This window comes from Aeromicrobium endophyticum (assembly GCF_003586285.1).
Classification (GTDB): Bacteria; Actinomycetota; Actinomycetes; order Propionibacteriales; family Nocardioidaceae; genus Aeromicrobium; species Aeromicrobium endophyticum.
The window spans coordinates 1,018,584-1,133,926 of sequence record NZ_QUBR01000001.1 but is presented as its reverse complement, the minus strand read 5'-3'; the positions used below and the strand labels follow the sequence as shown (position 1 = coordinate 1,133,926).

87 protein-coding genes, 3 tRNA genes and 2 riboswitches (2 of these 92 cut by a window edge) are annotated in these 115,343 nt (G+C 69.8%); of the genes, 51 read left to right on the top strand and 39 right to left on the bottom strand.

What is annotated here, in order from left to right:
- The 5 genes from DX116_RS05490 to DX116_RS05470 form a co-directional block, all read right to left on the bottom strand.
- Nucleotides 1–844 carry the 5' portion of a hypothetical protein gene (locus DX116_RS05490; RefSeq protein ID WP_119703154.1) on the bottom strand. 11 nt of this gene lie to the left of the window's left edge, so the window shows 844 of its 855 coding nt (coding positions 1–844); it begins with the start codon at nt 842–844; the stop codon falls past the left edge of the window.
- A gap of 39 nt (nt 845–883) precedes the next feature.
- Complete coding sequence (locus tag DX116_RS05485; protein WP_119703153.1) at nt 884–1,714, bottom strand: hypothetical protein; 831 nt, start codon at nt 1,712–1,714, stop codon at nt 884–886.
- A 180-nt stretch (nt 1,715–1,894) separates the two neighbouring features.
- Nucleotides 1,895–2,845 carry a hypothetical protein gene (locus DX116_RS05480; RefSeq protein ID WP_119703152.1) on the bottom strand — a complete coding sequence of 317 codons (951 nt, stop codon included), beginning with the start codon at nt 2,843–2,845 and terminating at the stop codon, nt 1,895–1,897.
- A gap of 228 nt (nt 2,846–3,073) precedes the next feature.
- Entirely contained in the window at nt 3,074–3,979 is a 906-nt protein-coding gene (locus DX116_RS05475; RefSeq protein WP_119703151.1) for a hypothetical protein, read from the bottom strand.
- A 228-nt stretch (nt 3,980–4,207) separates the two neighbouring features.
- Nucleotides 4,208–4,810, bottom strand: a complete 603-nt coding sequence (locus tag DX116_RS05470; RefSeq protein ID WP_119703150.1) for a hypothetical protein — start codon at nt 4,808–4,810, stop codon at nt 4,208–4,210.
- Between the two features lie 342 nt (nt 4,811–5,152).
- Here DX116_RS05470 and DX116_RS05465 point away from each other — a divergent pair, with 342 nt between their 5' ends.
- The 4 genes from DX116_RS05465 to DX116_RS05450 all read left to right on the top strand — a co-directional run bounded on the left by DX116_RS05465 (nt 5,153) and on the right by DX116_RS05450 (nt 9,895).
- The gene (locus DX116_RS05465; RefSeq protein ID WP_119703149.1) at nt 5,153–5,887 is read left to right on the top strand and encodes an HAD family hydrolase; all 735 of its coding nucleotides are present in this window, start codon (nt 5,153–5,155) and stop codon (nt 5,885–5,887) included.
- Nucleotides 5,884–8,367 carry a glycoside hydrolase family 65 protein gene (locus tag DX116_RS05460; protein WP_119703148.1) on the top strand — a complete coding sequence of 828 codons (2,484 nt, stop codon included), beginning with the start codon at nt 5,884–5,886 and terminating at the stop codon, nt 8,365–8,367. The genes DX116_RS05465 and DX116_RS05460 overlap by 4 nt, the downstream gene beginning before the upstream one ends.
- 74 nt (nt 8,368–8,441) lie before the next feature.
- Nucleotides 8,442–8,825, top strand: coding sequence for a hypothetical protein (locus tag DX116_RS05455; protein ID WP_119703147.1), 384 nt, complete (start codon nt 8,442–8,444; stop codon nt 8,823–8,825).
- Nucleotides 8,826–8,860: 35 nt separating this feature from the next.
- Nucleotides 8,861–9,895: an adenosine deaminase gene (locus tag DX116_RS05450; RefSeq protein ID WP_119703146.1), complete on the top strand. Its 1,035-nt coding sequence runs from the start codon at nt 8,861–8,863 to the stop codon at nt 9,893–9,895.
- Between the two features lie 63 nt (nt 9,896–9,958).
- Here the strand turns inward: DX116_RS05450 and DX116_RS05445 are convergent, their stop codons facing one another.
- Together DX116_RS05445 and DX116_RS05440 are read right to left on the bottom strand one after the other, a co-directional pair.
- Nucleotides 9,959–11,986, bottom strand: coding sequence for a leucine-rich repeat domain-containing protein (locus DX116_RS05445; protein ID WP_158591909.1), 2,028 nt, complete (start codon nt 11,984–11,986; stop codon nt 9,959–9,961).
- Between the two features lie 113 nt (nt 11,987–12,099).
- Nucleotides 12,100–13,707, bottom strand: a complete 1,608-nt coding sequence (locus tag DX116_RS05440) for a YegS/Rv2252/BmrU family lipid kinase (protein WP_119703144.1) — start codon at nt 13,705–13,707, stop codon at nt 12,100–12,102.
- Between the two features lie 72 nt (nt 13,708–13,779).
- Between DX116_RS05440 and serS the strand changes: the two genes are divergently transcribed.
- Together serS and DX116_RS05430 are read left to right on the top strand one after the other, a co-directional pair.
- On the top strand, nt 13,780–15,054 hold the full coding sequence (serS, locus tag DX116_RS05435; protein ID WP_119703143.1) for a serine--tRNA ligase: 1,275 nt from the start codon (nt 13,780–13,782) through the stop codon (nt 15,052–15,054).
- 7 nt (nt 15,055–15,061) lie between these two features.
- Nucleotides 15,062–15,844, top strand: a complete 783-nt coding sequence (locus tag DX116_RS05430; RefSeq protein ID WP_119703142.1) for an HAD family hydrolase — start codon at nt 15,062–15,064, stop codon at nt 15,842–15,844.
- Between the two features lie 26 nt (nt 15,845–15,870).
- Here the strand turns inward: DX116_RS05430 and DX116_RS05425 are convergent, their stop codons facing one another.
- Both DX116_RS05425 and DX116_RS05420 read right to left on the bottom strand, forming a co-directional pair.
- Nucleotides 15,871–16,824 (bottom strand): DUF559 domain-containing protein, encoded by a 954-nt coding sequence (locus DX116_RS05425; protein ID WP_119703141.1) that lies wholly within the window; start codon nt 16,822–16,824, stop codon nt 15,871–15,873.
- Between the two features lie 170 nt (nt 16,825–16,994).
- Nucleotides 16,995–17,399: a YjbQ family protein gene (locus DX116_RS05420; RefSeq protein WP_119703140.1), complete on the bottom strand. Its 405-nt coding sequence runs from the start codon at nt 17,397–17,399 to the stop codon at nt 16,995–16,997.
- Nucleotides 17,400–17,537: 138 nt separating this feature from the next.
- Between DX116_RS05420 and DX116_RS05415 the strand changes: the two genes are divergently transcribed.
- Nucleotides 17,538–19,376 carry a purple acid phosphatase family protein gene (locus DX116_RS05415; protein ID WP_199715934.1) on the top strand — a complete coding sequence of 613 codons (1,839 nt, stop codon included), beginning with the start codon at nt 17,538–17,540 and terminating at the stop codon, nt 19,374–19,376.
- Nucleotides 19,377–19,434: 58 nt separating this feature from the next.
- Here the strand turns inward: DX116_RS05415 and DX116_RS05410 are convergent, their stop codons facing one another.
- From DX116_RS05410 to DX116_RS05400, 3 genes are all read right to left on the bottom strand, one after another.
- A complete protein-coding gene (locus DX116_RS05410) occupies nt 19,435–19,995 on the bottom strand; it encodes a helix-turn-helix domain-containing protein (RefSeq protein WP_119703138.1) in 561 nt (186 codons plus the stop codon).
- 91 nt (nt 19,996–20,086) lie between these two features.
- Nucleotides 20,087–20,590, bottom strand: a complete 504-nt coding sequence (locus DX116_RS05405; protein WP_119704139.1) for a bacterial proteasome activator family protein — start codon at nt 20,588–20,590, stop codon at nt 20,087–20,089.
- Between the two features lie 14 nt (nt 20,591–20,604).
- Entirely contained in the window at nt 20,605–21,579 is a 975-nt protein-coding gene (locus DX116_RS05400) for an NAD(P)H-quinone oxidoreductase (protein WP_119703137.1), read from the bottom strand.
- A gap of 168 nt (nt 21,580–21,747) precedes the next feature.
- Here DX116_RS05400 and DX116_RS05395 point away from each other — a divergent pair, with 168 nt between their 5' ends.
- The 5 genes from DX116_RS05395 to DX116_RS05375 all read left to right on the top strand — a co-directional run bounded on the left by DX116_RS05395 (nt 21,748) and on the right by DX116_RS05375 (nt 32,944).
- Entirely contained in the window at nt 21,748–30,336 is an 8,589-nt protein-coding gene (locus tag DX116_RS05395; protein ID WP_147393592.1) for an isopeptide-forming domain-containing fimbrial protein, read from the top strand.
- A 50-nt stretch (nt 30,337–30,386) separates the two neighbouring features.
- Entirely contained in the window at nt 30,387–31,208 is an 822-nt protein-coding gene (locus DX116_RS05390) for a carbon-nitrogen hydrolase family protein (RefSeq protein WP_119703135.1), read from the top strand.
- Nucleotides 31,205–32,260, top strand: a complete 1,056-nt coding sequence (locus DX116_RS05385; protein ID WP_119703134.1) for a hypothetical protein — start codon at nt 31,205–31,207, stop codon at nt 32,258–32,260. The genes DX116_RS05390 and DX116_RS05385 overlap by 4 nt, the downstream gene beginning before the upstream one ends.
- Before the next feature lie 70 nt (nt 32,261–32,330).
- A tRNA-Ser gene (locus DX116_RS05380) sits at nt 32,331–32,419 on the top strand.
- 69 nt (nt 32,420–32,488) lie between these two features.
- Complete coding sequence (locus DX116_RS05375) at nt 32,489–32,944, top strand: hypothetical protein (RefSeq protein ID WP_119703133.1); 456 nt, start codon at nt 32,489–32,491, stop codon at nt 32,942–32,944.
- A gap of 80 nt (nt 32,945–33,024) precedes the next feature.
- Here the strand turns inward: DX116_RS05375 and DX116_RS05370 are convergent, their stop codons facing one another.
- Nucleotides 33,025–34,311, bottom strand: a complete 1,287-nt coding sequence (locus DX116_RS05370; RefSeq protein ID WP_119703132.1) for an HNH endonuclease signature motif containing protein — start codon at nt 34,309–34,311, stop codon at nt 33,025–33,027.
- Between the two features lie 248 nt (nt 34,312–34,559).
- On the opposite strand from DX116_RS05370, the gene DX116_RS05365 reads away from it, so the two are divergent.
- Nucleotides 34,560–34,649, top strand: a tRNA-Ser gene (locus tag DX116_RS05365).
- Between the two features lie 328 nt (nt 34,650–34,977).
- On the top strand, nt 34,978–35,988 hold the full coding sequence (locus DX116_RS05360; RefSeq protein ID WP_158591908.1) for a GGDEF domain-containing protein: 1,011 nt from the start codon (nt 34,978–34,980) through the stop codon (nt 35,986–35,988).
- On the opposite strand, the gene DX116_RS05355 is transcribed toward DX116_RS05360, so the two are convergent.
- Nucleotides 35,960–36,388, bottom strand: coding sequence for a VanZ family protein (locus DX116_RS05355; protein WP_119703130.1), 429 nt, complete (start codon nt 36,386–36,388; stop codon nt 35,960–35,962). The genes DX116_RS05360 and DX116_RS05355 overlap by 29 nt on opposite strands.
- Nucleotides 36,389–36,489: 101 nt before the next feature.
- Here DX116_RS05355 and DX116_RS05350 point away from each other — a divergent pair, with 101 nt between their 5' ends.
- Nucleotides 36,490–37,392, top strand: a complete 903-nt coding sequence (locus DX116_RS05350) for a WD40/YVTN/BNR-like repeat-containing protein (RefSeq protein WP_147393591.1) — start codon at nt 36,490–36,492, stop codon at nt 37,390–37,392.
- A 4-nt stretch (nt 37,393–37,396) separates the two neighbouring features.
- On the opposite strand, the gene DX116_RS19735 is transcribed toward DX116_RS05350, so the two are convergent.
- The 4 genes from DX116_RS19735 to DX116_RS05335 all read right to left on the bottom strand — a co-directional run bounded on the left by DX116_RS19735 (nt 37,397) and on the right by DX116_RS05335 (nt 41,553).
- Nucleotides 37,397–37,633: a hypothetical protein gene (locus DX116_RS19735; protein ID WP_147393590.1), complete on the bottom strand. Its 237-nt coding sequence runs from the start codon at nt 37,631–37,633 to the stop codon at nt 37,397–37,399.
- A gap of 60 nt (nt 37,634–37,693) precedes the next feature.
- Nucleotides 37,694–39,475, bottom strand: a complete 1,782-nt coding sequence (locus tag DX116_RS05345) for a DUF4012 domain-containing protein (RefSeq protein ID WP_119703128.1) — start codon at nt 39,473–39,475, stop codon at nt 37,694–37,696.
- Nucleotides 39,476–39,569: 94 nt separating this feature from the next.
- Complete coding sequence (locus tag DX116_RS05340; RefSeq protein ID WP_119703127.1) at nt 39,570–39,953, bottom strand: hypothetical protein; 384 nt, start codon at nt 39,951–39,953, stop codon at nt 39,570–39,572.
- Between the two features lie 217 nt (nt 39,954–40,170).
- The gene (locus tag DX116_RS05335) at nt 40,171–41,553 is read right to left on the bottom strand and encodes a polysaccharide biosynthesis tyrosine autokinase (RefSeq protein WP_119703126.1); all 1,383 of its coding nucleotides are present in this window, start codon (nt 41,551–41,553) and stop codon (nt 40,171–40,173) included.
- A 257-nt stretch (nt 41,554–41,810) separates the two neighbouring features.
- Here DX116_RS05335 and DX116_RS05330 point away from each other — a divergent pair, with 257 nt between their 5' ends.
- Both DX116_RS05330 and DX116_RS05325 read left to right on the top strand, forming a co-directional pair.
- Complete coding sequence (locus DX116_RS05330) at nt 41,811–43,682, top strand: glycosyltransferase (RefSeq protein ID WP_119703125.1); 1,872 nt, start codon at nt 41,811–41,813, stop codon at nt 43,680–43,682.
- On the top strand, nt 43,675–44,709 hold the full coding sequence (locus DX116_RS05325; protein WP_119703124.1) for a glycosyltransferase: 1,035 nt from the start codon (nt 43,675–43,677) through the stop codon (nt 44,707–44,709). The genes DX116_RS05330 and DX116_RS05325 overlap by 8 nt, the downstream gene beginning before the upstream one ends.
- On the opposite strand, the gene DX116_RS05320 is transcribed toward DX116_RS05325, so the two are convergent.
- Both DX116_RS05320 and DX116_RS05315 read right to left on the bottom strand, forming a co-directional pair.
- Nucleotides 44,603–45,778: a glycosyltransferase gene (locus DX116_RS05320; protein ID WP_199715933.1), complete on the bottom strand. Its 1,176-nt coding sequence runs from the start codon at nt 45,776–45,778 to the stop codon at nt 44,603–44,605. The two genes, DX116_RS05325 and DX116_RS05320, sit on opposite strands and share 107 nt — an antisense overlap.
- Entirely contained in the window at nt 45,778–47,292 is a 1,515-nt protein-coding gene (locus tag DX116_RS05315) for a sugar transferase (protein WP_199715932.1), read from the bottom strand. The genes DX116_RS05320 and DX116_RS05315 overlap by 1 nt, the downstream gene beginning before the upstream one ends.
- Before the next feature lie 258 nt (nt 47,293–47,550).
- On the opposite strand from DX116_RS05315, the gene DX116_RS05310 reads away from it, so the two are divergent.
- The 3 genes from DX116_RS05310 (at nt 47,551) to DX116_RS05300 (ending at nt 51,085) form a co-directional block, all read left to right on the top strand.
- Nucleotides 47,551–48,636: a glycosyltransferase family 4 protein gene (locus DX116_RS05310; protein WP_119703123.1), complete on the top strand. Its 1,086-nt coding sequence runs from the start codon at nt 47,551–47,553 to the stop codon at nt 48,634–48,636.
- Nucleotides 48,637–48,671: 35 nt separating this feature from the next.
- The gene (locus DX116_RS05305) at nt 48,672–49,829 is read left to right on the top strand and encodes a glycosyltransferase (protein ID WP_119703122.1); all 1,158 of its coding nucleotides are present in this window, start codon (nt 48,672–48,674) and stop codon (nt 49,827–49,829) included.
- Nucleotides 49,830–49,912: 83 nt separating this feature from the next.
- On the top strand, nt 49,913–51,085 hold the full coding sequence (locus tag DX116_RS05300) for a nucleotide sugar dehydrogenase (protein WP_119703121.1): 1,173 nt from the start codon (nt 49,913–49,915) through the stop codon (nt 51,083–51,085).
- A gap of 87 nt (nt 51,086–51,172) precedes the next feature.
- Here the strand turns inward: DX116_RS05300 and DX116_RS05295 are convergent, their stop codons facing one another.
- Nucleotides 51,173–52,390, bottom strand: coding sequence for a lipopolysaccharide biosynthesis protein (locus DX116_RS05295; RefSeq protein WP_147393589.1), 1,218 nt, complete (start codon nt 52,388–52,390; stop codon nt 51,173–51,175).
- Entirely contained in the window at nt 52,387–53,271 is an 885-nt protein-coding gene (locus DX116_RS05290) for a glycosyltransferase (protein WP_158591907.1), read from the bottom strand. Before DX116_RS05290 ends, DX116_RS05295 begins: the two co-directional genes overlap by 4 nt.
- 280 nt (nt 53,272–53,551) lie before the next feature.
- Between DX116_RS05290 and DX116_RS05285 the strand changes: the two genes are divergently transcribed.
- Nucleotides 53,552–54,871: an O-antigen ligase family protein gene (locus DX116_RS05285; RefSeq protein WP_119703118.1), complete on the top strand. Its 1,320-nt coding sequence runs from the start codon at nt 53,552–53,554 to the stop codon at nt 54,869–54,871.
- Nucleotides 54,872–54,944: 73 nt separating this feature from the next.
- Here DX116_RS05285 and DX116_RS05280 read toward each other — a convergent pair whose 3' ends face one another.
- Nucleotides 54,945–55,637: a class I SAM-dependent methyltransferase gene (locus DX116_RS05280; protein WP_147393588.1), complete on the bottom strand. Its 693-nt coding sequence runs from the start codon at nt 55,635–55,637 to the stop codon at nt 54,945–54,947.
- A gap of 291 nt (nt 55,638–55,928) precedes the next feature.
- On the opposite strand from DX116_RS05280, the gene DX116_RS05275 reads away from it, so the two are divergent.
- From DX116_RS05275 to DX116_RS05250, 6 genes are read left to right on the top strand one after another with little or no spacing between them, the layout of a single operon-like run.
- Complete coding sequence (locus tag DX116_RS05275) at nt 55,929–56,315, top strand: DUF6916 family protein (RefSeq protein WP_147393587.1); 387 nt, start codon at nt 55,929–55,931, stop codon at nt 56,313–56,315.
- Nucleotides 56,302–56,841, top strand: coding sequence for a GNAT family N-acetyltransferase (locus DX116_RS05270; protein ID WP_119703115.1), 540 nt, complete (start codon nt 56,302–56,304; stop codon nt 56,839–56,841). Before DX116_RS05275 ends, DX116_RS05270 begins: the two co-directional genes overlap by 14 nt.
- The gene (locus DX116_RS05265) at nt 56,819–57,319 is read left to right on the top strand and encodes a phage tail protein (protein ID WP_119703114.1); all 501 of its coding nucleotides are present in this window, start codon (nt 56,819–56,821) and stop codon (nt 57,317–57,319) included. The genes DX116_RS05270 and DX116_RS05265 overlap by 23 nt, the downstream gene beginning before the upstream one ends.
- A gap of 25 nt (nt 57,320–57,344) precedes the next feature.
- Nucleotides 57,345–57,833 (top strand): phage tail protein, encoded by a 489-nt coding sequence (locus DX116_RS05260; RefSeq protein WP_119703113.1) that lies wholly within the window; start codon nt 57,345–57,347, stop codon nt 57,831–57,833.
- A gap of 10 nt (nt 57,834–57,843) precedes the next feature.
- Complete coding sequence (locus tag DX116_RS05255) at nt 57,844–58,371, top strand: phage tail protein (RefSeq protein WP_119703112.1); 528 nt, start codon at nt 57,844–57,846, stop codon at nt 58,369–58,371.
- A gap of 28 nt (nt 58,372–58,399) precedes the next feature.
- The gene (locus tag DX116_RS05250) at nt 58,400–63,358 is read left to right on the top strand and encodes a beta strand repeat-containing protein (protein ID WP_158591906.1); all 4,959 of its coding nucleotides are present in this window, start codon (nt 58,400–58,402) and stop codon (nt 63,356–63,358) included.
- A gap of 269 nt (nt 63,359–63,627) precedes the next feature.
- Here DX116_RS05250 and DX116_RS19855 read toward each other — a convergent pair whose 3' ends face one another.
- Entirely contained in the window at nt 63,628–63,777 is a 150-nt protein-coding gene (locus DX116_RS19855) for a hypothetical protein (protein ID WP_158591905.1), read from the bottom strand.
- A 221-nt stretch (nt 63,778–63,998) separates the two neighbouring features.
- Between DX116_RS19855 and DX116_RS05240 the strand changes: the two genes are divergently transcribed.
- Together DX116_RS05240 and DX116_RS05235 are read left to right on the top strand one after the other, a co-directional pair.
- Nucleotides 63,999–64,514 carry a hypothetical protein gene (locus DX116_RS05240; protein ID WP_119703109.1) on the top strand — a complete coding sequence of 172 codons (516 nt, stop codon included), beginning with the start codon at nt 63,999–64,001 and terminating at the stop codon, nt 64,512–64,514.
- Complete coding sequence (locus tag DX116_RS05235; protein WP_119703108.1) at nt 64,511–66,934, top strand: LuxR C-terminal-related transcriptional regulator; 2,424 nt, start codon at nt 64,511–64,513, stop codon at nt 66,932–66,934. The genes DX116_RS05240 and DX116_RS05235 overlap by 4 nt, the downstream gene beginning before the upstream one ends.
- A 13-nt stretch (nt 66,935–66,947) precedes the next feature.
- Here DX116_RS05235 and DX116_RS05230 read toward each other — a convergent pair whose 3' ends face one another.
- Entirely contained in the window at nt 66,948–67,397 is a 450-nt protein-coding gene (locus DX116_RS05230; protein WP_147393586.1) for a hypothetical protein, read from the bottom strand.
- A 288-nt stretch (nt 67,398–67,685) separates the two neighbouring features.
- On the opposite strand from DX116_RS05230, the gene DX116_RS05225 reads away from it, so the two are divergent.
- From DX116_RS05225 to DX116_RS05215, 3 genes are all read left to right on the top strand, one after another.
- Nucleotides 67,686–72,095: an SdrD B-like domain-containing protein gene (locus tag DX116_RS05225; protein WP_119703106.1), complete on the top strand. Its 4,410-nt coding sequence runs from the start codon at nt 67,686–67,688 to the stop codon at nt 72,093–72,095.
- 67 nt (nt 72,096–72,162) lie between these two features.
- Nucleotides 72,163–73,686: a sigma-70 family RNA polymerase sigma factor gene (locus tag DX116_RS05220; protein WP_119703105.1), complete on the top strand. Its 1,524-nt coding sequence runs from the start codon at nt 72,163–72,165 to the stop codon at nt 73,684–73,686.
- Between the two features lie 61 nt (nt 73,687–73,747).
- Nucleotides 73,748–74,536, top strand: a complete 789-nt coding sequence (locus tag DX116_RS05215; protein ID WP_119703104.1) for an MBL fold metallo-hydrolase — start codon at nt 73,748–73,750, stop codon at nt 74,534–74,536.
- A gap of 15 nt (nt 74,537–74,551) precedes the next feature.
- On the opposite strand, the gene DX116_RS20395 is transcribed toward DX116_RS05215, so the two are convergent.
- Both DX116_RS20395 and DX116_RS19850 read right to left on the bottom strand, forming a co-directional pair.
- On the bottom strand, nt 74,552–74,683 hold the full coding sequence (locus tag DX116_RS20395) for a hypothetical protein (protein WP_267897679.1): 132 nt from the start codon (nt 74,681–74,683) through the stop codon (nt 74,552–74,554).
- Between the two features lie 60 nt (nt 74,684–74,743).
- A complete protein-coding gene (locus DX116_RS19850) occupies nt 74,744–74,899 on the bottom strand; it encodes a hypothetical protein (RefSeq protein ID WP_158591904.1) in 156 nt (51 codons plus the stop codon).
- A gap of 208 nt (nt 74,900–75,107) precedes the next feature.
- Here DX116_RS19850 and DX116_RS05210 point away from each other — a divergent pair, with 208 nt between their 5' ends.
- Nucleotides 75,108–77,063 carry a CASTOR/POLLUX-related putative ion channel gene (locus DX116_RS05210; RefSeq protein WP_147393585.1) on the top strand — a complete coding sequence of 652 codons (1,956 nt, stop codon included), beginning with the start codon at nt 75,108–75,110 and terminating at the stop codon, nt 77,061–77,063.
- 89 nt (nt 77,064–77,152) lie between these two features.
- On the opposite strand, the gene DX116_RS05205 is transcribed toward DX116_RS05210, so the two are convergent.
- Complete coding sequence (locus DX116_RS05205; protein ID WP_119703102.1) at nt 77,153–78,052, bottom strand: SDR family oxidoreductase; 900 nt, start codon at nt 78,050–78,052, stop codon at nt 77,153–77,155.
- A gap of 104 nt (nt 78,053–78,156) precedes the next feature.
- Here DX116_RS05205 and DX116_RS05200 point away from each other — a divergent pair, with 104 nt between their 5' ends.
- From DX116_RS05200 to DX116_RS05190, 3 genes are all read left to right on the top strand, one after another.
- The gene (locus DX116_RS05200; protein WP_147393584.1) at nt 78,157–78,720 is read left to right on the top strand and encodes a TetR/AcrR family transcriptional regulator; all 564 of its coding nucleotides are present in this window, start codon (nt 78,157–78,159) and stop codon (nt 78,718–78,720) included.
- Between the two features lie 97 nt (nt 78,721–78,817).
- Nucleotides 78,818–80,263, top strand: a complete 1,446-nt coding sequence (locus DX116_RS05195; RefSeq protein ID WP_119703100.1) for an MFS transporter — start codon at nt 78,818–78,820, stop codon at nt 80,261–80,263.
- Between the two features lie 4 nt (nt 80,264–80,267).
- Nucleotides 80,268–81,701, top strand: a complete 1,434-nt coding sequence (locus DX116_RS05190; protein ID WP_119703099.1) for an MFS transporter — start codon at nt 80,268–80,270, stop codon at nt 81,699–81,701.
- Between the two features lie 15 nt (nt 81,702–81,716).
- On the opposite strand, the gene DX116_RS05185 is transcribed toward DX116_RS05190, so the two are convergent.
- Nucleotides 81,717–83,072, bottom strand: a complete 1,356-nt coding sequence (locus tag DX116_RS05185) for a CDP-glycerol glycerophosphotransferase family protein (RefSeq protein WP_119703098.1) — start codon at nt 83,070–83,072, stop codon at nt 81,717–81,719.
- Between the two features lie 94 nt (nt 83,073–83,166).
- Here DX116_RS05185 and DX116_RS05180 point away from each other — a divergent pair, with 94 nt between their 5' ends.
- From DX116_RS05180 to DX116_RS05145, 8 genes are all read left to right on the top strand, one after another.
- Nucleotides 83,167–84,132: an SDR family oxidoreductase gene (locus DX116_RS05180; RefSeq protein ID WP_119704136.1), complete on the top strand. Its 966-nt coding sequence runs from the start codon at nt 83,167–83,169 to the stop codon at nt 84,130–84,132.
- 64 nt (nt 84,133–84,196) lie between these two features.
- The gene (locus DX116_RS05175; protein ID WP_119703097.1) at nt 84,197–85,216 is read left to right on the top strand and encodes an LLM class flavin-dependent oxidoreductase; all 1,020 of its coding nucleotides are present in this window, start codon (nt 84,197–84,199) and stop codon (nt 85,214–85,216) included.
- 188 nt (nt 85,217–85,404) lie between these two features.
- Nucleotides 85,405–88,218: a phosphoenolpyruvate carboxylase gene (gene ppc, locus DX116_RS05170; RefSeq protein WP_119703096.1), complete on the top strand. Its 2,814-nt coding sequence runs from the start codon at nt 85,405–85,407 to the stop codon at nt 88,216–88,218.
- A gap of 87 nt (nt 88,219–88,305) precedes the next feature.
- Nucleotides 88,306–88,782 carry a hypothetical protein gene (locus DX116_RS05165; RefSeq protein ID WP_119703095.1) on the top strand — a complete coding sequence of 159 codons (477 nt, stop codon included), beginning with the start codon at nt 88,306–88,308 and terminating at the stop codon, nt 88,780–88,782.
- Complete coding sequence (locus DX116_RS05160) at nt 88,779–89,180, top strand: hypothetical protein (RefSeq protein ID WP_119703094.1); 402 nt, start codon at nt 88,779–88,781, stop codon at nt 89,178–89,180. The genes DX116_RS05165 and DX116_RS05160 overlap by 4 nt, the downstream gene beginning before the upstream one ends.
- On the top strand, nt 89,177–90,937 hold the full coding sequence (locus DX116_RS05155) for an alpha/beta hydrolase (protein WP_119703093.1): 1,761 nt from the start codon (nt 89,177–89,179) through the stop codon (nt 90,935–90,937). Before DX116_RS05160 ends, DX116_RS05155 begins: the two co-directional genes overlap by 4 nt.
- Before the next feature lie 5 nt (nt 90,938–90,942).
- Nucleotides 90,943–91,473 carry a hypothetical protein gene (locus tag DX116_RS05150; RefSeq protein WP_147393583.1) on the top strand — a complete coding sequence of 177 codons (531 nt, stop codon included), beginning with the start codon at nt 90,943–90,945 and terminating at the stop codon, nt 91,471–91,473.
- A 59-nt stretch (nt 91,474–91,532) separates the two neighbouring features.
- Complete coding sequence (locus DX116_RS05145; RefSeq protein ID WP_199715931.1) at nt 91,533–92,450, top strand: NADP-dependent oxidoreductase; 918 nt, start codon at nt 91,533–91,535, stop codon at nt 92,448–92,450.
- A gap of 87 nt (nt 92,451–92,537) precedes the next feature.
- On the opposite strand, the gene DX116_RS05140 is transcribed toward DX116_RS05145, so the two are convergent.
- The gene (locus DX116_RS05140) at nt 92,538–94,361 is read right to left on the bottom strand and encodes a phosphoenolpyruvate carboxykinase (GTP) (protein ID WP_119703090.1); all 1,824 of its coding nucleotides are present in this window, start codon (nt 94,359–94,361) and stop codon (nt 92,538–92,540) included.
- Nucleotides 94,362–94,629: 268 nt separating this feature from the next.
- Here DX116_RS05140 and DX116_RS05135 point away from each other — a divergent pair.
- Nucleotides 94,630–94,702 (top strand) — tRNA-Arg (locus DX116_RS05135).
- Nucleotides 94,703–94,757: 55 nt separating this feature from the next.
- Here the strand turns inward: DX116_RS05135 and DX116_RS05130 are convergent.
- The gene (locus DX116_RS05130) at nt 94,758–95,264 is read right to left on the bottom strand and encodes an Lrp/AsnC family transcriptional regulator (protein ID WP_119704135.1); all 507 of its coding nucleotides are present in this window, start codon (nt 95,262–95,264) and stop codon (nt 94,758–94,760) included.
- A 126-nt stretch (nt 95,265–95,390) separates the two neighbouring features.
- On the opposite strand from DX116_RS05130, the gene DX116_RS05125 reads away from it, so the two are divergent.
- On the top strand, nt 95,391–96,503 hold the full coding sequence (locus tag DX116_RS05125; RefSeq protein ID WP_119703089.1) for a Glu/Leu/Phe/Val family dehydrogenase: 1,113 nt from the start codon (nt 95,391–95,393) through the stop codon (nt 96,501–96,503).
- Complete coding sequence (locus DX116_RS05120; protein ID WP_119703088.1) at nt 96,500–99,985, top strand: indolepyruvate ferredoxin oxidoreductase family protein; 3,486 nt, start codon at nt 96,500–96,502, stop codon at nt 99,983–99,985. Before DX116_RS05125 ends, DX116_RS05120 begins: the two co-directional genes overlap by 4 nt.
- Nucleotides 99,986–100,139: 154 nt before the next feature.
- Here DX116_RS05120 and DX116_RS05115 read toward each other — a convergent pair whose 3' ends face one another.
- The 4 genes from DX116_RS05115 to DX116_RS05100 all read right to left on the bottom strand — a co-directional run bounded on the left by DX116_RS05115 (nt 100,140) and on the right by DX116_RS05100 (nt 104,631).
- Nucleotides 100,140–100,910: an ABC transporter ATP-binding protein gene (locus DX116_RS05115; RefSeq protein WP_119703087.1), complete on the bottom strand. Its 771-nt coding sequence runs from the start codon at nt 100,908–100,910 to the stop codon at nt 100,140–100,142.
- Nucleotides 100,907–101,947, bottom strand: coding sequence for a FecCD family ABC transporter permease (locus tag DX116_RS05110; RefSeq protein ID WP_233556570.1), 1,041 nt, complete (start codon nt 101,945–101,947; stop codon nt 100,907–100,909). Before DX116_RS05110 ends, DX116_RS05115 begins: the two co-directional genes overlap by 4 nt.
- Complete coding sequence (locus tag DX116_RS05105) at nt 101,944–103,005, bottom strand: ABC transporter substrate-binding protein (RefSeq protein ID WP_119703086.1); 1,062 nt, start codon at nt 103,003–103,005, stop codon at nt 101,944–101,946. The genes DX116_RS05110 and DX116_RS05105 overlap by 4 nt, the downstream gene beginning before the upstream one ends.
- 60 nt (nt 103,006–103,065) lie before the next feature.
- A riboswitch (cobalamin riboswitch) is annotated at nt 103,066–103,248 on the bottom strand.
- Between the two features lie 33 nt (nt 103,249–103,281).
- On the bottom strand, nt 103,282–104,631 hold the full coding sequence (locus DX116_RS05100; RefSeq protein WP_119703085.1) for an aminotransferase class V-fold PLP-dependent enzyme: 1,350 nt from the start codon (nt 104,629–104,631) through the stop codon (nt 103,282–103,284).
- A gap of 13 nt (nt 104,632–104,644) precedes the next feature.
- Nucleotides 104,645–104,758, bottom strand: a riboswitch (SAM riboswitch).
- Nucleotides 104,759–104,923: 165 nt separating this feature from the next.
- Between DX116_RS05100 and DX116_RS05095 the strand changes: the two genes are divergently transcribed.
- From DX116_RS05095 to DX116_RS05085, 3 genes are all read left to right on the top strand, one after another.
- On the top strand, nt 104,924–106,288 hold the full coding sequence (locus DX116_RS05095; RefSeq protein ID WP_158591903.1) for a dicarboxylate/amino acid:cation symporter: 1,365 nt from the start codon (nt 104,924–104,926) through the stop codon (nt 106,286–106,288).
- Between the two features lie 61 nt (nt 106,289–106,349).
- Nucleotides 106,350–107,114, top strand: a complete 765-nt coding sequence (locus DX116_RS05090) for a hypothetical protein (RefSeq protein ID WP_119703084.1) — start codon at nt 106,350–106,352, stop codon at nt 107,112–107,114.
- A gap of 162 nt (nt 107,115–107,276) precedes the next feature.
- A complete protein-coding gene (locus DX116_RS05085) occupies nt 107,277–109,454 on the top strand; it encodes an Ig-like domain-containing protein (RefSeq protein ID WP_119703083.1) in 2,178 nt (725 codons plus the stop codon).
- A 70-nt stretch (nt 109,455–109,524) separates the two neighbouring features.
- On the opposite strand, the gene DX116_RS05080 is transcribed toward DX116_RS05085, so the two are convergent.
- The 4 genes from DX116_RS05080 to DX116_RS05065 form a co-directional block, all read right to left on the bottom strand.
- Complete coding sequence (locus DX116_RS05080) at nt 109,525–110,349, bottom strand: ABC-2 transporter permease (protein WP_119703082.1); 825 nt, start codon at nt 110,347–110,349, stop codon at nt 109,525–109,527.
- Nucleotides 110,346–111,269 carry an ABC transporter ATP-binding protein gene (locus tag DX116_RS05075; protein WP_119703081.1) on the bottom strand — a complete coding sequence of 308 codons (924 nt, stop codon included), beginning with the start codon at nt 111,267–111,269 and terminating at the stop codon, nt 110,346–110,348. The genes DX116_RS05080 and DX116_RS05075 overlap by 4 nt, the downstream gene beginning before the upstream one ends.
- A 201-nt stretch (nt 111,270–111,470) precedes the next feature.
- Nucleotides 111,471–113,306 carry a phosphoenolpyruvate carboxykinase (GTP) gene (locus DX116_RS05070; protein WP_119703080.1) on the bottom strand — a complete coding sequence of 612 codons (1,836 nt, stop codon included), beginning with the start codon at nt 113,304–113,306 and terminating at the stop codon, nt 111,471–111,473.
- 140 nt (nt 113,307–113,446) lie between these two features.
- Nucleotides 113,447–113,857: a cyclic nucleotide-binding domain-containing protein gene (locus DX116_RS05065; protein WP_119703079.1), complete on the bottom strand. Its 411-nt coding sequence runs from the start codon at nt 113,855–113,857 to the stop codon at nt 113,447–113,449.
- Between the two features lie 172 nt (nt 113,858–114,029).
- Here DX116_RS05065 and DX116_RS05060 point away from each other — a divergent pair, with 172 nt between their 5' ends.
- Nucleotides 114,030–115,343 carry the 5' portion of an adenylate/guanylate cyclase domain-containing protein gene (locus DX116_RS05060; RefSeq protein WP_233556569.1) on the top strand. 219 nt of this gene lie beyond the right edge of the window, so the window shows 1,314 of its 1,533 coding nt (coding positions 1–1,314); it begins with the start codon at nt 114,030–114,032; the stop codon falls past the right edge of the window.

The window sequence follows — 115,343 nt, the reverse complement described above, 5'->3', positions numbered from 1 at the left end:
CCAGGCGCATGCAGCCCCCGTAGATCGAGAACTCGAACGGCGATGCCGCCAGGATGGGGCTCGTCGTGGTCTTGATCGTCAAGGTGCCCTCGAGCGCCGTCCGGTACGTGGCGTTGGCGGCCTTCTTCTTCGCGAGGTAGGTCCGCTTGGCGGCAGCCTCCTTGCTCTTGCTCGAGCCGGCCTTCTCACTGGCCTTGACGTATGCCTTGCGGGCCGAGGAGACCGCCTTGTTGCGAGCAGTCTTGGCGGCGTAGCGCTGCTGCGTCGTCTTGGGGGTGATCGTCCGGCTGGTGTCGGTCGCCGTGCCCGCCGGCGCGATCACGTCACCCTTGGCATCGGCCGTCATGTCATAGAACTGCGAGCCGTCGACCGGCCCCAGGGTCGTGACGTCGCCCGACAAGGGGGCCGTCGCGAGCACCTCCGGGTCGTAGGGCCGCTGCAGCTGGTCGACCGGCAAGCCGGTGAGGGTGGCCGTGCCGGACAGCGTGGCCTTCGGCGCAACCGGCACGAACGCGGCGAAGCTGCACGTGCGACCACCGCGGGCAACCTGGTCGAGGTACTCGGCGCGGATGAAGACACCGTCCACGTCGTCGGGGGTGTAGTCGACCCTGACCGCGACATAGTCGAGCTTCTCGCCGCTCTGCGGGGCGCAGACGGCGTCGGCGAGGGTCTTGGCGGCGACGTTCACGTCGCCGTCGCGCTCGGCGTTGGCTGCTGCCAGCACCAGGTCGCGGGTCACGCCGGACGGAGCGGCTGCCGAGGCCGGGGCTGCGGCGAGGGCGACCGAGCCGATCGCCAGGGAGGCGATCGAGATGACCGAGCGGGTCAGGATGGATGTACGCATGTGTGGTTCCTTCGAGAGATGTGGCCGCGGGGCGGGATGTCAGCCGAGCTGGGTGTCGAACGAGAACGAGAACGGTCGATCGACGTTCACGGTGCTGCGCTCGGTCGCGATCTTGTAGCCGGCGACGGCCTCCTGGTACTTCGACTTCGCGTGGGCCTTGCGGGCGACGTACTTGCTCTTGGCTGCCTTCTTCTCGACCGTGCGGTCGGCCTTCTTCAGTGCCTTCGTGTAGGCCCGCTTGGCATTGGTGAGCCGCTTGCCGTACATCGTGCGAGCGGTCTTGCGGTCGGCCGAGGTCTTGGCGTTCGGGACCCGGTGGGTGGTGACGACCTTGGTCGATCCCACAGCCGACCCCTCCGCGGCGAGCCTGATGATTCGAGAGTTGCCCGTGACGGCCGGGCTGGCGAAGACGTCACCCGACAGGGCGTAGTCGACGTCGCCGGTTGTGTACTCACCGCCGACGTACGCGGAGGTGGTGACGGTCCCGCGCCCGGTGAGGTTCAGCGACGGGTCGGTGGGTGCGATGGCCGCGAACTGGCACTCGTCCCAGCCGTTGCCGATGGGGGTCCTGGCGCCGACGAACAGTCCGTCGACGTTGCCCGGCTTCTGGAGGGGAACTCCGTACACGTCCTCGGCGCCCTTCAGGTCGCAGGCGCGGGACGCGAGTGCCAGCAGGGATGCCTTGGTGGCCTCGGACTGGGGCTCATTCTTGGCCCAGTCCGCGCGGATGCTGCTGGTCGCGGTCAACACCATGTCACGGGTGATCCCGTTCGACGTGGCTGCGGTGGCGGGTGCGGCCGCCAGGGCGACTGAGCCGATGGCCAGTGTCGCTGCGGCGATCACCGCGCGGGACAGGATGGACGTGCGCATGGGACTCCTCGATGTTCTGGTGCGGACCGCTTGGTCCGCCCTCGATCATGGAGCAACCGACCAGGGTTCGTGACAGGACTGCGCGAATACCACCCGACATGACTAGGACTTATGGCCCGGACCGCACTGATCCCGCCCGGAGCAGGTGCTCCGGGCGGGATCGGTGGTGATGCGGCTGTGTCAGGAGAGGGGGAAGTTCGGCAGGTTCGACGAGTTGCTGAACACCGGGGCCGTCGTGACGGAGAACGGCTGGACGTCGCTGACGTTGCTGCTCTTCTTCACGATCTTGTAGCCGGCGATGCCGTACTTGAACTTGGCCTTGGCTGAGGCGCGCTTGGCCTTGTACGCCTTCTTGGCGGCAGCCTTCTTGCTCTTGCTGCTGCCGGCCTTGTCGAGCGCCTTGGCGTACGACTTCTTGGCGGCCTTGATGCGCTTGTCGTACTTGGTCTTGGCAGCCTTCTTCTCGGACGTGGTCTTCTTGTCCTTGACCTTGCGCGACGTCGTCACCTTCGTCGTCTTGGTCGCGTTACCGGCGGCCGACGCGCGGACCGAGTCCTCGTCGACGGTGTCGAGGACCGGGTTGTCGTAGTTGAAAGGGGCGCTGACGAACACGTCACCCGAGAGCGGTGCACTCTGCAGTGTGATCTTCGTGCCGTCTTCAGGTCCGCCCTCGGTGAACGACTGACCGGTGAACGTTGCCGTGCCACTCAGCTTGTACGAGGCGTTCGTCGACGCGAAGGCGGCAATGGTGCAGTACTGGCTGTTGCCGAACGGACCGCCGTTGGTGAACGGACGCTGAATCTGGGCAGTGACCACGAGGCCCTGGGCGTCGTCGCCCGCAGGGGTCACCTGGATGCCGATGTCGTTGTAGCTGATGTAGGCGTACTCGTCGTCGTCGGAGCTGACGTCGCAGCCTGCGATGACGATGGCGCGCAGTGCACGGGCGGTGGCAGGCGAGAATGAAGTGGTCTCGTTGGCCTGGGCGGTACGGACGCCGTTGGCGGCAGTCAGGACCTGGTCGCGGGTGACGCCCGCGGAGGCTGCGTTGGCGGGAGTGGCGGCCAGAGCGGCCGAGCTGATGGCCACGGTCGCGAGAGCGACGACTGACCGGGACAAGATGGACGAGCGCATGGATCTCCTAGAATGTAAACCGGCGTTGTAGCCGGCCGTGCCATCCTCGCTCCCACACGACGGGGTCGCCAGCAAAGAGATGAGTTCGTACGAGATTCGCCTGAAAGTCATCCTCTTGGACCAGACAGACTGGTCACGACTGGCTACGACTACGCCTTGGATGACAACGATCCCGCCCCGGAGCAGGCGCTCGGGACGGGATCGCTGGTGATGCGGTCGGGCCTGACCTCAGTTGTTCACGATCGCTGGCGTGGTGATGGAGAAGGCCTTGACGTCGGTGACGGTGGTCTTCTTCTTCACGATCTTGTAGCCGGCGATGCCGTACTTGAACTTGGCCTTGGCCGAGGCGCGCTTGGCCTTGTACGCCTTCTTGGCGGCAGCCTTCTTGCTCTTGCTGCTGCCGGCCTTGTCGAGGGCCTTGGCGAACGACTTCTTGGCGGACTTGACGCGCTGGTCGTACTTGTTTTTGGCGGCCTTCTTCTCGGAGGTCGTCTTCTTGTCCTTGACCTTGCGCGACGTCGTCACCTTCGTCGTCTTGGTGGCGTTGCCGCTCGCAGACGCGACGATGTCGTACGGCTGGCCGTTGTTGGTGTTCAGGTCGGTGATGATCGCCGGAGTCGTGAAGGCGTCTCCCGACAGACCCGTGACCTGCTTCAACGGTGTGTAGACGTACGCCTCCTCGACGGGGTTCGGCTTCCGCGTCTCCGCGGTGATCGTCGCCGAGCCGCTCAGCTGGTAGCCCGCGGAGGTCGAGGCGAACGCAGCGAACGTGCACGCCTGGTGCTCGCTGAAGGTCGAGTCGTACAGGTCTGCGGTGATCTGCACGCCCTCGGCGTCGTCGCCAGCGTTGGTAGTGACGGCCTCCAGCACGTTGGCGTACTCGCCGACCGAACCGTCGACGTCGCAGACCTTGCTCACGATCGCGAACAGTGCCCGCTTGGCGGGCTTCGACATCTCCGACGGGTCCCCATCGGCAAGACGCGCACCGTTGACGGCGGTCAGCACCTGGTCCTGGGTGATGCCGAGGCTCGAGGCGGCGGGGGCGGCCGAGGCGGGCACGGCGGCGAGGGCGGCCGAACCGATGGCTAGGGAGGCGACGGCGATGGCCGAGCGCGAGAGCAGCGAGTGACGCATGGATCTCCTTGGATAGAACCGGCGTGGTAGCCGGCCGATCCATCCTCATGTGTATCTAGCGCAGTGACCCGCGAATCGGGAGGTTCGTACCAGTCCTGGCGCAAAGGTCATCCTGACGAGCCAGGTTGTCTGGTCAGAACGGGTGGTGTAGACCGGTTCTGGACGCAGCGATCCCGCCCGGAGCGCGTGCTCCGGGCGGGATCGAGGGCCTGTGTCAGCGAGCGAGGCTCACGTCGCGGGCAGCTCGGTCTTGATCGAGAAGGGTCGGTTCTCGGTGGTGCTGGTCTTGGTCTTGACGTGCTCGTGGCCGGCGATGGCGTGCTTGAAGCTGGCCTTGGCGGTGGCGCGCTTGGCCTTGTAGGTCTTCTTGGCGGCGGCCTGCTTGGTCTTGCTGATGCCGGCCTCGTCGAGGGCCGTGGCGTACTTCTTCTTGGCGGCCTTGATGCGCTTGACGTAGGTGGCCTTGGCCTTGGTCTTCTGAGCCTTGGTCTTCTTGTCGGTGACCCGGGTGTCCTTGACGGTCGTGGTGGTCTTCGTTGCGTCGCCACTGGCAGACACCGAGAGCTCGTCGACGCCGAGGGCGTCCAGACCGGACACGACGGTCACGGCACCTGACAGCGACTGGGTCCGCAGCGGTGCGACGGGGTTGTACTGCTGCGTCACCCTGTCGTACGCAGCACCGGAGACGACGGCCGATCCGGTCAGGTCGAAGGATGCGTCGGTTGCGACGAAGGCAGCCGTCGCGCAGGTGCGGGTGTTGGTGTCGAAGTCGTTGCGGATCGAGACGACGACCAGCAGTCCGTCGGCGTCATCCCCCGCGCCGGTGGGCACAGCCTCGACGAGACGGGCTCGGTCGCCTCGACGGCACTCCTGACCTGGTCGCGTGTGACGGTGTCCGACGTCAGGGCCGTGGCGGGCGCGGCTCCCAGTGCGAGCGAGCCCACGGCCAGCGTCGCAACGGCGACGACTGACCGGGTCAGGATGGATGGCGCATGCGCCTCTCCTCGTGGTGAATGACTCAGGCCGTAGGCCGAGCTCGGACTATTCACGAGCAACCCGTCCCGCGCCGGTGATTCGCAACATCTCGTCTCCTCGGTCGACGGTTCTCCGGATGTGTCGAGCCCCGCACCCACGCGTTACCTGCCGGACACCCGACCTGCGTACGCTCTGGGGGTGGACTGGAACGACTACGACGCTGCCCTGTTCGACCTCGACGGCGTCATCACGCCGACGGCCGAGGTGCACATGCGCGCCTGGGCCCAGATGTTCAACGACTTCCTGCGTGAGCGGGGTGTCAGCGAGCCCTACACCGATGCCGACTACTTCACGTACGTCGACGGAAAGCCCCGCTACGACGGGGTGCGGTCGTTCCTCGCGTCGCGCGACATCGAGCTGCCCGAGGGCGATGCGTCCGACCCCGCCACGGCCGAGACGATCGCCGGTCTGGGCAACCGCAAGAACGACGACTTCGAGCAGATCCTCAAGACCGAGGGCGTCGAGCCCTACCCCGGCTCGGTGGCGCTCGTCCAGGCCCTGGAGGCCCGCGGCACCGCGATGGCGATCGTGTCGAGCTCGCGCAACGCCGCGGCGGTCCTGACCGCCGCCGGCATGATCCAGCACTTCCCGGTCATCGTCAGCGGCAAGGAGGCCGGCGAGCGCGGCCTGCCCGGCAAGCCGGCACCCGACACCTTCCTGGCTGCGGCCGACGACCTCGGCGTGCCGAAGGAGAGGGCCGTCGTGTTCGAGGACGCGCTGTCGGGCGTCCAGGCCGGACGCGCCGGCGACTTCGGCCTGGTCATCGGCGTCGACCGCGGCGTGGGCGCCGACCAGCTCACCGAGCACGGCGCCGACGTCGTCGTGGCCGACCTCGACGAGCTGGTGGCCGACGCGAAGGAGGCCGGCGCATGAGCCCCAGCCACATCGCACCGCAGGTCCACGACTTCCTCGACCGGTCGCGCTACCCCGTCGACGAGTGGGCCCTGGTCGAGAAGCACATCGACAACGACGACCTCGGCACCACCGAGACGCTGTTCAGCGTCGGCAACGGCTACCTCGGCCTGCGCGGCAACGTCGACGAGGGCCGCGACTCGTTCTCGCACGGCACCTTCGTCAACGGCTTCCACGAGACGTGGCCGATCCAGCACGCCGAAGAGGCGTTCGGCTTCGCGCGCGTCGGCCAGACGATCGTCAACGCACCCGACGCCAAGGTCATCCGCCTGTACGTCGACGACGAGCCGCTGCTGCTGCCGATCGCCGACCTGATCGAGTACGAGCGCCGCCTCGACTTCCGCTCGGGTGTCATGTCGCGCGACATCCTGTGGCGGACGCCCGGCGGCAAGCGGGTGCGCGTCCGCTCGCGCCGCATGGTCTCGTTCACGCAGCGCCACCTGGCCGTGCTGACCTTCGAGGTCACGATGCTCGACGACTACGCGCCGATCGCGATCTCGTCGCAGATCCTCAACCGCCAGGACGGCGAGGACGAGTACCACGTCCGGTCGAAGGCGATGGGCGAGGGCGTCGACCCGCGCAAGGCCGGCCAGATGAACCACCGCGTGCTCAAGCCGCAGAACAACTGGGGCAACGTTGCCGACGGCCGCGTCGCCCTGGGGTACCAGTGCACCGAGAGCGGCATGACGATCGCGGTCGCCGCCGACCACCGCCTCGAGACGGCGAACAACTACACCAAGCGCATCCAGACCGACGACGACCTGGCCAAGATGACGTACCGCATCGACGCCGAGCCGGGTCAGCCGATCGTCCTGACCAAGCTCGTCAGCTATCACACGTCGCGGGGCGTGCCGTCGCGCGAGCTGCTCGACCGCTGCCGCCGCACCCTCGACCGGGCGCACGACGAGGGCATCGACCAGCAGTTCGACGACCAGCGCGCCTGGCTCGACGGCTTCTGGGAGCGCTCGGACGTCGAGATCCCCGGACAGCCCGAGGTGCAGCAGGCCACGCGCTGGAACCTCTTCCAGATCGCGCAGGCCTCGGCCCGGGCCGAGGGCACCGGCATCCCGGCCAAGGGGGTCACGGGCTCGGGCTACGGCGGGCACTACTTCTGGGACACCGAGATCTACGTCCTGCCGTTCCTGACCTACACGACGCCCCGCGCGGCCCGCAACGCCCTGCGCTTCCGGTACACGCTGCTCGACGCGGCCCGCTCGCGCGCCAAGCAGCTCGCCCAGCACGGGGCCCTGTTCCCGTGGCGGACGATCAACGGCGAGGAGGCCTCGGCCTACTACGCCGCCGGCACAGCGCAGTACCACATCGACGCCGACATCTCGTACGCGTTGAGCCAGTACCTCGCCGCCACTGGCGACATCGACTTCCTCACCCGCGAGGCCATCGACATCCTGGTCGAGACCGCACGCATGTGGGTCGACCTCGGCTTCTGGCGCAACGAGGACGACGGCACGTTCCACATCCACGGCGTGACCGGGCCCGACGAGTACACGACCGTCGTCAACGACAACCTGTTCACCAACGTGATGGCGCGCTTCAACCTGAGCCGTGCCGCGGCGGCCGTCCGCGAGCTCGCCGAGCGCGACGGCATCGAGTACCAGCAGGTCGTCGGACGCCTCGGGCTCGACCTGTCCGAGGTCGACGACTGGGAGCGGGCCGCGCGCGACATGGCCATCCCGTACGACGAGCACCTGGGCGTCCACCCGCAGGACCAGCACTTCCTCGAGCGTGAGGTCTGGGACCTCGAGCACACGCCGCTCGACAAGCGTCCGCTGCTGCTCAACTACCACCCGCTGGTGATCTACCGGTTCCAGGTGCTCAAGCAGGCCGACGTGGTGCTGGCGCTGTTCCTGCAGGGCGAGCACTTCACGCCGGAGGAGAAGCGCGCCGACTTCGAGTACTACGACCCGATCACGACCGGCGACTCGACGCTGTCGGCGGTCGTGCAGTCGATCATCGCCGCCGAGGTCGGCTACCACGACCTCGCGCTGCGCTACTTCCTGTCGGCGCTGTTCGTCGACCTGGCCGACCGCCACAAGAACACGTCCGACGGCGTGCACGTGGCGTCGACGGGTGGTGTGTGGAGTGCGCTGGTCAGCGGCTTCGGCGGGTTCCGCGACCACGGCGGCGTGTTCACGATCGACCCGCGCCTACCCGAGTCCTGGGAGTCGTTGACGTACCGGCTCACGTTGCTCGGCACGCGGGTGCGCGTCACGGTGCTGCCCGACCGGGTCGACCTCACGGTCGAGGAGGGCGAGCGGGCGTCGTTGGTCGTGCGTGGCCAGAAGGTCACGGTGGTGCCCGGCGAGCCGGTCTCGGTGGCGCTCGACGGCCAGGGCCCGCGCATCGAGGGCGAGCCCGCGCCGGTGCCCGGACGCCGTCGCGCCGACGGCACGATCATCGCCGCGATCGTCCCAGGCACCTGAGCCCCCGCGCCCCTCATGGCCGTCGAAAGGGACGTTCCTGTGACCTTTCGTGACAGGCATGGAACGATCTAGGGGTGATCACCGTGATGTGGAAGACGGCCTCCGGCGAGTCGGGCGAGACCCGGCTGTCCGGCGACGACAAGTGGACGTTCGGGCGCACGGGCGGGGCCGAGGCTCCGACGGTGGGCGTCGACAACCCGCTGGTCAGCCGCACGGCCCTGGTCATCCGCGATTCCGGGCCCGGGCCCGTCGTGTTCCGCGGGCAGCGCGACAACGGTGCGAAGGTCGCACTGGTCAGCGTCATCGGCTCGGTCACGTGGCTGGGCGAGGGCACGGCCGGCAACCTCACGGCCGAGGAGAACCGGGTCGAACTGAGCCTCGACGACGAGGTGCTCATCACGATCGACGTCGATTTCGACCATCGCGGCACGGTCGTGGAGCGCCAGCAGGCCGAGTAGCCTGCACCAACCCCGGCCGCCGCTATCGTCGGGGCATGGTTCTCCAGCGCACTGCATTCTCCCTGGGCCTGCCGAAGGCCGAGCTGCACGTCCACCACGTCGGGTCCGCCTCGATGGGCACCGTCGCCGAGCTCGCCCAGCGGCATGCGGGCTCGACCTCGGTGCCGACCGATCCGGACGCCTTGGCCGACTTCTTCACCTTCACCGACTTCGCCCACTTCATCGAGGTCTACCTGTCGGTCGTCGACCTGTTGCGCACCCCTGACGACCTCTGGACGCTGACGCACGACGTCGCCCGCGACCTGGCCGCGCAGAACGTCCGCTACGTCGAGCTGACGTGCACGCCGTACACCTCTATCGCGGTCGGCATCAGCGCCGAGGCGTACTGCGAGGCGCTTGAGGATGCCCGGCGTCGCGCCGAGGCCGACTTCGGCATCACGATGCGCTGGATCTTCGACATCCCCGGCGAGTCGGGCGTCCCCGCCGCCGACGTCACCCTCGACACCGCCCTGCGCCTGCAGCCCGACGGGCTGATCGGGTTCGGCCTCGGCGGCCCCGAGATCGGCGTCCCGCGTCCGCAGTTCAAGCCGCACTTCGACCAGGCGCGCGCCGCGGGCCTGCACTCCCTGCCGCACGCGGGGGAGTCGACCGGTCCGCAGACCATCTGGGACGCGATCGAGTCACTGGGGGCCGAGCGCATCGGTCACGGCATCGCGGCGGCGCAGGACCCGGCGCTCATGGCGTACCTCGCCGAGCACCGCATCCCGCTCGAGATCAGCCCGACGTCCAACGTCCGCACGCGGTCGGTGGCGTCGATGGACGTCCACCCGCTGCCGACGCTCGTCGCGGCCGGGGTGCCCGTGTCGATCAACTCCGACGACCCGCCGATGTTCGGCACGACCCTGGTCGACGAGTACGAGGTGGCCCGCAACCTGCTCGGGCTCAGCGACGCGGGTGTCGGCGAGCTCGCCCGTGCCGGCGTGCGTCAGTCGTTCGCCCCGGACGACGTCAAGAACGCGATCCTCGGCGAGATCGACGCCTACCTCGCCCCAGCCCCCCGCGACGTGTGACGTCCTGCCCCGGTCCGTCGGTCCGACCGGGGCACGACGTCACACATCGCGGGGTGGTCGGGTTCAGCGCGACAGGTAGCGGACGGTCCTGGTGACGGTGTAGGTCCGCTTGTCCTTGGCGGAGTAGCCCGAGACGCGGACGCGGCGCTTGCCGGCGTCGGTCGCCTTGGTGAAGCGGACGGTGCGGTCGACGACGCCGCGGCGGTCGGCCTTGCCGATGACGACGCGGCGCCCGCCGAGCCAGACACGGATCTTCTGGTCCTTGCGCAGGCCGACGGCGGTGACGCGGAAGGCGTCGCGCCGGCCGATGCGCGTGGGGCTGACGACCAGGCGAGCGCGCTTCGACGTGACGACGGCGGTGGCCCCCGAGGCGGAGACCTTGCCGGCGGCGGTGACGGTCACCGTGACGCGACGAGCCGCTTGCTTCTTGCCCAGCTTCAGCGCCGGGCCGGTCGCACCCTTGATCGTCCGGCCGTCGGCCTTCCAGCGGAACGTCGCGGCGGTGCCGGCGGGCAGACCGGTGCCGGCCGTCAGGGTGCGTCCCTCACGGGCGGTGCCCGTGATCGACGCGGTGGGAGTCGCGGTCGGTGCCGGCGCCGGAGCGGCGGCCGACGGGCCGAAGAAGACGGTCGAGTACCCCTGCCAGACGGGGACGGTGTAGCCGTCGGGCCGGGTCGTGGACGCGGCGAAGGCGGCCGGCACGGACAGGACGACGGGGCCGCTGCCGGGTCCGAAGGAGAAGTCGTACGACGGGCTGTCGCCAGCCTCGACCTGCGGCGGCGGACCGAGCAGGGTCGCTGATCGGAGGGCCTCCGAGAACGCCCCACCACCGATCTCCCGTACCGATGCCGGGATGGTCACGTCGGTGATCTGGTTCTCGCCGAATGCCCCGGAGCCGATGATGACGAGGCCCTCGCCCAGGACGAGGCTTCGGCTGAAGTTCTGGTTGAACGCGTTGGCACCGATGGAGGTGACGCCTGCCGGGACGACGATGTCCGGGACGTAGTTGTTGTAGAAGGCGTAGTCACCGATGCTCGTGATGCCTCGCCCGAGGGTGAGCTGACTGATCCTGGACTCCTGGAAGGCGCTGTCGCCGACGGTCGTGCCGGCGGCGCTGCCGCGCAGGGACAGCGAGGGGAAGTCGTTGGTCGAGAAGGCGATGCGCCCGATCGTGGAGATCCGGCCACCGAGTGTCAAGGCGGTGATCCTGGAGGCGAAGAAGGCTCCTTCGCCAATGGTCTCGACGCTTTCCGGCAGGACCACGGGTCCCAGGTCGTTCTCGCTGAACGCGTAGGCGCCGACAGACTCGATGTGATCACCGAGGGAGAGGCCCGTCAGCTTCTGCTGCTCGAACACCCCGTCGGCGATCGTCGTGACGTCGCGAGCGGCGTCGTCGATCGTCACCGTGGACGGGATGGCGATCGTGCCTCCGGCTCCGGTGTAGCTGACAGCGGTTGCGTCGCCGGCAGCGTTCTCGGCATAGGTGATGCCATCGGCAGTCGTGACGGACGCGGGGCTGTGGGCCGATCGATAGCCCTTCCACGTCGGCTTCGTGTATCCGGGCGTGGCGACGTCCTCGTCGAGTCCGGCCGGGAACCGGAGGGTCAGGTCGTCGCGCCCGGGGCCGAACGAGCCATCGTCGCCGGCCGGCACGATGGCAGGCGGAGCGCCGAGGAAGGTGGCGGTCGTCAGGCCGGGGTTGCCGTCGAAGGCGTCCGCGCCGATCGTCGTCACGCTCGCCGGGAGGATGACGTCGCCGAGCTGGGCGTCGGCGAAGGCCTCGTCACCGATCGTCGTCACCTTCTGCCCCAGGTGCAGCCGAGGGACGTACCTCCCCTTGAAGCCACCGTCGGCGATCGTCGTCACATCGCGCTCCGCCCCGTCGATCGACACGGTCGGCGGGATGAGCACGGCTCCGCCGACGAAGCGTTCTTGCGCGACGGACGCGGTGCCGTCCGGCTGCAGCGTGTAGACGAGACCGTCCTTGGACACCGTGCCGGGGTCCGCCGCCTGAGCGGGGGCGGCGACGGCGAGGGTGCCGGCGATCAGGGCGGCGACGGGCAGGCCAAGCAGGCGGGAGTGGGTCTTCACAGTGGTCCTCCGAGTAGGCACGGCAGGCTCACCGCTCGGAGGATCGTTTCACGGATGTGGCCGGGACGGGCTGCTTCGACGGAGAACGGCTGTCCGCGCCGAGGACGTCCTGCTCAGGCGGGCTTGGGGGCGACGGGCACCCGGACGAGCAGCACGCCGGGCTGCACCGTCGCACGGATCTCCTGGCCCTCGCCGACGGGGTCGCCGTCCAGCTGCATCGGCATCGGCTTCTCGGCCTTGATGACGACGGTGCTGCCGGTCAGGCGGTCGAGGCGCTCGTTGGTGCGCTTCTGGCGCCCGACGACGCGGACGATGATCGCGAGCCAGCCGATGAAGCGCTTGGGCGCGATGACCACGACGTCGAGCTTGCCGTCGTCGATCTGCGCGTCGGGCAGCAGCGGGATGCCGCCCTGCAGGAAGCCGACGTTGCCGACCACGACGGTGCGGGCGCGGAACTTGCGGTACTCGCCGTCGTCGACCTTGATCTTGACCTTCATCGCCGGGAACCGGGCCGCCTTGACGCCGCTGACGAAGTAGGCCAGCCAGCCGACCTTGCTCTTGAGCTGGTCGTTGACGCCGGTCATGATGGCCGCGTCCATGCCGAGCCCGGCCATCACCAGGAACGTCGTGTTGGCGCCCGAGTCGGTCTCGAGCGTCGAGAGGTCGATCGCGCGGTCCTGGCCACCGAAGGCGACGTCGAGGGCGTCGCGGGTGTTGAGCGGGATGCCGAGGTTGCGGGCCAGCAGGTTGCCGGTGCCGTGGGGCAGGATGCCGACGGCCGTGCCGGTGCGGGCGACCTCTTCGCACACGGCGCGCACCGTGCCGTCGCCGCCGGCGGCCACGATGAGGTCGACCTCCTCGTGCAGCGCGGCATTGGCCTGGCCGTGGCCCGGGTCCTCGATCGTCGTCTCGAACCAGATCGGCTCGGTCCAGCCCGAGATCTCGGCGACGGCCCGCACGCGGGCCTTGAACTCCTCGACGTCGCCCACCTTGGACGGGTTGATGACGACCGCGGCCCGCTTGCGTCCGGAGCCGGTGATGACGGCCAGGTCGTGCGGCAGGCGGGTGCGGCTGCTGACCACCAGCACCCACAGCCCCATCGTGACGGCCATGCCGAAGGCGAGGCCGCCCACGACGTCGCTCAGGTAGTGCACGCCGAGGAACACCCGGCTGGCCCCGACGCCGACGGCCAGCAGCACGAAGACGGTGATGAGGATGCGCCGGCGCCAGCCGCGTCCGGTGAGCACGATCGTCACCAGGATGGCGACGGTGAAGAACATCGCCGCGCCGGCGGAGTGCCCGCTCGGGAACGAGTAGCCGCCGATCTCGTAGAGCGGCTCGTCGAAGGACGGGCGCGTGCGCGTGAACGCCAGCTTGAGCAGGGCGTTGCCGCCGATCGCCGCGACGCCGCTGAGCACGATCCAGACCGCGACGGCCCGCTCGCGCTGCAGCAACGCGTACAGCGCGACCAGCGCCAGGGCGATCGCGGCCGACAGGTTGCTGAAGACGATCGCGACCGCGTCGAGGAACGAGACGAGGCCCGGGTGGCCGGCGGTGACGTCGTAGGCGCGGTCGGCGACGCGGGCGTCGAGGCGCAGGACGGCGCTGGTGTCGGTGGCCACCGCGACGGTGACGAAGGCGAACACGACGGCGGGGACGGCGACGAGCCAGGTGATGACGGACGGTCGACCGGGCTCGGCGCGACGCAGGTCGAACGACATGGCTCCTCCTCAGGGGTCGACCAACTCTAATGGACCGCAGGAGGCCGTCGTGCCGGACGATAGGCTGACGGCGTGATCGACCCCCGAATCGTGAGAGACGACCCCGATGTCGTGCGGGCCGCCCAGCGGCGCCGCCAGCTGTCCACCGACGTGGTCGACGAGCTCGTCGCCGCCGACGAGCAGCGACGATCGTCCATCGCGGCCTTCGAGGCCCTGCGCGGTGAGCAGAAGAACCTCGGCAAGCTCATCCCGAAGGCCCAGGGCGACGAGAAGCAGCAGCTGCTCGCGCGCACCAAGGAGCTCAGCCAGCAGGTCAAGGACGCCGAGGCCACGCAGGGCGAGGCGTCCGCGACCTTCGACCGCCTGCTCAGGTCGTTGCCCAACCTGGCCTCCGAGGACGCCCCGCAGGGCGGCGAGGACGACTTCGTCGTGCTCGAGACCATCGGCACGCCGCGTGACTTCGCCGCCGAGGGCTTCGAGCCCCGCGACCACCTCGAGCTGGGCCAGATGCTCGGCGCGATCGACGTCGAGCGTGGCGTCAAGGTCAGCGGCTCGCGCTTCTACTTCCTCACCGGTGTCGGCGCGCAGCTCGAGCTGGCGCTCACGCAGCTGGCCATGAGCAAGGCCGCCGAGTGGGGCTTCACGCCCATGATCCCGCCGGCGCTGGTCAAGCCCAGCGCCATGGAGGGCACGGGCTACCTGGGCCAGGGCGGCGCCGAGGACGTCTACTACCTCGAGAAGGACGACCTCTACCTCGTCGGCACGTCCGAGGTGGCGCTGGCGGCCTACCACTCCGACGAGATCCTCGACGCGGGGTCGCTGCCGCGTCGCTACGCGGCGTTCAGCCCCTGCTACCGCCGCGAGGCCGGCTCGTACGGCAAGGACACCAAGGGCATCTTCCGCGTCCACTGGTTCGACAAGGTCGAGATGTTCGTCTACACGACGCTCGAGGAGTCGTACGCCGAGCACCAGCGCATCCTGGGCTGGGAGAAGGCGTGGCTCGACGCGCTCGAGCTGCCGTACCGCGTCATCGACGTCGCCTCGGGCGACCTCGGGCTGTCGGCCATCCGCAAGTTCGACTGCGAGGCGTGGATCCCCACGCAGGGCAAGTACCGCGAGGTCTCGTCGGCGTCCAACACCACCGAGTTCCAGGCGCGGCGGCTCGACATCCGCGTGCGGGCCGAGGAGGGCGCGACCACCCCGGCGGCGACGCTCAACGGCACGCTGTGCGCCATGACCCGCACCATCATCGCGATCCTCGAGAACGGTCAGCAGGAGGACGGGTCGGTGCGCCTCCCGGCGGCGCTGCACCCCCTGCTCGGCGAGGTCCTCAGGCCGCTGGCATGAGGCGCCCGTGACCTGGACGCCCAAGCTCGTCGCGCTCGACGTCGACGGGACGATCGTCAACGGCGACAACGAGCTCAGCGATGCCGTCCGCGAGGCCGTGGTCGCGATCCGCGACTCCGGGATCGAGACGGTCATCTCCACGGGCCGCGCGATCTCGGGCGTCATGGACACCGCCGGCAAGCTCGGCTTCACCGAGGGCATCGCAGTGGCGAGCAACGGTGCGGTGGTGTTCACCTACGACCCCGTCGACGTCATCCACTCGGTGACCTTCGACGCCAGCGCCGCGGTGCGCCGCGTGCTCGAGCAGGTGCCCGACGCGATCGTCGCGGTCGAGCAGGTCGGCACGGGGTTCCGGGTCAACCGGCCGTTCCCCGAGACCGAGTTCGCCGGCCAGTTCGTCATCGACGACGTCGAGCGCCTGATCGCCGACCCGGTCACGCGTGTCGTGATCCGCTCGACCGATCACACGCCGGCCGAGTTCACCGCGATCGTCCACGACCTGGGTCTCGAGGGCACCAACTACTTCATCGGCTACTCGGCCTGGCTCGACCTGGCGCCCGAGGGCGTCAGCAAGGCGTCCGGGCTCGACGTCGTGTGCGAGCGTCTCGGCATCGAGCCGGCGGACGTCCTGGCGGTCGGTGACGGCAACAACGACCTCGAGATGCTGCAGTGGGCCGGCCGCGGCGTCGCGATGGGCCAGAGCCCCGACGCCCTGAAGGACGTCGCCGACGCCGTCACGGGCACGGTCGAGGACGACGGCCTGGCCGCCGAGCTGGCCACGTACCTCTGAACCGAGATGTCGGCACTTTCATCGGTCTACGCCGCTGATTCAGGTATGTAAGTGCCGACATCTCGGACGTGGGCACCGGGAAACCAGCGTGACCACATGACGGAGAACACCGGGCGTGGGCCGAGGTATCCGCGTGACACCAACGCCTGGTGGACGCGGCCGACCAGCAGCTCGGGAGACCTCATGTCGTCCGACGTGACGACGATGACACGCCACCCGGCGGCCTCCAGGCGCTCGCGTCGGCCCAGATCGCGTTGGCGCTGGGCCGCGCTGCGCTCGTGGTACCAGCCGTCGTACTCGACGACGAGCCGGAACCGGTCGTAGACGAGGTCGCCCCGGGCGATGAATGAGCCTCCAGCTTCGCGGATGTCGACGTTGCAGCGTGGCTCCGGCAGGTGGGCGAAGACGATCATGAGCCGCAACATCGTCTCGCGCGGTGACTCGACGCCTTCGCGGATGCGCCCGAGCACTCGCCGGAGCCGCTGCACCCCGTCGAGGTGCCGGGCCGTCGCGTACTCGCCGATCTGCGCGGTCGTGACGAGTCCTTGGTGGACGAGGTGCTCCGCCGCTGTGATGAGCTCGATCGTCGTCACCTTGGTGGCGATGTCGACGAGGGTCCGCAGCGGGGACGTGACCGGCAGTCCCCGCACGGACCTCGTCGCGATGGGAGCGGCACGCTGGTGAGGGCGGATGCCCTTCTGGCGGGTGTGCGTGCGGGTGCGGGTCGAGACGTGGAGCGGGAACAGCGCTCGAAGCTCCAGGCCGTAGAGCCTGAGGGCGGTGAGGTGGCTCAGGACGGCATCGCGCGGCGAGGCGACCACTGCGGCGCGCATCCACAGCTCGGGCGTCACCTCGACGTCGGCTGCGACGTGGACCCCGCGAAAGAGCCGCCTGAACCTGACGCCCCGCAGCTGCGCATCGGTGATGCCGGCGGCACGGGCCTGGCGGCGGGTGAATGGTTGTCGGAGAAGAAGGAGCATCCGTCCACGACACCTGCGGGGAGGGCTGCACGCCACGCCGTCCCTGCGTGCTGTGGATGGTCGTGAAGGGCCGCAGGCCCTGGGGACACCCGAGATGTCGGCACTTGTGTACGGGATCGACCCGGAATCAGGCACATAAGTGCCGACATCTCGGACGTGTGGGGCCTAGGTTAGCCCGCCAGGAAGCTGAGGCGCACCTGGCGGTCGGGGTTGTCGACGTTGGTGTCGACGAGGCACACCGACTGCCACGTGCCGAGCGTCATGCGTCCGCCCAGCACGGGCACCGTCATCGACGGGGCGAGGAAGGCCGGCACCACGTGGTCGCGGCCGTGCCCGGGCGTGCCGTGCTGGTGCACCCAGCGGTCGTCACGCGGCAGCAGGTCGTCGAGGGCCGTGAGCAGGTCGTCGTCGCTGCCCGCGCCGGTCTCGATGATCGCGACGCCGGCGGTGGCGTGCGGCACGAACACGTGCAGCAGGCCGTCGCCGCGGTCGCGGCAGAACGCGGCGCAGTCGCGGGTGAGGTCGTGCACGACGGACGAGCCACCGGTGCGGACGTCGATCGTGATGCTGTCCATGGATCGATCCTGCCCGGTGGCTGCAAGCGTTCTCGCAACGGTCACCAGGCAACCACCCCCCACGTCGTCGTCGTTCACCTCGTGTTGCGGCGGTTCTGACTGACTGGAGGCCTTGCCGTTCCGACTCGAAGGATTCCCGTGCCCCTGAATCAGCCCCTCGCGATCGGCCGCCGCCGACTGCGCACCGCCTCGCTGCTCGTCGCCCCCGCGCTGGCGTGCGGCGTGCTGGCAGCACCGACCATCGCCCAGGCCGCCGACGAGGCGCCGAAGCCGACCCGGGTCATCCTGACCCCGACCGAGACGCCCGAGACCTCGCAGAACATCACGTGGCAGGGCGCCACCGAGACCGCCAGCACGGCCAAGGTCCAGATCCGCCCCAGTGCGGGCGGCTCCGCACGCGTGGTCAAGGGCTACGAGCAGCAGAAGGCGGTCAACAACGCGTTCCCGCACTTCTCGGCGACCGTCACGGGCCTGAAGCCGGCGACCGACTACAGCTACCGCGTCGCATCAGGCTCGGACTGGAGCGACTGGCACGACTTCGAGACGGCCGACCCGGACGAGAAGGAGTTCGACTACATCTACTACGGCGATGCCCAGATCGGCCTCGACACCACGTGGCCGAGCGTCGTCAAGCAGGCGCAGAAGACCGCGCCCGACGCGATCGGCTCGGTGCACGCGGGCGACCTGATCGACAAGGCCGACAACAACACGCAGTGGCAGAACTGGTTCAAGGGCATGGAGACCGCCGGCGCGACGACCAACGTCATGGCCGCTCCGGGCAACCACGAGTACTCCGGCGACAACAAGCTGCTCTCCTGGAAGGCGCACTTCGAGTACCCGCTGAACCAGCCGGCCGACGACACGATCGGCGACCTGGCGGAGCTGGCGGTCGGTGACACCCCGGTCGCCAAGCAGTACCGTGCGCTGTTCGACCACTGGTCGGAGTTCGCCGCCGAGACGGTGTACTTCACCGACTACCAGGGCGTCCGGTTCATCACGATCAACGCGACGGCCAATGCCGGCTTCCTGGTGCCCGACGACCTGCCGGCCTGCGCGGGCGCCGACTGCCCGATGGCGTCGGAGGAGAAGGGCGAGGCGCTGTGGCTGGACTACCAGGCCCGGTGGCTCGACCACATCCTGTCGGAGACGCCCTCGAAGTGGAATGTCGTCACCTTCCACCAGCCCGTCTACAGCGCCGCGGAGGGTCGCGACGAGGAGGCGATCCGCAAGGCCTGGGTGCCGGTCTTCCAGAAGCACGACATCGACCTGGTGCAGATGGGGCACGACCACGTGTACTCGCGCGGCTTCAACAACGCGAACAAGACCTCGACCCCCGGCATCACCGACGGCCCGGTCTACGTCGTGTCGAACTCCGGCGCCAAGCACTACGACCTCGAGACCGACGAGAAGAACGTCTGGACCCACAACGGCGCGACGCAGGTCAAGAAGGGCGAGGACTTCTCGACGTACCAGGTCGTCTCGGTGTCGAAGAACGCCCTGCACTACAAGTCCTACATCGCCGAGAAGACGCCGTCGGCGACCACCGACCTGGCCGTCGGTGACGTGTACGACGAGTTCACGGTCAACAAGTCCGACGCGGGACGCAAGTTCGTCACCGAGGCCGGCATGACCGTGCCGCCCTTGGAGGATCCCGCCCCCGTCGTCTCGAGCCCGCCGTCGGCGGGCAAGCACAGCACGTCGGTCTCGGTGGGCGCCACGTCGTTCCGCAAGGGCCGGGCCGGCACCGTGCGCGTCACGGCATCGCAGGACGGCGTCGTCGGACTGGTCGTGAGGCAGGGAGACGTCGTGCGCACGCGGTACGTGACGGTGCGGGCCGGCGTCGCGAAGACGGTCCGGACCGGCACGATCTCGAAGCGACAGACCCGCAAGGTCGTCGTGAACGCCACGTTCACGCCGTCCGACGGTCAGACCCATGCGGGTGCGACGGCGACCAGGAAGGTGACCGCTCGCCGGTAGCCGCAGCCAGCAGCAGGGCCGGCCCAGCGAGTGCTGGGCCGGCCCTGCGCGTGGTGCCTCAGGCCACGCGGCTCGACTCGAGCTGGTCGAAGCAGTCGAGGACCGCGTCGACGGACGGCGCCCGGACCGCGGCCGTGACGGCCGCACCCTGCACGAGCTTCTGCTCGCGGGCGCGGCGCAGGTGGCGCTTGACCGTGGACGTCGAGCAGTCGAGCCGCTCGGCCAGCTGGTGGCACGTGTCCTTGGGGTAGGCCTGGCGGGCGGCCATGACGGCGTCGTGGCTGACGGGACCGCTGCCGACGCGCGCGGTGCCGTACGGCGTGGTGGACGACTGCTGGATCTCGATGCCGAGCTGGCGACGGATCTCGGCGCGGTCGTCCTCGGTGGTGCAGGCGACGAATCCGGAGACGTCGACCTCGACCACGGCGCGGTACAGGCAGTCGACCATCATCGGGCAGCCGGCGCACTGACGGTGGGCAGCGGCACGCTTCACGTTGAGCCGCTCCCAGTCGGCGGAGCTGAGATCAGCGCGCGAGGGCGGGGCATGCAGCTGCTCGTCGTGGTACACCTCCGGCTCGGTGGCACACGGCGGGCTGACGACGTCGACCGTCACGGTCATGGGGCTCCCTCTTCGCACTCGGTCCTGCGATGCGACGCTCCTCGGCCGGCGACACTCCTGCGCATGCGTCGTAGGTCACATCACGGCCATGCTAGAGGTACATGCCCCCTGAGGAACCGTTTTCGCCTGAAGAGTCTGAATCGTTACCTTTGGTGTCGTTTGGACCCGGCAGCGCCAACCTCATGGTCTGCAGCTGCGACTGGGCCTGCACCTGCTGCGCGTAGAGCGCCGCTTGGATGCCGTGGAAGAGCCCTTCGAGCCATCCGACCAGCTGCGCCTGGGCGATGCGCAGCTCGCCCTCGCTCGGAGTCTCGCTCTCGAACGGCAGGCTGAGCCGCTCGAGCTCGTCGACCAGCTCGGGCGCCAGACCGTCCTTGAGCTCCTCGACCGACTGCAGGTGGATCGTGCGCAGGCGGCCGCGGCTGGCCTCGTCGAGCGGCGCGGCCTTGACCTCGTCGAGGAGCTGGCGGATCATCGCGCCGATGCGCATGACCTTGGCCGGCTGCTCGACCAGGTCGCCCAGCGGGGTGCCCGACGGGGGCAGGGCGACGGCCTGCCCGTCGGAGCCGATGACGTCTGGCTGCTGCTCGCTCATGTCGTCCACCCTAGTCATGCCAGCGTGAGCAGCACCTTGCCGACGTGGGAGGAGTCCTCGAGCTCTTGGTGCGCCTTCTGGACGTCCTCGAGCGGGTAGGTCGCGTGGATGATCGGCCGGACGGTGCCGTCGGTGACGAGCGGCCACACCTGGGCCACCATCGCCGACACGATCGCCGACTTCTCCGAGACCGGACGCGCGCGCAGCGACGTCGCCATCACCGCGGCGCGCTTGGCGAGCAGGGCACCGAGGTTGAGCTCGGCCTTGACGCCGCCCTGCATGCCGATGACGACCAGGCGACCGGCGGTCGCGAGGGCGGCGACGTTGGACGCGAGGTACTTGCCGCCGATGATGTCGAGGATGACGTCGGCGCGCAGATCGGCCTTCGCCATCTCCTCGACGAAGTCCTGCTCGCGGTAGTTGATCGTCAGGTCGGCGCCCAGCTCGCGGCAGAACGCCGCTTTCTCCTCCGAGCCGACCGTGACGACGACCGTGGCGCCGAACGCCTTGCCCAGCTGGATCGCCATGGTGCCGATGCCGCTGCCGCCGCCGTGGACGAGCAGCGTCTCGCCGTGCTGCAGCCTGCCGATCATGAAGACGTTCGACCAGACGGTCGCGGCGACCTCCATGAGGCCGGCCGACTCGGTCAGCGTCACGCCACCCGGGGCGATCGCGACCTGTCCGGCCGGGACGGCGACGTACTCGGCGTAGCCGCCGCCGCTGAGCAGGGCGCACACGTGCTCGCCGGGCTGCAGGTCGGTGACGCCGTCGCCGACGGCCACGATGTCGCCCGCGCACTCGAGCCCCAGGACGTCCGTCGCGCCGGGCGGCGGATCGTAGTGGCCCTGCCGCTGGAGCAGGTCGGCCCGGTTGACGCCGGCCGCGGTGACGCGGATCAGCACCTCACCGGGCGCGGGCTCGGGGATGGGACGGTCGACGACCCGGAGGGCATCGACGCCGCCCGGGGTGGGAGCAGTGACAGCGCGCATCTGATGACGGTAGCGGTCGTTGGGGCACGTTCGCCACGCGGGCGGAGCCGATACGTAGTTCTTTGGGACTAGACGGCATAGTTCGTCCCGACCAAATTCGGGACAAGGTGTCCGATTATTTTTCAACCGGGACTTTGGTCTGGTTTCATCTACTCCGGGAGAGTGAAGATGACTGTGCAGTTCGTTGGTTTCTCGCGCCGCTCGCGGCGCTTCTTTTTTGCCCGCCGCCAGGTCGTGGTGGCGATGGCGGCGCTGCTGTCGGTGTCGGGGGTGTCGGTCGTGGCGACCGCGCAGCCCGCCGCTGCGGCACCGGTGAGCATCCGGCTCGACAAGTCGGCACCGGCGAGCGTGCTGGTCGGTGCGCCGATCACGTACTCGGTCACGGCGACGAACCCGAAGGACGACGACGCCGACGTCCAGTACAACCTCTCCTTCCGCGACGTCCTGCCCAAGGGCGTCGCGTACGTGTCGACGTCCGCGCCGAAGGGCCTGGGCGATCCCCAGCAGATCGCCGAGCTGGGCAGCGACAACCTCCCGACCGGGCGCACGATCCTCATCTGGAGCAACGTCGCCGACCTGCCGGACGGCTCGGACGTCACGCTGACCTACCAGGTGCAGCCCGACGCCGATGCGTACCGCGTCGGCGAGCAGGTCACCAACGAGGCCACCGGCTACGTCAGCAAGAACGAGCGCTACCTCGCCAAGTTCAGTGCCCGGGGCGACCTGGTCGCCAACGCCGCGATCAGCTCGGCGGCCGGCACGGCCACCACCACCGTCACGGCGCTGCAGCTGCAGAAGTCCGAGCCGAGCTCGGAGCACGAGCTCGTGCGCGGCGTGCACGACCGTCCGACGAGGTACTCGCTCAAGGTCACCAACAACGCCAGGATGGCGACCAACGACGTCACGGTCGTCGACTACCTCCCGGCAGGGCTGGAGTTCCTCGGCTGCGGCGGCGTCGACAACAGCTCGGGTCGCGAGTACCCCGGGGCTGCGAGCCTGACGCAGACCCCGGTGATCACGACCGGCGACGGCTGCCTGCCTCCGCGCTCGGTCACGACCGTCAACAACCCCACCGGCTACCCGGCCGGCGTCTACACGCGCGTCGAGTGGAAGCTGCCCACCGACCTGGCGCCGAGCGCCACCACGACCATCACGTACGCGGCCGGCATCCCGCTGCGCAGCAACGTCATGCCGGCCGCGGGATTCACCGCCACGGCCAACCTCGACAACAACACCGGCGCGCTGACGCGCGAGACCGGCTCCGAGATCGGGCTGACCAACCGGGCGATGGCCTCCGGCGCCTACCAGGGCCTGAACCGCGCCGGCCAGACCAACATCCCGGTCAGCGCGACCGACTCCGTCACCGTGACGTCCGAGGACATCGCCGTCGCGAAGAAGATCCGCGACGCGGACGCCTTCGCTCAGGGCGGCCAGGTGCAGTACGACCTGACGGTGCGCACCAGCGAGTACACCGACGGCTCCGACATCACGCTGGTCGACACCCTGCCCGACGGCCTGTGCCCGTCGGACGCGCCGGCGAGCACCTACACGCAGACCGCCCGTGACCAGGCCGGCTCGGGGCAGTGCGCCCCGGCCGGCAGCAACGACGCGATCAAGACCGTCGACTTCGTCGACGGCATGTTCGTCGTGACGTTCAAGGCCTTCGACCTCACGGCCGCCGATCGCCAGCGCGTGATCAGCTACAAGGCGCGCATGCGCACGACGTACAACACCGGCGACGAGCAGACGTCCGCCGGCGACTCCTACACCAACAAGGTCGCCCTGACCGGCACGACGACCCCCGTGGCCGCCACCGGCGCGACCGGCACGCAGTCGGTCAAGGACGTCTCGGAGGCCACCCTCGACTCGGGCTCGCCGACGCTCGACAAGCGCATCCTGCGCAACACGGCCGCCCCCCACAGCTGTGACGACTCCACGTGGACGAGCAGCTCGACCGGCAACTGGTTCGACACGCAGGCTGCCGCGGGCGACGCGCCGTTCACGGTCGGTTCCCGCGTGTGCTTCCAGGTGCGGGTGACCTTCCCGAGCAACACCTCGACGCGCGTCCCCGTCGTCACCGACTACCTGCCCGACAACCTGAAGTACGAGGCCGACTCGTTCAAGCTCGTCCAGGGCGTCAACACGGTCGAGCTCAACGACAAGGTCGCCGACATCGAGACGGCCCTGACGGCGGGCACCGCATCGCTGCACCCCGGCACGGACGTCGGCGCCCAGCGGTACGTCGCCAAGGGCCAGGTGTTCGCCTTCCGGCTGAGCGCCATCGTGCAGCCCAACACCAAGAGCACCGTCGACGTGCAGGGCAACCTGGCCAAGCTGCGCTGGACGGACCGCGCCGGACGCGTGTCGTCGCTGCGCGACCTCGCCGACTTCCAGGTGCCGCCCGTCCCCCCGGTGACGATCGACAAGCAGGTCGCCAAGAGCCCGTACACGGCCTACGCCAACAGCCAGGTCACCAAGCACGGCGACGTGCTGCGCTTCAAGGTCGACACCGTCAACGGCGGCACCACGCCGATCGGCGACGTCGAGGTCTGGGACGTCTTGCCCGCGCCCTTCACGTGTGCGACGGTCTCCGCCGTCACCGACGGCGGCACCTGCACCGACCCGGGCGCCACGGGGCACCCCATGTTCTCGGCCCGGGCGACCCTGAGCGCGATCCGCTGGGTGCTCCCGGCGACCGTCGCGGCGTCGGGCAGGACGAGCGTCACCTACGACGTCACGGTGCCCACCGCCACGAGCGTCGGCACGAGCTACACCAACACCGCGTACGTCCGTTCGTTCACGACCCCGACCAACCTCGGCACCGCCGGCATCACGCACTACCCGGCCAGCAACGTCGACACCCTGGTGCTGCCCACGGTCTACGACGCCGCCGCCGCGAGCGACCCGGCCGCGGTCTCCCTGCCGGCCGTCGGCCTGACCAAGAGCAGCACCTCCGTCACCGACACGAACAACGCTGCCAACCAGGCGGTGCCCGGCGAGACGGTCGACTACACCATCCGGGCCAGCGTCCCGGCCAGGACGACGGTCTACAACGGCGTCCTCACCGACCCGCTGCCGACGGGTCTGACCTTCGTCAGCGCCGCCGCGAAGTACTCCGCCGACGGCACGCTGCCGGCATCGGGTGATCTGCCCACCGGCAGCGACTTCACCGCCAGCTCCGGCCGCCTGGCCTTGCCGGCGACCTTCACGAACTCGACGAACGCTGCGCAGGTCTTCGAGGTCACGATCAAGGCCAAGATCACGCCGAGCCACACCGGGACGACCGCTCTCGGCAACACCGCGACCTTCGGCAGCACCACGACCGTCAGCACCACGAGCCCCAAGGTCGCCAACGTCACCGCGACGTCGTCCGTCACGCCGATCCACCCGTCGCCGGCGATCACCAAGGCGCTGACCACGACGCCGGCGCAGGACAGCGCTCCCGGCGCGGGCCAGAGCCGCGAGTACGTGCTCAAGGCGTCCAACGCCGCCGGGCGTCCGACCTTGTACGACTCGCAGGTCGTCGACTGCGTGCCCGCCGGACTGACGGTGACGGTGCTGCCGGCCGAGGCCTCCCAGGCCGCGACCGTGGCCAACGACGCCTGTCAGGGCGTGCCCGGGACGGGCACGACCATCACGTGGCAGACCGACACGATCAAGGCGGGCGAGACCAAGTCGCTGACCTACACGGTCAGGGTCAACCTCGACGCAGCCGGCGGCCAGACGTACAAGAACGTCGCCACCGTGACGGGCAGCTCGCTGTCGAACTCGCTCAACGACAAGACCGTCGAGGAGGTCCTGACCCGCAGTGCCAACGCCACGCTGACCGTGCCGGCGGCGTCGATCACCAAGAAGGTCGCCCAGTCGCAGCGCACGATCGGTGATCGCGCGACCTACACCGTCGAGGCCACGCTGCCCGCCAACGCCAAGTTCTACAACGCGCTGATCTCCGACCTGCTGCCGCTCGGCATCGACGCCTCGAGCGTCCAGACCACGAGCGTGACCTGCAGCGACTCCGACGGCGACTGCACCCTGCCCTCGTCGGGCGCCCCGATGACGGCGAGCGCGCAGACGGTCGGCTGGCTGCTCGGCGACCTCGACTCGTCCACGAAGGAGCGCACGGTCAAGGTCACGTTCACCGCACTGGTGAACGGCGACAACTGCGCCTCGACCTCCGACCCGAAGTGCAACAAGGCCGGCAAGCCCATGGCGAACACCGCGACGGTGAGCTGGGACCTCACCGACCTGGCCGATCCGGTGCTGGGCGGCCGCGTGCAGGACAAGTCCGTCACCTCCGGTGCGGCGACCTTCACCGTGCAGGAGCCCAAGACCGCGGTCTCCAAGGCTGTCAGCAACGCCGCACCTGCCCCCGGCGAGACCTTCACCTACACCGTCAAGGCGTGGAACCCTGCCGGCACGAACGTCAGCGACGCGTACAACGCGATCGTGACCGACGTCGTGCCGGATGGGGTGATCGTCGACCTGGACTCCCTCGAGGCCAGTGGCGGCGTCTACGTCGCCGGCACCCGCACGATCGTGTGGCCGGCCACGGTCCTCACGATCGGGAGCGGTGCTGCTCGCCCCAGGACCTTCACCTACCAGGCGACGCTCGCGCCCAGCGCCCAGCTCACCGGCGGTGTGCTGGTGAACACGGCGAAGGTCGCGTCGTTCGCCAGCCTTCCGTCCGACGGTCGCACCTACGAGGGGCCGAGCGCGACGGCCTCGGTGACGCCGCAGCTGCCGCACACGTCGGTCACCAAGCGGGTCGTCGGGAGCGACGTCTCGTACGTCGGCTCGCCCCAGAACTTCGAGATCGTCGTCACGAGCGACGGTCAGTCGCCGGCCTACAAGGTCGACGTCACCGACGTGCTGCCCAAGAGCTGGTCGCTCGACGCCGACTCCGCGCAGGTCAAGGTCGGATCGGCGCCCGCGCAGCCCCTGCCGCCGAGCACCGACGACGCGGGCGACCCGCAGACGGTCTCGTGGAACGACCTGGCCTCGAAGGGCCTGGCCGCCGGCGAGAAGATCGTCATCACCTACACGGCCACGCCGCAGACCGGAGCCCTCACCGATGCAGGCGCCGGCTCGTCGAAGGCGCACACCAACACGGTGACGATCAATGCCGAGGACCAGACGGGCGCCACCGCGAGCGGCAAGGGCTCGTACGTCGCCGGCCCCGCCACGGCCAAGGCGAGGATCCACTCCGCCGACCTGGCCGTCACGAAGACCGCGGTCGGCACCCCTGTCGCGGGTGAGGCGTTCAGCTGGAAGATCGCCGTCAAGAACAACGGCGGCGACCCCGCGGTCGGTGCCGTCGTGAAGGACACCGTGCCCGACGGCGTCACCGACTTCTCGCTGAGCGGCACCGGCTGGAGCTGCTCGTCGTCCGCCACGGTGTGGACGTGCACGGCCACGGCGTCGATCGCGTCCGGCGCATCGGCCGCGGACCTCACGGCCACGGGCACGATCGACTCCGACATCGCGCCTGGCACCGACCTGGTCAACACCGCGAAGGTCTCCGGCCGCACCTACGACCCGCAGCCCGACAACGACTCCGACACCGAGACGGTCGGCGTCACGGCCAGGGCCGACCTGAAGATCGTCAAGAACCTGACCGGCATCATCACCGCCGGCCAGGACGCGACGTGGACGCTCGACGTCTCGAACGCCGGCCCGTCGACCTCGCGCGGTCCGATCACGGTCAAGGACACGCTGCCGACCGGGACGACGTACGTGTCGGCCAAGGGCGACGGCTGGGACTGCTCGCACGCCGCCGGCGTCGTGACCTGCACCCGCTCGGCCGACCTGCCGGCCGTCGGCCAGACGGCCGCAGGCCAGATCACGGTCGTCGCCGCGGTGGCGGCGTCGCGGACGGACAAGGTCGTCAACACGGCCACCGTCTCGGGCAAGACGCCCCAGCCCAGCACGCCCCAGGCCGAGAACAACGACACCGACGACGCGACCGGCACGCCGACGCGCACCGCCGACCTGTCGCTGCAGAAGTCGCTGAAGGGCACAGGCAAGGCCGTCGCCGGTTCGCCGGCCACGTACGTCCTGGGCGTCACCAACGCTGGGCCGTCGACCGCCACCGGCGTCACGGTCACCGACGAGCTGCCCGACTACCTGACCTTCGTCAGCGGCGGGGGCGACGGCTGGACGTGCGCCGCGGTCGGGCAGGTCGTCACGTGCGATCTCGACGGCTCGGTCGACGTCGGCGACGGCAAGACCAAGAGCGTCGAGATCACGGTAGACGTCGCCTCCGGGCACACCGGCGAGATCGTCAACGCGGCCAAGGCCGTCGCGACGGAGGACCCGACCGGCTCGACCGACACCGACCTCAACACGCCCGACCTCGTCTCCGACCTCGCGGTCGTCAAGACCCACACGGGCGACGCCACGGCCGGCGAGTCGATCACGTACGGCGTGAAGGTCACGAACGAGGGTCCGTCCGACACGGCAGGCCCCATCGTCGTCAAGGACACCGTGCCCACCGGCATGACCTACAAGAGCACATCCGGCGCGGGCTGGTCGTGCGAGGAGAAGGCCGGCACCGTCACGTGCACCCACGAGGACGGCCTCGTCGACGGCGCCTCGCGCTCGCTCCAGCTGACGTTCGACGTGAAGGCCGACGCCGGACCCGCGACCGTCGTCAACAACGTCGCGGTCAGCGGCCCCAACGCCGACCCCGAGCCCGACAACGACACCGACGCCGACGACACCACGATCGTCGACCGGGCCAACGTGAAGGTCGCCAAGTCCGCGGCCGTCTCGACGGTCCACGCCGGCGACAAGGTGACGTGGACGATCGACGTCTCCAACGAGGGCCCGTCGGATGCCGACAGCATCGCGGTCTCCGACCTGCTGCCCTCCGGCGTCACGGTCGAGTCGATCTCGGGCGACGGCTGGGACTGCAAGATTGAGCCCCTGACGTGCACGCGTGGCGTGCTGGCCCCAGGTGACGCACCGTCGATCACCGTGGTCACGACGGTCGGCAGCGGTGTCGCGGCTGACACGAAGCTGACGAACACCGCGTCGGTCGTCACGTCGACCCCGGGCGACGACGAGGACGACAACGAGGACGACGCCGCCGTCACCACGACGACGAGCGCCGACCTCGAGCTGGTCAAGTCGCACACGGGCACCCCCGTCGCGGGCACCAGTGCGACCTTCGACCTGGCGGTGCGCAACCTCGGCCCGTCCGACGCGAAGGGCCCCGTCACCATCGCCGACCACCTGCCGGCGGGCATGACGTACCTGTCGTCCAACGACGCGTGGGTGTGCCTGGCCGGCCCTGTCTCCCCCGGCGGACAGGACGTCGTCTGCACGCTCGAGCCCAGCGGCTCGCTCGTCGCGGGTGAGAAGGCGCCCACGCTCTCGATGCTCGTCGACGTCGCCGCCGACCAGTCGGGTCGGACGCTCGTCAACTCGGCCGAGGTCGAGTCGGGCACGACCGACCCGGTGCCCGGCAACGACAGCGACGACGACACCGTGACGCCCGCCGACAAGGTCGACCTGTCGATCACCAAGACCCACGCGGGTCCGGTCGAGGTCGGCAAGGACCTGTCGTTCGAGGTCGAGGTCACCAACGACGGCCCGTCGGAGGCCCGCGACGTCGAGGTCACCGACGCCCTGCCCAAGGGGCTGACGTTCGTCAGCGCCGAGGGCACCGACTGGACGTGCGCCGCGGGTGCCTGCACCCTCGACGCGCCGCTCGCCCCGGGTGCGACGGCTCCGCCGCTGACGATCGTCGCCACGGTGACGCCCAGCGCGTACCCGGGCGTCACCAACGTCGCGAGCGTCACCACGTCGTCCGACGACGTCGACCCGAAGAACGACAGCGCGTCCGACGAGGTCGTCGTCCCGGCCAAGGTCGACCTGGCCGTCACCAAGAAGCTCGAGGGCTCGCTGCGCGTGGGCGAGCGCGGCTCGTACTCCCTGACGGTGCGCAACGACGGCCCGACCGCCGATCCCGGCGTCGTCACCGTCACCGATCGGCTCCCCGCCGGCCTGACCTACGTCTCGGCCACGGCGGCCGGCTGGGCGTGCGGTGTCGCGGATCAGGTCGTGACCTGCACCCGCGACGGCAGCTTCGCGGTCGACGCCACCGAGACCATCGCGCTCACGGTCGACGTCGGTGCGGCGGCCTACCCGACCGTCGCCAACACCGCTTCCGTCGCCTCGACCTCGGTCGACACCGACCCGGACGACAACACGTCGTCGGTCTCGGCTCCGGTCGCGGGCAGCGCCGTGCTGACGATCAAGAAGTCGCTGAAGAGCGATCGCGACGGCCGCGCGCTGTGGTCGATCGTCGTGACCAACACGGGACCGACCGAGACGGTGGCCCCGGTCGTGGTCACCGACGCCCTGCCGAAGGGGCTGGCGTTCAAGGGCGCGACGGGCGAGGGCTGGACGTGCGCGCTGTCGGGCCGCACGGTCACCTGCGACCACGCTGGTGCGATGGCGGTGGGACAGCGGGCCGAGCTCGTCGTCGACACCCAGATCACGGCGTCCGACGGCTCCGAGATCGTCAACGTGGCGTCGGTGGTCGGTGGCGACGAGTCCCGCGGCGGCAAGGTCATGAGCAACGGAGCCACCGTGACCGCCCCCGACGTCAAGGACGATGACGACGGCATCGGCCCGGACGGGCTGCTGCCCGACACGGGTGGACCGGCGTTCTGGGTGCTGCTCGTGGGGCTGGTGCTCGTGCTGGCCGGTGCCACCATGGTCCGGCGGCCGAGCGGAAGCCACCGCGGCTGAGCCTCGTGTGCCGGCCGTCCTCTCAGGTCCGACCTGACAGGATGGCCGGTATGCGTGTCGCCCTGGTCCAGCTCGCAGCGGACATCGACTCGGCTGCCAACCGTGAACACATCTCGACTCAGCTGGCCGGTCTGACCGCCGACGACGCGCTCGACCTGGTCGTGCTGCCGGAGGCGTCGATGCACGACTTCGGCGCGGCCGACCACGACCTGGCCGCCGCGGCTGAGCCCCTCGACGGGCCGTTCGTCCAGCTGATCGCCGCCGAGGCGAGGCGCCTGGGCACGACGATCGTGGCGGGGATGTTCGAGCGCACCGGCGACGACCTGCCGTTCAACACCCTCGTCGCCGTCGGCCCGGACGGGTCGCTGCGCACGACGTACCGCAAGATCCACCTCTACGACTCCTTCGGCTACAAGGAGTCCGACCGACTCCTGCCCGGCGAGATCGAGCCGGTCGTCATCGACGTCGCCGGCCGTCCGGTGGGCCTGATGACCTGCTACGACCTGCGGTTCCCCGAGCTGGCGCGCGAGCTGGTCGACGCGGGCGCCGAGACGTTGGTCGTCCCGGCGGCCTGGGTCGCCGGCGACCACAAGCTCGACCACTGGCGCACCTTGCTGCAGGCCCGGGCCATCGAGAACACCGTGCACGTCGTGGCCGCGGCCCAGGGTGGCGATCGATACACCGGCCATTCCTTGGTCGCCGATCCGTGGGGCTCTATCGTGGTCGAGGCCGACTCAGGCTCCGAGATCCTCCGCGCAGACCTGGCCGCCGACGACGTGGCGCGCACGAGGGATGTCAACCCGTCACTCGCCAACCGGCGACTCGCACCACCACGACCTGCCGCCTCCCGAAAGAGCTCCCTCCCGTCATGAGCCCCGCCGCACAGGGTGGACGCCGCCGCCTCGATGCCTCGGTGCTCCCCGAGTACGACCTCCCCACGCGTGAGCCGCGCATCGAGTCGGCGCGCACGGTCCGCCTGATCATGGGCGGGGTCCTCGGCCTGTGGGTGCTGGGGTTCGCCGGCACGCTGACCGCGGTCGTCGCGGTCGGTGCTCCGGGCTGGGTCCAGCGGCCGTCGGCCGCCCTGCTGATGGTGGTCTACGCGATCGGCCTGACGCACCGCGGCGGTGGTCACATGCGCCTGTGGGTGCCCATCACGGCGCTGCTCGGGGCACTCGCGGTGTTCGTCGAGACCAATCTGCTGCTGGCCTCGGCGGCTGCGGTGACGGCGGTGCTGTCGGCGGTGTGGGCCGTGCTGGTGACCCGGCCTGCCGACTCGGTCGTGGCGGTGCTGCGTGAGTTCGTCCTGACGATCCTGGTGGCGTTGAGCGGCACCACGGCGGTCGCCGCGTGGAACGCGCCGGTCAACTACCAGCGCTTCAACCTGCTCGTGATCGCGATCGCGCTGGGGCTGGCCATCACGCTGGTCTGGAACCTGGGCGCCGGCCTGCACGGCCTGGGCCGGCAGAATCTTGTCATCTTGGCCGGTGCGGCCATCCTGCTGATGCTGGTGCTGGCCTACAGCAGCTTCGTGCGCAGCCACGGCTCGGACATCCTGGTCAACGCCTTCAGCGACATCGTCACGTGGTCGCGGCGGACCTTCGAGGGTGTCCCGCGCCCTGTGGAGGTGTTCATCGGCTTCCCGGCGCTCGTCGTCGGCGTCTCCCTGCGCTCCAAGCGGCGTGAGGGCTGGTGGGTGCTGGTGTTCGCGGTCATCGGCACGGCGGTGCTGTCGACGTCGCTGGTGACGCCGGGGGCGTTCCCGAGCTACATCGCCCTCTCGACGCTCTACTCAGCGGTGCTCGGACTCGGCGTGGGCCTGCTCGCGCGGCGCTACGTCATGCGCCAGCGGTCGGCGCGCGCGGCGCGCGCCATCGAGGAGATCGTCCGCGTCGAGCCTCCGCGGTTTGCGCCCCTGAAGTAGAACCGGTGGCGCCGATCGGCCCTCGCGGTGTGATAATCGTTCACGGCGCGGCGCTTCGGGGCTGCGTCGAGGAGGGGTGCCGGAGCGGCCGATCGGAAGCGCCTTGAAAGCGCTCGCTGGCAGCGATGTCAGCCGCGGGTTCGAATCCCGCCCCCTCTGCCGCAAGGTCTGGTGCCACCCGTCGTGCCCCGTGGGGTGACGCGGCGGGTGGCGCGAGACAATGGAGCGATGTCCGAGACCACGCCTCCCTCTGCCGCCACGACGTACCGTCTCGACCGACGCTTCGTGCTGGGGTCGGTCGGGGTGCAGGTCGTCGGTGCCGGTCTCGCGGCGATGCTGGCCTTCGTCGTGTGGGAGTGGATCGGGGTGCTGGCGGTGGCGCTGCTGCTCAACGCGGTGCGCCTGGCCCTGCTGCCCCCGGCCGTGGTGCGTGCTGACGCCCAGGGCGTGCGGTTGGGCGGCCCGCTGACGGGCAAGCCGGTGCGGCTGGCGTGGTCGGAGGTCGACGACGTCAGCATCGGTGGCGGTCAGCTCGTGTTCACCCGCACCGACGAGGGGTCGGTGGTCTTCTCGCTGGCGCACCTCGGCGCGCGCGGCACCGACTTCGTGCGTGACGTGTACGACCGCCTCAACGCGGCCAACGGCTACCGCCGCTTCGATCCAGACGCCGACCCCGACGCCTGAGCGCACCGAAGCGCCGCGGACACGCCACCGTCCCTGCTGGGATCGGTGGTGTGGCCGGCGGTGCCGGGTGTGGGTGAGCGCTACGCCGCTTGGTCGGCGCGGAACCGGTGGTTGCGTACCGGCCGTCGCCGCGGGTCGATGCTCGCCGGTGGGATGTACTCGGGATGCCCGTCGTCGGCGAAGACGATGTCCCAGTCCTGGGCGTGGACGATGCGGTGGTGGTGCGGGCAGATCAGCACCATGTCGCGCAGGTCGGTGGTGCCGCCAGCGGCCCAGGTCTTGCGGGCGTGGTGGCCGACGCACCAGGAGGGCGGACGACTGCAGCCCGGGAAGGTGCATCCGCCGTCGCGGGCCTCGGCCGCTCGGCGCTGGGCACGGTTGAACAGGCGCTTCTCGCGTCCGCAGTCGAGCGGAAGCGGCTCTCCGCCGAACACCATGGGCAGGATGGCCTGCTCGCACGCCATGCGGCGTACCTCGGAGGCGCTGACGCGGCACCCGGTGGTGAGGGTGCCGGCCTTGAGCCCGTCGATGAGGGACTTGAGCTCGATCGTCACGCTCACGGTGACGCCGACGCCCGCGGTCTGGGGGAGGCCGCCGCCAGGGATGTGCTCGATGAAGGTGCAGAAGGCCTCGGCCAGCTGCTGGCCGTAGGTTGGGGGCGCGTCGTAGACGGCCGCTGCAGGGTCGTCGTGCTTGACCTGGGGTGCGTTGAGCGCCTCGAGGGCGTTCTTGAGCATCTCGGCCTGGGCCTCGGGGATGACGAACTCACCCTTGTAGGTGCCGTCCTTGCGGTCGGCCATCCAGAAGTACGACTTCTTGCGCGCCTCCGCCTCGCGGTTGCGCACGATCTCGTCCTCGGCGGCGTCGACGTCGTCTGCGTCGGCGAAGGTGTCGCTGATGCGGTCGGCCCGGCGGCCGAGATCTTTGAGCGAGAGCTTCGTGGCGTCGTCGAGCAGCTGGGTCTCGCAGCCCTCGCGCTGGGCCTCGGTAGCACCGTCCGGAAGAGCCTCGAGCTTGTCGGCGATCAGCTCGGCCTGCCCCAGCGACACCTCACCCTGGGCCAGCGCTTCTTCGGTGGCCGAGCCGGGCTTGACCTTCTTGGCCTGGTTGAGCAGCCGTGCTGCCGCGGAGGGGTCGCCGCCGAACGAGTTCGCGAGCGCGGCGCCCGTGGAGGTCGCGCCGACGCTCTTGGCGGCCTTCGACGCATCGGCTGCACGCGCTGCCGCCAGCTGGTGCGCCTTGACGCGAGCCTCCAACCGGGCGAGCTGCTCGCAGGCCGCCAGCTGCTGCGCGGGATCGAGCGAGCCATAGGCGTCCAGCCGGACGACAGCGAGTGCCTTCGCGACGGGAATGAGCGGCTCGAACATGTGTTCGACTATACCGACGGGAGAGAGCTGAACGCAAGAGACGCGCGAAACTGTTTTGCTGCAATAGCAGTATGAATCGGGGCTCAGTAGCGTCCCGCTTCGACGCTACAGCAGCCTGCGGACATCTCGATCTCGATGACTCTCGGCTCTCCACAGGCCACCCGTCCCGCTGGAAACGATGGCCGATTCGCGGCGGAGCCCTGGCGGTCGCTATCCTGTTCCGGTTGCACGTTTCGGCGTGCGGCGGGGGAGGTGTCGCATAGTGGCCTAGTGCGCCCGCCTGCTAAGCGGGTTGAGGTTTAAACCTCTCGCGAGTTCAAATCTCGCCACCTCCGCCACGTTGAAGCCCTCGACAGGTTCATGCCGGTCGGGGGCTTTCTCGCGTCCCCCTGCCGGGCGGTGCGTACGCCACCGTTTCGGGCGAGTTTCGGGCTCGTACGGTGGCGGGTGCACCGCCCGCGGGGGTTGGGCGTGGCCGCCGAGCGGCGGCATGCCTCGAACACGACGTCGTCGACCCACCCGCAGGCCAACCTAGGGCGATCGTCCGACTTCGGCCCCGATGTTCAGTATTCACAGGTAGTCTTGCGGATCGGGACAGGTACGGCCGAGCAAGACTGACGGAGACCCATGGGCAAGGCGACGAGTGGTCTGCAGAGTCTTGCGACGATGGCTCACCTGCTCGCGAGCCGGCAGGAGCTCGACGACGTCCTCGAGACGGCTGCCGAGCAGGCGTGCGTCGCGATTGGCGCCGCGACGGTATCGATCAGCGCGATCGTGCCCGAGGGCCACGCGATCCGCACGATCATCAACGTGGGCGATCTAGCACCGGGCGAGCAGCGCTGGCCCGACGACGAGACGTACGCCATCGCCGGTGACGACCGCCTGACGTCCACGATGCTCAAGCGCATGAGCTCGGTCGTCAGCATCGAGGACCCGGACCTGCCCGATCGCGAGCGCGCCCACCTCGCCCGAGTCGGCAAGGGTTCATCCCTGACCACGGCGATCGTCGTGGACGGTCAGGCGTGGGGCGAGCTGCACGCGACACGGCACGTCGGCCACTCGGCGTTCGACCAGGACGCCGTCGCGTACGCCGAGGTGCTGGCGGCGATCCTGGCGGCCGCCGTCTCGAGCTCGATCCGTGAAGCGAACCTGCAACAGCTGGCGTTCCACGACCCCCTCACGGGCCTGCTCAACCGCCGCGCGCTCGACGAGCACGCGGCGGGCCTGTTCGACCTCGGTGACGAGGCGGCTCGCGACATCGCCATCGTCGCGATCGACATCAACGAGCTCAAGCTGGTCAACGACACTCTGGGCCACGCGGCGGGCGACCGGGTCATCCGAGCCGCAGCGGCAGCTCTCGCGGGGGCGTTCGAGCCGCTGAAGTCCAGCGTCGTGGCCCGCGCCGGGGGCGACGAGTTCACCGTCCTGGTCTCCGGGCGCGACGTCGGCATGGTCGAACAGGTCGTCAACGTGCTGTGCCGCGACGTCTCCACGATCGCGTCGCTCACGGGTCTGTCGGCCGGCATCGCCGCCATCGTGCTGACGAAGACGTCGACGGTGTCGATGTCCGAGGTGTTCGGTGCCGCCGACCGCGCGCTCTACACGGCGAAGCGGACGGGCTCGCGCACCGCGGTGATCGCGGACGACCTCATGACGCGACGGGCTGACGCCGGCTGAGTCGCCGGCCCGCCACGACCAGCAGGCCGCCGACGGCGCCACCGAGGGTGTTGGCGACGACGTCGCTGGCGCTCGCGTACCGCTCCGGCCGCAGCAGCTGCTGCAGCACCTCGATCATCAGGCTCGTCGCGAAGGCCACCGCCGTGGCGTGCAGCCACCCGCCGCGACGCCACCACATCAGCAGCAGCACGCCCAGCGGGACGAACAGGGCGATGTTGGCGGTGAACTCGATCAGGTCGTATCCCTCCCACGGCGTGAGGCCGAGGCGAGCGATCGTCCACGAGACGGGCGCCAGGTCGACGACCGCGATGTTGCGGTCGACCGGGGTCTTCCACAACCCGATGAGTGCGAGGGCGGACACGTAGGCTCCGGCGGCGAGCAGGAGCAGGCGTGAACGCATCTCCCAAGCGTAGTGAGCAGGTGGTGGGCGGCCACGGATGCCATGTGTCTGCTGCGACACGTGGGACTGCCGGGGTGGGCGCAACGACTAGGCTCGGACGCGTGAGTCCCCTCGTGCAGCGCCTGCTCCTGGCCGTCTTCGTGGTGGTGGACGTCATCCTGGTCGTGGGTGCCGTGAGGCATGTCAACGGGACGCCGTCCGCATCCGAGGCCCCCCGCGCCACGGCCTCGGCGTCACCCACTCCGTCGCCGTCGGCCGCGTCGAGCGCCGGCGCGTCGCAGCAGCTGCCGTACGAGTTCTCGGCCGCCGAGGCCGTCGCGATGTCGGCTGCCAACGACGGCACGATCGTCTACGGCACCCGCGGGCGATGCACCGATCCGGCTGCCACCGTGCAGGTCTCGACCGACGGCGGCGCAGACTTCGCCACGGCGCAGACCGGGCTCACCACGATCCTCGCCGTGCGCGCCAAGGACGCGTCCTCGATCTCGGTCGTCGGTACGACGCCCGACTGCGACGTGCGGCAGGTCGTCAGCTCCGACGGCGGCAAGAGCTGGACGCCGGCCGACGACGTCGACCTCTGGTACCCGCGTCCCGACGACCCGGCGACGGTCGTCACCCCCGATCGCAGCTCGAAGCCCGCCGACGGCTGCGTCGTCACCTCGATCAGCCAGGTGACCGACCGGTCGGGGCGCGTCTCGTGCGCGGACGGATCGATCGTCGGCTCGGGCGACGACGGCAAGACCTGGGTCCCGCTGGGCCGTCTCGACAACGTCCGCGTCAGCACCTTCCTGACACCGAGCGCCGGCTTCGCGCTGGCCCGCTTCAATGGTTGCGCCGCCAACGCGTTCAGCACGACCGACGGGGGCGTCACGTGGACCCCGGGCGGCTGCATCTCGGGCGAGCCAGCCCGGGCCATCGCCGCCACCTCGAGCTCGCTGTTCGCGGTGGTCGACCAAGACGTCTACAGCAGCGCCAACAACGGCCTGGAGTGGATGCAGCCCTGACGGGCTACCTCTTCTGCCCGCTCACGATGGACTCGACGACCGCTTGGTGCATCGGGTGCACGTAGAACACGATGCGCCCGTCCTCGATGGCTCGGGAGTACGAGTCGGGGGTCACGGCGGTGGTGTAGACGATCTGCACCGTCGGGTCGTCCACGATCGCGGCGACGAGCAGCTGGTCGATTCTGGCGGGAATGGTGCGGGTGCCCTTCTCTCCTAGGTCCGCGCAAGGTGCTGAACGCACCGTCCATCGTAGTCGTCGCAGGCCGACGAGTCACGGAGTTCGCTGCGGCAGAGCTCTGGGTCAGCAGGCGCTGCGGACGACCGTGCTCTTCGAGCCGGGCTTGATCGAGGGGGTCGCCAGCAGCTTCGCCGGCCCCCGTTGGCCTGTGCCCGAGACGATCGTGGCCTTGACGGTCACGGTCTGGCCCGGGTCGACCTGCACCGTCACCAGGTCGACGCCGCGGCCGTCCTGGCTGAGCGGGTACGAGACGTCGTCGCCGTCGATCGTCGCCGAGGTGACCGTGCCGCCGGTGGGTGCGTAGATGTAGTAGTTCATCAGCATCGACCCGGGCTCGGCGCCGAAGCCGGGTCCCTTGATGGAGTCGGGCAGCTGTGCGGAGTCGGCGGGCGCGGACGACGTGAACGACGTTGACGTGGTGTAGGTCTGCACGCCGGACGCCGAGCACTTCGTCGCCGTGGCGTCGATGTCGTAGTCGAGGTAGTACTGCATCTTCGCGCCGGTGGCGTCGTTCAGGTAGAAGCCGAGGGCGGGGGCAGCGTCCTTGCCGGTGGGCAACCGGCCGGCGACGGCGGAGCTGCCGAGCCGGTCGGCGATCGCCGCGTCCTTCGTCCACACCTGTACACGTCGCTCGTTCGCAGCGCGGGTCAGGGCCTTCAGCAGGGCGGTGGGGTCACCCTGCCCCGCCAGCACCTTGTCGAAGATCTTCTCGGTGGCGGAGGCGAAGAACGCGTCCTGGGCGTCTGCCTCCGGCAGGTTGACGTAGACCCCGTTGAGCAGCACGTCGACGGCATTGGCCGCGGTGAGGGTCGAGCCGTCGTCGAGGGTGATGGGGCCGATGCCCTCGAGCACGTAGGAGAGCGTCACGGGGTCGATCGACAGCACGCCGTCGACATCGACGCCCTTCTCGCGGGCCAGGATGGTGGTGTCGATCTCGGCCGCCCGTGGGAAGTCGGGCGTGAAGTTGGCGTCGCGGAAGTCGCTGACCAGCTTGGTGTCGAAGAGGTCGGTCTCCTCCTGCGAGATCGGCGTGGCCTTGTACGGGAGGTCGCCCATGGAGGCGCCCGAGCCCTGCGGGCCGAGCGAGATCTTGCCGTTGTCGACGTCGAGCACGGCATAGGCGCCGGGCAGGCCGCCGGTCGCGCGGATCTCGGCGTTGTTCTGGAACAGCAGCAGGTACGAGTGCTTGCCGGTCAGCATCTGCGGGACGACGGACGAGGCGGTGGTCGCCCGTTGGGCCACCGTGGCTGCGTGGGAGAGCTTGTCCTGCACGTCCTCGACGGGTCCCTGCAGCGAACCGGTCAGCTGCGAGGCGTCGATCGCGCCGACCTCGGCCGATGCCGCGTCGATCACCCGTGCGGACGTCGTGACGTTGGGCCCGATGGCGGCGATGGCGCCCACGTCGATCGTGCCGCCGGCAGGGTTGAAGGTCTTGCCGTTGAACTGGTCGGCGATGTCGACCAGAGGCGGCAGTCCGTCGTCGGCGACCGTGCGGAGCGACGAGGTGACGGTGCGGGCGGCCTTGACGTTCTTGCCGGCGACCGGCAGCTTCGCGGCTACGGAGAAGATGGCACCCGAGAGGGTGGAGTCGGCGTCGCCGATGCTGCCCTGCAGCTGTTCGAGCGACCTCCGTGCAGCGGGCTGGTCACCCGACTCGAGCGCCGACTGCAGCTCGGAGGCGCTGGTGGTGGCGACGTCGATGTCGTCGCGCGCGGACGACAGCTGGGTGTAGCCGTAGACGGCGAGGCCGAGGCCGACGACCACCAGCACGCCGACCGCGACGAGCGCGACCTGCAGCCCGCGGCGTCTGGTCGCGGCTGTCGGTGTGCTGCGGGGCTTGCTCACGGTCTTGACTCCCTGGTTGATGCCTCAGACACGAAGGAGTGGGGCTGCCGAACGGCAGCCCCACTCCTGTGATGAACGCCCGAGCGTTCGATGACTACTTGCGGACCCGGAGCTTGCTCTTGCCGGTGCTCTTCTTGTAGACCGAGCCCTTCGACGGCTTGAACGTGTACTTGATCGTCTTGTTGCCGACCTTCTTGGGCGCCTTGCCCTTGAACTTGGCGACGCCCTTGCGGACCTTGACCTTGTAGGTCTTGCCGTTGTATTTGACGGTCAGGGTGCCGTTGACCTTGGCGTTGCCGGCCTTGATCTTGATGGTGACCTTGAAGGTCTCGCCCGGCTCGACCGTCTTGGTCTTGGGCACCGACGGCTTGGTGGGGACGGTGCTGGGGTAGTCAGCGGCCGAGGCGCTGCCCACGAAGGCTCCCGTGCCGAGAACCAGAGCGATCGATGCGATGAACGCAATCAGAATCTTCTTCATGGTTGTCCTTGTCTTTGGCATGAGTGCCAGGTGGGGGTGAAGCGAGGGGTGAAATTCTGTGCCAAGCCTAGGGGACGAAAGTCCATACGCGCACCAGAGAAGACAGATTTCACGGCCGCGAAACACGGCGTATCCTCGTTGCCCGACAGATCAGTCGTAACTTGAGCGTGGTTCGCTCGTTAGAGCCCGATCTCATGTGACCTAAGTCACATGAGATCTACGTGGTCGACGTCCGGGACGAGGGTCCCTCCGGCGCGTATCCGTACCCGTACCCGTAGCCGCCGCCACCCTTGGCCGGCGTCATGTTGAAGATGATCCCGACCGGCGATGCGCCCACGGCTTCGAGCCGCTCGACGGCGAGCGTCACCTGGTCGGTCGTCGTCTTGCCGTGGCGGACGACGAGCAGTGCGCCGTCGGCCTGGGCCGCGAGCAGTGCGCCGTCGGTCACGGGCAGCAGTGGCGGGGCGTCGATCAGCACGATGTCGTAGGTCTCGCGCAGCGAGGCGATGAGGCTCGCCATGGCGCCCGACTTGAGCAGCTCGGCGGGGTTGGGCGGCGTCGAGCCGCTCGTGAGGACGGCCAGGTCTTCATTGGCCGTCGACTGGATCGCGTCCTCGAGCGACAGCTTGCCGATCAGGACGGTCGTGAGGCCCACCGCCGACTCCAGGCGCAGGTACTCGGCGACCTTCGGCCGACGGAGGTCTCCTTCGACGAGCACGACCTTCTCACCGCCCTCGGCGAGCGCGAGCGCGAGATTCGCGGCAGTGGTCGTCTTGCCCTCGCCGGGCAAGGAGCTGGTGACCACGAAGACCTTGTGGTGGGCATCGGGGTCGATGAACTGCAGGTTGGTGCGAAGCACCCGGAATGCTTCGGCGCGAGGAGCGTAGGTGTCGAGCTCCGTGATGAGAGGAGTGTCGACCGCTGCTGTGTCGTAGCTGATCGCGCCGAGGATGGGAGCCGGCACGAGAGCCTCGAGCTGCTTCGTCGACTTGATCGTGGTGTCGAGCGTCTCGCGCAGGACGGCCATGCCGGCGCCGAGCATCAGACCGAGGATGAGGCCCAGCCCGATGTTGCGGACCGGACGCGGCGAGATGGGGGTGGACGGTTCCGACGCGGGATCGACGACAGTGGCCTTGATGGTGGCCTCGTCCTTGCCGGGCGGCGTCTCGAGCTCGGCGACGTAGGTGACGAAGACCTTGGCGACGCCGTTGGCCAGCATCTTCGCGCGCGCCGGGTCGGGATCGGTGACGGTCACGGTGAGGATGACTGTGTCGAGCTTCGTGCTTGCCGAGATCTGGCCGGCCAGTGCGGCCGGCGTCTCGTCGAGGTCGAGGTCTTCGACGACCCGCCGCGCGATCTCCTGACCGGTCAGGAGATCTGCGTACGACTTCACCCGCTGCACCGAGAACTGACCGCCCTGGTTGGCCTGGCCGGCATCCTCGGTGGAGCCCTGCGTGGAGACGAACATCCGCGCGGACGACGAGTACTGCGGCGTGGCCTGCCACGTCAGGACGGCCGCGATCGCGACGGTCACGAGCGCGGTGGCCGCAATCAACACCCACCGAGCGCGGATGACCCTCAGATAGTCGCGCAGGTCCACAAGTACTCCATCCGGGAGGTGAGCCGGTACGGGTCACGGCCACCGAGTCTATCCCGAGCGCGGTCGACGCAGGATGACTCGGACGACCGTGCGCACACGAGACTCACGTCACGGCGCTCGTGGCCCCGTGTGTGTCCACGAGCGCCCGATGGTCAGTAGCCTGGCCGACAAGTCGTATCCAACTGGCCGGAATCGAGACACAGGTTGCTCGTCATGACGCTTCGCGTGGTCGTGTGGTTGCGGCGAGGTACGGCGTCATGAAGGGCGTCGTCCCACCCGACCTGGGTCTCGTGTGCGCGGTGGTCATCCACCACAACAGCCTGGCGACCGTGGCCGGGACCGTCGCAGCCCTCGTCGGCGAAGGGGTGCTGACCAGCAACCTGCTGGTGGTGGACAACAGCGAGCGACCGGGCGACCGGCCAGCGCTGGAGGCGGGTCTTCCCGACGGCGTCGAGGTCGTCTACGAGACGAACCGCGGGTACGCAGCGGCGATCAACGTGGCGATCGATCATTTCCGCGCCCAGCACGACCGGTGGGAGTTCTTCCTCGTCGCCACGCATGAGGTGAGGACGCGAGCGGGGGCAGTGCCCGAGCTCGTGCGCGCCTTGAAGGACACGGACGACGCCGCTGTGGCCGGCCCGACGCTGGTGACGACCGACGAGGCGTCGGGAGAGACGGTCGTCTGGTCTGCCGGCGGGTACCTGTCCCGGTGGCTGCAGCTGCCCGCACACCACAGCCACCGGGGTCGTCCGGAGGATCTCCGCGCGACCGGGCCGCAGGCGCGTGACTGGGTGGACGGCGCCTTCGTCGTCTACCGGTGGCCCGACATCAGGGACAACCGGCCGGACGAGGCCTTCTTCCTGTACATGGAGGAGACCGAGCTGCACCTTCGACTGCGTTCGCGCGGGCGCGGGACCATCTGGGTCCCGTCCGCCGTGGTCTGGCAGAGCTCGGGTGGGGTGCCTCCGTTCTACTTCGCCCGCAACCTCCGGCTCCTCTACAAGAGGCGGGCGGCCACGGCGCGCTCGGCGGCCATCCCCCTGGTGCTCGCCCGACGCGCAGCGGCCGACATCATCAAGCGCCGTGACCTGACCAGCGTCGGGCCACTGCTGCGCGGCTACGTCGATCGACCCCTTCCCGGCCGACAGGTCTCGCACGAGGTGCCGTACGTGGCGGTGGTCAACCCGCTCGGAGGAGCGCTCGCGCACTACGCGGCCGAGCTGAGCGACACCCTCGGCGCCGGGGGGGTGAGGTCGGAGATCTTCTCGACGGACGAACCCTCCGCGTCGTCGAAGTCTCGGCTCCGCTGGGTCCGCGACTACCTGTCGTTGCTGCTGAGCGCGAGGTCGAGCGTGCGGGCACAACGGTCGTCGGCTCGCGTCATCGTCACGTGGCCGGTGCTCGGCTACCTGGACCTGCTCGTGCTCCGAGTCGTCACGGGCCGCGCGAGCATCGTGATCCACGATCCCGATCCGTTGGTCGGTGCCGTCGGCTACGGACGGACGAGCAGGCGGCTGGCCACCGCCTTCGCCCGGCGAGTCGGCGTGATCGCTCACAGCTCTCAGGCGCAGGACGTGCTCGCCGACCACCTGCCGAGGTTCCGCAGCGAGCTGCTCCCGCACCCGATGCTCGAGCGGGTCCGTGCCGACAGGGCCGACCACGTCCGACCGGCCATCCGCGTGCTCGGCCAGTACAAGCGCGATCGCGACGTCGAGGCGCTCGAGCGGATCGCGCAGCAGATCGGAGCGGACGCACGACTCGAGATCGTCGGCCGCGGGTGGCCCGACGTGCAGGGGTGGACGGTCGACGCCCGCTTCGTCCCGGAGGCCGAGCTGGACCATCTCATCGCCGACGCCCAGGTGGTCGTCATCCCGTATCGCCGGTTCTTCCAGAGCGGCATCGCCCTTCGTTGCCTCGAGCAGTCCACGCTGGTCGTGGGGCCCAGCGGCACCAGCCTCGACGATCTCCTCGGCACGGGCTCTCCGCTGCTGGTGGATACCGACGAGCCCGACGGCTGGACCAGGGCGATACGCAGGGGGCTCGACATGGACGACTCGTACGCAGAAGGTCTGGCGGCGAGGTGGCGTTCGCGAGCTGTCGCGGACTGGTCCCGGTGGGCCGATGGGTAGCGCTAGGGGTCGCAGCGAGCGGGAGCTCACGCTGGTCGCCTTGGGAGCCGCCGATCCTGAGCGAGACGGCGTCTGGTTGCGCTCGGGTTTCGTCAAGGCGGTCGTGCGTGGCGGGTGGGCGACGCCTTCGGGCTACCGGTTCGGGTCTCGAGCGCTCGGGCTCGGGCTGGACTCGCTGGTCATCGCGGTCAAGGCCCGGCTGCTCGGCCGCGGAGGGCCGTACCTGGCCGCGAACCCGTGGATCGCCGTCGCCCTCGTCGCGACCGGCGCGAGACGCGTCGCCGTGACGGGGGTCTACGCAGAGGTCGGATCCAGGAGCCACCGCCTGCTGCGGGCGATCATCCGGGATCGGCCGGTGGTGACCCTCGCCGTCCTCGAAGCCGCGGAGTGGTCCGAGGCTGGCGGGCAGGCCATCGCGGTGCGGTACGGCAACACCCTCGGCTACCCGAAGCACGCCGGTCAGCCCTCGGACGCGGTTCGCGTGTTCGTCGGCGGCTCGTCGGACCGCGACCCTGCCGCGATGCACGCGCTGGAGGAAGAGGTCCGCCGTGAAGAGACGCCCGTCCACCTCGTCATCGCTGATGGCGGTGAGCCCGCCCAGTGGGCAGGGACCATCTCGTCCGTGACGAGGACGGGCTGGCTCTCGGCCGATGACTTCGGCCGCCAGGTCGCCGCGGCGGACGTCGTGTTCCTTCCTCTGAAGGCCGGCCACCGGGCCGCAGGCCACATGGTGATGGTCGGTGCGCTGGAGGCCGGAGTCGCTGTCGTCGCGACCGATTCACGCGGCATGGACGGCTACGTGGACGGAGAGTTCGTCTCGACGATCGACGCCGATCGCGCTCTGCTGCCGCAGATCGTCGATCGAGCGGTGACGGACCCCGCTCGGGCGGAGCGCATCCGCGACTACTGGCGCAGGACGTTCAGCCTCGAGGCCTACGTCGAACGCGTCGGGACGGCGCTGTCGGAGATGACTGGCCAGCGGTTGCGTCGAGCTGGTCGAGCAGGACTGCTTCGTAGGCGTCGTTGACGCCACTCCACGTGTACGCGTCGGCGGCACGCTCGGCAGCCTTGTGACGGTACTCCGACGAGTTCTCGATCATGTGCCGGACGACATCGGCGATCGCGGCGGGCTCCGGCGAGCAGTAGAGCCCCGCGTCGGCCAGCACCTCGCGGTTGTACACGGTGTCGCGGGCGACGACGGGCGCGCCCAGCGTCATTGCCTGCACGAGGGCGGGATTGGTCCCGCCGACACTGTGACCGTGGAAGTAGGCGCCCGAGTGCTGCCACAACGAGTAGAGCCGGCGGTCGTCGTTGACGTGGCCCAACCAGTGCACGCGGGGATTGCTTCCGTCGAGCTCTGAGACCTCTGCGTGCAGTCGGCTGCCTTCGGGGGCCGAGCCGACGAGCACGACGTCGTAGTCGCGCGAGATGTCGCTCGCGGCCTCGACGAACTCGCTGATGGTGTTCTCCGGGACGAAGCGGGCCACCATCAAGGCGTAGCGCCGAGACGTGAGGCCGTCCTCGACGGGGAGAGGTTCTGATGTCTCTCCGCCGTACGGGATGAAGGTGCCGGTGCGCCCGAACTCCCGCAGCCAGAAGTCGGCGATCGCCTCGGCGTCGAACACCAGCTCATCGGCGAACTTGGCCGTGAACGTGGCGCCCCAGCGGAACATGGCCTTGGCCAGGCGTCCCCACTTGGCGCGGTGCCACTCGATCCCGTCCACGTTGACCACGGTGGGTATCCCGCGAAGCCTGAGGAGCGGAAGCCAGAAGCCGTTGGCCACGTTCATGACCAGGGCGACGTCCGGCTTGCGGAAGAACGCGTGCACGCACGCCGTCAGGCCATAGCTGAGCGTGCTGAGCGAGGTGGAGTCGAGGCCCCGGGTGATCACCGATCTCACGCGAGGGTCGAACCCCGCGTCGTCGGGTCGGGTCTGCCCCGGGCGTCCGTACACGGACACGTCCCACCCGCGCGAGGCGAGGTGTGGGGAGATGTGTCGCACGGCCGTCTCGAAACCGCCGTAGTAGCTGGGATAGCCGCGGGTGCCGATGATGGCCACGCTCTTGGTCGACGACCGGCGTCGCGTGAGCCGCACTAGTACGCACCCTTCGTCTGCATGACTGCTCGAACCGTCCGCCAGATGATCTGCAGGTCGCGGGCCATGGACCAGTTCTCGACGTAGTCGAGGTCGAGACGAACCGACTCCTCCCACGTGAGATCGGATCGCCCGCTGACCTGCCAGAGCCCGGTGATCCCCTGGCGGACGAGCAGGCGCTTTCCGATGTTGCCCTCGTAGGCCTCGACCTCTGACGGAAGGGGAGGTCGCGGGCCGACCATGCTCATCTCGCCCTTGAGGACGTTGATCAGCTGGGGCAGCTCGTCGATCGAGTAGCGCCGCAGCAGGCGACCGACACTGGTGACCCGAGGATCGTCCTTCATCTTGAACAGCGGGCCTGCGCCGTCGTTGCTCGACAACAGCTCGGACGTCCGCTGGTCGGCTCCCACGTCCATCGTGCGGAACTTCAGCATGTCGAACGTCTCGCCGCGGACACCGACGCGAGTGGACCGGTAGAACACGGGGCCGCGGCTCGTCAGCTTGATGCCGATCATGACGGCGACAGCCAAGGGCGAGAACACCAGCAGCACCAGAGTGGCCAACGACCGGTCGAAGACCACCTTGCCCCACCTCGAGGCCGCCGCGTAGCGAGGCTCCTCGAGATGCAGGAGCGGCATGTTGGCCACGGCACGCAGATGGATGCGCGGGCCGGCGACGTCGATCACGTTGGGCGACACCATCAGGTCGATGTCGGCCCCCTCGAGCTCCCAGGCCAGCGACTTCAGACCGTCGTGGCCGAGGTGCTCGGTGTCGGAGACGATGACCGTGTCGGCGTCCGAGATGACCAGGGCGTCCGCCAGGGTGCGCGATGTCCCGAGCACGGGGACGAAGCGGCCCGGTAGGTCGAGCCACTCGTTCAGGCTCTCGAGCCGGTCGGGTACCCACACGCCGGTCACGCGGTATCCGCTGGTGCCTGACCTGTCGATGGTCGCGGTGATGTGCTTGGCCGTCCGAGTTCCGCCGATCACGAGGACGTTGGAGGTGCGCCGGCCCGACTGGCGCTCCTTGGCCAGCCACTTGCGCCGCAGCTTGCGTCCGAGAAGGAGCCCGACGAGCCCGAGCGGGAATGCGACGGCGAGATAGGCGCGGGAGAGATCGGACTTGATGAGCAACGAGACGATGGCGACGCACCCGAAGGTCACGAAGGTGGCCCGGATGATCCTGCGGTACTCGTCCACGCCCTCGCCCACGATCTTGGGCTCACGGGTCCCGTAGAGCGTCAGGGCCAGCCACCAGCTGACGGCGATGATCGCGCTGATGAGCAGGTACGTGGACGAGTAGTGGCCTGCGGACCTGATTGGCTCGAAGCCGAAGCGGCACACCGTGGCGACGGCGGTGGCCAGGACCAGCACGATGGCATCGGTGACCGCTGCCCGGGTCGCGTACGTGTTGCGCCACTCGGGGCCGCGGTGACGGATAGGGGGCTTGGCGGGATCGAGGGCAGGGACGGCGTCGTCGGGTTCCGGGCGCGACGACGCGATGTCCCCTCGCACCGCATGCGCATGCGCGGTCGATTGGCTCAAAGCTCTCTCCCTAGCTTTTTAAAGAGGCACTGCTCCCACTCGTGACTCTCAGCGTCAGCAACTCTAGGGGCTGGAACAGGCGAGAATCGCCGAACCGCACAATCCCTCCGCGTCAGTTAGGGATCCCCGCGGCAGGGGAGACAGAGGTCACAGGGTTTGCTCCTCGCGATGCTCGCCGGTGGATCGATTCGAGGCATGCGAGGCCCCGGGGTGCCCTAGCCTTCACCGATGAGGCCCGTCGAGCGGATTCGTGTGCTCCCCGAGCTGCGGGCCGTCCAGGTGGAGCGTGAGACGCAGATGGCGCCGGCCGAGACGTGGTACTTCGGCACCAACTACGACCTCGAGGGAACGGCGATCCCTGACCGCTTCGTCCACGTCAACGCGGCGACCGCGGCCTGGCGCCTGCTGCGAACCCGTGCCGCCGTCCTGGAGGTTCCCGAGCCGCTCTGGGTGCGGTTCCTTCCGATCAACTCGCTGCTCGTGATGACGTGGAGGATCTCTGGATTTTGTCGCCTCAAGAACCGTCGCGCTCGCACCTTCGCGATCGAGAACAACGACGCGATCGCGGTGGTCTGCGGAGCTCGACGACCACCGGTCCTCGTGCGCTGGCTGGTCGTCCTGCTGATGGGTGTCTTCGTCCGGCTGTTCTACGAGCGAGTGGTCTTCGGCACGCCGGCCGCCGAGGCGATCTATCGCCGGCTGCCGTTCTTCGCGGGGGTGGAGTCGACGACTGTCCTGGCGCTGCCCACGGCCTCGGTCTCGCCGCTTGCCGACACGGGTCGAAGCAGCATGGCCGCCGTGTTCGTGGGGCAGCTGAGTGGACGGAAGGGCGTCGACCAGCTGATGCGCGCCTGGAGCCGGGTCGAGGACGAATGCCCTGAGGCTTCCGTGACCATCGTCGGGAGCGGGCCGCTGCACGAGCGCGTGACGAGCTGGGTTCGCGAGAAGCCTCGGTCACGGCGCTACGTCGGGCAGCTCCCTCACGAGCAGGTCAGCGACATCCTTCGGTCCTCCTCGGTCGTCGTCGCTCCGTCGCGTCGCGATGGACGCTGGCGCGAGCAGATCGGCCTGCCGATCGAGGAGGGGTTGGCCGTCGGGCTGACGATCGTGACGACGACGGAGACGGGGCTCGCGGACTGGCTCGCCGAGCACCGCCATCTCGTCATCCCGGCAGGGTCGGGGGACGCCGAGCTGGCCGACGCCGTCGTCGCGGCGCTGGTTCATCCGCTTGCTCGCGACGAGGTGCTGCAGTCGCTGCCGGCGGAGGATGCCAGGATCACTGCCGACCGTTGGCTGCATCGCGAAGAAGGCTAGTCTCGTGAAGAGACACGCTCTCGCATAGATCGGCCATGGGGCTTGGCGCGGGTAGGGTCTCGCAAGCGGTCGCTACACACTCCCACTCCCATCGCCGTATTGGTTTCACGATGCCCTCGCCTCACAGGATCCGGGTACTTCCGGAGCTGCGCGCTGTCCAGGTCGCGCAGGATCAAGCGTTCGTCCCGGCCGAGACCTGGTACTTCGGCACCAACTACGACCTGAACGGAACGACGATCCCGGACAGCTTCATCCGGGTGAGCCGGGCCCAGGCGGTGTGGAGGACCTTGCGAACGCCTGCGTCGGTGCTGGAGGTGCCAGAGCCACTCTGGATCCGATTCCTTCCCACGAATCTGATGATCTTGGCGGCATGGCGCCTGTCCGGGTGGATGCGGCTCACGAACCGGCGAGCGCGCACCTACGCCATCGAGAACAACGACCTCGTGTCGGTGGTGTTCGGGGCGTCCCACCCCGTCGCCCCCGTGCGATGGATGATCAGCCTGCTGATGGGTCTGTGCGTCCGCGTGTTCTACGAACGCGTGGTCTTCGGCACGCCAGGTGCAGCCGAGGTGTATCGCAAGCTGCCCTTCTTCACCGGGGTGGAGTCGTCGGTCGTCCTCGGTCTTCCGGCCGCCGCGAGGGCCGGGTCATCGGTGAGCGAGGTGCGACCTCTCTCGGCAGCCTTCGTAGGTCACCTGGACGCCCGGAAGGGCATCGAGCACCTGATCGAAGCGTGGAGCCTGGTCGAGCAGGCTGAGCCTGAGGCGACGCTGGTCATTGCCGGAGCGGGGCCTCTCGAGCACAAGGTCGCAGCATGGTCGAGCGATGCCGGCACGACCTCGCGCACCTTCGTGGGGCAGGTGCCGTACGGCGACGTTCCCGAACTGCTCTCGGCGGTGTCGGTGGTCGTCGTGCCGTCGCAGCGCTCGGGGCGGTGGCGCGAACAGATCGGCCTGCCGATCGAGGAGGGGCTGGCGCTGGGGCGGACCGTGGTGACGACCTCCGAGACGGGGCTCGCGCCATGGCTTGCCGAGCACGGGCACCACGTCGTCGACGCCCGCTCGGGCCCGCCGGAGCTGGCCGCGGCGATCATCAGTGCGTTGCGGGCGCCGCTCGACCCGTCGGGCGTGATCGCCTCGCTCCCGAAGGAGCACGCGCGGGTCGCCGCGGACCGGTGGCTCCACGAGGGTTGACGGCTGACAGACCGGCTGAGTGGTGCAGACGTCGTCACGCGACTGTTTCCTTGACCTTGCAGGCAACGCAATAGGCTGACCGGGTGACCACCAAGATCGCAGTTGTCGGGCTCGGCTACGTCGGGCTGTCCATCGCCGTGCTGCTGTCGCAGCACCACGACGTCGTCGGCCTCGAGATCGACGAGCGCAAGCTGCGACTGCTCGAGCAGCGTAAGAGTCCCATCCACGACGCCGAGATCGAGCAGTTCCTCGGGCGCGACGACCTGCGGCTGACGTTCACCAACGATCCGGCCATCGCCTACGCCGACGCCGAGTTCGTCGTCATCGCCACCCCGACCGACTACGACGAGCAGACCAACTACTTCAACACCCGCACGGTCGAGAGCGTCATCGCCGACGTCACGAAGCGGGCGCCGGACGCCACGATGGTCATCAAGTCGACGATCCCCGTCGGGTTCGTGCTCGATGCCCGTGCTCGTCTGGGCACCGAGAACATCGTGTTCTCGCCGGAGTTCCTGCGCGAGGGCAAGGCGCTGTACGACAACCTGCACCCGTCGCGCATCGTCGTGGGCGAGCAGAGCGACCGCGCCCAACGCTTCGCCGACCTGCTGATGGAGGGTGCCGCCGAGAAGGGCTGCCCGGTGCTGCTGACCGAGCCGACCGAGGCCGAGGCGATCAAGCTGTTCGCCAACACGTACCTCGCCATGCGCGTCGCCTACTTCAACGAGCTCGACTCGTTCGCCATCAGCCACGGCCTCTCGTCGCGGCAGATCATCGATGGCGTCGGCCTCGACCCGCGCATCGGCACGCACTACAACAACCCGTCGTTCGGCTACGGCGGCTACTGCCTGCCCAAGGACACCAAGCAGCTGCTGGCCAACTACCAGGACGTGCCGCAGACCCTGATCAGCGCGATCGTCGACGCCAACAGCACCCGCAAGGACTTCATCGCGACCGACATCTTGAGCCGCAACCCCCGCGTGGTCGGCATCCACCGCCTCATTATGAAGTCGGGCTCCGACAACTTCCGCGCCAGCAGCGTGCAAGGCATCATGAAGCGGCTGAAGGCCAAGGGCATCGAGGTCGTCCTGTACGAGCCCGAGCTCGCAGAAGACGAGTTCTTCCACTCGCAGGTCATCCGCGACCTCGACGAGTTCAAGCAGCTGTCCGACGTGATCGTGGCCAACCGCCGTGTGGACGAGCTCGAGGATGTCCGCGATCGCGTCTACACGCGGGACCTCTTCGGGTCGGACTGACCCGGCGTCACCCTTCACCATGGCCTAGCCTTCACGGAGGCTCAGGGAGGCCCTTGACCTCGCTAGCGTTTCAGAAGCGCCGGTGGATCAGGCGAGTTCTCGCATTCGCAGGATCAGGGCAGACGTCTGGTAGGCGCACACGCAAACTTCGATGGCAAGGATCGTCCACGCAACAGCTACGGCACCGGTGTGAAGAGCCGCGAACGTTACCGCCGGCACTCCGAAGAAGAAGCCGATGCCCGTGCTATGCAGCAGCGCCGACCGAGCGCCCAGCGCCATCAGGCATGCCAGTCCGACGCAGTGCGACATGGTCACGACGGCCAAGATCATCGCGATGGGTACGACAAGGTCTGTGGGAACAGCGATCTTCCCTCCGCTCAGGAAGTCGGCAAGCGGGCGTGCAAGCAATGCGAAGCCGATGCCGCAGAAGATCGCCAGTACGAATGACGTCTGCAGAGCTACACGAATTCGCCTGCGCAGGTCGTCCCTCCCTCCCCTTGGAACCCAACCCTGAAGTATCTGGTCGACGGGAGTCAGGGCGATGATCGCGTAACCGCGAAGACGGTCTGCCATGCCGTAGGCAACCAGGCCGGCGGGGTCGAATTTCGCAACGAGAATCATCGGCATGCCACTGTAAATTGCCGCCATTCCGGCAGTGCCTACCAACGGAGACTGAGACCGCAGCCTGTCACGGGTAGTTCTTGCGCTGGGCCTTTCAGGCGACGATTCAAGGTGCTGATGACGAACAAACCTGAAGACGAGGTAGACGGCTCCGAGTGCCGAGACGACTTGCGTCAGAGGCATGAGGATGATCGTCCCGGTCGTGTAGACCAGCGATACGCCTATCACCGTGCCGCTCAGCCTGGGCAGGCTCTCCAGGAAGAACAACCGCTTCGGGTCGCCGAGGCCGACGAAGTACCAGCTCGAGCTGAGGCCTGTCGTCGCAGCGTAGACGGCGCTGGCCATGGCAGCGTAGACGTGCGGAGGTGAGGCGAAGCCGACAACGCCGCAACTCAGCACGGAGGCAGTGAGAAACAGCGGTGTCCGGGCTACGACAGAGTCAACCCAGATCTGCCCTTTGGTGTGGTCTGACGGAGTCTGCGCGATCTCAGCAGGACCGGATATGGGCCATCCCCACGAGACCAGCACCGAGGCTGCGCTTCCAACGGCAATACCTGTCGCCACTCCCGACCATGCTGCTGCCCCGGCCGTACTGATCACGACCGGGATGGAGACCACCCCGACCAGGACAGTTGCGAAGACGGACGCGCCGTACCAGCCCAGCTTGCCGATTCTGCGGATCATCCCTGTCGCCCGGCAGGCCTCCGAAGCTTGGGTGGTTGCCTCATCACCTGGGCCATGACGTCGAAGAGCTGCTTCAAGAACTGCGCCTTCGAAGGCGCCCTGACGGCGCTTGACAGGATCGGCCGCACCACCCCGCGAAGCCGGCCGCGACGCACGTACGCCGAGGCGAGTCGTCGGTCACGAACGATCCAGAGGGAGTTCCTGACTCCCATCCACCAGCGCGGGTTGTAGCGAGTCAAGAGCTTCTTGTCAGGATGCATGATTCTGCTATCGGGAACGAGCCATCCCGGCGCAAGAGTTCCCAGTCTCGACGTGTACTCCAGATCGTCCAGGATGAGAAAGAACTCAGCGACCGGTAGGAAGGTTCTCCTCGCGTACGACAGGTTGATCAAGACCCCTACGAAGGAGGCGTGCTGCACAGGTACGCAAGCGAACCTGGCGGCACGTGACGCCTCAATCGTGTCGTCAGTGGACGGTGGGATGTGTGATGCCAAGTCGCGACCGTCGGGCTGTATGACGTGGGAGGCCAGAAAAGAAGGCTGGGGGTCGATCGACGGATCGTCGATGAGTCTGCGGAGGGGCCCGTAGGAGCTCGGCGTGGGAATCGCATCGTCATCCATGAGCCATGCGTGAGAGTGACCTCGGTCCATCGCCAGCTGGAGCGCGACGGAGAAACCGCCGGCACCTCCGATGTTTCGAGGCTCGGAGTGGACCGAGATATGGGGAAACTCAGAGGCAAGGACCTCAGCGGTGTCGTCGGTCGAGGCGTTGTCAATCACGATCACCTCGTCAACAGGCGGATCGAGTCGACTGATCGCTGTCAGGCAGACCCTGAGGTCACCGGACCGGTTGTACGTGACGATCGTTGCCGCTGTTGTCACATGTTCCCCCTCAGCTGGAATGTGTCCTGGGCCCGCGCGATGTGGGACCGGTACTACGGTCCCACTCATTCGTTGCGATGGGGACACCAATCGGAGTGACGCTTCCCTCGACCGAACGATGGTGGACGGATCGTCGCGGGATTGATCCTGGGCAACTGACGAGTCCGCCGGCGAGGTCGAGGCCAGAGCATCTGGCAACCGGTCGGGAGCTACAAGAGGTGGGCAGGATGAGAGGCGGCAGACGCGAATTGGGTCGGTAACCGACGGGTAGGCTGGTTCGATGGAGCTCGCAGTGGCAGCGGCCGCACTCTTCGCGGTTGTTGTCTTCGCGTTGACTTCAAGCCGCAAAGAGCATGTGCTGCCCTTCCTGATCGGGGTGACCGCGGGGTTGGTCGACGCACGGCTAGGACGCCTGCACGTCTTCTCGGCCCTGGTCGGCGTGTGGGCCTTGGTGCACTTCTTGCAGGGCAGGCGTTACAGCCTCAACCCGTTTCTTCTGCTGATCAGTGTTTCGGGTCTTGCAGCATCCAGCGTTCTCTATGGTGAACTCGTCAACAGCAACACCTTGGCGATCCAACTCGTCATACTCGCCGCCTCTGGCGGCATCATCGCCGGGTTTGCCACCGAGTCCCACGCCAGGTCGATGCTGGCCGGGCTCCTGTGTGTCTGCACTGCGGCCTCTGCCGTGGGTGTCTTGCAGATCGCGGGTGTCATTCAGATGACTCTCTGGCACACGGACGTGTCGGGACTCGGCCGACCTATGGCGTTCTACCCCGAGCCCGACTGGCTCGGGCTGTTTGCGGCCATCGGGTTGATCCTGGCATGGCGTGTTCTCGATGAGAGCTGGCGACGGAATGTCCTTGTCACGCTCAACGGTGCGGTCTTCGTCTTCTCTTTTGCCCGCGCGGCGTGGGTAGCTTTGGTAGTCAGCGTCGCACTCATGTTCGTGATCAGCATCGTCCGTCGAAGGTCGGATAGCGTGCCGCCGCGGCGTGCCGTCGCAGGCCTTCTCGCGTTGCTGCTCGTCGCAGGTACTGCCGGACTGGCGGCGAGTCCGCAGCTTCGGAGCGACCTGGGCAGGCGGTTGGCGCAGACAGTCCAAGCTCAAGATGGTGATGTATCCGGCCAGGCTCGGATAGCTCAGACGCAAGGGCTTCTCTACTTGGCGGAGACGGCGCCCTGGTACGGCCAAGGCGTGAGTGCCAGTGGACGGGTCGGTGTATCAGGTCGGCTGACCTTGGGCGGCGTAGCTGACAACAATGTCGGCAGTAATTGGATTCTTGCCATGTGGGTCGACAGCAAATTCTTGGCGCTACCGTTGATTGCTCTTCTTGGTATTGCAGCGTTGGTCGGCGCACGGAGCGTTCCCGGGCAGCTGCTCGTCGTAGCGCTCGTGAATAGTCTGTTTTCCAACGCAACGTACACGCCGATCGTGTGGCTGTTGCTCGGGCTTGTTCTGGCTACGGCGCTCAAGACCATGTCTCTCCGGCGTGTGGCCAACACTGGTTTAGGCAGCCGCCGCGCGGTGATTTATCGGTTGAAGGAATCTGACTCAGATTCCCCTGCACCCTGCAGGCCGCACGTTGTGCCAGCTGGATGATGTTGCTGACTGCGTGGCAGTGGCAGTCCTGGGGTTGCGTCGCGAGGCTCATCTACAAGCGCTAACCCGTCGATCACATCAGTCGCACAGTGACTTGTTCGTGTAGGGCGTTATATCCGATGTACTCGGCTTCCCCGTCGTACCGAGCAAGAAACTCCCTGAAGGCTTTGTGCTCGTGTTGCTGCCAGCCGGGGTAGTTGAAGTATTCGTCGAAATGAATGATCGTTCCCGGGACGAATCGATCAAAGGCGGCATCGAAGATGGTCTTCGTGGACGAGTAGAGGTCGGCGTCCATGTGTACGAAGGAGATCGATCCGGGATGGGATTGAAGAAATTCAGGCAATGAATCTTCGAACCAGCCCCTGTGCAGCTCCGCTCCGCCTACTTCCGGAAGATCCTGTGCGAATGCGCCTTCGGCGAAGCCTCCGCGCCACGCCTCCGGGAGTCCCTCAAACGAGTCGAACCCGTGGGCCGGGAGTTTCTTGGCAGATATCGCTCGTAACGTCGCTCCGGTGGCCACGCCGAACTCGAGGACGAGGCCGTCCTGAGGTGACTGGTCGAGCGCCCAGTCGAGTAGTGCGAGCTTGGCGGCCTCGGGGCTTGACCCGCGAGTGCCAGTCACCAGGGGCATGTATTCATCGACGAAGTGAGCGGAGGACTCGACGGCCTGGCGGTATCTCTCGAGGTCGATGTCTCGTGCAGTTTCGTGAAGGGCATAGGTCAGGAAGCGTCTAGCGCGGCGGCGAACCGAGCGATCTGAACTCACGGATTCTCCGATGTGTAGTGATGGACGCGACGCTACCGGACCTCGAGCAGTGTGTGTCGGGCGTTCGATGGCAGTACTTGGCGAGTAAAGATGTCAACACTGCCTGTTGCTCCAGTTGGACCCTCCTCGTCAGCGCGCCGATGGTCCTCCGCCATCGGGTCCACATAGCTCGTTCGAGCCATTTTCGGCCGATCGGACTGCTGCGTGGGGGCAGCCTTGCCAAAGCGCGTCCGCGGCCCATTCCTGCGTGTTAGTTTCGCAGCGATTCATCCAGGAGAGCGGTTCGGGGACATGACAGAAGCGACACGCCGAGGTGTGATCCGAGGCGGCGTCGTCGTCCTCGGAGCAGCGGCACTCGGGTTCGACACGGTGCTGGGCGGCGCGGCGACTGCAGCGCCGTCACGTTCCGACTACGCGTCGTCGATCGGCGAGATCTTCGAGGCGAGCGACCGCCGCGGCACGGTCCGACTGCGACTGACCCACGCCGACGACATGACCGCGCCGGGGGCGTCCAAGCGGTCCCAGACGTACGCGCTGATCTTCGAACCGGTGGAGGGCGACCGTCCGGACGACGGCATCTACGCGCTTCGCCGGCGGGGCGTCCCGACCCACGACCTGTTCGTCTCTGCAGTCGGTCCCGACAAGACGCTGCAGGCGATCGTCAATGGAACGGTCTGACGTGGTCGTCACCGCCTCGCCCCTGACCGGCGGCATCGTCCGCCGTCCCGCCACCACCGCCGACGACGCGCTCGTCGCCAGGCTTTTCGCCGAGTCGCGCCCCGACCTCGACGCGCTGCCCGCCGACGTCCGCGGCCCCCTGCTCGCCCTGCAGGTGAACGCCCAGCTGGCCGACTACGCCGCCACGTACCCGGCGGCGAGCCACGAGGTCGTCGTCGCAGACGGCACCGACGTCGGCCGGGTCGTCGTCGCGACGGGCGACTCCGAGACCCGCGTCGTCGACATCGTGATCGGCCGCGAGCACCGGCGTCGCGGCATCGCCTCGGCCGTGCTGAGCGACGTCATCGCGACCGCCGACGAGCACGGTCACCCGGTGGTGCTCAGTGTCTGGGCCACGAACCACGGCGCCCGAGCGCTCTACACGGCACTCGGCTTCGACGTCGTCGACTCCGACGGCACCCACCTGCACCTGCGCCGAGGCGCGTCCGATCGAAGGAGCGACCGTGTCTCAGCCCTACATCGGTGAGATCAGGATCTTCGCCGGCAACTTCGCCCCCAACGGCTGGGCCTTCTGCGACGGCTCGCTCCTGCCGATCAGCGACAACGACGTGCTGTTCAACCTGATCGGGACGACTTACGGCGGAGACGGGCAGGAGACGTTCGCCCTGCCCAACCTGAGCAGTCGCATCCCCGTCGGAGTAGGACCCGGCCGGGCGCTGGGCCAGCCCGGCGGCCAGGAGACCGTGACGCTGAACTCCCTGCAGCTGCCGGTCCACTCGCACCGGCCGCAAGCCAGCACGAGGGAGGGCGCCGCCCAAGCGCCCGGCAACCGCGTGTGGGCCGCGTCGGGGGCGAAGCCGTACACGTCGCAGGGGCCTGACGTGCCCATGTCGACCTCGGCGCTGTCGTCCGTTGGCGGCAACGAGCCCCACGAGAACATGCCGCCGTACCTGGCCGTGAACTACATCATCTCGCTCTTCGGCATCTACCCGAGCGCGACATGACACCACCGACGACAGGGGGAACCCGATGAGCGAACCGTTCATGGGCGAGATCAGGGCCTTCACCTTCAACTTCGTGCCGAAGGGCTGGGCCGCGTGCAACGGCCAGCTGCTGCCGATCAACCAGAACCAGGCGTTGTTCTCGCTGCTCGGCGTCCAGTACGGCGGCAACGGCGTCACGAACTTCGCCCTGCCCAACCTGCAGGGCCGAGGATCGGTGCACGCCGGCGGCGACTACGTCATCGGCCAGGCCGGCGGCTCCGATACGCACACCTTGAGCGTCGACGAGATGCCCCAGCACGTCCACGCCGTGTCCGCGGGCGGCAGTGCCACGACAGCCGATCCGCGCCGCGGCCTGTGGGCGGACGGCGGGTCGTACGGCGACGGTGCCGACACGGCCATGGCGGCGGGGACGATCGGCAACAGCGGTGGCAGCCAGCCCCACGAGAACATGCCGCCGCACCTGCCCGTCACGTACGCGATCGCCCTGACCGGCATCTTCCCGAGCAGGAACTGAAGGAGCTGTCATGAGCGATCCGTTCGTCGGCGAGATCCGGCAGGTGGGTTTCAACTTCGCCCCGAAGGGGTGGGCGCAGTGCAACGGAGACCTGATGCCCATCTTCCAGAACACCGCGCTGTTCTCGCTCCTCGGCACGACCTACGGGGGTGACGGCAAGAGCACCTTCGCGCTGCCCGACCTCAGAGGACGATTCACCCTCGCCAGGGGCCAGGGTCAGGGACTGAGCTTGTACGACCTGGGCCAGACCGGTGGCGAGGAGCGGGTCACCCTGCTGACGTCCGAGATGCCCGCGCACAGCCACGGTGTCCAGGCGTCGTCGGCCTCGGGCGATCGTGAGTCGCCGGCCGACGCCACGTGGGCGCAGCCGCGCTTCGGACGCGTCGCGCGACAGGTCTACGCGGCCGATGCCACGACCCCGATGTCGCCCGTGGCATCGGGTGCGGCCGGCGGCGGCCGCCCCCACAACAACATGCCGCCCTACGTGGCCGTGAACTTCATCATCGCCCTGCAGGGCGTCTTCCCGCCGCGCTCCTGAACACTCCACTCCCATGCAAGGACGACCGATGAGCGCACAGCGCACGCCTACCACGAAGCTCCTGACCACCACGCTGGTCACGTGCCTGCTGGCGGGAACGCTCGCACTCGTCGGGGCGGCGCCTGCCAGTGCTGCGACCAGCCTGACGGTGACCACCACCGCGGACGTCGCCGCCAACGCGGGCGCCTGCGGCAGCACGTCGGTGACGGCACCCTCAGGCCCGTTGAGCCTGCGGGAGGCGACCTGCCTGGCCAACAACATCGGCGGCACCGCCACCATCACGGTCCCGGCCGGTCGGTACGTGCTGGCCAGCGGTGAGCTTCAGATCGGCAAGGCAGTGGGTCAGGACGTCAGGCTGGCCGGAGCCGGTGCCGGGTCGACGATCATCGACGGCGACGGCAAGAGCCGCGTGCTCGACCTCGACCCGAACATCGTCGGAGGCGTCGCGGTCAGCATCAGCGGCGTGACCGTCACGGGCGGAGCCGACAGCACCTTCGGCGGCGCCGGCATCATCGGCGGCTCGGGCAACTCGACCGCTGCCGACACCCTCAGCATCACCAACAGCGTCATCACGGGCAACGTCGCGAACGCCGCCAACCAGAGCAGCTCGAACAAGCCCGGCGGTGGCGTCCAGTTCATCGGCGGGTCGCTGACGATCACGAGCTCGACGATCTCGGGCAACTCCTCCTACAGCTCCCCGGGCGCCGGTGTCGCGTACTACGCGCAGGGGCAGGGCAGTGGCGAGTCGCTCACCATCACGGGCACGACCTTCTCGTCCAACCAGGCGACCAGCTCGAACGAGTCGGTCTCCAACGGTGGCGGTGGCCTCGCCGTCGGGAGCCCGGCGTCCACGCCACTCTCCGTCACCGCATCGCGCTTCGTCGGCAACAGCGTGACGGGCACCACCGCGCGGGCGGACGGCGGCGCGATCCGTCAGGACGGTGGCGTGCTGACGGTCTCTCGCTCGACCTTCACAGGCAACGAGGTCAAGGGAGGCGCTGGCGCCCGAGGCGGCGCGGTCGAGGTGCTCAGAGGTCGGGCGACGCTGCGGCACAACCGACTGACCGGCAACGTCGCTGCCACCGGGACGGCCGTCCACGCCGCCTCCGGAGCTGGCTCGGTCGACGCCGAGCTCAACTGGTTCGGCTGCAACGACGGGCCCGGCTCGGCCGGCTGCGACACCGTCGCCTCCGACGGCACTGCTGTGGACGTGACCCCTCGCCTGGTGGTCAAGGCGTCTGCGTCGCCGTCCACGGTCACCGGCCCGAACGGCACGTCGACGATCAAGGCCTCGCTGCTGGCCGACTCCGCCGGTGGTGCCGTCTCGCCGAGCGACCTGACCGCGTTCGACGGCCTCCCCGTGGCGTGGAGCAGCCCCAAGCCCACCCCCGCGACCGTCGGTGCGTCCTCGTCGAACCTCTCCGGAGGGGTGGCGAGCGTGTCGTACGGCTCCGCGACGTCCAGCGGTGCCGGATCGGTCTCCGCCTCGCTCGACAACGCCACGACGACGGCCGACGTCGTCGTGCAGCGGCCGGCCACCATCACCACGAACCCCTCGGACGCCTCGGTCTCCGTGGGGGAGCAGGCGACGTTCACCGTCGCCGCCGCCGGCTACCCGGCGCCCACCGTGCAGTGGCAGCGCTCGACCGACGGCGGCTCGGGCTACGCCGACATCGACGGGGCCACCTCTACGACGTACTCGCTCACGACGACGGCCACCGACAACGGCAACCGCTACCGCGCCGTCGCGACCAACGGGGTCGGCCAGCCGGCCACCTCGACGGCCGCGACCCTGACCGTGGGTGGACCCGCGTCCTTCACCAGCAGCGACACGAAGGCCTTCGTCGTGGGCAGCGCCGACTCGTTCACCGTCACGACATCGGGCTTCCCGGCCGTCACGGCGATCACCCGCTCAGGTGCCCTGCCCGCCGGCCTGACCTTCACCGACAACGGCGACGGCACCGCGACGATCGCCGGCACGCCCGACGCGGGCACCGCCGGCAGCTACCCGATCACGCTGACCGCCGTGAACGGCCGCACGCCGGCCGGCACGCAGACGCTGACGATCCGGGTCGACCAGAAGCCCTCCGTGACCACCGACCCGGCCGACAAGACGGTCACCCCCGGCACGAGCGTGTCGTTCACGGCCGCTGCGTCCGGTGCGCCGGCGCCCACGGTGCAGTGGCAGCGCTCAACCAACGGGGGAGCGTCCTTCACCAACGTTGCTGGAGCAACGAGCCCCACGTACACCTTCACCGCGGTGCGCGGCGACGACGGCAACCAGTACCGCGCGGTCTTCACCAACACCCGTGACTCCGCGACCTCGACCGCCGCGACCCTGTACGTCGGCACGGCCCCCTCGTTCACGTCCACCGACCACGCGAGCTTCGCCGTCGGCACGGCCGGCACCTTCACCGTCGCGACGGAAGGGACGCCCGACGCGACGGTCTCTGCCACGAGCACCCTCCCGTCCTGGCTGACGGTGACCGACAACGGCGACGGCACGGCGACACTGGCCGGCACCGCTCCGAAGGGCAGCGGTGGGACGCTCACGGTCGATCTGAGGGCCGCCAACGGCTTCAGCCCGGCGGCGACGCAGACCTTCACACTCACGGTCAACGAGCTTCCGTCGATCACCAGCGCCGACGGCGCCACCTTCGCCGCGGGCAAGGCCGACAGCTTCACCGTCACCACGTCCGCCGGCTACCCGACCGCGAGGACGCTGGCCAAGACCGGCTCCCTGCCGAAGGGCGTCACCTTCACCGACAACGGCGACGGCACCGCGACGCTGGCCGGCACGCCTGACGCGGGCACCGGCGGCAGCTACCCGCTGACGCTGACGGCCACCAGCGCGGCGGGCTCGCGACAGCAGAGCTTCACGCTGTCCGTGACGGAGTCGCCGACGATCACCAGCGACGACCAGGCCACCTTCGCCGCCGGCGAGTCCGGCAGCTTCGACGTGACGACCGCGGGCGGGTACCCGACGTCCGTGGCTCTGACCGCCAGCGGCGTGCCCTCGTGGGCGACCTTCACCGACAACGGTGACGGCACCGCCTCCCTGACCGGCAAGCCGGCAGCGAGCGACAGCGGCGCTGCCTCGGTCGTCGTCACGGCCGACAACGGCAGTGCTCCGCCGACCAAGCAGACCCTCACCGTGAGCGTGACGACCGTCCCGACCTTCACCAGCGAAGACAGCGCCAAGCTCACCGTCGGCACGGAGGGATCGTTCACGATCACCGCCACCGGGTACCCGGCGCCGAAGCTCACCATCGACGGCGACCTGCCCTCCGGCGTGACCGCGACCGAGAACAGCAACGGCTCGGTGACCCTGTCGGGCACGCCCGCCGCCGGCTCGGCGGATCGCTACAGCGTCAAGGTGACGGCGAAGAGCTCGTCCGGCACGACGGAGCAGACCCTGGTCATCGACGTCGTCAAGGCGGCGCAGGCGATCACCGTCACGTCCATCGCCCCGGACGCGCCCGTCGTCGGTCAGTCGTACACCCCGGCGGCCACCGCCCCCGGCGGCACCGTCGCGGTGTCGATCGGCTCGGGCACGACCGACGGCGCCTGCTCGCTGGCCGGCGGTGTGGTGTCGTTCGATCACGCCGGTACCTGTGTCATCGCCTTCGACCAGGCGGGCGACGGCACGTACAGCGCGGCCCCGCAGCTGACGCAGACGATCGTGGTCAGCACCATCGCCACGACCGTGGGCGTCACGACATCGGAGTCGCCGACCGTCTACGGCCAGCCGGCGACCGCCACCGCGACGGTCTCGCACGTGGGCGGCGACGCCGTGGTCGGCTCGGTGCAGTTCTCGGTCGACGGCGACGCTCTCGGCTCACCGGTCGCCGTCTCGTCCGGCACGGCGAAGAGCCCCGAGCTGCGGGACGCCGACGGACGTCCCCTCGCGCCCGGGTCCCACCAGGTGAAGGCGACGTTCGTGCCGACCGACGCGGTCCGCTACGCGGGAGGCGAGAACGTCGTCACCCAGGTCGTCGGCAAGGCCGCGACCACCACGTCGGTCACGGTCGACCCCGCCTCGGTGTCGGCGAAGGTCGTGGCGACCTCGCCGGGCCAGGGCACGCCGACCGGCACCGTCACGTTCAGCGTCGGGGGTGACGAGATCGGCACGGCACCGCTCGTCGACGGCGTCGCACGCCTGAAGCAGGCGGTGCCCACCGGCCTGGCCCGCCAGGTCGCCGCGGTCTACGACGGAGACACGATGTTCACCGGCTCGTCGACGTCGGTGACCCGCAGCGACCCGACGATCACGGCGACGGTCGCGAGCGCGCGGGCCAAGACCGGCTACGGCTGGTACGGCGCACCCGTCACGGTCTCGTTCACCTGCACCACGAACGGCGCCGAGCTCACCGAGCCCTGCCCCTCGCCGGTGCGGATCGGACGGGGCGCCGGGCAGTCGGTGACCCGCACCATCGCGTCCACCGACGGCGGCGTCGCCACGGTCGTGGTCGGCGGCATCAACGTCGACGACCAGCGACCGACGCTGAAGATCAGGGGTGTCAAGAGCGGCCGCGTGTACGGCGGCAAGGCTCCGCGCGCCACGTGTGCCGCCAAGGACGCGCTGTCGGGGGTCGCCTCGTGCAAGGTCACCCAGCGCAAGCGCGGCACCGTCACGACCGTGACCGCCACGGCCACCGACAAGGCCGGCAACCAGCGCTCGCGCAGCGTCCGCTACCGCACCAGCATCGTCACGCTGGACGGTGCGACCTTCCGCAACGGCGCGTACGACGTCAAGCGAGGCCGCACCTACACGCTGGTCGTGATGGCGGGCAGCAGGCCGACGTACTACGAGGCGGAGGTCGCACCGAGGACGCCGCGCAAGCCTGGCGGCCTGATGCGTCCCGCAGGCCACGACCGCTACGCCCTGGGCGTGACGATGAAGGACCTGCGCGGCCGCACGTACTGGAACCTCGGCGTCAAGGTCGGCAAGAAGATGCACGTCGTCCGCGTGCGGGCGAGGGGCTGACGGCGTCGCGGGCTCGGGTCCGACGGACAGCACGTCACCTTCGACCCGAGCCGTCGTTGCTTCGGACATGAGTGTCGTACTTTGGCTGTTCGCGGCTGTTGTCGCCGCGAACGCTGTTCTGCTGCTGGCCCTCGTGCTCCGCTTCCGCAGCGAGGTGCGGGCGACGCGGGATGATCAGCTGCACCACATCGTCGAGCTGTGGCACGCACATGTCAGCCGGGAGTCTCTCGAGAGCACGACGTCCGCTGGCTAGGACGCTGGGCAGATGCTCAGGCGGCGCGGTTCTCGTCGTCGTCGGGACGCGACTGGGTGGACTCGATCGTGAAGCCGGGGTCGGACGCCCCCGAGCGCAGCGCCGCCACCAGGACGACGAAGGCGATCAGCGCCACGGCGCATCCGCACACGATCAGGACAGTCACGGTGCAACCCTAGCCGCGTCGAGGTCAGGTCCTGGACGCGACGACCACGCGATGCGGACCGTCCGACCGAATCGTCCGAGAAAGTCTGACCGAGTGCGTCATGCACGGAGCGCTCGCACGTCCAGCCGATGTGCCGATCTGGATCTTGGTTGTCTCCGCCGTCGTGGCGGCGAACGTCGTCGTCGCTGGCGCCCTGCTGGCCCACTACCTGAGGGAGCGGAATGAGCGCCGGTGACCTGAGGCGCCACGTCGCCCAGCTGGACGACCTGGCGCGTGACCTGTCGGCGCTCGGGCTGCACGCCGAGGTCGAGATCCAGTCCGGGCGCCGCGGACGATGGCTGGTCACTCCGGGAGTGGGCGTGCGCACGATCTCGTCGGTGCGCCGCTGGCGGCACCACGGCCTGCACGTGGTGCGGCTGGGTGCCGAGGTGCTGCACCTGACGACCGACGACCTCGAGCTCGTCGTGCTGGCCGCGGCCGACCTCGCGGTGCACGGCAGGCCGACACTGGGCCTCGGCTCGGCCGGTGAGTACTGCCTGACGTCCGCGCGTCCGATCCTGGTGCGACACCCGTCCCGGCCGGAGCTGTGGTGGTTCACCACGGCCGGCGAGCTCGCCCCTCTGGGCGGATTGGAGACAGGGCTGAGTCAAATAGGTAGGGTCAGTGCAAGGCTGTCACGTGCTGTCCGTCATGATCATGTCGGCGCAACCGCCGTGAGCGTGAGGGAGCAACCGTGAGCGAGTCGGCACTGGCTCGGATGGGCGACTTCGTCGTGCGGCAGCGCATCGTCGACCTGCTCCGGCTCTACCGTCCGCTCACCGTGGTGCGGTCGCCGAGCGGGTCGGGCAAGACGGTCGCCGTCCTGCAGTGGGCCCACCAGATCGCGGACTCCGGCATCCCTGTGCAGTGGTTCGACGGCCAGCGCAGCACGGTCGACGACCTGATGACGGTGCTCGAGGAGCTCGACCGCGCACCTGCCGGTCGCACCGTCATCGTGCTCGACCACATCGAGGGCTGGACCGACTGGCCAGGCCCCGAGATCGTCAGGGCCCTGCGCTACCACCCCGAGCTGACCATGGTCGTCTGCTCGCGCACGCACCTGCCGTGGTTCACAGCCGCCGAGCTCGAGCTCGATGTCGGCCGCATCAGCATGTCCGACCTGCGACTCACCGTCGACGACGTCACGGCCATCGCGGCTCGAGCCGGCCTGGAGCTGACGCACGGAGCCGCTGCCGCGATCCACACGTCCATCGGCGGCATGCCGGCGCTGGCCCGCATCGGGCTCGTCACCAGCAACGCCGGGGGCACGCCGACGTGGTGGTCGGAGGGCCGGGTGCGGCGCTTCCTCGCGGGGCACCTGATGTCGGAGATCGTCGACCCCAGGGCGCGCATCGACCTGCGACGCGCGGCCTTCATCGAGCACCTGAGCGCCGACTCCCTCGGTGCCGCCGACCCGGACGGCTCGCCGCGTCGGATGCTCGAGAGCCTCGAGAGCATCGGCGTCGTCGACCAGTGGGTCGACGGCCACGAGCCGATCTACTGGATGCCGGCGCTGGCCCGCGAGACCCTCAAGCACGATCTCGACCACATCGACATCGGCGACGTCGACGAGCTGCACGACGCCGTCGTCGCGGCCTTCCGCACCCTGGGCCTGCCGCACCTCGCCCTCGCGCAGGCCGTGGCCGGCGAGCGCTGGCGGACGGTGGAGGCCATCCTCGACGAGAGCGGGTGGATGTTGCTCAAGGCCCACGAGTCGTCGCTGCGGGTCGCCCTACGAGAGCTGCCCGACCACATGCGCTCGGGCTCGGCCATCGCGCGCGTGCTCGACGACACGATCGCCCTGCGACCGCCGCGCGACCGCGACGAGCGCAGCGGCGGCTGGCGCAACCCTCCGTCCGACACCCAGGCGCGGCTGCACCTCGAGACGATCGGCGTCATCGGCGGACGCCGAGCCGGTCTGGCAGCCCAGACCCTGGCGTCCAGCGCGGCTGCCGTCGAGCTGGCCGAGCAGGCCCTCGACGCGTCGGGCCCCGAGCACATCGCGGCCGCCCAGCTCATCCTCGAGCTGGGCATCACGGCCTTCGCCGCCGGTGACATCGTGGCGGCGGAGGCGCGGCTGCGGCACGTGGTGCGGTCGTCCGACGGTGCGCGCGCCGTGGTCGTCCGTCACGAGGCGGCCAGCTTCCAGGCCCTCATCAGCACGGTGCTCGGCGACATCCAGGCCGCCCGGCGGTCGCGGGATGACTCCCACGAGCTGCGGACCAGCGTGGCCCGCTTCAACTTCCCGACCACCACGATGGACCTCGCCGACACCCTCATGTCGTTCGAGACCCGCGCGCAGCCCGTGCGCCAGACCGCGGCGAGCGACTTCGCGGACGTGCCCGAGGTCGTCCGCGTCTGGGCGACCTACGCCGAGAGCCGAAGCGCCCTCGGCTGGGGCGGGCGGCTGCAAGCACTGCACCGCTTGCGCGCGTCCCGCCTGGTCGACTCGGCCCGCCTGCCCGACACGGCCGGCCTGCTCAACGTGTTCGAGGCCGACCTGCTGCTGTCGCTCGGTCGCGGGACGGAGGCCAACCGGCTGCTCGAGGACGTGCCGCAGCGCAACCTGTTCGGTGCCGTCACCCGCGCCCGGCTGGCCTACCTGACCGGGCAGCACGACCGGACGATCGACATCCTGGCGTCCTTGACCGGCGGATCGCACCCGTTCCACCGCCTGCGCGTCGAGGCCCAGCTGCTGGCCGCGGTGTCGTACGACCGCATCGGCGAGACGGACGTCAGCCGCGGGCTGCTGAGGCGTGCGGTGGACGCCGCCGTGCCCCTCGGCATGCTGTCGCCGTTCGCGACGGTGCCGGTGGAGCTCCTCCGCACGTACGAGCACTCGGTGCCGACGCTCGCGGACGTGCTGAGCGACCTGCGCGCGATCGAGATCCGCCATCCGTACCCCGAGTCGATCGGGCTCGTGCGGCTCACTCCTCGCGAGCGCGAGGTGCTGGTCGCGCTGGCGCTGGGAAGCTCCGTCGACGAGATCGCGGCGCGCCTGTTCGTCTCGCGCAACACGGTGAAGACGCAGACACGTGGCCTGTACCGCAAGCTCGGCGCCTCCAACCGCTCCGAAGCGGTCGCCGCCGGCCACCTGCTGGGCCTGCTGCACGACTGACTTGTGGCGGCGGCTAGGACGTCTCGCTCGTGGTGACGCCGCAGACCTTCTCGCCGTGCTCCTGAACGGCCGTGGCCGCCTTCGTGAAGGCGGGGCTGCGCAGCTTCGATGCCGCCGCGGTGACGTCTCGCACCTTCGCGGGGTCGACGCCCGCCGGCATCGTCTGTGTGGGCGTGCCGGGCAGCTCGCCGAGGGTGATGTCGGCCGCGCGGAGCGCCTTGTCGAGGGCCGTCATGGTGGTGTCGAGCGTCTGCCAGTCGGCCTTGACCTCGTCCGGGGCCGCCTCGGCGAGCCGGTGGTACGCCCTGACGACGTCCGGGAAGTTGCCGGAGTCGAGGTTCGCGAACGCCGACACCGACGTCTTGAGCTGTCGGCAGTAGTCGTCGCCGTCCGAGCTGCTGCCGCACGCCGCGAGCGTCCCGGCCAGCGCGACGACGCCGGCCATCGCGATGCGCATCCTCATGCTGTCCCCGTCCCGAGCTCACAGTGATCGCCTGCCAGGGTACGTCGCCTCGATGACGCGCCACGTCGGCCCGGTGGACGGATGTCGACTCACCCCGGTTCTCACCCCCGAAGCCATCCCTGTTTCACCCGTTTGTCCGGTCATGGATGCCTGTACTGCCCGTCTCATAGGAGTCAACAACTCCCTTCGTCGCGGCTGCTGAGGTCGCGCGCTCAGATTCGAGGACGAATCGTGGCACCTGGACTCCGCAAGCACCCGCGCAATCATCGCCCAGCCGTACGTCTAGGGGTGTCGACGCTGCTCGCGTTGATGCTCGCGTCGTCGGGTCTGGTGGCCTCGTCGTCGGTGGCGGCTGACGAGACCCCTGACCCGTCGACCACGTCGACGCCGGCCCCAACAGAGACTCCGTCGACCGACACACCGGAGCTGGACGTCAAGAGCACGCCCGAGGCCCCTGCAGCCCACGAGCCCGCCGACACGTCAGAGTCCGGCGCCAAGGATGCGCCCAAGGCCGACGTCAAGACCAAGGACGCTCCCAAGGCCGACGTGCCGACCGAGCCCACGCCGCAGGGCGAGCCGGGTGCCGTCGAGCGCGCCAGGTCGATCGTCGCGAAGGCCATCGGCGACGGCACGTTGTCGGTCGACCTGTCGCAGACCACGGGCACGGGCCCCTTCGATGGCGACGACGCCGCCGGGCACGACTCGAGCGCGACCAACGACGTCATCCGCACCAACGACACGATCACGTATCGCGTGGGTGTCCGGTACGAGGGCGAGGACCAGACCAACCCGCAGATCAAGTTCACGCTGCCGCAGGGCCAGGAGCTGGTCTCGCTCCCGCCGTTCTGCCTGGACGGCTCGTCGGTGACGCCGGCGAACCTGCCGGCACCTACCGTTCCCGTGACCTCGACCTCGTATCAGGCGCTGCCGACCCAGACGGTCGTGTGCGTCGTCGCGGACCAGACGCAGGGCACTGCGCTGAACTACGAGTTCCTCTCGAAAGTCCGTCCCGAGATGCCCAACGGGCATGCCATGACTCCCTTCACGGCGTCGGCCACCACCGACCAGGTCACGACTCCTGCCTCGTCGCCGAGCGTCAGCCAGATCGTGTCGGCCAAGGCCAACTTCGACGTCTCGAAGCGCGGCACCGCCGCGAACGAGAACGCCGGCCCCTTCTACAGCCGTGTCGCCGGTCCGTGCTCGTTCGACGCCGCTCGGTCGTGCCGGATCGTGGAGTACCCGCTGACGATCACCGCCCCGGGCGGCGGCAAGGGGACCTCTCCGCTGGCATCCCCGATCACCATGACGGACGACATCAGCCCTGCCACTTACTTCGGCGCTGCCGCGTGGGCCGACGCGATCACCAAGGCCGGGTCCGAGGCGGCAGCGTTGCAGAAGTACGCCCCGCGTCTGCAGAGCTGCCCGGGCACCCAGAACCTCTGGGGAGGCATCCCGTACTCCAGCGGAGGCAACGGTGACACCGTCAAGAACTCGGTACGCGACTCCGGCAACCTGTCGTGCGTGCAACCTGGCGGTCTCGGCACGCCGGTGGACATCACGATCACCGACGCCGACACGACCGCGTACACCGTTCCTACCCTGACCGGCAGCATGGCTGCCTTGCCGGCCGACACCGGTTACGTCATCAGTCGTCAGGTCAACCTGGAGATCCCTTCCGACGCGATCACCGACCTGGGTGTCGCCGGTGCAGACGGCAACACCTGGACACTGGCCACCGAGAACACCTACACCGACATCTCGATGAGCGACATCGCCGGCAACCCCAACACGGGTGAGGTGCTCGCCAACAACAACCGCAAGGCGACCTTGCAGGTCAAGATCAGCGAAGGCTTCGACAAGTTCTTCTCGGGCATCTGGGGCCAGCAGGGCAACACGCCGCCCAACCGGTTCTCGCCGGGGTTCGGTGCCTGGCAGGGCCCTCCGGGCTCCAACCAGAAGCTCGACGGCAACACCGTCGTCGTGCCCGGTCAGGTCGTGCAGAGCAACCTGTTCTTCGGCGCCAACGGCGGAGTCCCGAACTCGGGGACGGCCAACGCGCGCAGCTACTTCGCGTGCGACGTGTGGGACGAGTCGAAGCTGGCGCTGACCAAGGTCAACTCCCTGTCGAGCGGCGATCGCAACAACCGTCCGTCCGGCGGCGAGGCTGCCTGGATCTCGTACTTCAACCCCAATGACGCACTCATGGCTCCGGTGTCGGACATCCCCGGTCTGACGATCCAGTACTCGTCCGGACCAGCGGGCAGCGGTGCTGATTCGAGCTGCGAGACCGGCACGTGGTCGAACACACCTGAGGGAGTCCCAGGTGCGTCGGTCTCGGCCGACGGCGTCTACAGCGGCGTCAACCGCGTGCGCATCTCGTTCTCGAGCGAGTACAAGTACAACACCGACTACTTCTACGTGAACCTGGCGCTGGGCATGACGGTCAAGAAGACCAACGCCTCCGGAGACATCGTCCCCAACTGGGCCTCGCAGAAGATCGTCAACGGCACGCACACGCTGCCGGAGATCCTGGCCGACCCCTCGTCGAGCTACGTCACGTCGAAGTACAACCCGGCGAACCACTCGGGATCGGCGGGCGACCGACTTCTCGTTGGAGGCGTCACGGCACGTCTGAAGAAGTACGTCAAGAACCCGACCACGGGCGTCTTCAGCGACTCCGCGGTGCCCCAGTACAGCAGTGGGTCGAAGGTCGACTACCGCCTGAACCCGACGATCACGGCCGACGTGAGCGCGGGGACCAAGGCGCCTGTGATCATCGAGGACTGCCTGCCCAAGTACCAGCAGTTCGTCTCGTCCAAGCGCGAGACGTCGGGTGACCCGATCACCCCGGTGCTGGTGCAGCAGGGATCGCCTGCGGGCGCGGAGCTGCAGTGCGCCGCGGGGGAGACCTACGTGAAGTGGGACCTGGGCGACAACACGGTCAACGAGACGGTCGACCCGATCGTCTACTCGGTCGAGATCCTCGGCACGGTCCGCAACGGCAACTACATCAACAACGCGCTGGTCAGCTCGGAGCAGGACCCGTCGCCGGCTTCGGCTCGTGACGCATCGGCGCAGATCCAGATCGTGACGCCGACCGGCATCAAGATCGCCAAGTCGACGCCGCAGAGCATCGTCGAGGTCAACCCTGACGGGGTGGCCGCACCGCGCACGCTCAAGTGGACCGTCGACTTCGCGAACGTCGACGCCCCGCAGAACGTCTCGGACGTCGACGTGATCGACGTGCTGCCCGCCGACGGCGTGGGTGACACCGACTTCACCGGAAGCCTGGCGTTCACGTCGGCGACGGTCGCGGCCGGAACCGGCATCGACATCCAGTACACGTCGAGCCCCGCTGCGGGTCTGAAGGTCGACCCGAACGACCCGACGAACGGTGCGACGGGTGCCACGGTGTGGTGCTCGGCGATCAGCGGCACCCCGGTGTCCGGCGCCGGCACGGCGGCCGACTGCCCCACGACGGCCTCGGCGGTCACGGGTCTGCGGTTCAAGCGGGCGGGAGCGTTCGCGCCCGGTGACGACATGACGGTCAACATCGTCATGACGCCGTCCAAGAACGCCGGAGGCGACGTGTACGACAACATCACCTCGGGACGCGCCAACGGCGTGACGCAGCCGGTCGGTCCCGCCTCGCGCGAGATCAAGGTCATCGAGTCGGCCATCGGCGACTTCGTGTGGGAGGACCTGAACAAGAACGGTCTGCAGGACGCGGACGAGCCGGGTGTGGCCGACTTCCCGGTCAAGCTGGTGGGCAAGGACCTGGACGGCAACGACGTGTCGCTGTCGACCACGACCAACGCCAACGGCAAGTACTCGTTCAAGGGTCTGGCGTCGGGCACGTACAAGGTGGTCTTCGACCCGAACGGGCTGAACTCCAACACGACGTTCACGACCCGCAACGCCGGCAGTGACGACGCGGTCGACTCCGACGCCGACACCACGACGGGCGAGACGGCCGAGATCACCCTCGCGCCCGACTCGCAGGACCCGACGTGGGATGCCGGTGTGGTCATCGACCGCAACGTCAAGATCGTGGTCGACAAGAAGGTCGAGAGCCAGAGCGTCCTGGACGCCAAGCGCGACGGGACGGTGACGTACTCGCTGACGGTGGCCAACTCCGGCACCGCAGAGGGCACGTACAGCCTCAACGACCAGCTGACGTTCGGTGGTGACGTCAAGGTGCTGTCGGCCAAGGCGGCCACGACCGCGAACGGCGTGACGGTCAACCCGGCCTACGACGGTCTGAAGGACTCCGTGCTCGTGGCGGACCAGAAGATCGCCGGCGGTGCGACGCACGTCTACACCGTGACGGTGGGCGTCCACGTCGACACCAAGATCGCCAAGGCCGAGCAGGACTGCAAGGTCAAGAACACCGAGACCGGCACCGGCTTCCTCAACAAGGCCACGCTGGTGGTCGACGACGTCACCTACACCGACAAGGCGTGTGCCCCGGTGCCCGGTGACGTCAAGGACGACAAGGACGACAAGGACGACAAGGACGACAAGCCGGACGGCGGCCAGGTCAAGGACGACGGAGACCAGGCTGACGACGGCAACAGCGTGCTGCCCTCCACGGGCGGTCCGGCGCTGGGTCTGCTGCTCGGTGGTCTGGCGCTGATCGCCGGCGGCGCCGTGCTGGTGAGGCGTCGCCGTGAGGTGAAGCCGACGGAGCACGCGTGACCGTCAGCACCTCGACGACGGCCCCCGGGCGTGTGAGCACCACACGCCCGGGGGCCGCGGTGCGCGCATGACCGTCTCCGACCTCGACGAGGTCACCGACGCGGCGCTGATCGAGGCCGTCCGCGGCGGTGACGCCGCCGCCGAGGGCGAGCTGTTCGTCAGGCACCAGGCCGCCGCCGTGCGGTACGCGCGCCGGCTGGCCGGGGTCTCGGACGCCGAGGACCTCGCCTCGGACGCCTTCGTGCGGGTCTTCCAGGTCATCCGTGACGGTCGCGGGCCCGAGGTCGCGTTCCGTCCCTACCTCATGACCGCGGTGCGCAACCGCTACGTCGACCACGTCCGCAAGGACAGCCGGCACGTGTGGGTCGGCGACGAGGGCGTGATGGACGCCGTCTCGTCCCCCGATGACGAGGGAGTGCTGAGGGACGAGTCGGAGGTGCTGGCGTCGGCCTTCCACTCGCTGCCCGAGCGGCACCAGCTCGTGCTCTGGCACGCCTTGGTGGAGAAGGATCCCCACAGCGTCACGGCCAAGCTGCTGGGCATGACGCCCAACGGTGTCGCGGCGCTGACCTACCGGGCCAAGGAGAGCCTGCGCGAGGCGTACCTGGCGCGGCACGTGCTGCCGACGACCGACGAGGACTGCGGTCCGACGCGCAGCCTGCTGGCGGCGCACCGCCAGGGGCGCGTGCCGGCCAAGCAGCGGGCGCGGGTCGACCTGCACCTCGCCGGCTGCTCGGCGTGCGCCGGCGCCTACGACGAGCTCTCGATGCTCGACTCGCGGCTGGCCGCGAACCTGCCGGCGGCGCTGCTGGTCGTCGGTGTCCCCACGGTGGCGACGGCCGCCTCGGGAGGGGCTGCGATGACAGCCGTCCACGCGGGTCGGGGTCGGACGATCGCCCAGGCCGGTGTGGCCGGAGCCGCCGCGATCGTCGCGGTCCTCGCTGCCGTGTGGTGGGCCGGGGCTGACGAGGCTCGCGGCCCGGTCGCGGCACCCCCGGTTCCCTCGCCGTCGGCTGCACCGGCGCCGTCGGCGGCCGCCAGCCCCGAGGCGACCACGCCGTCGCCGGTCGTGTCCCCGCCTGCCGCTGCTCCGGCCGTGCCCGCGGTCCCGCAGCCGTCGCCGACCACCACCCGTCCGGCGCCGCGCCCGACCCCGTCACCGACGGCACCCGCCCGGACGATCGATCCGATCGCACCGACCGCCGCGCCGACGCAGGTTCCGCCCGACCTCTCGGTCAGGGCGTTGACGGCCTACTCCACCGGTTCTGGCGGTTTCGTGCTGCAGGCCGACGTCGTTGCCGACAGCCCGTCGGTCCGGCTCAGCTTCGAGGTGGGCAGCCTGGCGTCGTTCGAGGTGCAGAAGGACCAGACCGGCAGGACGCCCTCGTGCAGCTCGTCGGCGGGGGAGAGCAAGGAGGCGACGACCGTGCTGTGCACCTTCGACGGTCCGGTCGACGGTCGCACCACGATGGCCGTCGCGGTGACGGGGCGCAGGCTCGAGGCCGTCGTCAGGCTCGCCGGCGCGAGCGGTGACGACCCGCGCCCGGGCAACAACACGGCCCGCGTGGTCGTCGACGACTCCGCCCGCTGATCCGCCGGGCGGAAGCCCGCGACCACCACCCGTCCGCCCGAGGATGAGGCAGGATACCGGCATGCGCGTCCACCACCTGAGCTGCGGCTCGTTCGCCCCGCCGCTGGTCGGCCACCTGGTGTGCCACGTCCTGCTGTGCGAGACCGATGACGGGCTGGTGCTCGTCGACACCGGGCTCGGCCTCGACGACTACGCCGATCCGAAGGGCCGGATGGGGCCGTCGCGTCACCTGCTCAAGCCCGTCATGGACCCCGCGGCCTCGGCCGTGCTCCAGCTGCAGACGCGCGGGTTCTCGGCCACGGACGTCACGCACGTCGTCCTGACCCACCTCGACTTCGACCACGTCGGCGGTCTGTCGGACTTCCCCCAGGCGACGGTGCACACCACGGCCGACGAGCACGCCGCCGCGATCACGTCGCCGGACGTCCTCGACCGCCGGCGGTACCGGCCGGCCCAGTGGGCGCACGGTCCTGCCTGGCAGCTGCACGCCGGCCGCGGCGACGCGTGGCGGGCGGGGCTGACCGGGCACGAGGTGCTGCCGGGCATCACGCTCGTGCCCATGGCCGGCCACTCCCGAGGGCACGCAGCCGTGGCCGTCGATGCCGGCGACGGACGCTTGACCATCCATGCCGGAGACGCCGCCTTCGACGCGTCGTCGTACGCCGACAGCACACCCGCGGGGCACGGCCTCCAGTCGATCCGGGCACTCCGTGCGTTCGAGCAGGTGGTGGGTCGCGACCGCGCGGCGATCGCCCGCAACCACCGGGCCCTGCGCGAGCTCGACGCCGAACCAGGCGTCACGGTGGTGACGGCCCACGACCCCCGCGTCTTCGACGACGTCAGGGGGTAGAGCCCATCGGAGCTCTCAAGCGGAGGGGGTCGACCTGCGTGCGAACGGGGAGATGGCGCGGATGCCCTCGACGACGGCCAAGCCGGTCAGGAAGAAGATCCCGGTGATGAGACCCAGGATCGCTGCGGGGAGATCGCGTACGTGCATGCCTGGGTAGAGCACCGAGCAGCACGGTCATGACGGGGCCGTGGCCCGGGATGTCGGCGGTCAGTGACGGCCGACGGTGCGCGGAGCGCTCGACTGCTGCGAGGGCTTGGCCTCGGACTTCTGGCCCTTGTCCTTCAGGCCCCAGTCGGCTCGGATGGTCGCCACGACAGTCTCGAACTCCTCGATGAGGCGCTTCTTCTCTGCTTCGTACGTCATGGCGTTCCCTCCGGATGGCTACCACCACGGTAGGCCATGGCGGGCGCAGACGCGCACATGGACAGCCCGGACACATCGGCCGTCGGCCCTTCGTCACCGGCATTGGTGATTCGACCACGCACTCCTGTGGTTTCCGCCAGGATGGGACGTCGACCTTTCGACAGGCTCAAGGGGCGGTGAGTCGTTGGTTCAGCTCTAGGGGCATGCAGTGGGACAGACCGGACGACAGATGCGTCAGCGCACCGTCAAGGCCATGAAGACGTCGAACACCAAGCAGGGCAAGGCGCGGGTCGAGCCCACCCGTGGCGCGAGGCTGCGCTACTGGTTCGACGGCACCATGGCCCGCGGCACGTCCGCGCTCGTGGCCTGGCTCGCGGTGGTCACGGTCGTCCTGATCCTGGTCTTCGCGGTGTTCGTGACCATCACCGGGCTCGAGCCGGGGCAGGGCAACGTCAAGGGCGGGTTCCTCGGCCGTGTGCTCACGACCTTCTTCCACACCCTCGACCCCGGCACGGTCGCGGGCGACTCGGGCACCTGGCGGTACATCGTCACGATGCTGGTGCTGACGGTGGCCGGCCTGTTCATCGTCAGCGCGCTGATCGGCGTCATCGCCACCGGCATCGACGACAAGCTCGCCGAGCTGCGGCGCGGACGCTCCCTCGTCATCGAGAAGGACCACACCGTCATCCTCGGCTGGTCCGACTCGGTGTTCGCGATCGTGCGCGAGCTGTCGATCGCCAACGAGAGCCGCAAGCGTCCGGCCGTCGTGATCCTCGCCGAGCAGGACAAGGTCGACATGGAGGAGCAGATCCGCGAGAAGCTCGACGACCTGCGCGGCACCCGCGTGGTCTGCCGCACCGGGTCGGCGCTGGACCTCGGCGACCTCGCGCTGACCAACCACTCCCTGGCCCGCTCGATCATCGTGCTGTCGCCCGGCGGCGACGAGCCCGACAGCGAGGTCATCAAGACCCTGCTGGCGCTGACGCACGACGGCGACGGACCCCACATCGTCGCGGAGATCCAGGACCCGCAGAACCTCGAGGCGGCCCGGCTCGTCGGCGGCCAGCGCACCGTCATCGTCGACAAGCGCGAGACGATCGCCCGGCTGATCGTGCAGACGTCCCGGCAGTCGGGGGCGGCGGCGGTCTACACCGAGCTGTTCGACTTCGACGGCGACGAGATCTACTTCCACTCCGACGCATCCCTGCGCGGCAGCACCTTCGCCGAGGCCGTCGCGGCCTACGAGACTGCGTCCGTCATCGGCCTGGTCTCGCCCGACGGTTACGTCGAGCTCAACCCCGCCATGGACACGGTCGTCGGCGACAGCGAGCTGGTCGTGGTGGCCGAGGACGACTCGGTGCTCGCCGGCGCGTCGCGCAGCTCGGCGGACGTCGACCGTTCGCGCATCAACACGGCACCGGTCGCGCCCGAGTCGACGTCGAAGGTGCTGATGCTCGGCTGGAACGAGCGCGCCGCGACCGTCGTTCGCGAGCTCGACGAGTACGCGCAGCCGGGCTCGACGCTCGAGATCCTGACCGAGCTCGGCACCCCGGACGTGCCGACGCTGACCAACCTCACCGTCACCACCTCGCGCGGACGCACGTCCGACCGGGCCACGCTCGACCGCTACGGCATCACCGACTACGACCAGATCATCGTGCTCTGCTACTCCGACGAGCTGCCGGTGCAGCGCGCCGACGCCCGCACGCTGGTGACGCTGCTGCACCTGCGCGAGATCGTCGGCGACCGGGCGAAGGGCGAGCGGCCGTCGGTCGTCAGCGAGATGCTCGACGACCGCAACCGCGCGCTGGCGCAGGTGGCCCACGTCGACGACGTCATCGTGAGCGACGAGATCCTCAGCCTGATCCTGTCGCAGCTGTCGGAGAACGACCGGCTCGAGGCGGTCTTCCAGGACCTGCTCGACGCCGACGGCGCCGAGATCTACCTGCGCCCGGTGCACGACTACGTGCTCGACGGCGAGCCGGTCTCGTACGCGACGGTCGTCGCAGCGGCGGCACAGCGTGGCGAGACGGCCCTGGGCTACCGGGTGTCGGCCGAGTCGGACGACGCGTCGGCCGGCTTCGGCGTCTACGTCAACCCGGCCAAGTCGGCGACGTTCGCCGTCCAGCCCGCCGACCGCGTCGTGGTGCTGGCCGAGAGCTGAGCGCCGCAGGCCCCGCCCGAGATGTCGGCACTTCTTGCTGGTGCAGGCCTCTGTGAGCAGCAAGAAGTGCCGACATCTTGGGGGTGGGGTCAGCCGTAGTGGCCGGCCTCGACGTCGTCGAGGAGCGTCGGGCCCGTGGGCGTCCAGCCCAGAGCTCGACGCGTGATGTCGCTGGAGGCGGGGGCGTCCATGGCGACGAACCCGCCCAACCAGCCGAAGTGCTGCTCGGCGGCGTCGGACGACACCGACCGGGTCGGCAGGCCCAGGCGGCGACCGAGCGCGTCGGCGAGGTCGCGGATCGCGACGCCCTCCTCGGCGCAGCCGTGCAGCACCGAGCCGGGAGCCGCCTGCTCGACGGCCAGGCGGAACAACGCCGCGGCATCCGAGCGGTGCACGGCCGGCCACCGGTTGCTCCCGTCGCCGATGTAGGCGACGAAGCCGGAGTCCCGGGCGATCTGGGCATACCTGGCGACGAAACCGCCGTCGCCCTCGCCGTGCACCGACGGTGCCAGGCGGACGACCGACGACCGGACGCCCTGGTCGGCCAGAGCCAGCGTGGCCTCGGTGCCGGCGATGCGTGGAGAGGCGTGGCCCGTGGCCGTCGGCACGTCCTCCTCGGTGGACGGGCGTCCGAATGACAGCCCGGCCAGCCCCGAGGCGATGACCAGGGCCGGGTCGTCGCCGCCGACGGCCGAGCCGAGCGTCTCGATCGCGACGCGGTCGACCTCGGCTGCGGCGGCGAACTGCCCCGAGAACGCGAGGTCGTGCTTGAAGGCGAGGTGGATCACGGCGTCCGCGTCGGCAGCCGCGGACCGCAGCACGTCGAGGTCGTCGAGGGAGCCGCGGACGGCCGTGGCGCCCAGCTGGGAGATGGTCGCCGCTGCGGCGTCGGTGCGGGCGAGGCCGGTGACCTCGTGGCCTGCGGCGAGCAGCTCGGGCACGACGGCCGAGCCGATGAAGCCGGAGGCTCCGGTGAGGAGGATGCGCATGGTGGTCCTTTCGACAGGCTCGAGGAGCCGAGCCAAGTGATGTCAGTCTCTGACATCGACGATAGCAGATGATGTCAGTTACTGACATCGCCTAGGATCGGACCGTGAGTCGATGGGATCCGGATGCGAAGGGCCGCCTGGCCATGGCTGCCCGCGAGCTCTTCGTCGAGCAGGGCTTCGACCGCACGACCGTGGCCGACATCGCCGCACGAGCGGGCCTGACCGAGCGCACGTTCTTCCGGCACTACGCCGACAAGCGCGAGGTGCTCTTCGCGGGGGACTGGCTCGCGGCCCGGATGACCGAGGACGTCGCCGAGGCGCCCGCCGACCTGACCCCGATCGAGATCGTGACCCGGGCGGTCGAGAACGCGTGCGACGGCATCACGAGCAGTCCCGACTGGTCGCGCGACCGGGCGCGCATCATCGCCGATCACCCCGAGCTGCAGGAGCGTGAGCTCGCGAAGATGGGGATGCTCGCGGGCGTCCTGGCCGGCGGCCTCCGCGAGCGGGGCGTGCCGGACGTGACGGCGACGCTGGCGGCCGAGCTGGGCGTGTTGGCGTTCCGGTTGGCGTACGAGCGGTGGGCCGGGGGGCGGCGGTCCACACGGATGGCGCCGCTGGTCCGGGTCGTCCTCGCCGAGATCGAGGGTGTCGCCGGGGGAGCGTGAGTCGGAGCACGTTCGCTGGGATCGGGAACACGGCCGTACCTAAGATGGTTGCAGCAAGCAATCGTTGCTCTCTCCATGACTTTCGAAAGACACATCTGTGCCCTCCACCGCTCGTCGCACCCACTACTGGGTGACGTTCGCCGTCCTCGCCGTCTCCGTCGCCTCGTACACGTTGATGCAGTCGCTGACCATCCCCGTGCTCTCCGAGCTCGAGACCGAGTTCAACACCGACCAGAACACCGTCACCTGGCTGCTCACCGGCTACCTGCTGTCGGCCTCGATCTTCACCCCGATCATGGGTCGCCTCGGCGACGCGTACGGCAAGCAGCGCCTGCTCGTGATCTCGCTCGCCGCGCTGGCGATCGGCTCGCTCGCCGCGGCCCTCGCGCCGACCATCGGTCTGCTCATCGCCGCCCGCGTGCTGCAGGGCGTCGGCGGCGGCGTGCTGCCGCTGGCCTTCGGCATCATCCGTGACGAGTTCCCGCGCGAGAAGATCGGCGGCGCCGTCAGCATCGTCTCGTCGCTGCTGGCCGTCGGCTTCGGCGCCGGCATCGTGATCGCCGGCCCGCTGTCGTCCGCGCTCAGCTACCACTGGCTGTTCTGGCTGCCCTTCATCGTCACCGCGGTGGCCGCCGTCGTCGCCGCCGTCCTGGTGCCGGAGTCGCCGGTGCGCACGCCGGGACGCATCGCGATCGTCCCGGCGATCCTGCTCTCCTCGTGGCTCGTCGCCCTGCTGCTGTCGCTCAGCCAGGCCCCGCAGTGGGGCTGGGGCGACGCCAAGACCATCGGCCTGCTGATCGCCGCCGCCGTGCTCGCCGTCGCGTGGGTGCGCGTCGAGCTGGTCGTCGACGTCCCCTTGATCGACATGAAGATGATGCGCCTGCCCGGCGTGTGGACCACCAACCTGGTCGCCCTGCTGCTCGGCGTCGGCATGTACGCCTCGTTCGGCTTCATCCCGCAGTTCAACCAGACGCCCAGCTCGGCCGGATACGGCTTCGGCTCGACCATCACCGAGTCGGGCATGATCCTGCTGCCGTCGGCCATCATGAGCTTCCTGACCGGCCTGGTCGCCGCGCCCATCGCCCGGCGCATCGGCCCCAAGACGGTCGTCGTCTTCGGGTCCGTGCTCGCCGCCGTCGGCATGTTCATGATGGCCGCGTTCCACGCCGAGCCGTGGCAGGTCGCGGTCTCCAACGCCATCACCGGCACGGGTATCGGACTGGCGTTCGCGTGCCTCGCAGGCCTCATCGTCGCTGCCGTCACTCCTGAGCAGACCGGCGTGGCCAGCGGCATGAACGCCAACATCCGCACCATCGGCGGCTCGATCGGCACCGCGGTCATGGCCAGCATCGTCACGGCGCACTTCCTGCCCAGCGGCTTCCCGAAGGAGGTCGGCTACACGGCGGGCTTCGTCGTCCTGGGCGTCGCGCTGCTCGCGGCGGCCGCAGCCGGCCTGGCCATCCCCTCGATGTCCGAGAAGGCCATCGAGGACAAGCTCGAGCAGGAGCGCATCGACCGCGAGCTCGCGGTCATGAGCGCCTGACGCCGTGCCCCTGCCGAGATCGGGAGGCACCCGGACGACCGTCGCCGTGCTGGCGCTCGGCACGGGTGCCTTCGGCCTGCTCCAGTCGCTGATCTACCCGGTGCTGTCGCAGGTGCGGGAGCGCTTCGACTCCGACCAGTCGACCGTCACCTGGGTGCTGACGGCGTACCTGCTGTCCGCAGCCGTCGCGACGCCCTTGATCGGCCGCATCGGCGACGCGGTGGGCAAGCAGAGGATGTTGGTGGTGACGCTGTCGCTGCTCGCGTCCGGCTCGGCGATGGCGGCCCTCGCGCCCAGCATCGAGTGGCTGATCGCCGCTCGGGTCGTGCAGGGTCTCGGCGGCGGCGTGCTGCCCCTGGCCTTCGGCATCATCCGCGACGAGGTCCCTCCCGCGCGGTCGGGGACGGCCGTCGGCCTGGTGGCCTCGCTGCTGTCCGCCGCCTTCGGCATCGGCATCGTGCTGGCCGGGCCGATCGTCGACGGCCTCGGCTACACGTGGCTGTTCTGGCTGCCAGCGATCGTCACGGCCGTCGCCGCAGTGGGTGCGGTGCTGTTCGTCCCGGAGTCGCCCGTGCGGTCGAGCGGCCGCATCAGCTTCCTGCCCGCGGTGCTGCTCGCGGGATGGCTCGTGGCACTGCTCCTCGCGGTCAGCGAGGGCAACACCCGCGGATGGGCGTCCATGGAGATCCTCGGGCTGTTCGCCACCGCGGTGGTGCTGGGCGTGGCGTGGGTCGTGTCCGAGCGCCGCGTCTCCGTCCCCTTGATCGACCTCGACCTGATGCGTGAGCGCGGGGTGTGGACGTCCAACGCCGTCGCGTTCGCCGCCGGCTTCGGGACGTTCGCATCGCTGGGCTTCCTGCCGCAGCTGCTGCAGACGCCCGTGGCGTCCGGCTACGGCTTCGGCGCCACGATCTCGCAGTCCGGCTGGGTGCTGCTGCCGACGTCGGTGGCCGCGTTCGTGACGGGCTTCGTCGCACCGCGGCTCGTGCGGCGGTTCACGGCGCGCCGGGTCATCAGCGTCGGTGCTGCGGCCAGCGTCGTGGCGTTCGGGGGCGTGGCCATGTTCCACGGCGAGTCGTGGCACGTCAGCCTGCTGATGGTGCTGCAGGGCGTCGGGGTGGGCTGCATCGTCTCGAGCCTGGCGGGCGTCGTGCTGGCCTCGGTGCCGCCGCACCAGACCGGTGTCGCCAGTGGGATGAACGCCAACATCCGGCTCATCGGCGGCTCGATCGGCACCGCAGTGATGGGCGGCATCATCACGGCCCGCACCGGTGCCGGCGGCTTCCCGCTCGAGGTCGGCTACCGCGACGGCTTCCTCGTGCTGGCCGTCTCGGCACTGGCGACGGTGGGCCTGGCCCTGCTGGTCCCGCGGGTGCCGTCGTACACGTCGGCTCGGGCGCAGGCCGAGCCGGAGGTCGCGCTCACGCGAGCCCCCTGACGTCCCGGAGCGGGTCTAGCCGCCCAGCTCCTCGAGCAGGTCGATGAAGCGCTGCGCCGGCTCGGCGCGGTCGCGACCGAGGTAGTAGTCGGCGCGCTCGCGGCGGGCACCGGCGAGCGGATCCTTGCCGAGAGCGGCGTCGAGCGCGGCGTCCAGCTGCGTCAGGTCGCGGTCGACGACGTAGGCGGCCTGCGCCGTCGGGTGCGCGGCGCGGAACGCGTCGGGATCGTCGAACTGGGCGGCGTACATCACCAGCGGCTTGAGGCTGGCCATGAAGTCGACCACGATGCCGGAGATGTCGGAGACCATCGCGTCGGCGGAGTTGAATGCCTCGATGAGCGGCTCGTCCATCGCCTCGGCGCCGAAGCGGTGCGGACGTCCGGTGGCGCCGGCGTCGGCGGCGAGCAGCTCGTTGACGCGCACGATCATGGCCTCGGCCTCGACGTGGTTCTGGCCCGCGAAGTGGCGGCGGAACACCACGGTGCACCCCCGGTCGAGCAGCGCCTGCACGGTGCGGTCGGCGACCGCGAGCGACGAGACGTTGAGGGCGTCGTCCGCGTGCCGCCACGTGGGCGCGTACAGCACGGTCGGGGTGCGCGGCATCCGTGAGGCGCCCGGCTGGATGCCCTCGGTCTGCGGACGTCCGATGACGCGGATCTTGTCGGCGGGCACGTCGAGGCCGGCGTTCGCGAACCGGTCGATCGCGGCCTGGCCGGCGACCGCGACGAGGTCGTACGCGAGCACGCGGTCGGAGGCGCTGAGCGGCTTGTCGCTGTCGCCGTGTCCGAGGAAGACGTGCGTCGCGTCCGCAGCCGCGATGAACTCGGTGTTGCTCGCGGCGCCGTGCGGGTAGAGCGCGAGCGTGACGCTGGGCGGGACGTCGCCCTGGACGATCGGCGTCGTCGGGTACATCTCGGCGAGCTGCTCGAACAGGGCCCGCGAGCGGGCGACGACGACCCACGGGATGCCGGTGCGCTCGATCCACGGCGACCACATGCCGATGTGATGCCCGGCCTTGCCGGCGTAGGGCATCGCGATGCGCGGCTCGAAGGCGTCGACCGCGGCACGGACCTCGGCGCATCCGCTGCGGTAACGACGGAAGATCGCCGTGATGAGCCCGAGCACGGCCAGGCCCAAGAAGGCGGCCGCGACCTGGAACGCCGGCTGGAAAGCGATGGCGACGACCGTCAGCACGATCGACAGCGCGGCCGCCACGGCCCACACCCGGAAGCGGAACGGGGGCGTCGGGCGCACCCAGATCGGCTGGCCGGGCACGTGGGCGGCCACCGGGGGCCGGGCGACGGCTCCGGAGCGGGCCAGCGGTGCGGTCGCCAGCCCCAGGGCCAGGATCACGAGGGCGACGACGATCACGCCACGACTCTAGCCGTCCGGCCGGTTGGGGCCCCCTCGCCTCGGGTACGGGTGGGGCCGGGTCGCCAAGGGCCCGCTGAGGAGCGTGCAGAAGATGTCAGAGCCCACCCGTCGTCCCATCGTCGTCGTCACCGGCGGCAGCGCCGGCATCGGACGAGCGGCGGTGCGGGAGTTCGCGAGCGCGGGCTACGACGTCGCGATCCTCGCGCGCGGCCAGGCCGGCATCGACGGGGCGGTCGCCGATGTCGAGGAGCTGGGCGGCACCGGCCTCGGCCTGTCGGTCGACGTGTCGAAGATCGACGAGGTCGAGTCCGCGACCGACCGCATCGAGGCCGAGCTCGGGGAGATCGACGTGTGGGTCAACAACGCGTTCGTCGGCTCGCTCGCGCCGTTCTGGGAGACGTCGCCGGAGGAGTTCGAGCGGATGACCGACGTGACGTACTACGGGCAGGTCAACGGCACCCGCGCCGCCCTTCGCGTCATGCGGGGGAGGGACCGCGGCGCGATCGTCAACGTCTCGTCGTCGTTGGCGCACCGTGCCATCCCGCTGCAGTCGGCGTACTGCGGGGCCAAGCACGCGGTCAAGGGCTTCACCGAGTCGGTGCGGGTCGAGCTGCGAGCCTCGGGCAGCGCGGTGACGATCGGGCTGGTCACGCTGCCGGGCGTCAACACGACGCAGTTCAACTGGAACCTCAACCGCATGCCTGACCACCCGCAGCCCGTCGCGCCGATCCTCGAGCCCGAGACCGTCGCGAAGGCCATCGTGTCGGCGGCGCAGCACCCGCGGCGCAACACCTGGGTGGGCATCGCGACGGCGTACACCGTCCTCGGCAACCGCATCGCGCCGTGGTTCATGGACCGGTACCTCGCCCGGACGGGCATCGACGGCCAGCAGACCGACGAGGACGCACCGCGCTGGGGCTCCAACCTGTTCGAGCCGCAGGACGCCGACGTCGACCGTGGTGCCCGCGGTCCGTTCTCGGACAAGTCCGGCACGTTCGACCCGGTGTCGCTGGTGTCGCGCAGGGCTGCGGCGGTGAAGTCGCGCCTCGGTCTGTGACCCGCTCGACCGGCGCTTGACGCGGAGCGGGAACAATCTCTCGCACAAGATGGTTGAATGTTGTATGACCAATGTCGGATTTCTGTCCTTCGGGCACTACCAAGCCGTCCCCGGGTCGCAGACCCGCACGGCCGGCGACGTCCTGCTCCAGTCGATCGACCTCGCGGTCGCCGCCGAGGAGATCGGCATCGACGGCGCGTACTTCCGGGTGCACCACTTCGCCCGGCAGCTGGCGTCCCCGTTCCCGCTGCTGGCCGCGGTCGGGGCCCGGACGAGCCGCATCGAGATCGGCACCGGCGTCATCGACATGCGCTACGAGAACCCGCTCTCGATGGCTGAGGACGCCGCCGCGGCCGACCTGATCAGCGGGGGGCGGCTCGAGCTCGGCATCAGCCGGGGATCACCCGAGACGGCGCTGCGTGGCTACGAGTCGTTCGGCCACGTGCCGCCCGAGGGCATGTCGGACGCCGACATGGCTCGCGCGCACGCCGGGCTCTTCCGGGCCGCGATCGCCGGAGCCGGCGTGGCCGACTCCGACCCGCGGATGACCGGTCAGTCGGTGCGCCTGCCGGTGATGCCGCAGGCTCCCGGCCTGTCCGACCGCATCTGGTGGGGCGCGGGCACCCGCGCCACCGGCGAGTGGGCGGCGCGTGAGGGCATGAACCTGATGAGCTCGACCCTGCTCACCGAAGACACGGGCGTGCCGTTCGACGAGCTGCAGCTCGAGCAGATCCAGCGCTACAAGGCCGCCTGGGCCGAGGCCGGGTGGGAGCGCGAGCCCCGCGTCTCGGTCAGCCGCAGCGTCATCCCGCTGCTCGACGCCCAGGACCGTGCCTACTTCGGCGAGCGGTCCGGCGACGACCAGCTGGGCCACCTCGACGGAGGCATCGCCCGCTTCGGCAAGTCGTACGTCGGCGAGCCCGACGTCCTGGCCGAGGAGCTGGCCAAGGACGTCGCGGTGCGCGAGGCCGACTCGCTGCTGCTGACGGTGCCCAACCAGCTCGGCGTGGCCTACAACCAGCGACTGCTGGCCGCGCTGGCCGAGCACGTCCTGCCGGCGATCGGCTGGAAGCCGCGGGTCTGACCTGCCCTCCGTCCGGGGCGGTGGATTCTCCACCGTTCCCGCTGGGGCGGTGGATCGTCCACCGTCTGGCCCCGTTCGAGCCCTGAGACGGTGGAGGATCCACCGCTGTCGGCCTTCGGTGGAGGATCCACCTCCCCCGAGGGGCGGTTGGTCATCCGGCCGACACATCGACCCGGCAGACTAGGGGCGTGACCTCTCAGAGCCGCACGACCGAGCAGATCCTCGCCTCCGACCGGCGTCAGCCCGATGCCGCCTCGTTCGGTGGCGGGCTGTCGTCCGATGCCGAGCACGCCGCGCTGCGGGCGTCCGTCCGGCAGCTCACGACGCTGCTGGGCGAGGCGCTCACCCGGCACGAGGGTGCCGAGCTGCTCGACCTCGTCGAGACGGTGCGCCGCCTCGCCCGCCAGCCCGAGGACGCCGAGCTGAAGCAGACGCTCGACGCGATCGAGCCCCGCACCGCCGTGGTGCTGGCGCGCGCCTTCACGGCGTACTTCCAGCTCGTCAACACCACCGAGCAGCTGCACCGCTGGCAGGAGATTGCCGCCGACGAGCAGGGCCCGCTCGCGACCACCGTGGGGCGCATCGCCGACGCGCTCGCCGACGGCAGCCTGACGCACGAGCTGCTGGGCGAGGTGCTCGAGCGGCTCGAGTACCGCCCCGTCTTCACGGCGCACCCCACCGAGGCGAGCCGTCGCAGCGTGCTGCGGCTGCTCCGCAAGGTCGCCGAGACCGTCCGCGCGATGGAGGACCCCCGCCGTCCCGCGGCCCAGCAGCGCGCCGACGAGCGTCGCCTCGCCGAGCTCGTCGACCTCGTGTGGCAGACCGACGAGCTGCGGGTCGTGCGCCCCGAGCCGTCCGACGAGGCCCGCACGGCTGTCTACTACCTGCGCTCGATCGCCGCCGAGGTCGTGCCCGACCTGCTCGAAGAGCTCGACCGGCAGCTCGCCCGGGTCGACGTGACGCTGCCCGCGACCGCTCGTCCGTTGCGCTTCGGCACCTGGGCCGGCGGCGACCGCGACGGCAACCCCAACGTCACGCCTGCCGTGACCCTCGAGATCCTGCACCTGCAGCACCTGGCCGGACTCTCCGAGCTCATCGCGCTCGTCGACGAGGTGCTGACCGAGATGACCGCCTCGACCCGCATCGTCGAGGCCACCGACGAGCTGCGCCAGAGCCTCGAGGCCGACGCGGCCGCGCTGCCCATCACGTGGGAGACGATCCGCCGCCTCAACGCCGACGAGCCCTACCGGCTCAAGCTCAGCTTCGTCCGCGTCCGCCTGATGCGCACCCGCGACCGACTGGTCGACGACACCCCGCACGAGGACGGTCGCGACTACCTGTCGGCCGACGAGCTCATCGCCGACCTGCTGCTGGTGCGTGACTCGATGCTGGCCGCGGGAGACCGGCTCACCGGCGACGGTGCGATCCTGCGCCTCGTCCGCACGGCCGTCACCTTCGGTGCGGGCCTCGCCACGATGGACGTCCGCGAGCACAGCGAGAAGCACCACGCGGCCCTGGCCGAGCTCTACGCCCGCCTCGGCGACGACACCTACGCGACGCTCGACCGACCCCGGCGCATCGAGGTGCTGAAGCGCGAGATGGCGTCCAGCCGCCCGCTCACCGGCGTCGGCGCCGGTGGCCTGGGCGAGGCGGCGACGGCCTCGCTCGACCTGCTCGGCGTCATCCGCGAGGCGCTCGACACCTACGGACCCGAGGTCGTCGAGACCTACATCGTCTCGATGACCCACGACGTCGACGACCTGTTCGCCGTGGTCGTGCTGGCGCGCGAGGTGGGCCTGGTCGACCTGACCGGCCCCGAGGCCGTCGCCCGCATCGGCTTCGCCCCGCTGTTCGAGACCGTCGCCGAGCTCGAGAACGCCGGCCCGCTGCTCGAGGCGCTGCTGGGTGATCCGACCTATCGTCGCGTGGTCACGGCGCGGGGCGACGTGCAGGAGATCATGCTCGGCTACTCCGACTCGTCCAAGGACGCCGGCATCGCCGCCTCGCAGTGGCAGGTGCACCGCGCACAGCGCGCCCTGCGCGACGTCGCCCGCAAGCACGGGGTCGTGCTGCGCCTGTTCCACGGTCGCGGCGGGTCGACCGGACGCGGCGGCGGACCCACCGCCGAGGCGATCATGTCGCAGCCCTACGGCAGCCTCGACGGCCCGATCAAGATCACCGAGCAGGGCGAGGTCATCTCCGACAAGTACGCCCTGCCGGGTCTCGGCCGCCAGAACCTCGAGGGCGCCCTCGCCGCGGTGCTCGAGGCGTCCGTGCTGCACCGCACCTCGCTGCTGCCGGCCAACGTGCTCGACGGCTGGAACGCGACGATGGACCTCGTCGCCGAGCAGGGCAAGCAGGTCTACCGCTCGCTGGTCGGCGACGAGGCGCTCGTCCCGTTCTTCGTCTCGGCCACCCCGGTCGACGAGCTCGGCAAGATGAACATCGGCTCTCGCCCCGCCAAGCGTCCGGGCGGGCTCGGCGGTCTCGAAGACCTGCGCGCCATCCCGTGGGTGTTCGGGTGGACGCAGTCGCGCATCATCCTGCCCGGCTGGTTCGGCGTCGGCTCGGGCCTCAAGGCCGCCTTCGACGACGGTCGCGGCGAGACCCTGCAGCAGATGTACGGCTCGTGGGCGTTCTTCCGCACCTTCGTCTCGAACGTGCAGATGACGCTGACCAAGACCGATCTCGACATCGCCGCCCAGTACGTGCAGGCGCTGGTGCCCGAGCAGTCGCAGGGGCTGTTCGACGTCATCCGGCGCGAGCACGAGCTCACGGTCGAGCAGGTGCTGCGGGTCACGGGAGACGAGACGCTGCTGCAGTCCGCGCCGGTCCTGCGCCGCACGCTCGAGCTGCGCGACTTCTACCTCGCCCCGCTGCACGCGCTGCAGGTGTCCCTGCTGCGCGCCTCGCGGGCGGCGGACGAGCCCGACGAGGACCTGCAGCGTGCCCTGCTGCTCACGATCAACGGCATCTCGGCGGGTCTGCGCAACACCGGATAGCCACCGCCGCGCACCGTCGGGGAGGGGCGGATGCCCGCGGTTGGGTCTATGCTCCGAAGACCGTGACGGTCTGACCGGGGGGTTCGCATGTCACAGTCCGACGAGGTGTTCTTCGAGACGCTGCGCGACCTGCAGCCCGACGTCGACATCGTGGTGCTGCCACCCGAGCCGCCGCCCGCCGCTCCGGACGCATCCCACGACGACGCCGTGGCGGCTGCCCGCGGCACGGCCCAGACGCTCGACGCGCTCCTGGCCGAGTCGGGCGTCGGCGGACGTCCGCGTACCGACCACGAGCGCTGGGACCGCAAGCAGGTCGACGTCCACGTCCACGTGAGCCGCGCCCGGGTCGAGCACGACGACTCCTACGCCGCCACCGAGTCGCTGCTGGCCGTCGGCGACGTGCTCGAGGCGGGCGGATGGCAGCCCCGCCCGATCGACTCGCCGACACCCTGGCTCCGCGCGACGTCGCCGTCCGGTCTCGAGGCCGACGTGGCCGTCGAGCGGTCGCACCTGGTCGTCACCGTCACCAGCGCGCCGCTGCGGCTGGAGGACGATCCGTCGTGAGCGCGCCGTTCCTGCTCACCTACGCGACGCTCGCGCGGGCCGCGGCGATCTGGGACGACCAGGCGGAGGTGCTCCGTGGCGGCCACAAGCGCCTCACCGACGCCCGCAGCGCCACCGGCGCCCTGGGCGATCGCGTCGCGCCCGTCGCCGAGAGATATCTGGACACCTGGCTCGCGCAGGCCACGACGCTGGCCGAGGCAGCGCAAGGGCGCAGCGTCGGGCTGACGTCGTTCATGCGCAGCGCGGCCTACTTCGACGCGTCGGCCGCCGCCGACATCCGGGCCGTGCTGCCCTGGTCGGAGCGCGACCTCTCCGGTCCGATGGGCCCGCCCCGTCTCGTCGTCCCCTCACCGAGTCCGGGGCCGACGCCGTCCCCCAGCCCGGGGCCGCAGCCATGACGGCGATCGCCAGGCCGGTCGCGGTGCCCGAGCTCACGATCGAGCCGGGTGCTCGCTCGGTCGCGTCCGGGGTGCGCGCCTGCGCCGTCGCGATGTCGGACGCCGGAGACGTCATGCGGCACCACGCGGCCCCGGCCGGCTTCGAGGGCGATCCGGCCGAGACCGCCCGCCACGCGATGACGTCGACCGCGGACGACGTGCAGGCGGCCGTGGCGGCCCTGCAGGTGGGGCTGGCCGCGCTCGACGCCTTCTGCGACGAGACCGAGCAGATCCGCTCCGACCGCATCGACCTCGCGACACGCCACGGTCACCTGGTGACGGCCGCCGACGACCTCGAGCGCCGGCAGTCCGCTGCCGAGCCCGCAGCGGGCCTCGACGCCGAGATCAGCCGGCACAACGGCCAGGTCGACACGTTCGCGTCCGACGTCGTCGTCTGGGAGCAGCGCATCACCCGCGCCGAGGACCGCCTGGTCTCGGCCCTGCGCAGCGCCGACAGCACGGCGGAGGCCGACCGTCTCGCGACGTCGGCCCCCGACGTCCCCGGGCTCACGGACGAGCTCGATCGCGTCAAGAACGACCCCGCAGCGATCTACACGTGGTGGAAGGGGCTCAGCCGGGCCGAGCGCGAGGCGCTCAAGATCGCCCGGCCCGAGCTGATCGGCAACACCGACGGCATACCGATCGCCGACCGTGACGAGGCCAACCGGGCACAGCTGAGTGCCCTGCACAACACGCTCGAGCAGCGCGAGGCCGACGACGAGCTGACCGACGCCGATCGCGACCTGAAGGACAAGATCGCCGCCATCCACCAGGGCCTCGACAAGGCCGCCGATCAGTTCGACGAGAACGGCGATCCGCTGCCGACGTACCTGATGGTGTTCGACCCCGACGCGGCGAACGGCGACGGTCACGCGGCCATCGCGTTCGGCAACCCCGAGACGGCCGATCACGTGTCGGTCAACGTGCCGGGGCTCGACAGCACGATGGACACCTTCGACGGCGTCTCTGGCGATGCCGCGGCCGTCCGCGAGGCCGCCTCCCGCAACGGCAACGGCAGCGTGGCCTCCATCGCGTGGCTCGGGTACGACGCACCCGACTTCGACGCGTCGGTCGACGGCATCCGTGACGGCCTCGGCGTGGCGGGCGAGGGCAAGGCCGCCGCCGGCGCCAAGAACCTCTCCGACTTCGTCGACGGCCTGAAGGCCACCCGCCAGGGCGACGGCCCCGCCCACTACACCGCCATCGGTCACAGCTACGGCTCCGTGACGGTCGGCACGGCAGCCGGTGGCGACATGCGCGTCGACGACGTCGTGCTGGTCGGCAGCCCCGGCGCCGGCGGCAAGAACCCGCACGCGTCCGACCTGCACGGCAACGTCTTCGTCGGATCGTCCGACGAGGACTTCGTGACCCACCTGGGCGGTGACGATCGCCGCCTGCTCGGCGCCGATCCCGCGCACGACGACTTCGGCGGCACCCGTTTCAAGGTCGAGCCGCAGGGCGAGTTCAGCTTCGACGGCGACGGGTTGAAGGCCGGGATCGAGAACCACACCTCGTACTTCGACGACGCCGACCAGATGGAGCGCGAGCACCGCGGCGACCGCGACTCCGACTCGTTGGTCAACATCGGCAAGGTCGTCTCGGGTCGAGGAGACTCCGTCGACGAGGTCTCGCCCCGCACGGAGTCCAACGACGCGTGGTGGTTGAAGCAGGCGGGCCAGAGCTGGCTCGACCGGCACACGTCCCATCGGGGAGGATGACGAGCATGCGGAGGCTCAGGGCAGGTGCGGCTCTCGTCGTCGGCGTCGTCGTCCTGACCGCAGGATGCGAGGACGCCGTGGAGCCCACCCAGTTCACGTCGATCAAGGATCGGGCCGAGTACAAGGCCACGACGTCGGAGGTCGACGGCGTGCTGGGCCAAGCCGTCCAGACGGCTGTCGCGGCCGCCGGCGGACGTCGGCTCAACGGAGCCGACCGGGCGAGCGACACGATCTGCGACCCGGTCTACGGCCGACGGTTCCGCGAGCTCGAGGCCGGCGGCACGTTCGTGCTCGACGCCGGTTCGGTCGAGACGGGCGTCGAGCAGATCCGTGCGGCGTGGAAGGCGAAGGGGTGGGACGTGGAGGTGACCCCGCCCGGCACCGTCCGCCTGACGCAGTCCACGTCCACCGGCGTGCGCTTCAGCGTGCGGGCCGAGCTCAGGGCCGTCGACAACAACCCGAGCCTCATCGGGGTCAGCATGTCGCTCCTCAGCACCTGCCTCGAGCTGCCCGACGACGTCATGGACGACCTGTGACCGGCACCTCTGGATAGGCTCCTCCCAACTGTCAACAGTTTGGAGAGATCGTGCGTGTCGTGACCCAGCAGACCCTCGGCGGGCCGGAGGTGCTCGAGATCGCGGAGGCGCCCGTCCCCGTGGCCGGCCCCGGTGAGATCGTCGTCGCCGCCCGTGCCATCGGCGTCAACCCGCTGGACGTCGCCGTGCGCGAGGGCTGGTACCCGATCATCGGCGAGCCCCCGTTCACGCTCGGCTGGGACGTCGCCGGCACCGTCGAGGCGGTGGGTGACGGGGTCGACGACGTGGCCGTCGGCGACCGCGTCTTCGGCATGCCGCGCATCCCCGAAGGGGGCAGGACGTACGCCGACCAGGTCGTCGTGCGGGCCGTCGACGTGCTGCGCACACCCGACTGGCTGGACGACGTCCGGGCCGCGGCCCTGCCGCTCGTCGCGATCACCGCGCACCGCTCGTTGGTCGAGATCGGCGGGCTTCGCGAGGGGCAGCGCGTGCTGGTGCAGGCGGCCGGCGGCGGCGTCGGGCACCTGGCGGTACAGCTGGCCAAGGCGATCGGTGCCGAGGTCCACGCGACCGCGAGCGCCGGCAAGATCGACTTCGTGCGCAGTCTCGGCGCCGATCACGTCATCGACTACCGCGAGCACCGGTTCGAGGACGAGGTGAGCGACGTCGATGTCGTGCTCGACCCCTTCGGCGGCGAGAACGTGGCGCGATCGTTGAGCGTCGTGCGTGATGGCGGCGTCATCGCCTCGCTGCTCGACGTGCGCGACGAGGACGTGACGGCTGCGGAACAACGCGGCGTCGTGCTCGACCGCATCAAGATCGTCCCGAGCCGGATCGCGCTGCAGGCATTCGTCGACCTGATCGCCGAAGGTCGCGCCGACGTGCACGTGGCGGGCACGTTCGCGCTCGGCGACGTCGCCGCCGCGCACCGCGAGCTGGCTCAGGGCGTCGCCGGAAAGCTCGTCCTCCTGCCGTAACGCCCCGTCAGCCAGAACGCGCCAAGAGCCAGAACGCCCCTTGAGCTTGTCAAAAGGGCCTTTCGACAAGCTCAAGGGGCGAAGGGCCTACAGGCCGAGGCGGGCCTTGAGGCCGTCGAGCTCGGTCCAGAGGACGGCCGGCAGGGTGTCGCCGAACTTCTCGAACCACTCGTTGATCTGCGGCAGCTCGGCGGCCCACTCGTCGGTGTCGACCGCGAGCGCCTTGGCGAGCTGCTCCTCGGTGACGTCGAGACCGTCGGTGTCGATCGACGACGTCGGCGGCACGAGGCCGATCGGCGTCTCGTGCGCCTCGACCTTGCCCTCGACGCGGTCGATGACGTACTTCAGGATGCGGCTGTTCTCGCCGAAGCCCGGCCACAGGAAGCCGCCGTCGTCGTCGCGACGGAACCAGTTGACGTAGAAGATCTTCGGGAACTTCGACTCGTCGTTGTTCTTGGCCATGGTGATCCAGTGACCGAAGTAGTCGCCCGCGTCGTAGCCGATGAACGGCAGCATCGCCATGGGGTCACGGCGCACGACACCGACCGCGCCGGTGGCGGCAGCGGTCGTCTCGGACGACAGCGTGGCGCCCATGAACGTGCCGTGCGTCCAGTCGCGCGCCTCGGTCACCAGCGGGATCGTCGTCTTGCGACGGCCGCCGAACAGGATCGCGTCGAGCGGGACGCCGTTGGGGTCGTCGTACTCGTCGGCGAGCGTCGGGCACTGCTTGATCGGGGTGCAGAAGCGGCTGTTGGCGTGGCTCGACAGCTGGTCGCTGTCGGGGGTCCAGTCGTTGCCCTTCCAGTCGGTGAGGTGGGCCGGCGGCTCGTCGGTCATGCCCTCCCACCAGACGTCGCCGTCATCGGTCAGGGCGACGTTGGTGAACACCGAGTTGCCCTGCTCGATCGTGCGCATCGCATTGGCGTTGGTGTCCCAGCCGGTGCCTGGCGCGACGCCGAACAGGCCGAACTCGGGGTTGACGGCGTACAGACGTCCGTCGGCGCCGACGCGGATCCAGGCGATGTCGTCGCCGATCGTCTCGACCGTCCAGCCCGGGATCGTCGGCTCGACCATCGCGAGGTTGGTCTTGCCACACGCGCTCGGGAAGCCCGCGGCGATGTACTTGACCACGCCCTCGGGGTTGGTGAGCTTGAGGATCAGCATGTGCTCGGCCATCCAGCCCTCGTCGCGGCCCATCACCGAGGCGATGCGCAGCGCGTAGCACTTCTTGCCCAGCAGGGCGTTGCCGCCGTAGCTCGAGCCGTACGACCAGATCGTCCGCTCCTCGGGGAACTGGACGATGTACTTGGTGTCGTTGCACGGCCACGCGACGTCGGTGGCGCCGTCGACGAGCGGTGCGCCGAACGAGTGCAGCGCCGGCACGTAGTCGGCCTCGGTCTGCTCGATCTTGTCGAGGACGTCGCGGCCGATGCGCGCCATGACGGTCATCGATGCGACGACGTAGGCCGAGTCGGTGATCTCGACGCCGAACATCGGGTGGTCGGACTCGAGGTGACCCATCACGAACGGGATGACGTACATGGTGCGTCCGCGCATGCAGCCGTCGTACAGCCCACGCATGACCTGCTTCATGTCGTCGGGGGCCATCCAGTTGTTGGTGGGACCGGCGTCCTTCTCGTCGACCGAGCAGATGTAGGTGCGGTCCTCGACGCGGGCGACGTCGTTGGGGTCGGAGGCGCAGTAGAAGGAGTTGGGCTTCTTCTCGTCGTTGAGACGGATGAAGGTGCCGGCCTCGACGAGGCGGTCGGTGATGCGGACCCACTCTTCCGGGGTTCCCTCGCACCAGTAGATCTCGTCTGGCTGGGTGAGGGCGGCGACCTCGTCGACCCAGCTCTGGAGCTTGGCGTAGGACGACTGGTAGGTGGACTGGACGGCGGTGTCTGCAGACATGTGAACTTTTCCTTCTCGCGCATCGCGGGCCAAGCGCATTGACTCGCACTCCTGGGACCATCGGGGCCCCGGGTAGCTGATGTGTGATGAAAAATCGTCACCGACGGGCGGTGGCGATTCGTGTCACGTTACGGGTGATCGCACCGCCGGGGATATGCGTTCGACGGTGGAGTTGATCACATGAGTAGACCTATGTCAGGTGGGTAGGGGAGCCCGATTTCGGCTCAGCGGGCGGGCACGGTAAGGTTGGCGAGGCCCTACGGGGTGTGCGCCCGTAGCTCAACGGATAGAGCATCTGACTACGGATCAGAAGGTTAGGGGTTCGAATCCCTTCGGGCGCGCGACACCACGAGAACCCCGCTCCTCACCGGAGCGGGGTTCTTGCTGTTCCGGCCCTCAGGGGCGGACGGGCGGGGTCGAGCGTCCGAAGCCCGCCGCCCGCGTCAGGTGCGTCAGCAGCGGCTGCACCCGGTAGGGCAGCGGCGTCGTGAGGGCCAGCTTGGTGTCGGAGTGCGAGACGCCCGGCAGGCCGACGATCCGCTGGATCAGCTCTTGCAGCTCGGCGTGGCTGGTGGTGCCGAGGCGGACGAGCAGGTCCTCGCGGCCCGTCGTGGCGTGCACCTCGAGCACGTGAGGCATGGCGGTCAGCTGAGCCACGATGTCGTCGAGCCGTCCCTGCTCGAGGGCGAGTGCCGCGAAGGCCTGCACCGAGATGCCGACGGCCGCGAGGTCGAGGCGCGGCATGAAGCCCGACGTCAGGCCCTCGTCGTGCAGCCGTCTGAGGCGGGCCTGCACCGTGTTGCGGGCCACCCCCAGCAGGCCGGCGAGCTCGACGACACCCGTGCGGGCGTCGCGGGTGAGTGCGCCGATGAGCTCGGCGTCCAGGCGGTCGATCCTGAGCATCGTGGTCACCTCCGATGTGTCCGGGGTCACTGTACGCACCGATCGGGTCAGTTGTCAGCCGAGTCGTTGACCCTGATGCGTGGCTCTTGCACGATCGGTTGACCATCTCGCCTTCTCAGGAGACGCATGACCGAGCTGCTGCAGCCCACCGCCACGCGCGTGACGACCGCCGACGAGACGCCGTTCGCCGAGGACGATCTCGGCACCCACGAGCGCATCGTCCACGCACACGACGAGCGCAGCGGGCTGCGCGCGATCATCGCGATCCACAGCACGCTGCTCGGGCCCGCTCTCGGCGGCACCCGCTTCTACCCGTACCCGGACGCCGGTTCGGCGCTGACCGACGTCCTGCGCCTCTCGCGCGGGATGACGCTCAAGGCGGCCGTCTCGGGCCTCGACCTGGGCGGCGGCAAGGCGGTCATCCTCGGCGACCCCCGCCGCGCCAAGACGGCCACGCTGCTGGAGGCCTACGGCCGCCTGGTCGAGTCGTTGGGCGGCACCTACATCACCGCCGGCGACGTCGGCACCACGTCCGACGACATGGACGTCATCGGCCGCACGACCCGGCACGTCGTGGCGCGCACCGCTGCGGCCGGCGGCTCGGGCGACTCCGCCCCGATGACGGCTTTGGGCGTCTTCGAGGCCATGCGAGCCGCGGCCGGACGCACGTGGGGCGCCCCGACGCTCGACGGGCGGACCGTCGGTGTCGAGGGGCTCGGCAAGGTGGGCCGCCACCTCGTGGCGCTGCTCGTCGAGGACGGAGCGCGCGTGCTCGCCGCCGACGTCGACCCCCAGGCCTGCGCCGACGTCAGCCGAGACGTGCCGGAGGTGACGATCGTCGATCGGGTCGTCGACGCCGAGCTCGACGTCTACGCCCCCTGCGCCATGGGCGCCACGGTCTCGGCGACGACGGTGCCCGGTCTCACCGCCCGCATCGTGTGCGGCGCGGCCAACAACCAGCTCGCGACACCGCAGGTCGAGGACGAGCTGTCGGCCCGCGGGGTCCTGTGGGTGCCCGACTTCGTGGCCAACTCCGGCGGGCTGATCCAGGTGGCCGGCGAGCGCACTGCCAGCACGGCCGACGACGTCCGCAGCCGCGTGCTGGCGGTGCACGGCACGGTCGACGGCATCCTCGCCCTCGCCGCCGAGCACGGCGAGACGCCCGGTCGGGCCGCGGTGCGCGTGGCGCAGGCGCGTCTCGACGATGCCCGTACGCGCGCCGGAGGGGGTTCCCGGTGAGCGTCGTCGACGTCGCCGACGACGTGACCCTGGCCGACCGCTACGAGCGACGGGTGGGACGGGTGCACCTGACCGGCATCCAGGCGCTGGCGCGCCTGCCGATCGACCAGGCTCGCCGCGACCGCCTGACCGGCCGCCGCATCGGCACCTACGTCAGCGGGTACGAGGGGTCGCCGCTGGCAGGCTACGACCTCGAGCTCATCTCGCAGCGCGACCTGCTCGACGAGCACGACATCGTCTTCGAGCAGGGGCTGAACGAGGAGGCCGCCGCGATGGCGGTCCAGGGCAGCCAGCTCCTCGGCGAGCTCCCGGCGACCGTCGAGGGCGTCGTGGGGTTCTGGTACGGCAAGGCGCCGGGCCTCGACCGGGCGACCGACGCGATCCGCCACGCCAACCTGATGGGCACAGCCCCCACCGGCGGCGTCGTGGCGCTCGTCGGCGACGATCCTGCCGCCAAGTCGTCGAGCGTGCCGTGCGCGTCCGAGCGGGCCCTCGCCGACCTGACGATCCCGACGTTCTACCCCGCCGACGCGGCGGAGGTCCTCGAGCTGGGCCGTCACGCCATCGCCCTCTCGCGGGCCAGCGGGCTCTGGACCGCGATGAAGATCGTCACGGCCGTCGCCGACGGGTCGGCCTCCGTCGACCTGCTCGACGATCCCGCGCCGGTCGTCGTCCCGGTCGGCTCGCACGCCCACGAGCCGACCGCCAAGCTGCTCGCACCGGTGCTCGGCCCGCTCGAGCGCGACTTCGCCACGACCCGCCTGCGCATCGTCGACGACTACGTGCGGCTCAACGGCCTCAACCGCGTCGTGGTGCGGCACGCCGACGACCGGGTCGGCATCCTCACGTCCGGCAAGACGTACCTGGACGTCCGCGAGGCCTTGACCACGATCGGGCTCGACGACGCGGGTCTCGAGCGTGCGGGCATCCGCATCCTCAAGGTCGATGTCGTGTGGCCGCTCGCGGCCGACGCCGTCCGCGAGCTCGCCGACGGTCTCGACGAGATCGTGGTCGTGGAGGAGAAGCGGTCGTTCCTCGAGACGGCCGCCAAGGACGTCCTCTACGGCCTGCCGGGCGCTCCCGTGGTGACGGGCAAGACCGACGTCGACGGCAGTGAGCTGTTCGCGTCGTACGGCGAGCTCGACGCCGACTCGGTGGCCCTCGGGCTCGCCAAGCGGCTCGCGGGTCGTCCGGGCGCCGAGCCCGTCGACGCCTGGCTCGCGGCACGACGCGACGCCTTTGCGCGCGAGCGGCTGCAGCTGCCGATCCTGCAGCGCACGCCCTATTTCTGCTCCGGCTGCCCGCACAACACCTCGACCAAGCCGCAGACGGACTCCCCGGTCGGCGGCGGCATCGGCTGCCACGCGATGGTGCTGCTGATGGACCCCAAGCAGGTCGGCGACGTCGTGGGCCTGACGCAGATGGGCGGCGAGGGCACGCAGTGGCTCGGCATGGCCCCGTTCGTCGAGGCGCCGCACTTCGTGCAGAACCTCGGGGACGGCACGTTCCACCACTCCGGCAGCCTCGCGATCCGCGCGGCCGTCGCCTCGCGTCGCAACCTGACGTACCGCATCCTCTACAACTCGACCGTCGCGATGACCGGCGGCCAGGACGCCGTCGGGCAGATGGACCTGGCGCGCATGGTGGCCAACCTGCGCTCGGAGGGCGTGGCGCGCATCATCGTGACGACCGACGACGTCCGCCGCACGCGCCGCGAGAAGCCGGGGCGCGGCGTTACCGTGTGGCCCCGGACGAGGATCGGCGAGGCCGAGGCCGAGCTGGCCGCGACCCCCGGGGTCACGGTGCTGATCCACGACCAGGAGTGCGCGACCGAGCTGCGTCGCAAGCGCAAGCGCGGGCTCGTCGAACGTCCCACCGAGAAGATCATGATCAACGAGCGGATCTGCGAGGGCTGCGGCGACTGCGGCGAGAAGTCGAACTGCCTGTCGGTGCACCCGGTCGAGACCGAGCACGGGCGCAAGACCACGATCCACCAGGCGTCGTGCAACACCGACCTCACGTGCCTGACGGGCGACTGCCCGGCGTTCATGACCGTGACGCCGGGCGCGCGACGCACCGGCCCGGCCCACCTCGAGCCCCTCGACGCCGACGCCCTCCCGAGGCCTGCGGTCTCGGCCGCTCGCGACCAGGCCGTGAGGCTGATGGGGATCGGCGGCACCGGCGTCGTCACCACGACGCAGGTGCTCGCGACGGCCGCTCTGCTGTCGGGCCGGCACGTCAGGTCGCTCGACCAGACGGGCGTCGCCCAGAAGGGCGGCGCGGTCGTGTCGGACGTCCGCTTCTCGCCCGAGCCCTTCGACACCGCCAGCAGGATCGGCGAGGCGGGGTGCGACCTCTACCTGGGGCTCGACGGTCTGGTGGCGGTCGCCCCGGCCAACCTCGCGGTGCTGGCGCCCGCTGCCACGGTCGTGCTGTCGACGTCCATGACGCCGACCGGCGCGATGGTCAGCGACCGGACCGTGAGCTTCCCTGCCGTCACCGAGCTCGTCGGGCGGATCGAGTCGCGACTGGACGGCGGCCAGGTCACCGCGCTGGACGTGCGGGCGATCGTGGAGCCCTTGTTCGGTGCCGAGCAGCTCGCCAACCTGTTCATGGTCGGCGTCGCCTACCAGCTCGGTGCGCTGTCGCTCGAGCCGTCGGCGATCGAGGGGGCCGTCGAGCTCAACGGCGTCGCCGTCGACGCCAACGTCCAGGCGTTCCGGCGCGGGCGTCAGCTCGTCGCCGACCCGGACGGCCTGCATGCTGCCGTCGCGCAGCGGACCGCGGCTCCGGCGGCGTCGTCGCTGCCGAGCCGCGCCCCGGTCGAGGTCAGGGCGGACGCCGGCTCGGAGCTCGAACGGCTCGTGCGCCTGCGCGGGGCCGAGCTCGTGGCCTACCAGGACGAGGCGTACGCCCGGCGCTACGAGCGGCTCGTCGAGCGCGTGCGGTCGGCCGAAGAGGCCCTCGGACGCGTCGACGGGTCCCTCAGCGAGGCGGTGGCCCGTCACTACTTCAAGCTGCTGGCCTACAAGGACGAGTACGAGGTGGCCCGGCTGGCGCTCGACCCGCACGAGCGCGAGCGGGTCGCGCAGGAGGCGGGTGCCGATGCCCGCGTGCAGTGGCGCCTGCACCCACCGGTGCTCCGTGCGCTCGGCATGAGGCGCAAGATCGCGCTGGGACCGTGGTTCGGCGTGGTGTTCGCGGGGCTCTACCGCCTGCGGCGTCTGCGGGGCACCGTGCTCGACCCGTTCGGGTACGCGCACGTCCGCCGTGTCGAGCGCGACCTCGTGACCGAGTACGAGGCGACCGTCGCACGTCTGCTCGAGGTGCTCGACGACTCGACGCACGCAGCCGCGGTCGAGATCGCTGCGCTGCCCGACATGGTGCGCGGCTACGAGCACGTCAAGCTCACGAGCGTCGTCGACTACCGGTCGCGGGTGGCTGCCGGGCTGGCAGCCCTGGAGGCCCCGCCGGCGACGTGACGGTTTCTGTCGGTGGCGTCTGGCAGCATCGCGACGAAGCCCACCCCGCGTTGATCGGGGTGGGCTTCGCCAGTGGCTGTTGGCTCAACCACACAACGGTCCCCTACCCCGAGACGGCCGGTCTCAATCCGCCGCGCCGGTCGAGGGCCCCGGCTCAGGGCGGGCCGGGCTCGAACCTCACCGACGGCACGCCGCCCGGTCCTTCGGGCGTGACGACGGCGCGCACACGGTAGACGTCGGCGATCAGTCCGGTCGTGAGCACCTCGCCGGGGGTGCCTGCCGCCACGACGGCCCCGTCCTTGAGCACGACGAGCCGGTCGCAGAACATCGCGGCGAGGTTGAGGTCGTGCAGGGCGACGACCGACGTCATCCGCAGCCGCCTGACCAGGTCGAGCAGGTCGAGCTGGTGGTGGACGTCGAGGTGGTTGGTCGGCTCGTCGAGCAGCAGCTCCTGCGGCTGCTGGGCGAGCGCCCGCGCGATGTGCACGCGCTGTCGCTCGCCGCCCGAGAGCGTGTGCCACGAGCGGCTCGCCATCTCGGTCAGCTCGACGCGGGCGAGCGCCTCGGCCACCGCTGCACGATCGTCCTCGCCCTCGGGGGCCCAGGTGCTGCGGTGGGGGATGCGGCCGAGCCGGACGACGTCGGCGACGACCAGGTCGAGCTCGGTCTGCGCCTGCTGCTCGACGACGGCGACGCGACGTGCCACGTCGCGGCGCCTGATGCCGGCGAGGTCGACGCCGTCGAGCAGCACCTGGCCGCTGCTCGGTGACCTGACCCCGGCCAGCAGCCGCAGCAGCGACGACTTGCCCGATCCGTTGGGTCCGAGGAGTCCGACGACGCTGCCGTCGGCGACGTCGAGCGTCACACCGTCGACGATGCGACGGCCGCCGACGACCCACGAGACGTCCCGTGTCGACAGGCTCATGCCGGAACCCTCCGGCGGTAGAGGATGACCGCGAACGCCGGCACGCCGACCAGGGCCGTCACGACGCCGACCGGCAGCTCCTGCGGGCTGAACACGGTGCGCGCGACGGTGTCGACCCACACGAGGAAGATCGCGCCGATCAGCGCGGTCGCGGGCAGCAGCAGCCGGTGCCCGGGACCGACGACGGCGCGGGCCGCGTGCGGCAGCACGAGGCCGACGAAGCCGATCGCGCCGGCCGCGCTGACGAGCGTCGCGGTGATGAGAGCCGTGACGACGAGCAGCACGAGGCGCACCCACCGCACGGAGATGCCGAGCGACGACGCCGCGTCCTCGCCGAAGGCGAAGGCGTCGAGCGCGGGGGCGAGCGCGATGCACACGACCAGGCCGGTCAGGCAGACCGCACCGCACGTGAGCACGTCGTGCCAGCCGGCCCCGCTGAGCGAGCCGAGCAGCCAGAACAGCACGCCGCGGGTCTGCTCGGCGTCGGCCGACGAGGTGACGATGAACGACGTCAGCGCCGAGAACAGCTGCGTCGCCGCCACGCCCGCCAGCACGACCCGGTCGGGGGTGCCACCGGCGCCCGCCGCCAGGAGCAGCACCATCGCGAACGCGACGACCGCGCCGATGAAGGCCCCGGTCGACAGCGTGATGATGCCGCCGCCGACGCCCAGCACGACCACCATCACCGCGCCGGTCGAGGCTCCCGACGAGATGCCGAGCACGAACGGGTCGGCCAGCGGGTTGCGCAGCAGCGACTGCATGATGGCTCCGCAGATCGCGAGGCCGGCCCCGCAGACGGCCGCCAGCAGGGTCCGCGGCAGGCGCAGCTCCCACACGATGCCGTCGCGGATGCGCGAGACGCCCGCGTCGCCGAGACCGAGGTGCTGACCGACGACCGAGAACACGTCACCGACCGACAGGTCGGCGGGTCCGATCGTGATCGCGACCGCGATCGACAGGGCCAGCAGCGCCAGGCCGGCGGCCCAGAGCGTCCAGCGGACGCCCCGGGCCGCGGCCGAGATCGATCCTGTGGTCAATGCGCGAGCCCGAGGTCGGCGAGCGTCTTGGCGATCTTCTCGGTGCCGTCGACCGTGCGGATCGACGGATTCATGTCGGCCCCGTTGAGCACGACGTAGCGCTTCTCGCGCACCGCCGTCAGCTGCTTCGTGACGGGGTTCGACTCGAGGAACGCGATCTTGTCGGCGAGCCGGTCGCCGGTCTCCTGGTCGCGGCGCAGGTCGCCCAGCGCGATGACGTCAGGATCGCGGTCGAGGACGCTCTCCCAGCTGATCTGGGGCCACTCGACATCGGTGTCGTCGAAGACGTTCGTGATGCCGAGGGTGCGCGACATGACGCCCGGCGACCCGTTGGCGCCGGCCATGTAGGGCAGCTCGGTGTTGGCGAACCAGTACGCGATGGTGACATCGTCGTCGGGAGCCGAGGCGGCGGCGTCCTTCATGCGCTGCTTCAGCTCGGCGACGAGCTCGGCGCCGCGCGACGGGACGTCGAAGATCTCGGCGAGCTGGGTGATCTCCCGGTAGACCGTCTCCATCTCGAGCGGGTGGTCACGCGGGCCGTCGCCGCTCTCGTCGGTGCGGCCGTCGCAGTGGGACGGTGCGAGGTAGGTGGGCACGCCGAGCTTGGCGTACTGGGCGCGGCGGTCGGGGTCCTCGCCGTTGAGCGAGTAGCCGAACGAGGCCGTGACGAGGTCGGGCTCCTCCTTCAGCACGCGCTCGTACGAGACCGTGTTGTCGCTCAGGCGCGGCACCTCGGCATTGGCCTCGGCCAGGTCGGGCCGGATCTCGTCGGTCCACGTGGCGGTGCCGACCATGCGGTCCTGCAGTCCGAGCGACAGCAGGATCTCGGTCGAGCCCTGGTTGACCGAGACGGCCCGCTCGGGCGCCTGGTCGATCGTGACGTCGACGCCGCAGTTGTCCTTGATCGTCAGCGGGTACGAGGTCTTGCCCTCGGTGCCGGCGACCGTGCGGCCGGACGCCTGGTCGGACGAGCTCGAGCCGCAGGCGGCGAGCAGGGTGGTGGTCAGGGCGATGCCTGCGAGCAGGCCCGTGGATCGTGCTGGGGTACGGCGGGGCATGGGATGCGTCCTCGGGATCTGAGGCTCTTGCGCGGAGCCTGGTGAGTGATCCGGCCGACGTGGGTCGGCCGCAAACCAGCAGGTCTTCGGACTCGGGTTCGTCCGGACGATGGCGCCTTCCCAGATCTCGCGATCCAGTGGCAGATGCCACCTCCGTCCCCCTCACCGCTGCGCGTCAGCTCCGGATTCTCACCGGATTCCCTGACCCAACGAATGGGCACGACTGGTTCGCCCGCAGCCTAGCCGACGGCCCGGGCCGCCCGACCCGGTGAGCGTCTACGAGCAGACGCCGGCTGTGGCGGCGAGAGCCACCAGGTCGATGCCGGACGGGGTGGGGCGGGGGTCGTCGACCACGACCCAGACGCCGTCCTCCTGTGCGTAGCGTGCCTGCTGGTCACCGGCGACCCATGCCTGCAGCCCGGCGAGCAGGCGGTCGACGTCGTCGCCCGTTGTCCCGATCCCGATGCTCGCCCGTACGGCGCCCGCGCCCCAGCCGAGCCGGTCGAGCAGGGGGTGCGCGCAGAAGCGCCCGTCGCGCACCGACACCCCGTGCTCGGCGGCGAGGAAGGCCGCGAGCAGGCCGGGATCGGTCTCGCGCAGCCTGAACGTGACGACACCGACCGGCTCGGCGGAGTCCACCCATATGCGGGCGACGTCGACCTCGGGCAGCGCGCGCAGTCCGTCGAGCAGTGCGCGGTGCAGCTGCTCCTCGTGCTGCCGCAGCTCTTCGTCGGGCACTGCCGAGAGCTCCGCGGCGGCCGCCGCCATCGCCACGACCCCGACGAGGTTGGGTGTGCCGCCCTCGTGACGGGCGGGGGACGTGGCCCACTGCACGGCGCTGCTGCTCACCTGACGGACGGCTCCGCCCCCGGCCAGGTGCGGGGCCGCGTGGTCGAGCCAGTCGCGCCGACCGACCAGGGCGCCGGCGCCGAACGGGGCGTAGAGCTTGTGACCCGAGAAGGCCACGTAGTCGACGCCTGAGTCCTCCAGCGACAGGCGACGGTGCGCGAGCAGCTGGGCGCCGTCGACGACGATGCGGCAGCCGTACCGGTGCGCCAGGTCGACGACGGCCGCCAGCGGCAGCGACTCGCCCGTGACGTTGGACGTGCCCGTGACGGCCAACAGGGCGAAGCGCCGGGCGGCCAGCACTCCCTGCAGGGCGCTGAGCGTCCCTGCGACGGTCGGTTGGGCGCGGACGACCTCGTGCCCGCCCTGGCTGCGGTCCCACGGCAGCAGGTTCGCGTGGTGCTCGACGTCGAGCGTCAGCACGCGACCCGGAACGGCGGACGCGAGCAGGTTGAGGGCGTCGGTCGTGTTGCGGGTGATGATCGTGACGTCGTCGGGCCGGGCACCGACGAACCGCCCGACGTCCTCTCGCGCCCGCTCGTACAGGGCCGTCGAGACCTGCGAGGCGTAGCCGGCGCCCCGGTGCACGCTGGCGTACCAGGGCAGCACGTCGGTGACGCGCTGCGCGACCGCGACGCTGGCCGGCGCGCTCGCGGCCCCGTCGAAGTTGGCGTGACGCACGGTCCGGCCGTCCACGAGCGGGATCTCGACGTCGGCGCCGACGAGGGGCAGCAACGGCGTCGGACAGGCGGACGTGGCGGTGGTGGGGAAGGAAGACATGGGTTGTGCTCTCTGCTCGCGGTTTGCCAGCGCCGGACGACGCGGGCCCGGTCGTCACCCGGGGCACCCCGCCGCGCGGGAGGGTTGCCGACCAGCGAGCCGGGGCTTCGCGCTGGTGCTCATGACCGTGGTCGAGAACCTGTCACCCGAAGGACCGCCAGATCGCCGTGTCCGAATGACGGACAGGCATCCACATGGTGAGACGGTCGATCGCGGTGATGACACATCGTCAGGATCAGTCCCTGTCCGCACCCGGACGATCCTCAACCCTCCAGACCAAGGAGGTCGGCCCGTGAAGTGGCCTGACCTGGCTGTCCTCGCCGTCATCGTGCTCGTGTTCGTCGGCATCCGTCTCCTCCGCCGCCGACACGTCAACTTCAGCCTCCTGACGCTGCTCGCGCTGGCCGTCGGCGTGCCGATCGGGCTCGTCGCCCGCGGCCACGTCGAGTACGTCGAGCCCATCGGCCGCATCTACATCAACGTCCTGCTGGCCTCGGTCGCCCCGCTGATCGTGGTGGCGATCATCTCGAGCATCGCGTCCCTGGGGAGCATCGAGAAGCTGCGGGCGATCGGATTTCGCTCCATCGGCTGGCTGCTCGCGAGCAACGCGATCGCGGTGGTGCTGGCGCTCGGCATCGGCCTCGCCTCGGGCACCGGTCGCGGCGTCGACGAGTCGCTCGGCGGCGAAGAGCTCTCGGTGCTGCAGAACTCGGTGCAGGACCCGGCGCAGGTCGTCGTCGACTTCTTCCCGTCCAACGTGTTCGGCGACCTGGCCGCGAATCACATCATCCCGATCATCCTGATCTCCGTGACCGTCGCGATCGCCTACCTCACGCTGGCCGAGCGCGACGCCGCGTCGGTCCGGCCGTTCGCCGACGGCATCGAGGCGCTCAAGCTCGTGATCTTCCGCGCGGTCGGCTTCGTCATCGGACTGACCCCGTACGCGATCGTCGCGCTGACGACGACGGTCGTGGCCACCAGTGCCGACCTGGGCTCGAAGTTCTGGTCGCTGGTCGGGCTGCTGGGGCTGACGTGGGGCGCCTGCTTCGCGCACACCTTCCTGGTCAACAGCGTGATCCTGCGCGTGTTCGCCGGGGTGTCGCCGCTCGCCTTCTTCCGCAAGATCCTGCCGGCACAGGTCACGGCGTTCACGACCCATAGCAGCGTCGGCACCCTGCCCGTCACGACGGACGTCCTGACCCGCCGCGTCGGTGTCCACCCCGAGGTCGCGCACTTCACAGCGCCGCTCGGCACCACGATCGGGATGCCCGGGTGCTCCGGCATCTGGCCGATCCTGGTCGCGGTCTGGGGCATCAACGCCTACGGGATCGACTACACGGCGCAGGACTGGATCGTCCTCGCGCTGCTGGGCACGATCGTCTCGATCGGCACGGCCGGCGTGCCCGGCACCGCGACGGTCGCCGCCGCGACGGTGTTCGCCGCTGCCGGCCTGCCGCTGGAGTTCATCGCCGTGACGCTGCCGATCAGCACGATCGCCGACATGGCCCGCACGGCGACGAACGTGACGGCAGCCGCCGTCAGCGCCACGGTCGTGGCCCGCCAGACAGGGCTGCTCGACGACGGCGTCTTCGCCGGCACCCACGATCCCGACGACGGGACCGGCTCCTCCGGACGCCACGCGTCGCAGCTCGTCTGACCTGGACGTCCCGTTCCCTTCCGCACCATTTACAGTCCCCGCACCACCCACCAGGAGAATCATGAAGCGCACCCTCTCGACCGCCCTCGCCGCAGCGTCGCTCGTCGTCGTGACGATCGGCCTGGCCCAGCCGGCCCAGGCGATCACCAACCCCGCCGACAACCCGCGACCCATCACGGTCAAGGGCGACGACGGCAAGACGTACACGGACGGCGAGGACACGTTGCCGGGCTACGACGACGAGGCCTGCACCTACATCCCGGGCGCTTACTTCGACTTCGACAACAACCGCGTCCGCTACGCCGACGGCCAGTCGATCCCGTGGACGGAGTGGGAGCGCGCGACGGGCTACAAGGAGTGGAAGGCCAAGCAGTCCAAGCCCGCCGCCCCCGCGACGCCGAAGGCCACGACGCCCGCCGCCGCGAAGACGCCGGCTCCGAAGCCGACCAAGCCCAAGCCTGCCGCGACCGCCAAGCCCGCGTCATCGGGCAAGAGCGCCGCCGGCACGCCGTCGTCCGCGACGCCCGAGCCCACGGCGTCGGCGACGCCGTCCGACGACGTCGATGCCGCCGGCACCGACGAGAAGGCCGCGGCTGAGGAGCCGACGTCGGAGCCGTCGACCGCCCCCGAAGAGGCGACCGCCACCGACGAGGCCGACGAGGTCGCGCTGGCGTCCGACGAGTCGGAGACCACGAAGGCGTCCGCCGAGGAGTCGGACGGCACCGGCTCGGCCGGCCTGCTGATCCTGGCCGGACTCGCCGGTGCCGGAGCCCTGGCCTACGCCGGCTACACGGTCGTGGCGCGTCGCAAGGGCCAGGCCTCCTGACGCGCGGCTGACCGGCCCGGCATCCGCCGAGCCCGGCCGACACCACTCTCGCTCGCACCGTCCCGACGGCGGCACCCGCCGTCGGTCGGACGAGTGCGCCCGAAACCCCTGGCACGACCACCCCAGAAGAGCACGATCACCCCCGAAGAGAGAGAACCGTCCATGAACACATCCACCACGCGGCGCCGCCTGGCCGTCGCGACGCTGGGCCTCGCGGTCGCCGCGAGTCCCTTGGCGACCGGCGCGCTCACCGCCGGCAGCGTCGCGGCGCCCACCCGCGCCGCGGCCACGTCGGTCGACACGACCTACCTCACCGACACCTTCCCGGGCCTGCCCGCGTCCAACATCCTCGAGACCGTGACCTACGACCGCTTCCAGTGGCTGCTGCGTCAGCCCGGCCAGTACGCCTTCGTCATCGGCTCGGCCGCTGACGCCGGTTTCACGTCCAAGGTGGTCCAGACCGAGGCTGCGGCCCGCGCGGCCGGGGCCAAGAAGGTCTACTGGTTCGACCCCAACCTGACGGGTGACGCGAGCGCCACCAAGAACCTCGACACCCGCGACCCGTCGGGCATCAACCTGGGTACGGCTTCGCAGACGATCTACGGCAACACGTGGCGAAACGCCCTGGGCCAGGGTCTCGGCAACGGCTTCAAGGCCGTCACGAGCGGCTCCACCGTTACCCTGACGGCCGACGACTCCGTCGTCAACGACGCGGTCGACCCACTGTGGGACTACCGCTCGTCGCCGGCAGCGGCTCCCGCCGCGGCCGACGAGGACGTCTTCATCGTCTACGACAAGAACCACACCTCGGGCGGGTCCGACGACAAGATCCGTAGCTGGGTCAAGTTCTCCGCGTCGTCCGACGTGACGAGCGACGTGACGTCGGCGCTCGCTGCCGCCGGTGGTGCGTCGACGATCGACGCGACGAGCCAGTTCGCGTGGTGGAAGGACGCTGCCAACAGCAAGCACCGCACCCAGTACGTGTCCGACAGCGACGCCCGCTACGGCGGCGACATCCTCTCCGACGCCGATGGCGCGGACGGCTGGAACATCCAGCAGATCACCTACCCCGAGCTGCTGCACCTGCTCGACGTGAAGGACGACGCCAAGAAGAACTTCGTGATCCTCTTCGGCGGCACGTGGTGCCACAACACCCGCGCAGTCCTGAAGCACGTCAACCAGGAGGCGAAGAAGAACGGGACGACGGTCTACAACTTCGACCTGGTCCTCGACGGCGGCACGGTCGGCGGCACGAACGGCGTGGCCAACCCGCTCCACGTCCGCGACAACGCCAACAACGGGAGCACCAGCAACTACCGTCCGTCGTGGGTCTACGGCGACGTGGTCCGCAAGAACTTCAAGAACCTCGTGACGGAGAACGAGCCCAACACGGGCAGCCGGGTGTCGTACTACCCGAACGGTGACACGACGGCCTTCCCAGACGTGGTGCGCAAGCTGCAGGTTCCGTTCCTGATCAACTACCAGCGCGGCACCGGCACGAACCCGTCGGGCACCGCGGTCAAGCGTCAGTGGATCCAGCAGAACACCGACGAGTCGACCGGTCTGCCGACCTTCCGTGAGTACATGACGGAGTGGTGGTTCACGCAGCCCTCGGCTCAGCTGGGTCTGAGCTTCCCGATCCCGTCCGACGAGTCGACGCTGACCGACCAGCAGAAGCAGCAGCTCGCCCAGGCCCGTGCGAACGTCGCCTTCGCGAAGGAGGCACTCGACAAGCTCGACGACTTCTTCGCAGGTCTGCCCGGCGCCGTGGTGTCGACGCAGACCGTGACCGCGGCGCCGGTCACCTACGGCACGGCTCCGAAGGTCACGGTGGCGATCGCCAACCGCTACGGACGGATCCCGTCCGGGACGGTCACGCTGTCGGTGTCGGGCCGTTCGTACGCTGCCGGCGTCGCGCAGAACGCGGCATCGTTCGACGTCGCGACCCTGGCGCCCGGCTCGTACCCCTTCACGGTGAGCTACCTGGGCGGTGCCGAGATCCTTCCGTTCCAGCAGGCCGGGACGTTGACCGTCACGAAGGCCGGCGTGGTCGCGCTGTCGGGCAAGGTCGCCAAGGTGCCCTCGAGCAAGAAGACGGGCACGTACAAGGTGACGGTGAAGACGCCGGCGGGCCTCGCGCGGGCCGGCGGCAAGGTCACCGTGACCTTCACGAAGGGCAAGGCGACCAAGAAGGTTCGCGCCACCCTCAAGAACGGGGTGGTGTCGGTCAAGGTGCCGAAGGTGAGCAAGGGCACCGTGAAGGTCAAGCTCTCCTACGCCGGCGACGCGAGCTACACGTCCGCCAAGGCGTCCGGCAAGGCGATCTCGGTGAAGAAGTAGCCCAGCACGAGACATCGATGGGATCCTGTCGACCGCCAGGCCGGCAGGATCCCCTCGGCCGTCGATGGGGCTACTTCACCTCCGAGCGCATCAGGGCCCAGAGGCCGACGGCGAGGGGGATCACGAGCCAGACGAAGGTCGTGACGGCGAGGTGCGCCCACTGGCTCGCGTCGAGGGAACCGTTGTAGAGCGCCGACTGGGCGTAGTTCACGTCGACCCACGGGCGCAGGTCGCCGAACCACTGCTGCGTCTGCGCCAGCACCTCGGTGAGCCCGGGCAGCACGAACGAGTAGACGAAGTAGCCGACGATGGCTCCTGCGGAGTGACGGATCGTGACGCCGAGCATGAAGCCCACCAGCATCCCGATCACCTGGGCGAGTGCGATGTTGAACAGACGCTCCGGGCCGAGGTTCCACGCCGCGTCGACGCCGAGCAGCGCCGAGCCGGCCACCGTGCCGAGCACACCGACCACCAGGGCGAGCGCGGTGGACGCGATGCTGATGCCGATCGTCACGACGGCCTTGGCGGCGATGGCACGGCCGCGGTGCGGCACGAGGGTGAAGGTCGTGAGCCCGCTGCGCTGGCTCCACTCGCTCGTCACCGCGAGCACGGCGATCATCGGCAGGATGACGGTCATCGGGAAGCCGATCGCCGAGGCGAACGTCGAGTACGTGATCGCCGAGTCCGGCGCCCAGAGCAGCACCGACCCGGTGGCCAGCAGTGCCGCGATGCCGATGCTCGCCAGCAGCCAGAAGCCTGCGCGGGTGTCGAAGCACTTGCGCAGCTCGACCGACACCAGTCGTGCGAACGGGACGGGGTCGGGCACGGGCCGCGGCGCGCGCCGGGAGACGGGGGGCGACGGGGGGACGGCGACGGTCGTGGCGGTGGTGCTCATGCTGCTTCTCCTCGGGTGGTGGTCTCGCGCTGCTCGGCGGCGGTGAGCTCGAGGAACATCTCCTCCAGGCCGGCTCCCTCGGCGGCGCGCAGCTCGAGCAGGGCGATGCGGGCGTCCAGGGCGATCGAGCCGACGACCTCGGTATCGGCCTCGACGCGCAGGGCGTCCGAGCCCCCGGCGGCGGCGCTCGGCGCGTGCGCCACACCGGCCGTGGCCAGGGCGGTCGTCAGGCCCGGGACGTCGCGGGTGCGGACGAGCGTGCCGGCCGACGCGAGCAGCTCGGCCTTCGTGCCCTGGGCGACGATGCGTCCGTTGCCGATCACGACGAGGTCGTCGGCGACGACCTCGATCTCGTGCAGCAGGTGCGACGACAGCAGCACCGTGGCGCCCTGGTCGGCGTAGCCGCGCAGCAGGTCGCGCATCCAGCGGATGCCGGCCGGGTCGAGCCCGTTGGCGGGCTCATCGAGGATCAGCACCTCGGGCTCGCCCAGCAGCGCGGTGGCGATGCCGAGGCGCTGCCGCATGCCGAGCGAGTAGTTCCGCACCCGGCGGTCGGCCTCGGACGGGGTCAGGCTGACCTGCGCGATCATCTCGTCCACGCGGCTCTTGGGCAGGCCCATGGTCCGCTGGGCGATCGTCAGGATCTCGCGGCCCGTCCGGCCGGCGTGCTGCGCAGATGCGTCGAGCAGCACGCCGATTTCGCGGCCGGGGTTGGGCAGGTCGGCGAAGCGACGTCCGCAGACGGTCGCGCTGCCGGACGTCGGTGGGGTGAGGCCGACCATGACGCGCATCGAGGTCGACTTGCCGGCGCCGTTGGGGCCGAGGAAGCCGGTGACCCGACCGGGTCGAGCGGTGAACGTGACGTCGTCGACGGCCCGGAAGGCGCCGTACGTCTTGGTGAGTGAATCGACGGTGATCATGCGACGACTGTGGCGTCGCCGGGCCGTCCCCCACATCGGGGACGACGCTGGTCGCACCCCTGACGCGACCCTGAGCGAGTCGGGGTCACCGAGTGGTGCAGTTCGGATCGCGAGTGGCGCGTTTCTGGGGGACACGCCGTCCCAGAAACGCGAAACTGCGCCACTCGCGGATAGCGAGTGGCGCAGCTCGGGTGGGTCAGCTCAGGCGTCGGCCTCGAGGTCGGCCTTGACGCGGCGGTGCGCCTCCCAGATCTCCTCGGGCAGGTCGTGGAACGCCGTCAGGTGCACCTCGCGGTTGGCGATCTCCTGCTGCCAGCGCGCGTTGTCGATCGTCAGGATCGTGTCGAGGTCGTCCGAGTCGATCTCGAGTCCCTCGAGGTTGAGCTCCTCGCGCGTCGGGATGATGCCGACCGGCGTCGAGCGTCCGGAGACCTCACCGGCCTTGAGCTGCATGAGCCACAGCAGCGGACGCAGGTTGTCGCGGTAGCCGGGCCACAGGAAGCGACCGTCGTCGCCGCGCTGGAACCAGTTGACGTGCGCGAACAGCGGCGCCTCCTTGGCATCGCCGATGATCTTGAGCCACTGGGCCGCGTAGGCGCCCTCGGGGTACGACATGAACGGACGCATCGACATCGGGTCGTAGCGCAGCTGGCCGTCGACGCCCTCGGCGGCGAACGTGGCCTCGGCGCCCAGCGTCAGGCCGTCGTAGACGCCCTCGGCGAGGTCGGTGATCGCGCGGATCAGCGGCTCGCGGTCGCGGGTGCGTCCACCGAAGATGATCGCGTCGATCGGCACGCCCTGGGGGCTGTTGAAGTCGGGAGCGACGTTGGGGACGTTCGACAGCGTCGTGGTGAAGCGGCTGTTGGGGTGCGCCCACGGTGCGTCGTCGCCCTCGGCACGCTCGGAGATCTTCTCGCCCTTCCAGTCCTCCCAGCCCGTGACGTCCTCGGGCGGGTTGGGCGTCTTGCCCTCCCACCAGACCTCTTGGGTGTCGGGGTTGTAGGCGATGTTGGTGAAGATCGCGCCGGTGCCCGCGTCGACCGAGTGCAGCGCGCCCGGGTTGGTGGCCTCGTTGGTGTCCTTGGCGACGCCGAACACGCCGAACTCGGGGTTCATGCCGTAGAGCTTGCCGTCGTTCTCGTCGACCCAGAGCCACGCGATGTCGTCGCCGTAGAAGTCGACGTAGTAGCGGTCGCCCAGGGCGTCGGGAGCCAGCGTCATGGCCAGGTTGGTCTTGCCCGACGCACTCGGGAAGCCGCCGCAGATGTGGTACTTCTTGCCGGTCTCCTTGTCGGTGATGCCGAGCAGCATGAACTGCTCCGACAGGAACTTGCCGGACGCCCAGCCGTCGTACGCCGCCTGGCGCAGGCCGTGCGCGATCTTGCCGAGCAGCGCGTTGCCGCCGTACGACGAGCCGAAGTGCAGGATCGTGCGCTCGTCGGCGACCGTCACGAAGTAGCGCGCGTCGTCGTCGGTGCCGTGGCCGAGGTTCTCGAGGTCGCCGGTCACGTGGACGGCGCGCACAAAGCTGTCGGGGTCGGCGAGCTCGTTGATGTAGTCGATGCCGACGCGGGCCATGCGGATCATGTGCATGACCACGGTGCGCGAGTCGGTCAGCTCGACGCCGGCCGCGTACGCCTCGAGCGGGGAGCCGGGAGGTGCCATCAGGTACGGGACGACGTACATCGTCTTGCCGGCCGAGGCGCCGCGCATCTTGCCCTCGAGCAGCGGCTTCATCTCCGACGACGGACGCCAGTTGTTGTAGACGCCCGCATCGCTCGGGTTGCTCGTCGCGACGATCGTCCGCTCCTCGGAGCGGGCGGTGTCCTTGTGGTAGCTGCGCGAGTAGTAGAGCCCCTCGCCGGCGGGCTGGAGCTCGCCGGCCGCCAGTGCTTCCTCGGCCAGCCGGGCGTCGTCGGACGCGCTGACGACCTCGACCCGCTCGGCGCCCGTCAGGTCTGCCCAGTAGCGCACGTACTCGCGCACGTGGGGGTTGGTGAGTCCGGCCTGATCCAGTGCTGCCTCAACGTCTGCCATCGCGTGCTCGCCTCTCGTGTCATGAACGCGCCTGCGTGCAGCGCATTTCACCGAAGGGTAACCACCGTCGGCGGAGGCCTCGCGACCCCACCATTTGTGTGCCGCGGACAACAAATCCCGGCGCCGCGACGCCGGTGCGATCAGCTGGTCTGGATGCGGCTCTCGGCGTTGGAGCGCAGGGTGTCGGCGAAGGCCGTGTCGTGCTCGAGCAACGACGCGATGGCGTCCTCGCCGAGACGCAGCACGCGGATCTGGGACGCCGCGACCGCCGAGGCGTTGCGCAGGCTGTGGTTGACCAGCGCGATCTCGCCGAAGACGTCGCCGGGGCCGAGCTCGGCGATGGTCTGGCCACCCTTGCGGATCTCGACCGTGCCGTCGAGCACGATGTAGGCCGAGTCGGCCGGTGTGGTCTCCATGATGACCGACCAGCCCTGCGGGATGTTGACGGCGTTGCCGACCGTGGCGAGGCGCTTGACCAGCGACTTGTCGAACGAGGTGTGCTCGCTCAGCGTCTTCACGACGTCCGGGTCGGCCTTCTGCTTGGGTGCCATGACGGGGTCCTTCGGTCGGAGGGCTCGGCGTGTTGCCGGGGTGGGAGTACGGCCGTGACACCGAGGCAGCAGGTGTCGTTGGTCACACCGTAGCGGCTGCCGTCACTATATTGGCTCCGCGGGACGTGGGCCCTCGACGACGAGGCCTTCCACGACGAGAGACGGGGACATCGTGGCGACAGCGCACCGGACGGGCAGCGACTGGCTGCTCGGTCCGCCCGACCAGCCGAGCGGACGTCTGCGCGTCCGCATCCAGGCGCTGCTCACGATCCTGCTGGTCGGCACCAACGTCATCGGCGCGATCATCGTCGTGGCCATCACCTTCCTCGTGACCCCCGGCGGCGGGCCCAACTCCGGCTACCTGACCGCGCTGGCGATCGCGGTGCCGGTGTACGTGGGCGTCGCGGTGCTGATCGGCGCGACGGCCGTCACGGTCAGCGCCCTGCACGCGCTGCGCTGGTCGATCGAGGACCAGGAGCCCACGGTCGACGAGCGTCGCACGGCCCTGCGGCTGCCGTGGCGCATGACGCTGATCCAGCTGGGGCTGTGGATGGGCGGGGTCGCGACCTTCACGATCCTCGCGATCATCTTCCAGCCCGAGGCCGTGCTGGGTGCGGTGTTCGCCGTCGGCATCGCAGGCCTGGTGGTGTGCGCGATCGCCTACCTGTTCACCGAGTTCGCGCTGCGTCCGATCGCGGCGCGGGCCCTGCAGGGTCGGGCGTCGGCCGACGAGATGGGCGCCGGCGTGCAGCGCCGCATGCTGTTGTTCTGGGGCCTCGGCACCGCGGCCCCGGTGCTCGGCCTGGTGGTCGCCTCGATCGCGGCGATCTCGCGCGACGACACCAGCATCGTCCGGCTGGCGTCGACCGCACTGGGTCTGGCCGCCGTCGTGCTGCTGTTCGGCGCGCTCGTGACGGTGCTCAACGCCCGGGCGGTCGTCTCGCCGATCGTGGCGGTCCAAGAGGCGCTCGAGCGCGTCAAGGAGGGCGATCTCGACGTCGAGGTGCGCGTCGACGACGGCACCGAGCTGGGGCTGCTGCAGTCGGGCTTCAACGAGATGGTGCAGGGGCTGCGCGAGCGCGAGCAGATCCGCGACCTGTTCGGACGCCACGTGGGCCGGGCGGTGGCCCAGGCGGCGACCGACGGCAACGTCGAGCTCGGCGGCGAGACCCGTACCGTCTCGGTGCTGATGATCGACCTGATCGGCTCGACGACGTACGCTGCGACCCGTTCGCCGGCCGAGGTCGTCGCGATGCTCAACCGCTTCTTCGCCGTCATCGTCGAGGAGGTCGACGACCACGGCGGTCTCGTCAACAAGTTCATGGGCGATGCCGTCCTCGCGATCTTCGGCGCACCCGCCGACCTCGACGACCACGCAGGTGCAGCGCTGGCGACGGCACGGCGCGTCGCCGAGCGTCTGGCCGACGAGGTGCCCGAGATCGGTGCCGGCATCGGCGTGTCGACGGGCCAGGCCGTGGCCGGCAAC

Excerpts from the sequence above, each read along its gene's own strand:
- DX116_RS05485 (WP_119703153.1), bottom strand. The coding sequence starts at position 1,714 with ATGCGCACGTCCATCCTGTCCCGCGCGGTGATCGCCGCAGCGACACTG.
- DX116_RS05480 (WP_119703152.1), bottom strand. The coding sequence starts at position 2,845 with ATGCGCTCGTCCATCTTGTCCCGGTCAGTCGTCGCTCTCGCGACCGTG.
- DX116_RS05475 (WP_119703151.1), bottom strand. The coding sequence starts at position 3,979 with ATGCGTCACTCGCTGCTCTCGCGCTCGGCCATCGCCGTCGCCTCCCTA.
- DX116_RS05460 (WP_119703148.1), top strand. The coding sequence starts at position 5,884 with ATGAGCCCCAGCCACATCGCACCGCAGGTCCACGACTTCCTCGACCGG.
- DX116_RS05450 (WP_119703146.1), top strand. The coding sequence starts at position 8,861 with ATGGTTCTCCAGCGCACTGCATTCTCCCTGGGCCTGCCGAAGGCCGAG.
- DX116_RS05440 (WP_119703144.1), bottom strand. The coding sequence starts at position 13,707 with ATGTCGTTCGACCTGCGTCGCGCCGAGCCCGGTCGACCGTCCGTCATC.
- DX116_RS05425 (WP_119703141.1), bottom strand. The coding sequence starts at position 16,824 with ATGCTCCTTCTTCTCCGACAACCATTCACCCGCCGCCAGGCCCGTGCC.
- DX116_RS05420 (WP_119703140.1), bottom strand. The coding sequence starts at position 17,399 with ATGGACAGCATCACGATCGACGTCCGCACCGGTGGCTCGTCCGTCGTG.
- DX116_RS05410 (WP_119703138.1), bottom strand. The coding sequence starts at position 19,995 with ATGACCGTGACGGTCGACGTCGTCAGCCCGCCGTGTGCCACCGAGCCG.
- DX116_RS05405 (WP_119704139.1), bottom strand. The coding sequence starts at position 20,590 with ATGAGCGAGCAGCAGCCAGACGTCATCGGCTCCGACGGGCAGGCCGTC.
- DX116_RS05400 (WP_119703137.1), bottom strand. The coding sequence starts at position 21,579 with ATGCGCGCTGTCACTGCTCCCACCCCGGGCGGCGTCGATGCCCTCCGG.
- DX116_RS05395 (WP_147393592.1), top strand. The coding sequence starts at position 21,748 with ATGACTGTGCAGTTCGTTGGTTTCTCGCGCCGCTCGCGGCGCTTCTTT.
- DX116_RS05390 (WP_119703135.1), top strand. The coding sequence starts at position 30,387 with ATGCGTGTCGCCCTGGTCCAGCTCGCAGCGGACATCGACTCGGCTGCC.
- DX116_RS05385 (WP_119703134.1), top strand. The coding sequence starts at position 31,205 with ATGAGCCCCGCCGCACAGGGTGGACGCCGCCGCCTCGATGCCTCGGTG.
- DX116_RS05375 (WP_119703133.1), top strand. The coding sequence starts at position 32,489 with ATGTCCGAGACCACGCCTCCCTCTGCCGCCACGACGTACCGTCTCGAC.
- DX116_RS05370 (WP_119703132.1), bottom strand. The coding sequence starts at position 34,311 with ATGTTCGAGCCGCTCATTCCCGTCGCGAAGGCACTCGCTGTCGTCCGG.
- DX116_RS05360 (WP_158591908.1), top strand. The coding sequence starts at position 34,978 with ATGGCTCACCTGCTCGCGAGCCGGCAGGAGCTCGACGACGTCCTCGAG.
- DX116_RS05355 (WP_119703130.1), bottom strand. The coding sequence starts at position 36,388 with ATGCGTTCACGCCTGCTCCTGCTCGCCGCCGGAGCCTACGTGTCCGCC.
- DX116_RS05340 (WP_119703127.1), bottom strand. The coding sequence starts at position 39,953 with ATGAAGAAGATTCTGATTGCGTTCATCGCATCGATCGCTCTGGTTCTC.
- DX116_RS05330 (WP_119703125.1), top strand. The coding sequence starts at position 41,811 with ATGAAGGGCGTCGTCCCACCCGACCTGGGTCTCGTGTGCGCGGTGGTC.
- DX116_RS05325 (WP_119703124.1), top strand. The coding sequence starts at position 43,675 with ATGGGTAGCGCTAGGGGTCGCAGCGAGCGGGAGCTCACGCTGGTCGCC.
- DX116_RS05310 (WP_119703123.1), top strand. The coding sequence starts at position 47,551 with ATGAGGCCCGTCGAGCGGATTCGTGTGCTCCCCGAGCTGCGGGCCGTC.
- DX116_RS05305 (WP_119703122.1), top strand. The coding sequence starts at position 48,672 with ATGGGGCTTGGCGCGGGTAGGGTCTCGCAAGCGGTCGCTACACACTCC.
- DX116_RS05295 (WP_147393589.1), bottom strand. The coding sequence starts at position 52,390 with ATGATCCGCAGAATCGGCAAGCTGGGCTGGTACGGCGCGTCCGTCTTC.
- DX116_RS05285 (WP_119703118.1), top strand. The coding sequence starts at position 53,552 with ATGGAGCTCGCAGTGGCAGCGGCCGCACTCTTCGCGGTTGTTGTCTTC.
- DX116_RS05275 (WP_147393587.1), top strand. The coding sequence starts at position 55,929 with ATGACAGAAGCGACACGCCGAGGTGTGATCCGAGGCGGCGTCGTCGTC.
- DX116_RS05270 (WP_119703115.1), top strand. The coding sequence starts at position 56,302 with ATGGAACGGTCTGACGTGGTCGTCACCGCCTCGCCCCTGACCGGCGGC.
- DX116_RS05260 (WP_119703113.1), top strand. The coding sequence starts at position 57,345 with ATGAGCGAACCGTTCATGGGCGAGATCAGGGCCTTCACCTTCAACTTC.
- DX116_RS05255 (WP_119703112.1), top strand. The coding sequence starts at position 57,844 with ATGAGCGATCCGTTCGTCGGCGAGATCCGGCAGGTGGGTTTCAACTTC.
- DX116_RS05250 (WP_158591906.1), top strand. The coding sequence starts at position 58,400 with ATGAGCGCACAGCGCACGCCTACCACGAAGCTCCTGACCACCACGCTG.
- DX116_RS05240 (WP_119703109.1), top strand. The coding sequence starts at position 63,999 with ATGAGCGCCGGTGACCTGAGGCGCCACGTCGCCCAGCTGGACGACCTG.
- DX116_RS05230 (WP_147393586.1), bottom strand. The coding sequence starts at position 67,397 with ATGAGGATGCGCATCGCGATGGCCGGCGTCGTCGCGCTGGCCGGGACG.
- DX116_RS05220 (WP_119703105.1), top strand. The coding sequence starts at position 72,163 with ATGACCGTCTCCGACCTCGACGAGGTCACCGACGCGGCGCTGATCGAG.
- DX116_RS05215 (WP_119703104.1), top strand. The coding sequence starts at position 73,748 with ATGCGCGTCCACCACCTGAGCTGCGGCTCGTTCGCCCCGCCGCTGGTC.
- DX116_RS20395 (WP_267897679.1), bottom strand. The coding sequence starts at position 74,683 with ATGCACGTACGCGATCTCCCCGCAGCGATCCTGGGTCTCATCACCGGG.
- DX116_RS19850 (WP_158591904.1), bottom strand. The coding sequence starts at position 74,899 with ATGACGTACGAAGCAGAGAAGAAGCGCCTCATCGAGGAGTTCGAGACT.
- DX116_RS05205 (WP_119703102.1), bottom strand. The coding sequence starts at position 78,052 with ATGCGCATCCTCCTCACCGGAGCCTCCGGCTTCATCGGCTCGGCCGTC.
- DX116_RS05180 (WP_119704136.1), top strand. The coding sequence starts at position 83,167 with ATGTCAGAGCCCACCCGTCGTCCCATCGTCGTCGTCACCGGCGGCAGC.
- DX116_RS05175 (WP_119703097.1), top strand. The coding sequence starts at position 84,197 with ATGACCAATGTCGGATTTCTGTCCTTCGGGCACTACCAAGCCGTCCCC.
- DX116_RS05165 (WP_119703095.1), top strand. The coding sequence starts at position 88,306 with ATGTCACAGTCCGACGAGGTGTTCTTCGAGACGCTGCGCGACCTGCAG.
- DX116_RS05155 (WP_119703093.1), top strand. The coding sequence starts at position 89,177 with ATGACGGCGATCGCCAGGCCGGTCGCGGTGCCCGAGCTCACGATCGAG.
- DX116_RS05150 (WP_147393583.1), top strand. The coding sequence starts at position 90,943 with ATGCGGAGGCTCAGGGCAGGTGCGGCTCTCGTCGTCGGCGTCGTCGTC.
- DX116_RS05140 (WP_119703090.1), bottom strand. The coding sequence starts at position 94,361 with ATGTCTGCAGACACCGCCGTCCAGTCCACCTACCAGTCGTCCTACGCC.
- DX116_RS05130 (WP_119704135.1), bottom strand. The coding sequence starts at position 95,264 with ATGCTCAGGATCGACCGCCTGGACGCCGAGCTCATCGGCGCACTCACC.
- DX116_RS05125 (WP_119703089.1), top strand. The coding sequence starts at position 95,391 with ATGACCGAGCTGCTGCAGCCCACCGCCACGCGCGTGACGACCGCCGAC.
- DX116_RS05115 (WP_119703087.1), bottom strand. The coding sequence starts at position 100,910 with ATGAGCCTGTCGACACGGGACGTCTCGTGGGTCGTCGGCGGCCGTCGC.
- DX116_RS05105 (WP_119703086.1), bottom strand. The coding sequence starts at position 103,005 with ATGCCCCGCCGTACCCCAGCACGATCCACGGGCCTGCTCGCAGGCATC.
- DX116_RS05100 (WP_119703085.1), bottom strand. The coding sequence starts at position 104,631 with ATGTCTTCCTTCCCCACCACCGCCACGTCCGCCTGTCCGACGCCGTTG.
- DX116_RS05090 (WP_119703084.1), top strand. The coding sequence starts at position 106,350 with ATGAAGCGCACCCTCTCGACCGCCCTCGCCGCAGCGTCGCTCGTCGTC.
- DX116_RS05085 (WP_119703083.1), top strand. The coding sequence starts at position 107,277 with ATGAACACATCCACCACGCGGCGCCGCCTGGCCGTCGCGACGCTGGGC.
- DX116_RS05080 (WP_119703082.1), bottom strand. The coding sequence starts at position 110,349 with ATGAGCACCACCGCCACGACCGTCGCCGTCCCCCCGTCGCCCCCCGTC.
- DX116_RS05075 (WP_119703081.1), bottom strand. The coding sequence starts at position 111,269 with ATGATCACCGTCGATTCACTCACCAAGACGTACGGCGCCTTCCGGGCC.
- DX116_RS05070 (WP_119703080.1), bottom strand. The coding sequence starts at position 113,306 with ATGGCAGACGTTGAGGCAGCACTGGATCAGGCCGGACTCACCAACCCC.
- DX116_RS05065 (WP_119703079.1), bottom strand. The coding sequence starts at position 113,857 with ATGGCACCCAAGCAGAAGGCCGACCCGGACGTCGTGAAGACGCTGAGC.